110 protein-coding genes, 1 tRNA gene and 2 pseudogenes (1 of these 113 running past the window's edge) are annotated in these 111,968 nt (G+C 72.5%); 56 read left to right on the forward strand and 57 right to left on the reverse strand.

Features of this window, described 5'->3' with window-relative positions:
- A pseudogene (locus ASF17_RS15750) lies at window positions 1–322 on the forward strand (hypothetical protein); the annotation flags it as partial.
- A gap of 587 nt (window positions 323–909) precedes the next feature.
- Window positions 910–1,395: a glutathione peroxidase gene (locus tag ASF17_RS09190; protein ID WP_055798645.1), complete on the forward strand. Its 486-nt coding sequence runs from the start codon at window positions 910–912 to the stop codon at window positions 1,393–1,395.
- A 22-nt stretch (window positions 1,396–1,417) separates the two neighbouring features.
- Here the strand turns inward: ASF17_RS09190 and ASF17_RS09195 are convergent, their stop codons facing one another.
- Genes ASF17_RS09195 through ASF17_RS09210 form a run of 4 tightly spaced genes read right to left on the reverse strand, consistent with a single transcriptional unit; the run spans window position 1,418 to window position 5,220 of the window.
- Window positions 1,418–2,146 (reverse strand): glycosyltransferase, encoded by a 729-nt coding sequence (locus tag ASF17_RS09195; protein WP_055798648.1) that lies wholly within the window; start codon window positions 2,144–2,146, stop codon window positions 1,418–1,420.
- Window positions 2,143–3,636 (reverse strand): PIG-L family deacetylase, encoded by a 1,494-nt coding sequence (locus tag ASF17_RS09200; protein WP_055798653.1) that lies wholly within the window; start codon window positions 3,634–3,636, stop codon window positions 2,143–2,145. Before ASF17_RS09200 ends, ASF17_RS09195 begins: the two co-directional genes overlap by 4 nt.
- On the reverse strand, window positions 3,630–4,676 hold the full coding sequence (locus ASF17_RS09205) for an acyl-CoA dehydrogenase (protein WP_055798655.1): 1,047 nt from the start codon (window positions 4,674–4,676) through the stop codon (window positions 3,630–3,632). Before ASF17_RS09205 ends, ASF17_RS09200 begins: the two co-directional genes overlap by 7 nt.
- A 37-nt stretch (window positions 4,677–4,713) precedes the next feature.
- A complete protein-coding gene (locus ASF17_RS09210) occupies window positions 4,714–5,220 on the reverse strand; it encodes an Lrp/AsnC family transcriptional regulator (protein WP_055798658.1) in 507 nt (168 codons plus the stop codon).
- Between the two features lie 152 nt (window positions 5,221–5,372).
- Between ASF17_RS09210 and ald the strand changes: the two genes are divergently transcribed.
- Both ald and ASF17_RS09220 read left to right on the forward strand, forming a co-directional pair.
- Window positions 5,373–6,488, forward strand: a complete 1,116-nt coding sequence (gene ald, locus ASF17_RS09215; RefSeq protein ID WP_055800570.1) for an alanine dehydrogenase — start codon at window positions 5,373–5,375, stop codon at window positions 6,486–6,488.
- Between the two features lie 95 nt (window positions 6,489–6,583).
- Window positions 6,584–6,856 carry a hypothetical protein gene (locus ASF17_RS09220; protein WP_055798662.1) on the forward strand — a complete coding sequence of 91 codons (273 nt, stop codon included), beginning with the start codon at window positions 6,584–6,586 and terminating at the stop codon, window positions 6,854–6,856.
- A gap of 120 nt (window positions 6,857–6,976) precedes the next feature.
- Here the strand turns inward: ASF17_RS09220 and deoC are convergent, their stop codons facing one another.
- Complete coding sequence (gene deoC, locus ASF17_RS09225) at window positions 6,977–7,666, reverse strand: deoxyribose-phosphate aldolase (RefSeq protein ID WP_055800573.1); 690 nt, start codon at window positions 7,664–7,666, stop codon at window positions 6,977–6,979.
- An 85-nt stretch (window positions 7,667–7,751) separates the two neighbouring features.
- Window positions 7,752–8,150, reverse strand: coding sequence for a PLDc N-terminal domain-containing protein (locus tag ASF17_RS09230; protein WP_055798665.1), 399 nt, complete (start codon window positions 8,148–8,150; stop codon window positions 7,752–7,754).
- Window positions 8,151–8,322: 172 nt separating this feature from the next.
- Between ASF17_RS09230 and ASF17_RS09235 the strand changes: the two genes are divergently transcribed.
- The gene (locus ASF17_RS09235) at window positions 8,323–8,601 is read left to right on the forward strand and encodes a GlsB/YeaQ/YmgE family stress response membrane protein (protein WP_055798668.1); all 279 of its coding nucleotides are present in this window, start codon (window positions 8,323–8,325) and stop codon (window positions 8,599–8,601) included.
- Window positions 8,602–8,705: 104 nt separating this feature from the next.
- Here the strand turns inward: ASF17_RS09235 and ASF17_RS09240 are convergent, their stop codons facing one another.
- Together ASF17_RS09240 and ASF17_RS09245 are read right to left on the reverse strand one after the other, a co-directional pair.
- Window positions 8,706–10,529, reverse strand: coding sequence for a serine/threonine protein kinase (locus tag ASF17_RS09240; RefSeq protein WP_055798671.1), 1,824 nt, complete (start codon window positions 10,527–10,529; stop codon window positions 8,706–8,708).
- Window positions 10,530–10,609: 80 nt separating this feature from the next.
- Window positions 10,610–11,509, reverse strand: coding sequence for an SDR family oxidoreductase (locus ASF17_RS09245; protein ID WP_055798675.1), 900 nt, complete (start codon window positions 11,507–11,509; stop codon window positions 10,610–10,612).
- A gap of 102 nt (window positions 11,510–11,611) precedes the next feature.
- Here ASF17_RS09245 and ASF17_RS15280 point away from each other — a divergent pair, with 102 nt between their 5' ends.
- From ASF17_RS15280 to glsA, 9 genes are all read left to right on the forward strand, one after another.
- The gene (locus ASF17_RS15280) at window positions 11,612–11,794 is read left to right on the forward strand and encodes a hypothetical protein (protein ID WP_156357373.1); all 183 of its coding nucleotides are present in this window, start codon (window positions 11,612–11,614) and stop codon (window positions 11,792–11,794) included.
- Between the two features lie 121 nt (window positions 11,795–11,915).
- Window positions 11,916–13,241: a Na+/H+ antiporter NhaA gene (gene nhaA / locus ASF17_RS09250; RefSeq protein ID WP_055798678.1), complete on the forward strand. Its 1,326-nt coding sequence runs from the start codon at window positions 11,916–11,918 to the stop codon at window positions 13,239–13,241.
- A gap of 125 nt (window positions 13,242–13,366) precedes the next feature.
- Window positions 13,367–13,528, forward strand: coding sequence for a hypothetical protein (locus ASF17_RS15545; RefSeq protein ID WP_156357374.1), 162 nt, complete (start codon window positions 13,367–13,369; stop codon window positions 13,526–13,528).
- A 411-nt stretch (window positions 13,529–13,939) separates the two neighbouring features.
- A complete protein-coding gene (locus tag ASF17_RS09255; protein WP_235476513.1) occupies window positions 13,940–14,272 on the forward strand; it encodes a hypothetical protein in 333 nt (110 codons plus the stop codon).
- A gap of 457 nt (window positions 14,273–14,729) precedes the next feature.
- On the forward strand, window positions 14,730–15,788 hold the full coding sequence (locus ASF17_RS09260) for a hypothetical protein (RefSeq protein ID WP_055798681.1): 1,059 nt from the start codon (window positions 14,730–14,732) through the stop codon (window positions 15,786–15,788).
- Window positions 15,789–15,799: 11 nt separating this feature from the next.
- Window positions 15,800–17,407 (forward strand): GMC family oxidoreductase, encoded by a 1,608-nt coding sequence (locus ASF17_RS09265; RefSeq protein WP_235476514.1) that lies wholly within the window; start codon window positions 15,800–15,802, stop codon window positions 17,405–17,407.
- A gap of 87 nt (window positions 17,408–17,494) precedes the next feature.
- Entirely contained in the window at window positions 17,495–17,809 is a 315-nt protein-coding gene (locus tag ASF17_RS09270) for a hypothetical protein (RefSeq protein ID WP_055798685.1), read from the forward strand.
- A gap of 60 nt (window positions 17,810–17,869) precedes the next feature.
- Window positions 17,870–18,193: a hypothetical protein gene (locus ASF17_RS09275; protein ID WP_200913469.1), complete on the forward strand. Its 324-nt coding sequence runs from the start codon at window positions 17,870–17,872 to the stop codon at window positions 18,191–18,193.
- A gap of 20 nt (window positions 18,194–18,213) precedes the next feature.
- Entirely contained in the window at window positions 18,214–19,182 is a 969-nt protein-coding gene (glsA, locus tag ASF17_RS09280) for a glutaminase A (protein ID WP_082475237.1), read from the forward strand.
- 20 nt (window positions 19,183–19,202) lie between these two features.
- On the opposite strand, the gene ASF17_RS09285 is transcribed toward glsA, so the two are convergent.
- The gene (locus tag ASF17_RS09285; protein WP_055798688.1) at window positions 19,203–20,906 is read right to left on the reverse strand and encodes a RecQ family ATP-dependent DNA helicase; all 1,704 of its coding nucleotides are present in this window, start codon (window positions 20,904–20,906) and stop codon (window positions 19,203–19,205) included.
- Window positions 20,907–21,096: 190 nt separating this feature from the next.
- Between ASF17_RS09285 and ASF17_RS09290 the strand changes: the two genes are divergently transcribed.
- Entirely contained in the window at window positions 21,097–22,230 is a 1,134-nt protein-coding gene (locus ASF17_RS09290) for a LysM peptidoglycan-binding domain-containing protein (protein WP_055798691.1), read from the forward strand.
- A gap of 9 nt (window positions 22,231–22,239) precedes the next feature.
- Here ASF17_RS09290 and ASF17_RS09295 read toward each other — a convergent pair whose 3' ends face one another.
- A complete protein-coding gene (locus ASF17_RS09295) occupies window positions 22,240–22,713 on the reverse strand; it encodes a DUF805 domain-containing protein (RefSeq protein ID WP_235476515.1) in 474 nt (157 codons plus the stop codon).
- 142 nt (window positions 22,714–22,855) lie between these two features.
- Between ASF17_RS09295 and ASF17_RS09300 the strand changes: the two genes are divergently transcribed.
- The 5 genes from ASF17_RS09300 to ASF17_RS09320 all read left to right on the forward strand — a co-directional run bounded on the left by ASF17_RS09300 (window position 22,856) and on the right by ASF17_RS09320 (window position 28,180).
- The gene (locus tag ASF17_RS09300; RefSeq protein WP_055798695.1) at window positions 22,856–23,299 is read left to right on the forward strand and encodes a hypothetical protein; all 444 of its coding nucleotides are present in this window, start codon (window positions 22,856–22,858) and stop codon (window positions 23,297–23,299) included.
- 209 nt (window positions 23,300–23,508) lie between these two features.
- Window positions 23,509–24,408 (forward strand): ABC transporter ATP-binding protein, encoded by a 900-nt coding sequence (locus tag ASF17_RS09305; RefSeq protein ID WP_055798698.1) that lies wholly within the window; start codon window positions 23,509–23,511, stop codon window positions 24,406–24,408.
- A complete protein-coding gene (locus ASF17_RS09310) occupies window positions 24,405–25,409 on the forward strand; it encodes an iron-siderophore ABC transporter substrate-binding protein (RefSeq protein WP_055798701.1) in 1,005 nt (334 codons plus the stop codon). The genes ASF17_RS09305 and ASF17_RS09310 overlap by 4 nt, the downstream gene beginning before the upstream one ends.
- Before the next feature lie 22 nt (window positions 25,410–25,431).
- Window positions 25,432–27,546 (forward strand): iron ABC transporter permease, encoded by a 2,115-nt coding sequence (locus ASF17_RS09315; RefSeq protein WP_268761067.1) that lies wholly within the window; start codon window positions 25,432–25,434, stop codon window positions 27,544–27,546.
- Between the two features lie 199 nt (window positions 27,547–27,745).
- Window positions 27,746–28,180, forward strand: coding sequence for an RbsD/FucU family protein (locus ASF17_RS09320; RefSeq protein WP_055798705.1), 435 nt, complete (start codon window positions 27,746–27,748; stop codon window positions 28,178–28,180).
- Between the two features lie 123 nt (window positions 28,181–28,303).
- Here the strand turns inward: ASF17_RS09320 and ASF17_RS09325 are convergent, their stop codons facing one another.
- Window positions 28,304–28,543 (reverse strand): zinc-ribbon domain-containing protein, encoded by a 240-nt coding sequence (locus ASF17_RS09325; protein ID WP_055798708.1) that lies wholly within the window; start codon window positions 28,541–28,543, stop codon window positions 28,304–28,306.
- Window positions 28,544–28,741: 198 nt separating this feature from the next.
- On the opposite strand from ASF17_RS09325, the gene ASF17_RS09330 reads away from it, so the two are divergent.
- A complete protein-coding gene (locus ASF17_RS09330; RefSeq protein ID WP_055798713.1) occupies window positions 28,742–29,905 on the forward strand; it encodes a hypothetical protein in 1,164 nt (387 codons plus the stop codon).
- A 53-nt stretch (window positions 29,906–29,958) separates the two neighbouring features.
- Entirely contained in the window at window positions 29,959–30,372 is a 414-nt protein-coding gene (locus ASF17_RS09335) for a hypothetical protein (protein ID WP_055798716.1), read from the forward strand.
- An 81-nt stretch (window positions 30,373–30,453) separates the two neighbouring features.
- Here ASF17_RS09335 and ASF17_RS09340 read toward each other — a convergent pair.
- The 4 genes from ASF17_RS09340 to ASF17_RS09355 form a co-directional block, all read right to left on the reverse strand.
- A tRNA-Gly gene (locus ASF17_RS09340) sits at window positions 30,454–30,527 on the reverse strand.
- 151 nt (window positions 30,528–30,678) lie between these two features.
- A complete protein-coding gene (locus ASF17_RS09345; protein ID WP_055798719.1) occupies window positions 30,679–31,098 on the reverse strand; it encodes a hypothetical protein in 420 nt (139 codons plus the stop codon).
- Window positions 31,098–31,889 (reverse strand): Asp23/Gls24 family envelope stress response protein, encoded by a 792-nt coding sequence (locus tag ASF17_RS15550; RefSeq protein WP_055798724.1) that lies wholly within the window; start codon window positions 31,887–31,889, stop codon window positions 31,098–31,100. Before ASF17_RS15550 ends, ASF17_RS09345 begins: the two co-directional genes overlap by 1 nt.
- Window positions 31,886–32,443 carry an RNA polymerase sigma factor gene (locus ASF17_RS09355; protein ID WP_235476516.1) on the reverse strand — a complete coding sequence of 186 codons (558 nt, stop codon included), beginning with the start codon at window positions 32,441–32,443 and terminating at the stop codon, window positions 31,886–31,888. Before ASF17_RS09355 ends, ASF17_RS15550 begins: the two co-directional genes overlap by 4 nt.
- Before the next feature lie 179 nt (window positions 32,444–32,622).
- Between ASF17_RS09355 and ASF17_RS09360 the strand changes: the two genes are divergently transcribed.
- Window positions 32,623–33,096 carry an Asp23/Gls24 family envelope stress response protein gene (locus tag ASF17_RS09360; protein WP_055798730.1) on the forward strand — a complete coding sequence of 158 codons (474 nt, stop codon included), beginning with the start codon at window positions 32,623–32,625 and terminating at the stop codon, window positions 33,094–33,096.
- Window positions 33,097–33,152: 56 nt separating this feature from the next.
- On the opposite strand, the gene ASF17_RS09365 is transcribed toward ASF17_RS09360, so the two are convergent.
- Complete coding sequence (locus ASF17_RS09365) at window positions 33,153–34,133, reverse strand: NAD(P)H-quinone oxidoreductase (protein WP_055798733.1); 981 nt, start codon at window positions 34,131–34,133, stop codon at window positions 33,153–33,155.
- Between the two features lie 57 nt (window positions 34,134–34,190).
- On the opposite strand from ASF17_RS09365, the gene dcd reads away from it, so the two are divergent.
- Window positions 34,191–34,772 carry a dCTP deaminase gene (gene dcd, locus ASF17_RS09370; RefSeq protein WP_055798737.1) on the forward strand — a complete coding sequence of 194 codons (582 nt, stop codon included), beginning with the start codon at window positions 34,191–34,193 and terminating at the stop codon, window positions 34,770–34,772.
- Window positions 34,773–35,050: 278 nt separating this feature from the next.
- On the opposite strand, the gene ASF17_RS09375 is transcribed toward dcd, so the two are convergent.
- Complete coding sequence (locus ASF17_RS09375) at window positions 35,051–35,962, reverse strand: helix-turn-helix domain-containing protein (RefSeq protein WP_055798740.1); 912 nt, start codon at window positions 35,960–35,962, stop codon at window positions 35,051–35,053.
- A gap of 187 nt (window positions 35,963–36,149) precedes the next feature.
- Between ASF17_RS09375 and ASF17_RS09380 the strand changes: the two genes are divergently transcribed.
- Window positions 36,150–37,187, forward strand: coding sequence for an aldo/keto reductase (locus ASF17_RS09380; protein WP_055798744.1), 1,038 nt, complete (start codon window positions 36,150–36,152; stop codon window positions 37,185–37,187).
- Between the two features lie 236 nt (window positions 37,188–37,423).
- Here the strand turns inward: ASF17_RS09380 and ASF17_RS09385 are convergent, their stop codons facing one another.
- The 3 genes from ASF17_RS09385 to ASF17_RS09395 all read right to left on the reverse strand — a co-directional run bounded on the left by ASF17_RS09385 (window position 37,424) and on the right by ASF17_RS09395 (window position 41,177).
- Complete coding sequence (locus ASF17_RS09385) at window positions 37,424–38,284, reverse strand: TspO/MBR family protein (RefSeq protein WP_055798747.1); 861 nt, start codon at window positions 38,282–38,284, stop codon at window positions 37,424–37,426.
- A 63-nt stretch (window positions 38,285–38,347) separates the two neighbouring features.
- Window positions 38,348–40,627, reverse strand: coding sequence for a copper-translocating P-type ATPase (locus ASF17_RS09390; RefSeq protein ID WP_082475242.1), 2,280 nt, complete (start codon window positions 40,625–40,627; stop codon window positions 38,348–38,350).
- A 91-nt stretch (window positions 40,628–40,718) separates the two neighbouring features.
- Window positions 40,719–41,177 (reverse strand): DUF3817 domain-containing protein, encoded by a 459-nt coding sequence (locus tag ASF17_RS09395; protein WP_235476517.1) that lies wholly within the window; start codon window positions 41,175–41,177, stop codon window positions 40,719–40,721.
- A gap of 215 nt (window positions 41,178–41,392) precedes the next feature.
- On the opposite strand from ASF17_RS09395, the gene ASF17_RS09400 reads away from it, so the two are divergent.
- On the forward strand, window positions 41,393–42,058 hold the full coding sequence (locus ASF17_RS09400; protein WP_055798758.1) for an SDR family NAD(P)-dependent oxidoreductase: 666 nt from the start codon (window positions 41,393–41,395) through the stop codon (window positions 42,056–42,058).
- Window positions 42,059–42,412: 354 nt separating this feature from the next.
- On the opposite strand, the gene ASF17_RS09405 is transcribed toward ASF17_RS09400, so the two are convergent.
- Entirely contained in the window at window positions 42,413–43,519 is a 1,107-nt protein-coding gene (locus tag ASF17_RS09405) for a hypothetical protein (RefSeq protein WP_055798762.1), read from the reverse strand.
- Window positions 43,516–44,094 (reverse strand): molybdopterin-dependent oxidoreductase, encoded by a 579-nt coding sequence (locus ASF17_RS09410; protein ID WP_055798765.1) that lies wholly within the window; start codon window positions 44,092–44,094, stop codon window positions 43,516–43,518. The genes ASF17_RS09405 and ASF17_RS09410 overlap by 4 nt, the downstream gene beginning before the upstream one ends.
- Window positions 44,095–44,247: 153 nt before the next feature.
- Between ASF17_RS09410 and ASF17_RS09415 the strand changes: the two genes are divergently transcribed.
- The 5 genes from ASF17_RS09415 (at window position 44,248) to ASF17_RS09435 (ending at window position 48,909) form a co-directional block, all read left to right on the forward strand.
- The gene (locus tag ASF17_RS09415) at window positions 44,248–44,871 is read left to right on the forward strand and encodes a superoxide dismutase (RefSeq protein ID WP_055798767.1); all 624 of its coding nucleotides are present in this window, start codon (window positions 44,248–44,250) and stop codon (window positions 44,869–44,871) included.
- Between the two features lie 149 nt (window positions 44,872–45,020).
- Complete coding sequence (locus ASF17_RS09420) at window positions 45,021–46,394, forward strand: sensor histidine kinase (protein WP_055798771.1); 1,374 nt, start codon at window positions 45,021–45,023, stop codon at window positions 46,392–46,394.
- Complete coding sequence (locus ASF17_RS09425) at window positions 46,387–47,088, forward strand: response regulator (protein WP_235476518.1); 702 nt, start codon at window positions 46,387–46,389, stop codon at window positions 47,086–47,088. Before ASF17_RS09420 ends, ASF17_RS09425 begins: the two co-directional genes overlap by 8 nt.
- A complete protein-coding gene (locus tag ASF17_RS09430; RefSeq protein WP_055798773.1) occupies window positions 47,085–48,017 on the forward strand; it encodes a hypothetical protein in 933 nt (310 codons plus the stop codon). Before ASF17_RS09425 ends, ASF17_RS09430 begins: the two co-directional genes overlap by 4 nt.
- Window positions 48,018–48,435: 418 nt before the next feature.
- On the forward strand, window positions 48,436–48,909 hold the full coding sequence (locus tag ASF17_RS09435) for a hypothetical protein (protein ID WP_055798776.1): 474 nt from the start codon (window positions 48,436–48,438) through the stop codon (window positions 48,907–48,909).
- A 73-nt stretch (window positions 48,910–48,982) separates the two neighbouring features.
- Here ASF17_RS09435 and ASF17_RS09440 read toward each other — a convergent pair whose 3' ends face one another.
- Window positions 48,983–49,963: an EamA family transporter gene (locus ASF17_RS09440; RefSeq protein WP_082475244.1), complete on the reverse strand. Its 981-nt coding sequence runs from the start codon at window positions 49,961–49,963 to the stop codon at window positions 48,983–48,985.
- A 71-nt stretch (window positions 49,964–50,034) separates the two neighbouring features.
- Here ASF17_RS09440 and ASF17_RS09445 point away from each other — a divergent pair, with 71 nt between their 5' ends.
- The gene (locus ASF17_RS09445) at window positions 50,035–50,973 is read left to right on the forward strand and encodes a LysR family transcriptional regulator (RefSeq protein WP_055798780.1); all 939 of its coding nucleotides are present in this window, start codon (window positions 50,035–50,037) and stop codon (window positions 50,971–50,973) included.
- On the opposite strand, the gene ASF17_RS09450 is transcribed toward ASF17_RS09445, so the two are convergent.
- Entirely contained in the window at window positions 50,970–52,265 is a 1,296-nt protein-coding gene (locus tag ASF17_RS09450; protein ID WP_055798783.1) for a M23 family metallopeptidase, read from the reverse strand. The genes ASF17_RS09445 and ASF17_RS09450 overlap by 4 nt on opposite strands.
- A gap of 261 nt (window positions 52,266–52,526) precedes the next feature.
- Here ASF17_RS09450 and ASF17_RS09455 point away from each other — a divergent pair, with 261 nt between their 5' ends.
- Window positions 52,527–53,957, forward strand: a complete 1,431-nt coding sequence (locus tag ASF17_RS09455) for a nucleobase:cation symporter-2 family protein (RefSeq protein ID WP_082475245.1) — start codon at window positions 52,527–52,529, stop codon at window positions 53,955–53,957.
- A gap of 60 nt (window positions 53,958–54,017) precedes the next feature.
- Here the strand turns inward: ASF17_RS09455 and ASF17_RS09460 are convergent, their stop codons facing one another.
- A complete protein-coding gene (locus ASF17_RS09460; protein WP_156357375.1) occupies window positions 54,018–54,326 on the reverse strand; it encodes a hypothetical protein in 309 nt (102 codons plus the stop codon).
- A gap of 231 nt (window positions 54,327–54,557) precedes the next feature.
- Between ASF17_RS09460 and ASF17_RS09465 the strand changes: the two genes are divergently transcribed.
- Window positions 54,558–56,111 (forward strand): SulP family inorganic anion transporter, encoded by a 1,554-nt coding sequence (locus tag ASF17_RS09465; RefSeq protein ID WP_082475246.1) that lies wholly within the window; start codon window positions 54,558–54,560, stop codon window positions 56,109–56,111.
- Window positions 56,112–56,133: 22 nt separating this feature from the next.
- Here ASF17_RS09465 and ASF17_RS09470 read toward each other — a convergent pair whose 3' ends face one another.
- The 4 genes from ASF17_RS09470 to ASF17_RS09485 form a co-directional block, all read right to left on the reverse strand.
- Window positions 56,134–56,808: a J-domain-containing protein gene (locus ASF17_RS09470; protein WP_082475247.1), complete on the reverse strand. Its 675-nt coding sequence runs from the start codon at window positions 56,806–56,808 to the stop codon at window positions 56,134–56,136.
- 51 nt (window positions 56,809–56,859) lie between these two features.
- Window positions 56,860–58,221 carry an MFS transporter gene (locus ASF17_RS09475; RefSeq protein WP_055798787.1) on the reverse strand — a complete coding sequence of 454 codons (1,362 nt, stop codon included), beginning with the start codon at window positions 58,219–58,221 and terminating at the stop codon, window positions 56,860–56,862.
- Between the two features lie 289 nt (window positions 58,222–58,510).
- Window positions 58,511–59,644: a Gfo/Idh/MocA family protein gene (locus ASF17_RS09480; protein WP_055798790.1), complete on the reverse strand. Its 1,134-nt coding sequence runs from the start codon at window positions 59,642–59,644 to the stop codon at window positions 58,511–58,513.
- Complete coding sequence (locus tag ASF17_RS09485; RefSeq protein ID WP_055798794.1) at window positions 59,641–60,456, reverse strand: sugar phosphate isomerase/epimerase family protein; 816 nt, start codon at window positions 60,454–60,456, stop codon at window positions 59,641–59,643. The genes ASF17_RS09480 and ASF17_RS09485 overlap by 4 nt, the downstream gene beginning before the upstream one ends.
- Before the next feature lie 217 nt (window positions 60,457–60,673).
- On the opposite strand from ASF17_RS09485, the gene ASF17_RS09490 reads away from it, so the two are divergent.
- Window positions 60,674–61,159, forward strand: a complete 486-nt coding sequence (locus ASF17_RS09490) for an SRPBCC family protein (RefSeq protein WP_055798797.1) — start codon at window positions 60,674–60,676, stop codon at window positions 61,157–61,159.
- Window positions 61,160–61,366: 207 nt separating this feature from the next.
- Entirely contained in the window at window positions 61,367–62,416 is a 1,050-nt protein-coding gene (locus ASF17_RS09495; protein WP_055798799.1) for a TerC family protein, read from the forward strand.
- Between the two features lie 417 nt (window positions 62,417–62,833).
- On the opposite strand, the gene ASF17_RS09500 is transcribed toward ASF17_RS09495, so the two are convergent.
- Both ASF17_RS09500 and ASF17_RS09505 read right to left on the reverse strand, forming a co-directional pair.
- Window positions 62,834–63,424, reverse strand: coding sequence for a hypothetical protein (locus ASF17_RS09500; RefSeq protein ID WP_156357376.1), 591 nt, complete (start codon window positions 63,422–63,424; stop codon window positions 62,834–62,836).
- A 4-nt stretch (window positions 63,425–63,428) separates the two neighbouring features.
- A complete protein-coding gene (locus ASF17_RS09505; RefSeq protein WP_055798803.1) occupies window positions 63,429–64,028 on the reverse strand; it encodes a DUF1349 domain-containing protein in 600 nt (199 codons plus the stop codon).
- A 191-nt stretch (window positions 64,029–64,219) separates the two neighbouring features.
- On the opposite strand from ASF17_RS09505, the gene ASF17_RS09510 reads away from it, so the two are divergent.
- The 4 genes from ASF17_RS09510 to ASF17_RS09525 all read left to right on the forward strand — a co-directional run bounded on the left by ASF17_RS09510 (window position 64,220) and on the right by ASF17_RS09525 (window position 68,810).
- Window positions 64,220–64,909 carry a hypothetical protein gene (locus tag ASF17_RS09510; RefSeq protein ID WP_055798808.1) on the forward strand — a complete coding sequence of 230 codons (690 nt, stop codon included), beginning with the start codon at window positions 64,220–64,222 and terminating at the stop codon, window positions 64,907–64,909.
- A 118-nt stretch (window positions 64,910–65,027) separates the two neighbouring features.
- Window positions 65,028–65,897, forward strand: coding sequence for a YcnI family copper-binding membrane protein (locus ASF17_RS09515; protein ID WP_082475249.1), 870 nt, complete (start codon window positions 65,028–65,030; stop codon window positions 65,895–65,897).
- Window positions 65,894–67,588: a PepSY-associated TM helix domain-containing protein gene (locus tag ASF17_RS09520; RefSeq protein WP_082475250.1), complete on the forward strand. Its 1,695-nt coding sequence runs from the start codon at window positions 65,894–65,896 to the stop codon at window positions 67,586–67,588. Before ASF17_RS09515 ends, ASF17_RS09520 begins: the two co-directional genes overlap by 4 nt.
- 55 nt (window positions 67,589–67,643) lie before the next feature.
- Entirely contained in the window at window positions 67,644–68,810 is a 1,167-nt protein-coding gene (locus tag ASF17_RS09525) for a zinc-binding alcohol dehydrogenase family protein (RefSeq protein WP_055798810.1), read from the forward strand.
- A gap of 24 nt (window positions 68,811–68,834) precedes the next feature.
- Here ASF17_RS09525 and ASF17_RS09530 read toward each other — a convergent pair whose 3' ends face one another.
- From ASF17_RS09530 to ASF17_RS09565, 8 genes are all read right to left on the reverse strand, one after another.
- Window positions 68,835–69,266, reverse strand: a complete 432-nt coding sequence (locus tag ASF17_RS09530) for an META domain-containing protein (RefSeq protein WP_055798812.1) — start codon at window positions 69,264–69,266, stop codon at window positions 68,835–68,837.
- 246 nt (window positions 69,267–69,512) lie between these two features.
- Window positions 69,513–69,848, reverse strand: coding sequence for a hypothetical protein (locus ASF17_RS09535; RefSeq protein ID WP_055798816.1), 336 nt, complete (start codon window positions 69,846–69,848; stop codon window positions 69,513–69,515).
- Window positions 69,849–69,959: 111 nt separating this feature from the next.
- Window positions 69,960–70,613: a hypothetical protein gene (locus ASF17_RS09540; protein ID WP_055798819.1), complete on the reverse strand. Its 654-nt coding sequence runs from the start codon at window positions 70,611–70,613 to the stop codon at window positions 69,960–69,962.
- 33 nt (window positions 70,614–70,646) lie between these two features.
- Window positions 70,647–71,339 carry a hypothetical protein gene (locus ASF17_RS09545; RefSeq protein WP_055798822.1) on the reverse strand — a complete coding sequence of 231 codons (693 nt, stop codon included), beginning with the start codon at window positions 71,337–71,339 and terminating at the stop codon, window positions 70,647–70,649.
- Between the two features lie 11 nt (window positions 71,340–71,350).
- Window positions 71,351–73,195, reverse strand: coding sequence for an alpha/beta hydrolase (locus tag ASF17_RS09550; RefSeq protein WP_156357377.1), 1,845 nt, complete (start codon window positions 73,193–73,195; stop codon window positions 71,351–71,353).
- 191 nt (window positions 73,196–73,386) lie between these two features.
- The gene (locus tag ASF17_RS09555; protein WP_235476519.1) at window positions 73,387–74,883 is read right to left on the reverse strand and encodes an ABC transporter permease; all 1,497 of its coding nucleotides are present in this window, start codon (window positions 74,881–74,883) and stop codon (window positions 73,387–73,389) included.
- Window positions 74,880–75,686 carry an ABC transporter ATP-binding protein gene (locus ASF17_RS09560; protein WP_055798827.1) on the reverse strand — a complete coding sequence of 269 codons (807 nt, stop codon included), beginning with the start codon at window positions 75,684–75,686 and terminating at the stop codon, window positions 74,880–74,882. The genes ASF17_RS09555 and ASF17_RS09560 overlap by 4 nt, the downstream gene beginning before the upstream one ends.
- Before the next feature lie 53 nt (window positions 75,687–75,739).
- On the reverse strand, window positions 75,740–76,300 hold the full coding sequence (locus ASF17_RS09565) for a hypothetical protein (RefSeq protein ID WP_055798831.1): 561 nt from the start codon (window positions 76,298–76,300) through the stop codon (window positions 75,740–75,742).
- Window positions 76,301–76,493: 193 nt separating this feature from the next.
- Between ASF17_RS09565 and ASF17_RS09570 the strand changes: the two genes are divergently transcribed.
- Window positions 76,494–77,387 (forward strand): Abi family protein, encoded by an 894-nt coding sequence (locus ASF17_RS09570; RefSeq protein WP_055798836.1) that lies wholly within the window; start codon window positions 76,494–76,496, stop codon window positions 77,385–77,387.
- Between the two features lie 89 nt (window positions 77,388–77,476).
- Here the strand turns inward: ASF17_RS09570 and ASF17_RS09575 are convergent, their stop codons facing one another.
- From ASF17_RS09575 to ASF17_RS09590, 4 genes are all read right to left on the reverse strand, one after another.
- Window positions 77,477–79,765 carry a glycoside hydrolase family 3 N-terminal domain-containing protein gene (locus ASF17_RS09575; RefSeq protein WP_055800603.1) on the reverse strand — a complete coding sequence of 763 codons (2,289 nt, stop codon included), beginning with the start codon at window positions 79,763–79,765 and terminating at the stop codon, window positions 77,477–77,479.
- A gap of 173 nt (window positions 79,766–79,938) precedes the next feature.
- Window positions 79,939–80,844: a carbohydrate ABC transporter permease gene (locus ASF17_RS09580; protein ID WP_055798838.1), complete on the reverse strand. Its 906-nt coding sequence runs from the start codon at window positions 80,842–80,844 to the stop codon at window positions 79,939–79,941.
- On the reverse strand, window positions 80,841–81,875 hold the full coding sequence (locus ASF17_RS09585; RefSeq protein ID WP_055798841.1) for a carbohydrate ABC transporter permease: 1,035 nt from the start codon (window positions 81,873–81,875) through the stop codon (window positions 80,841–80,843). The genes ASF17_RS09580 and ASF17_RS09585 overlap by 4 nt, the downstream gene beginning before the upstream one ends.
- A 10-nt stretch (window positions 81,876–81,885) precedes the next feature.
- Window positions 81,886–83,172 carry an ABC transporter substrate-binding protein gene (locus ASF17_RS09590; protein WP_055798844.1) on the reverse strand — a complete coding sequence of 429 codons (1,287 nt, stop codon included), beginning with the start codon at window positions 83,170–83,172 and terminating at the stop codon, window positions 81,886–81,888.
- Between the two features lie 159 nt (window positions 83,173–83,331).
- Here ASF17_RS09590 and ASF17_RS09595 point away from each other — a divergent pair, with 159 nt between their 5' ends.
- The 5 genes from ASF17_RS09595 to ASF17_RS09615 all read left to right on the forward strand — a co-directional run bounded on the left by ASF17_RS09595 (window position 83,332) and on the right by ASF17_RS09615 (window position 89,240).
- Window positions 83,332–84,342: a LacI family DNA-binding transcriptional regulator gene (locus tag ASF17_RS09595; RefSeq protein WP_055798847.1), complete on the forward strand. Its 1,011-nt coding sequence runs from the start codon at window positions 83,332–83,334 to the stop codon at window positions 84,340–84,342.
- A 108-nt stretch (window positions 84,343–84,450) separates the two neighbouring features.
- Window positions 84,451–85,473, forward strand: coding sequence for a LacI family DNA-binding transcriptional regulator (locus ASF17_RS09600; RefSeq protein ID WP_055798849.1), 1,023 nt, complete (start codon window positions 84,451–84,453; stop codon window positions 85,471–85,473).
- A 141-nt stretch (window positions 85,474–85,614) separates the two neighbouring features.
- Window positions 85,615–86,973: an ABC transporter substrate-binding protein gene (locus tag ASF17_RS09605; protein WP_055798853.1), complete on the forward strand. Its 1,359-nt coding sequence runs from the start codon at window positions 85,615–85,617 to the stop codon at window positions 86,971–86,973.
- A gap of 147 nt (window positions 86,974–87,120) precedes the next feature.
- A complete protein-coding gene (locus ASF17_RS09610) occupies window positions 87,121–88,260 on the forward strand; it encodes a carbohydrate ABC transporter permease (protein WP_055798856.1) in 1,140 nt (379 codons plus the stop codon).
- Window positions 88,257–89,240, forward strand: coding sequence for a carbohydrate ABC transporter permease (locus ASF17_RS09615; protein ID WP_055798857.1), 984 nt, complete (start codon window positions 88,257–88,259; stop codon window positions 89,238–89,240). Before ASF17_RS09610 ends, ASF17_RS09615 begins: the two co-directional genes overlap by 4 nt.
- A 91-nt stretch (window positions 89,241–89,331) precedes the next feature.
- On the opposite strand, the gene ASF17_RS09620 is transcribed toward ASF17_RS09615, so the two are convergent.
- The gene (locus ASF17_RS09620; RefSeq protein WP_055800606.1) at window positions 89,332–90,408 is read right to left on the reverse strand and encodes a LacI family DNA-binding transcriptional regulator; all 1,077 of its coding nucleotides are present in this window, start codon (window positions 90,406–90,408) and stop codon (window positions 89,332–89,334) included.
- A 214-nt stretch (window positions 90,409–90,622) separates the two neighbouring features.
- On the opposite strand from ASF17_RS09620, the gene ASF17_RS09625 reads away from it, so the two are divergent.
- Genes ASF17_RS09625 through ASF17_RS09650 form a run of 6 tightly spaced genes read left to right on the forward strand, consistent with a single transcriptional unit; the run spans window position 90,623 to window position 97,037 of the window.
- Complete coding sequence (locus ASF17_RS09625) at window positions 90,623–91,861, forward strand: sugar ABC transporter substrate-binding protein (protein ID WP_055798860.1); 1,239 nt, start codon at window positions 90,623–90,625, stop codon at window positions 91,859–91,861.
- Between the two features lies 1 nt (window position 91,862).
- Window positions 91,863–92,864 carry a carbohydrate ABC transporter permease gene (locus tag ASF17_RS09630; protein ID WP_055798864.1) on the forward strand — a complete coding sequence of 334 codons (1,002 nt, stop codon included), beginning with the start codon at window positions 91,863–91,865 and terminating at the stop codon, window positions 92,862–92,864.
- Complete coding sequence (locus ASF17_RS09635; protein WP_055798868.1) at window positions 92,857–93,747, forward strand: carbohydrate ABC transporter permease; 891 nt, start codon at window positions 92,857–92,859, stop codon at window positions 93,745–93,747. The genes ASF17_RS09630 and ASF17_RS09635 overlap by 8 nt, the downstream gene beginning before the upstream one ends.
- 52 nt (window positions 93,748–93,799) lie before the next feature.
- Window positions 93,800–94,588, forward strand: a complete 789-nt coding sequence (locus ASF17_RS09640; protein WP_055798871.1) for a ThuA domain-containing protein — start codon at window positions 93,800–93,802, stop codon at window positions 94,586–94,588.
- The gene (locus ASF17_RS09645) at window positions 94,585–95,850 is read left to right on the forward strand and encodes a Gfo/Idh/MocA family protein (RefSeq protein ID WP_082475251.1); all 1,266 of its coding nucleotides are present in this window, start codon (window positions 94,585–94,587) and stop codon (window positions 95,848–95,850) included. Before ASF17_RS09640 ends, ASF17_RS09645 begins: the two co-directional genes overlap by 4 nt.
- Window positions 95,847–97,037, forward strand: coding sequence for a Gfo/Idh/MocA family protein (locus ASF17_RS09650; protein WP_082475351.1), 1,191 nt, complete (start codon window positions 95,847–95,849; stop codon window positions 97,035–97,037). The genes ASF17_RS09645 and ASF17_RS09650 overlap by 4 nt, the downstream gene beginning before the upstream one ends.
- A gap of 94 nt (window positions 97,038–97,131) precedes the next feature.
- On the opposite strand, the gene ASF17_RS09655 is transcribed toward ASF17_RS09650, so the two are convergent.
- The 9 genes from ASF17_RS09655 to ASF17_RS15555 form a co-directional block, all read right to left on the reverse strand.
- Window positions 97,132–98,097, reverse strand: a complete 966-nt coding sequence (locus ASF17_RS09655) for a carbohydrate ABC transporter permease (RefSeq protein WP_369814521.1) — start codon at window positions 98,095–98,097, stop codon at window positions 97,132–97,134.
- A complete protein-coding gene (locus ASF17_RS09660; protein ID WP_055798875.1) occupies window positions 98,094–99,050 on the reverse strand; it encodes a carbohydrate ABC transporter permease in 957 nt (318 codons plus the stop codon). The genes ASF17_RS09655 and ASF17_RS09660 overlap by 4 nt, the downstream gene beginning before the upstream one ends.
- Window positions 99,051–99,135: 85 nt before the next feature.
- Window positions 99,136–100,494 carry an ABC transporter substrate-binding protein gene (locus tag ASF17_RS09665; protein WP_055798878.1) on the reverse strand — a complete coding sequence of 453 codons (1,359 nt, stop codon included), beginning with the start codon at window positions 100,492–100,494 and terminating at the stop codon, window positions 99,136–99,138.
- Between the two features lie 79 nt (window positions 100,495–100,573).
- The gene (locus ASF17_RS09670; RefSeq protein ID WP_055798881.1) at window positions 100,574–102,691 is read right to left on the reverse strand and encodes a beta-galactosidase; all 2,118 of its coding nucleotides are present in this window, start codon (window positions 102,689–102,691) and stop codon (window positions 100,574–100,576) included.
- Between the two features lie 261 nt (window positions 102,692–102,952).
- A complete protein-coding gene (locus ASF17_RS09675) occupies window positions 102,953–103,990 on the reverse strand; it encodes a LacI family DNA-binding transcriptional regulator (protein WP_055798884.1) in 1,038 nt (345 codons plus the stop codon).
- 236 nt (window positions 103,991–104,226) lie between these two features.
- Window positions 104,227–104,490, reverse strand: coding sequence for a hypothetical protein (locus tag ASF17_RS09680; RefSeq protein WP_235476520.1), 264 nt, complete (start codon window positions 104,488–104,490; stop codon window positions 104,227–104,229).
- Between the two features lie 206 nt (window positions 104,491–104,696).
- On the reverse strand, window positions 104,697–105,866 hold the full coding sequence (locus tag ASF17_RS09685; RefSeq protein WP_055798887.1) for a baeRF2 domain-containing protein: 1,170 nt from the start codon (window positions 105,864–105,866) through the stop codon (window positions 104,697–104,699).
- Entirely contained in the window at window positions 105,863–106,267 is a 405-nt protein-coding gene (locus ASF17_RS09690) for a hypothetical protein (protein WP_055798890.1), read from the reverse strand. The genes ASF17_RS09685 and ASF17_RS09690 overlap by 4 nt, the downstream gene beginning before the upstream one ends.
- Complete coding sequence (locus ASF17_RS15555) at window positions 106,264–106,437, reverse strand: hypothetical protein (RefSeq protein WP_156357379.1); 174 nt, start codon at window positions 106,435–106,437, stop codon at window positions 106,264–106,266. Before ASF17_RS15555 ends, ASF17_RS09690 begins: the two co-directional genes overlap by 4 nt.
- 135 nt (window positions 106,438–106,572) lie before the next feature.
- Here ASF17_RS15555 and ASF17_RS09695 point away from each other — a divergent pair, with 135 nt between their 5' ends.
- On the forward strand, window positions 106,573–107,241 hold the full coding sequence (locus ASF17_RS09695; RefSeq protein ID WP_055798892.1) for a GNAT family N-acetyltransferase: 669 nt from the start codon (window positions 106,573–106,575) through the stop codon (window positions 107,239–107,241).
- On the opposite strand, the gene ASF17_RS15985 is transcribed toward ASF17_RS09695, so the two are convergent.
- Window positions 107,238–107,804, reverse strand: a complete 567-nt coding sequence (locus ASF17_RS15985) for a hypothetical protein (protein WP_156357380.1) — start codon at window positions 107,802–107,804, stop codon at window positions 107,238–107,240. The genes ASF17_RS09695 and ASF17_RS15985 overlap by 4 nt on opposite strands.
- Window positions 107,805–108,098: 294 nt before the next feature.
- On the opposite strand from ASF17_RS15985, the pseudogene ASF17_RS15990 reads away from it, so the two are divergent.
- Window positions 108,099–108,911, forward strand: a pseudogene (locus ASF17_RS15990) (ATP-grasp fold amidoligase family protein); the annotation flags it as partial.
- Between the two features lie 48 nt (window positions 108,912–108,959).
- Here ASF17_RS15990 and bla read toward each other — a convergent pair.
- Window positions 108,960–109,907 (reverse strand): class A beta-lactamase, encoded by a 948-nt coding sequence (gene bla, locus ASF17_RS09705; RefSeq protein WP_055798898.1) that lies wholly within the window; start codon window positions 109,905–109,907, stop codon window positions 108,960–108,962.
- Window positions 109,908–109,993: 86 nt separating this feature from the next.
- Window positions 109,994–110,164 (reverse strand): antitoxin, encoded by a 171-nt coding sequence (locus ASF17_RS09710; protein WP_082475353.1) that lies wholly within the window; start codon window positions 110,162–110,164, stop codon window positions 109,994–109,996.
- Window positions 110,165–110,395: 231 nt separating this feature from the next.
- Between ASF17_RS09710 and ASF17_RS09715 the strand changes: the two genes are divergently transcribed.
- Window positions 110,396–110,704 (forward strand): hypothetical protein, encoded by a 309-nt coding sequence (locus tag ASF17_RS09715; protein WP_055798904.1) that lies wholly within the window; start codon window positions 110,396–110,398, stop codon window positions 110,702–110,704.
- An 80-nt stretch (window positions 110,705–110,784) separates the two neighbouring features.
- On the opposite strand, the gene ASF17_RS09720 is transcribed toward ASF17_RS09715, so the two are convergent.
- On the reverse strand, window positions 110,785–111,543 hold the full coding sequence (locus ASF17_RS09720; RefSeq protein ID WP_055798907.1) for a FadR/GntR family transcriptional regulator: 759 nt from the start codon (window positions 111,541–111,543) through the stop codon (window positions 110,785–110,787).
- A gap of 186 nt (window positions 111,544–111,729) precedes the next feature.
- On the opposite strand from ASF17_RS09720, the gene ASF17_RS09725 reads away from it, so the two are divergent.
- Window positions 111,730–111,968 carry the 5' portion of a GntP family permease gene (locus ASF17_RS09725; protein WP_055798910.1) on the forward strand. Its footprint extends 1,153 nt past the window's final position, so only the first 239 of its 1,392 coding nucleotides appear in the window; its start codon is at window positions 111,730–111,732; its stop codon lies beyond the right edge, outside the window.

A 111,968-nucleotide genomic window follows, 5' to 3' on the forward strand; every position in this document is an offset into this window, starting at 1 on the left:
CCACGACGGCTCGGGCCTGTCGCTGACCGCCGGCGACACCGTCGTCGAGCTCACCGACTTCCGCATCGACCCGGGCGAGTCCAAGCTCTACGGCACCGTCACCGCCAACGGCGAGGTCGCCGCCGAAGACGCGTACCTGTTCAACCTCTACGGCGGCAGCCTGAAGCCCCTGCAGATGGAGGGCTCGAACGCCGTCCTCGAGGGCACCACGGTGCACATCAGCCCCGACGCCGCCGCGCTGCTGAACCAGACCTTCAACACCGACGCCGTCCAGGACGAGATGCTCGTCGGCGTCGCGAAGATCACCGTCGCGACCGAGTAGTCGGCGNGCCGCCGCGCTGCTGAACCAGACCTTCAACACCGACGCCGTCCAGGACGAGATGCTCGTCGGCGTCGCGAAGATCACCGTCGCGACCGAGTAGTCGGCGCCGCTGCGGCGGCACCACCCGATCACGACGACAGGGGCCCCGGCCCCGTGCCGGGACCCCTGTTCCCGGTGGAACCCCACCCCGCCAGCCCTCACCAGGCCGGCAGGGTGGGGTTTTCCCGTACCCGCCCGCGACCGGCCGCCCCGGTTCGTGACCGACATCGCCGCCGCCGGTGACGCCGTCGAGGGCGTCCCGTTCGACNCGCCGGAGGCCAGGAGGAGGTCGGTGTAGTCGGCGTCGCCGGTCGTCAGACGGGTCATCACGACGACAGGGGCCCCGGCCCCGTGCCGGGACCCCTGTTCCCGGTGGAACCCCACCCCGCCAGCCCTCACCAGGCCGGCAGGGTGGGGTTTTCCCGTACCCGCCCCGGGCCGACCGCCCGAGGTCGGCCGGCCGGGCTGGACCGTCACCTCCCCTGCCCCCAGCAGGCGCACACCTGGCGCGCCCTGATCTCCCCGCCGGGCAGCGTAGGTTCGACCCCATGAGCGCACTGGATCCGATCGACCTGACCACCCTCCGCGGCGACACCACGACCTTCGGCGCGTACAGCGACAAGGTGGTGCTGGTCGTCAACGTCGCCTCGCGGTGCGGGCTGGCCCCCCAGTACGAGAAGCTTGAGGAGCTGCAGAGGACGTACGGCGAGCGCGGCTTCACGGTGCTGGGGTTCCCGAGCAATCAGTTCCTGCAGGAGCTCGGGTCGTCCGAGGCGATCGACGAGTACTGCTCGGCGACCTGGGGCGTCACGTTCCCGATGATGGAGAAGATCCGCGTCAACGGCCGCCACGAGCACCCGCTGTACACCGAGCTGAAGAAGGCCGTCGACGCCGACGGCAAGGGCGGCAAGGTGAAGTGGAACTTCGAGAAGTTCGTCATCACCCCCGGAGGCGCGGTGCACCGCTTCCGCCCGACCACCGAGCCCGACGCCCCCGAGATCGTGTCGCTGATCGAGGCGTCGCTCCCGGCCTAGGCGCACCGCCTGGGCAGTGCCCCTAGGCCACGGGTCGCTGCCCGAGCAGATCCAGGGCGAGGTAGCCGGCGTAGCCGCCGGGCGTCCGCCCCACGCTCCGACCCGAGGTCAGCACCTCGCCGGCGTCGGAGGCGGTGACGACGGCACCGCTGTCTCTCAGCCGCTGCACGAGCACGACGTCCTCGTGCAGGTCGAGCGGATCGAAGCCCCCGGCCCGCCGGTAGGCGATCGCGTGCATGCCGAGGTTGGCGCCGTGCACGTGCCCGTTCGGACGCCCCGGGGTGTGGCGGGCCGTCCAGGCGGCGATCCGCTCGGCGTCGAGGTCGGCGAAGTCGGGGCGCACCGTGCCGACCATGACGTCGGCGCCGTCGTCGGCGAGCTCGACCTGCACGGTCAGCCACCGCGGGGGCACGGCCGAGTCGGCGTCGGTGTTGGCGATCCACACCGAGCTCCCGTCGACGCCGAGCTGCGCGAGATGTCGCATGGCCTCGTCGACCCCGGCGGCGCGGGCCATGCCCACGGCCCGGCCGGCCGTCTCGATCACGACGACGTCGGGGGCCCGCCGGGCGCGATCGGCGGTGTCGTCGGTGCAGGCGTCGGCGACGACGACGGTGACGACCCGCACCTCCGGGGCGATGCCCTTCAGCTGCTCACGTGCGACCGCGATCGAGGCGAGGCACCGCTCGATCAGATCGGACTCGTCGCGCGCGGGGACGACCACGGCCACCCCGAGGAGGCGCGGCGCGGTCACCGCAGACCCGTCCGGGCCGCCACGGATCGCCCGTCGCGCGACCGCACGTCGACCACGAAGTCGGCCTCGTCGTGGTGCGCGACGGCGTGCAGTCCCGGTCGGCGGACGAGTGCGGCGTGCACGTCGTCGCCGCTCTGCCGGAAGTCGTCGGCGCCGTGCCGCCAGTGGCACGCGACGACGACGCCGGTGGGCGTCAGCACCCGCTCGACGTCGTCGAGGAGCCGCTCGAACTGCTCGGGGTCGAGGTAGTAGCCCACCTCGCTGATCAGCACGAGGTCGTAGGGGCCGGCGTCAGGCAGCCCCCGCGTCACGTCGGCCTGCTCGACCCGCACGTGCGGACGACCGGCCACCCGGGCGCGGGCCTGCTCGACGGCGACGAGCGACACGTCGAGGGCGAGCACCGACGAGGCGCGCTCGGCGAGCTCGGCCGTCACGACGCCGATCGAGCAGCCGATCTCGAGCACCGCGCCGAGCCGTTCGTCGGGCAGCGACCCGAGCGTGATCGCCCGCTTGCGTCGTTCGTACCAGCGCGTCGTGACGCCCCACGGGTCGGCCTGCCGGGCATGCGTCGCGTCGAAGCGGCTGCCCGGCACCGCGCCCGCGTCGGCGCCCGCGTCGGCATTCCGCCCGTCGGGCGCGTGGCCGGCCGCGCCGTCGGGCGCATGGTCGGACGCGCCGCCGGCCGCGCCGTCAGGCGCCCGGGGCGTCGACCGCACGAAGACCTCGGCGTCGCGACGGAAGTGCGCGACGAAGTCGGGGCGCAGCACGGCCTCGTCGCCCGGCTCGGACGACAGGGGTCGCAGCTGCGAGGCGTGACGGTCGAGCGCCCGGGCCGCGGCCTCGCGGGCGGCGGGGTCGAGCTCGACCCGCACGAGGTCGTCCCACGGCACGTCGGGGTGCTCGGGATCGCCCCAGTGCCAGAGCCAGACCGGGTACTCGAACAGCGCGGGGCCGCCCTCGGCCGCCCCGGCCGCCTCGTCCGCCACCGCCTCCGCCACGAGCTCCGCCGCGATCTCGCCGAGCACCCGGTGGTCGCGGTGCCCGTCGCCGCGCCACGGCGCGAGCACGACGGAGGGGTGGAGCCCGCGGATGATCGAGGCGAGACGGGTGCGGATGTCGGCCCGCGCCTCCTGCAGGGCTCCGTCGGCGACGTCGAGCAGCACGAGGTCGATGCCGGCGCCGAGCTCGTCGAGGGCCGCGCGCGCCTCGGCGGCCCGTTCGTGACGGAGCGCCTCGGCGGTCGTCGTGCGCGAGTCGGGGTGCGAGCCCGCCCCGTCGCTGACGACCACGACCGTGACCGACCGGCCCGCGCGCACCGCGAGCGCGATGAGTCCGCCCGCACCGAGCGTCTCGTCGTCGGCGTGCGCCGAGAGCACGAGCAGGGGCCCGTCGCCGAGGAGGCGCGGGTCGCCCGGCAGCGCCGCCAGCCGGCCGTCGTCGACCCAGGCCGCGACGGAGCCGGCGGGGTCGCGCGCGTCGAACCTCACCACGGGGCGACGGCGCTCTCGCGCAGCTGACGCCCGAGCGACGCGTCGTCCCTCTCGGCGTGGTGCTGCCGCAGGTAGAGGCCGAGGTCGGCGACGCGCTTGGCGTGCGCGTCGTCGGAGACGAGGGGCGCGGGGCCCAGAGCGCGGCCGACCCGGGTCAGGACGTCGTCGGCGGCATGGGCGACCGTGGTGCGCACGCGCTTCGCGAGGAGCCGGCCCTCGTCGCCGGTCGCGGCGCCCGAGTCGACGAGGGTCGCGGCCTCGGCCAGAGCACGTCGGGCGTCCGAGAGCCGCTCGTCGACGGCGCCGAGCGCGGCGGCGGAGAACGGTTCGGGGTCGCGGCGGACCACGGAGCGGTGCAGCTCGCGGGCGACGCCCACGGCCCCGCCGTACCAGCAGGCCGCGACGGCGATGCCGCCCCACGAGAAGCCCGGACGCTCGAGGTACCAGCCGGGCTCGCCGACCGGCGTGGCCTCGACCGCGTCGAAGCGCACGGGACCCGACGGGATCTCGACGAGACCCCGCGCGTGCCAGGCCCCCTCGGCCACCTCGACCCCCGGCTGGCGCAGGTCGACGGCGAAGAGCCGGCGCTCGTCGCCCGCCCAGGCGGTGACGAGGGCCGAGTCGAGAACGCCGGCGAGCGAGCACCAGCCCTTCTCGCCCGAGAGCGCCCACCTGTCGCCGACGGGCAGCGCCTCGAGCCGGGCCCCGGGCAGCTCGGCGGCGAAGACGCCCCAGCTGACTCCCGCCGAGGAGGCGCGGGTCGTCCCGGGCAGCTGGCCTGCGTCGACCGCCTGGCTCAGGATCGCGATCGCGTCGAGATGCGGTTCGACGGCGCGCGCGGCGCCCAGGTCGTGGGCGGCGAGGGTCGCGAGGGCGCGCCACAGGTCGGCGGTGCGACCGGCCCCGGGGACGGGCGCCGCGCCTCCGTCGCCGTCGGTCAGCGACACGGCGAGCCGCAGGGCGCCGGGGACGTCGGAGGGGAGGTGGTCGGTGATCAGTCGGGTGAGCGTTCCCGGTTCGCCGGGGACGGAGAGCTGCATGGTCCGAACATATCCGCTGCCGCCGACACCGGTCCGATCAGCGGAACGAGGCCGCCACGCCGTTGCGGTGGTAGTCGAACACGATGCTCGTGCGGGTCGAGGCGACGCTCGGCTGCGCGGACAGATGGTCGACGACGAACGTGCGGATCTCGCTCGAGTCGGACACCGCGATGTGCACGATGAAGTCGTCCTGCCCGCCGAGGAAGAACACCTGCAGCACCTCGGGCAGGCTCCGCACGGCCTCCGAGAACGCCGTGATGGCCGCCTGCCGCGAACCGGGCCGCAGGGTGACGCCGACGATCGCCTGCAGCGGCCGGCCGATGCGGCGCTGGTCGACGCTCGTGAGGAACCCGGTGATGACCCCGCGGTCGATCAGCGAGCGCAGACGCGTGTGGGCCGTCGACGGAGCCACGCCGACGGCCGCGGCGAGCGCCGCGTTCGAGAGGCGCCCGTCGGTGACGAGCACGTCGAGCAGGCGCCGGTCGACCTCGTCGAGATCGGCAGGAGGCGCGGCAACGGGTCGAAGATCGTTCGGTTCGGACACGGGAAACACCTCTCAGAAGGGCGCGACAGGTCGATCGCCCGATCTTCGCAGAATTCTCTTCGGCGGAAACACGGATGAAACGAATCGACGTCAGCATCGTCTCAACGATCGACGACGACCGGCCCGCGGGCCCCGACACGACAGGAGACGCCATGCGCGTCGGAGTCCCCACCGAGATCAAGAACAACGAGAACCGCGTGGCCGTCACCCCGGCCGGGGTCGACGCCCTCGTGCGACGCGGCCACGAGGTGCTGATCGAGAGCGGCGCCGGCGTGGGATCGCGCATCCTCGACGCCGACTACCTCGCCGCCGGGGCGACGATCGTCGAGACGGCCGCCGAGGTCTGGTCGCGGGCCGACCTGCTGCTGAAGGTGAAGGAGCCGATCGCGAGCGAGCACCCGCTGCTCCGCGAGGGGCAGGTGCTCTTCACGTACCTGCACCTCGCGGCCGACCGGGAGCTGACGGAGGCGCTGGTCGCCTCCCGGACGACCGCCCTCGCCTACGAGACGGTCCAGCTGCCCGACCGGTCGCTGCCGCTCCTCCAGCCGATGAGCGAGGTGGCCGGCCGGCTCTCGATCACGGTCGGCGCCTACCAGCTGATGCGCGCCTCCGGGGGGCGCGGCACCCTGCTCGGGGGTGTGCCCGGGACCCCGAGGGCGAAGGTCGTCGTGATCGGCGGAGGCGTCGCCGGCGAGCACGCCGCCGCGAACGCGCTGGGCCTCGGCGCGGACGTCACCGTGATCGACCTGTCGCTGCCCCGGCTGCGCGCCCTCGAGGTCCGCTTCGACGGGCGGGTGCAGACCCGGCCCTCGACGCCGCTCGAGATCGCCGCCCAGGTGCGCGAGGCGGACCTCGTCATCGGATCGGTGCTGATCCCGGGCGCGGCGGCGCCGAAGCTCGTGACCGACGAGATGGTCGCGACCATGAAGTCGGGGGCGGTGCTCGTCGACATCGCCATCGACCAGGGCGGATGCTTCGAGGGCTCGCGGCCGACGACGCACGACGACCCGACCTTCGCGGTGCACGACGCGATCTACTACTGCGTGGCGAACATGCCGGGCGCGGTCCCCGAGACCTCGACCCGCGCCCTGACCAACGCGACCCTGCCCTACGTCGTCGCCCTGGCCGAGCGGGGCTGGCGCGCCGCGACGGCGGCCGATCCGGCCCTGGCCGCCGGGGTCAACGTGCACTCCGGCGTCGTGACCAACGCGGGCGTCGCCGCCGCGCTCGGCATGCCGCTCGGGGCGGTGGCCCCGGCGGCGCCCTAGGCGATCGCGACGACGCGCCGGGCCGGTTGCGTCGGCACGATCGACCTGCCTACACTCGCCTCGGATCGAACACGCGTTCGAACGGAAGGCGGGCCATGAACATCTCCACGACGCGGTCGACGGTCGCTCTCTGGTTCGACGACGGGCTGCCCGCGCGACTCGTGCACGACGGTGTGCGGTGGCGCGTCAGCGACACCCCGACCCCGCTCGTCGACGAGCCGACGATGGTGCACGAGCTCATCACGCACCCGCCGCAGCGCTTCTACGGCTGGCGGTTCCAGGCGACGGCGTCGGACGGCACGACCCACATGTTCGAGGTCGTCCGCGACGCCGCCGGTCACTGGCTGCTCGGCCGCCTCTACGACTGAGCGCGCCTCCGTCCGGGTCGCGGCCGGTCTCGGCCGGCAGCGCCCACGTCTCCGGCCGGGCGGCGCCCGGTCTCCGGCCCGGCCGCGCCCGGGTCGAGCGGTGAGGCCGTCCGCCGGGGCTCAGTACCCGGAGCCGGCTGCGGAGTCGGCGCCCTCGACGAGAGCGCGCGTGCCCGAGACGCCGAGACGCGTGGCACCGGCGGCCACGTAGCGACGGGCGTCGTCGATGGTGCGCACGCCGCCCGAGGCCTTGACCCCGAGACGCCCGCCCACGGTCTGCGCCATGAGCCGCACGGCGTGCTCGGTCGCACCGCCGGTCGGGTGGAACCCGGTGCTGGTCTTGACGAAGTCTGCCCCGGCGCGCTCGGCCGCCTGGCAGACGGCGACGATCTCGTCGTCGCTGAGGGCAGCCGACTCGATGATCACCTTGAGCACGGTCGGGCTCGGCACGGCGCCGCGGACGATCGCGATGTCCTCCTCGACGCTGATGAAGTCGCCGGCCTTCGCGGCACCGACGTCGATGACCATGTCGACCTCGTGCGCGCCCGACGCGACGGCCTCGAGGGCCTCGGACGCCTTGACGGCCGAGGTGTGCTTGCCGCTGGGGAACCCGGCGACGACGGCGATCTTCAGCTCGGAACCCTCGGGCAGCACCAGCGGCAGCATCGACGGCGAGACGCAGACGGAGTAGGCGCCGAGCTCGACGGCCTCCGCGATCAGGGCGTCGACGTCGGCGTGCGTCGCCTCGGGCTTCAACAGGGTGTGGTCGACCAGGCGGACGATGTCGGCGGCCTGCAGTGTCTCGGTCATGGGGGTCCTTCCGGGGCGATCGAGCCCGATCGGCTCGTCGTCCATCATCGACCGTCGCAGCGCGACGACGAAACCGGCGGCCCGCTCAGGCCGGGCGACCGCCCTCTCGGCGCTTCTCGACCTCGGTCTCGAGGGCCCGCAGACGGGCCTGCTGCTCGTGGAACTCGATCTCGCGGTCGAGGGCGGCGAGCTGCTCCTCGGTGCTGAGGGCGCGGGAGGCGGGGGCGACCGTCTGCGTGCGCGGGCCGCCGAATCCGAGCCGTTCGCGCCTCCTCGGATCCCCGAACGTCACGTTCTCCGTCGGTGCCGAGCGTTCGCGCCCGACGGCGAACCACAGGATGCTGCCGATCAGCGGCAGGAGCACCACGAGCAGCACCCAGACGAGCTTCGGCAGGTGCTGCACCTGACCGTCCTGCCTCGTGATGATGTCCACCAGAGCGACGAGCACCAGGGCGAAGAGGAGGCCGGAGACGAGGACGTACATGGGGTGATCATATTCAGGGAACTCCTACCTGCACCACCACCGGTTTGCAGGGTTTTCTGGATCAGATCGGACGAATCTGGCCCGCGGAGCCGCAGGAGTGGTTGAGTCGGTGATTGCCCGACCCCGTGGCAGCAACCGCGCCGACCCGGCGCACACGAAGAAAGCAGTCATCATGCTCGGTCTGATCATCAGCCTCATCGTCATCGGCCTCATCGCCGGTGCAGTCGCCCGCCTCGTCGTCCCCGGCAAGCAGAACATCTCGATCCCCATGACCATCCTCCTGGGCATCATCGGATCGTTCGTCGGTGGATTCCTCGCCTACCTCATCTTCCCCGGCCAGAACCCCGACGGCTTCTTCCAGACCTCGGGCATCATCGGCTCGATCATCGGCGCCATCATCGTCCTGGTCATCTACCTCAAGGTCACCGGCCGCAAGGGTGCTCGCAACTAGTCGACACCGCACGGCCGGACGGGCCGCCCTCCATCGCGGAGGGCGGCCCGTTCTCTCGTTCTCGGCGGGGGTCGGTGCGCGGGGCGGAGTTCGCCCGGGCGGCGCTAGGGCGTCGTGACGACGTCCTCGACGGTGTCGACGGTGTCGACGGTGTCGACGGTGTCGACGGTGCCGCTGCGCCTGCCCGCGCCGTTGCCGTTGTTGTTGCCCGGGCCCGAGTTGGGGTTCGATCCGCTGTTGCCGGGGCCGGTCACCGAACCCGTGCCGATGTCGGTGCCGGGCACGGTGACCTCGGGGATCGGGTTCTCGTCCGGCTCGTTCTCGTCCGGCTCGTTCTCGTCGGGCTCGTCCTCGTTCTCGTCAGCGGGCGTGCTGGGGCTCGCGGGCGCGGGTGCCGTCTCGGACGGCTGCGCGGGCTCGGGCTCGTCGGAGGGCGCCGACTGCTCGGGCTGCGGCGCGGTCGTCTCGCTGGGCGTCGTCCCGTCGGGCGTCGTCTCACCCGACGGCTCGTCGCTCGGAGCGGTGCTCGCGGGCGAGCTGGTCTCGGCGGGTGCGCCGTCGCCGCCGGACCCCTGCGACACGCCCCACACGACGGCCCCGGCGATGAGAGCCAGCACCGCCACGATGATCACGGGCAGGACCCATCTCGGTCGACCCGAAGAGGCGCGGTCCCGGTCGCCGAGACCGCCTCCGATCCCCGTCCCGCCGGCTCCCGAGCCGGCCGCGACCCCGCCGCCGGTCGCAGCCGACCCCACGCCGACCGCCGGGGCGAAGCGCTCGGTCGGGGCGTCGGAGCCCGGGGCGTCGGTCGAGTACGACGAGGTGGGGGCGTTCGCCCCGTAGGCGGCCGTGGGGGCGTCGCCGCCGGAGGCCGCGGCCGTGCCGTACGCCGCGGTCGGAGCATCCGAGCCGTACGCGGCCGTCGGGGCGTCGGTCGCCCCCGCGGCGGCCGCCGCGCCCGCACCCGCGGCGCCCGCACCTGCGGCCGCAGCAGCAGCGGCCGCAGCAGCAGGCACCACCATCGTGCGATCACGGGGCGAGAGCGGCTCGGTCGGGTCGGGGACGGCGGCCAGGTCGGCGGTGCCGCCACCGCGGGATGCCGAGGCGAGCCGCGACGCGCGGCGTGAGACCTCGAGCGCGGTCGGGCGCGCCTCCGGGTCCCTCGCGGTCATCGAGGTCAGCAGCGACGCCCAGCCCGTCTCGAGCGACGACGGCACGATCGGGTCGTTGTGCAGGCGCGCCATGACCGACTCGATCGCCGAGCCCGTGAAGACCCGCGACCCCGTCAGGGCCTCGAGCGCCACGAGACCGAGCGAGTAGACGTCCGAGGGCGGTTCGATCGGCTTGCCGAGCGCCTGCTCGGGGCTGATGAACGCGGCGGTGCCCATCACGGTGCCGGTGGCGGTCAGCCGGGTCGAGTCGACGAGGTAGGCGATCCCGAAGTCGGCGAGCTTCGCCCGGTACCGCCCCTCGCCGCCGGGAACCGGTGCGAGCAGGATGTTCGCGGGCTTCACGTCGCGGTGGACGACGCCGCCCTCGTGGGCGACGTGCAGGGCCTCGCCGAGGTCGGCCAGCATGGCGGCCGCGGTGGCCGGGGCCAGCGGGCCGTCCGAGATGAGAGACTGCAGGGTCGGACCGTCGACGAACTCCATGACGAGGTACGCGCGGTCGGCGTCGTCGACGCGGGCGTCGAACAGCGTGACGATCGCGGGGTGGGCGAGCCCGGCGAGCACCTGGACCTCGCTGGTCTCGCGCCGCAGCTCGGCGGCGTCCGCGCCGGTGGGCGCGAAGAGCTTGATCGCGACCACGCGGCCGAGCAGCGTGTCGCGGGCGCGGTAGACGCTGGCCATGCCGCCGCGGCCGAGCACGGACTCGATCTCGTAGCGACCGTCGAGCACCATGCCTGCGGTGAGGTCCGGGGTGTCCATGTCGCCTCCTGTCCGGGTCGTGTGGGCAACGTCCCCACCCTATGCGGACGCTGCACCCGGAGGACCGCCCGGGCCGACCCCTACGGCGTGACCATGCCCCCGTTGACGTTGAGGGTCTCGCCCGCCACGAAGCTCGACTCGGCGCTCGCCAGGAACACGTAGGCCGGGGCCTGCTCGGCGGGCTGCGCCGCGCGGCCCATCGGCGACTCGCTCGAGCCGAACTCGGGCAGCGTCTCGGGGTCGACGCCACGGGTGACCTGCAGCGCGGTCCAGGTGGGCCCGGGGGCGACGACGTTGACGCGGATGCCCTTCGAGACGAGCTGCTGGGCGAGGCCCTTCGAGAAGTTGTTGATGGCGCCCTTGGTGGTCGCGTAGTCGAGGCGGTCGGGGGCGGGGCTGTACGCCTCGAGCGACGCCGTGTTGATGATCGTCGAGCCGGGGCCGAGATGCGGCAGGGCGGCCTTGATGATCCAGAACGGCGCGTAGACGTTGGTCTTGAAGGTGAGGTCGAACTGCTCGTCGGTGATCCGGTCGATCCCCTCCTGCCAGATCTGGCGACCGGCCACGTTCACGATGGCGTCGAGCCCGCCCAGGCCGGCCACCGCCTCCTCGACCAGCGTCCGGCAGAAGGAGGCGCTGGTGAGGTCCCCGGGGATCGCCACGGCCTTCCGACCGGCCGCCTCGACGACCTCGATCACGTGACGGGCGTCCTCCTCCTCGGCGGGGAGGTACGTGAGGGCGATGTCGGCGCCCTCGCGGGCGTAGGCGATCGCGACGGCCGCGCCGATGCCGGAGTCGGCGCCGGTGATGAGGGCGCGTCGGCCGGTCAGGCGGCCCGTTCCCCGGTAGGTGCTCTCGCCCAGGTCGGGGACCGGCGTCATCCTCGACTGGAGGCCCGGCTCGGGCTGCTGCTGCACCTCGGGGCTGATGACGGGGAATCGCGTGCGGGGGTCGTCGAAGGTGTACTGATCGCGGGTCATCCACCCGTCGTACGCCGAGGGCCTGAGCGTGCGGTGCGGGCGTCCCCCGCCGTCCGGGATCCGCAGGGGACGGCACCGAGGAGGCGCGGGTACCCTGGTGCGGTGACCCTCAGCCCGTGCTCCCCGACCTCGGCCCCCACCCGGGCTCGACGTCGAGACACGGCGGCGTTCCCCAACCGACTGGTGCTCACCAAGCGCACATGCGGCACGAACGGCTGGATGAGCCTGTGGGGCACCAACGCGCACGGTGAGATCGCCGGATGCCCGCCCCCAGCCGCGGTCTGACCCGCCCCCTCGCCCTCCGTCCCGTCGTCGCGCCCTCCGCGCGGCGGCCGAGGGCCGCGCTCCGGCGCGCGGGGAGCCGGCGGGTCGACGCCCTGTCGCACACCTCACCCGAAAGACGCTCATGAGCCACGCCGCGCCCCACTCGCCCACCCCCTCGTCTCCGACGCCGCCGCCTCCGGCCCGCGCGTCCCGTGCCCGTCACGCCGCGCGCCGGGTCGCCGACGTCGTCACCCAGGACACCGTCGCCGGCGTCCTCCTCCTGACCGCCACCGTGCTCGCCATCGTCGCCGCGAACACGCCTCTCGTCGACTGGTACGAGAGCGTCCGCGACACCCGCATCGGGCCCGCCGCCCTGCATCTCGACCTGACGATCGGCACCTGGGCGGCCGACGGCCTGCTCGCCGTCTTCTTCTTCGTCGTCGGTCTCGAGCTCAAGCAGGAGTTCGTCTCGGGCAGCCTGCGGAACCCGCGCCTCGCCGCCGTGCCGGTCGCGGCGGCCGTGGGCGGCGTCGCGCTGCCCGCGGTGCTCTACACGGTGCTGAACCTCGGGGCCGGCGACGACGCGCTGCGCGGCTGGGCGATCCCGACGGCCACGGACATCGCCTTCGCGGTCGCGGTCATCGCCGTGGTCGGCAAGTTCCTGCCGCCGGCCCTCCGCACGTTCCTGCTCACCCTCGCCGTCGTCGACGACCTCCTGGCGATCAGCATCATCGCGATCTTCTACACCGACGACATCGCCTTCCTGCCGCTCGCCCTCGCCCTCGTGCCGTTGGCGATCTTCGGGTTCCTGGCGCAGCGGGGCGTCCGCGCCTGGTACCTGCTGATCCCGCTCGCGATCATCACCTGGGCCCTCGTGCACGAGTCGGGCATCCACGCGACGGTCGCCGGCGTGCTGCTCGGATTCTCGGTGCCCGTCGTCGCGAGCGCCCGGGCGCGTGTCGCCTCGGGCTTCGACGACGAGGGCCGCGCGCTCTTCTCGGGCATGACCCACCACTTCGCCCACCGGGTGAGCCCGTTCTCGATGGGCGTCGCCGTGCCGGTCTTCGCCTTCTTCTCGGCCGGTGTGACGGTGGGGGGCTTCTCGGGTCTCGTCGACTCGCTGACGGACTCGGTCGCCTACGGCATCGTGCTCGCTCTGGTGCTGGGCAAGTCGATCGGCATCACGGTCACCACCTTCGTCGTGACGCGCCTCCCGGGTCTGCGGCTGCACGAGACCGTCCGCTGGCCCGACCTCGTGGGGCTGTCGTTCGTGGCCGGGATCGGCTTCACCGTCTCGCTGCTGATCGGCGAGCTGTCGTTCGGTCTCGGCAGCGAGGCGGACGACCACGTGAAGGTCGGCGTACTCGTCGGATCGCTCGTCTCGGCGGTCATCGGGGCGACGATCCTCAGCGTCAGGAACCGCGCCTACCGGCGGGATGTCCATGAAGCGAACTCGATCGGAACATAGTTAGGCGCTCTAGCGATCTGCGTGACAGCATGCTCATGCATCGACTTCACGGGCGATGCGGACAGGCCACCGGCCTCGTCATCCAGCACGACGGCAGCGCAGGGCTGCCAGGAACGAGCATCGTCATGAGCATCATCCGACCCACCGCCACGCGAGTCCGCAGCCCCTTCTCGGAGGTCCGCGACAACGACCGTCAGGCCACGCTGTTCGTGATCGCCACGTCGGCGGTCGCCGCGAGCATCACCGCGACGGCCGCCCTCCTCGTCACGCTGGGCTTCGGCGCATGAGCGCCGCCGACCTGCGTCACGTCGAGCTCGCGCCGACCGAGGCCCTCGACCTCTCCGAGCTGTTCGCCGGCCGCGGCGACGACGCCGGACTCGCAGCCTGATCGTGCGCCCCTCCTTCTCGGCCCGCATCCTGGCCTCCTCCGACGAGATCGATCACGTGTCGTACTTCGACACCGGGATCGACGACGACGATCTGGACTGAACCGGAGCGGTGATCCTGAGCCGCGCCTCCTGAACCACCTGCTCCACCCGCCTCGTCGACCGTCACCCGGTCGGGACGGCATGATCCGTACCAGCGGCCCACGACGTGGGACGCCGACGAGGATCACCGACCACGGGCCTCCCCTCGCCGGGAGGCCCGTCGTCGTTCACGGGCGGACCCCGACGGGGCCGCCGACCTAGGCTGGCCGCATGAGCATCTCCAGCGTGAAGACCGTCCAGCTGCGTCGCTACGAGCTCGTCGACGGAGTCCTCGACGACTTCGTGGAGTGGTTCGGCACGCACATCGTCCCCGCCCGCGAGGCCGAGGGCTTCGCCATCGAGTTCGCCTACGCCGACCGCGAGGCGGGCGAGTTCGTCTGGGCCGTCAGCGTGGCGGGCGACGCCGAGCGCTTCGCCGCCGTCGAGGAGGCCTACCTCGCGAGCGACTCGCGTGCGGCGGCGTTCGCCGGCCAGCCGACCCGGGTGGCCACGAGCCACGTGCGACTCGTCGAGCAGGTCGTGCCCGCCGGGGTGCGCTCCTAGCCCGCGAGCCGAGCCGACGCCGAGGAGGCGCGCCGGGCCCGACCGCGTCGCCAGCGTTAGCACGTGGCCATCCGCGAAGCGCTGCCATCATCCGATTTGCGAAAAAGTCGTGATACCCCCCAACCGGGGAGAGATCGTCTCCGAATCGTTACCCGGGTGCCTAGCAACCCCGTGTCGACCTCGCGCTGTGCGTGCCTCCGGCGGATACCCGAAACCCACCGTGATCTGGCGCTGCGCGGTGGTCGACACGTCACCGAGAACCCGAAAGCTCGGTGCCGGCCGCTCGGATCAAAGACGATCCGAGCGACTCCCGGGCTGCTGCACCCGCGTCACGTCCCCTCCCCGATGGGCCGCTCACGCGCCTCCTGTCCGTTGCCGGTGAGAACCGGTACCGGGCCGGACGAGGAGACGTATGGTCGGAAGGTCCTCGCCTGAGGCCACTCTCTCTAGGAGCCCCGTGTCCTCTGAACGCCTCGCGCCGCCCCGCGCGACCGTCATCGTCGTGCGCGACGACGACACCTCGCCCACCGGGCTCGTCTCGGCACTCGTCGGCACGCTCGACGGCGGATCCGGCCCGGCCCCGTTCGACGTGCAGATCACGGAGGCCCTGCGCCCCGGTGCGAGCCTCGACGACGGCGTGACGGCCGTGGTCCGGGCGATCCGCGCCTCCGGAGCACCCCGCTGGCTGCTCGCCGCCTCGGGATCCGACGTCCGCGTCGTCGCCGAGACCGCCGCCCGCATCCTCTCGGGTGAGGCCGGGGTCTTCGGACTCGCCGGTCTCGTCGTGAGCGAAGCCGTCCCGCCGCACCAGGCGCCCGGCGTGCCGACCCTCGTGCTCGACGACACGACGACCCCCTCGGCCGCCGTCGACGCGGTCGCCGTGTTCTGGCGGGATCGCGCCGGTCTCGGCCCCACCATGTCGAGCGACTTCGCCGAGGTCATCGCCTCGACGCGCACGAGCCCGCAGACACGGGCGCTGCTCGCACGCCGCGCCCTCGCGGACGACCCCGACCGCCGGCCCGAGGTGCTCACCGCGACGCAGCTCGACACGCTCCGCCTCGTGGCCGACCTCGTGGTCCCCCAGCGGGCACCCCGCCCCGGGGCCGCCATCGACCTCGCCGCCCGCATCGACGCCGATCAGAACCTCGGCAAGTCCGACGGGTGGCGGAACGCCGCGCTCCCGCCCGACATCGAGGCCTACCGACGCGGGCTGGACGCCCTGGCCGACCTGCACCTCCTCGGGCTCGACGAGCAACGGTCCCGCGTGCAGGCGATCATCGACGGCGACTTCGAGGCGCCCGACGGCCGCATGAGCGCCGACCAGATGCAGCTGTGGTTCGAGGACGCCCGGGTCGACCTCGTGCGGGCCTGGCTGGCCCACCCGGCCACGATGGAGCGCATCGGGTTCGACGGCTTCGCCAACGGCGGACCCGGCGGGGCGATGTTCCAGGGCTACGACCTGCTCGGCGCCGACCGGCGAGAGCAGTGGGAACCGACGATGGAGGTCGTCCGATGAACCTCGACCAGATGAGCACCTACCCGGACGACGAGATCGTCGACGCCGTCGTCATCGGCACGGGCGCCGGAGGTGCACCGATCCTCAGCACGCTGGCCGCCCGGGGTCTGCGGGTCGTCGCCCTCGAGGCCGGCGAGAACTTCGATCCCGAGCGCTTCACCCAGGACGAGACCGAGGCCGTCGCCATCAACTGGATGGACGAACGGCTCAGCAGCGGCGAGAACCCGACGGCGTTCGGTCTGAACAACAGCGGCAAGGGCGTCGGCGGATCGACCCTGCACTGGGGCGCCTTCACACCCCGACCCGACGAGCGCGACCTGCGGCTGAGGTCGCTGACCGGTCAGGGCGTCGACTGGCCGATCGAGCACGCCGAGCTGATCGAGTACATCGAGCGCGTCGAGGCCTTCGTCGGGATCGCCGGGCCCGCCGACTACCCGTGGGATCCCTCGCGTCGGTACACGCTCCCGCCGGCGCCCCGCAACGCCTCGTCGGACATGATGATCCGCGGCTGCGAGGCGCTCGGCATCACCGCCACCGACGGTCCCGTCGCCGTCACCACCGTCGATCGCGAGCAGGAGCACGCGGGCACCCGTCACGCCTGCGTCAACTGCGGCAGCTGCCACCAGGGCTGCCGCAACGGCGCCAAGGTCAGCATGGACACCACCTACCTGCCCTCCGCCGTCGCGCACGGCGCCGAGATCCGCCCCGGGTCGATGGTGCACGGCATCGAGCTCGACGAGGCGGGAGAGGTCTCGGCCGTCGTCTACACCCGCGACGGGGTCGAGCACCGTCAGCGCACGAAGGCGCTCTTCCTCTGCGCGGGCGGCGTCGAGACGCCCCGTCTGCTGCTGCACACCGGGCTCGCCAACAGCAGCGACCAGGTGGGCCGCAACTACATGGCGCACGGGGCGACCCAGGTGTGGGGGACCTTCACCGAGGAGATCCGCAGTCACCGCGGCTACCCGTCGTCGATCATCACCGAAGACACCATGCGACCCCAGGGCGTCGACTTCGTGGGCGGCTATCTCATCCAGAGCCTCGGGGTCATGCCGTTGACGCTGGCCACGACGCTCGTGCGCGGCGGCGGGCTCTGGGGCGACGAGCTTGTCGAGGCGATGGAGGGCTACCGGTACCTGGCCGGGGTCGGCATCAACGCCGAGTGCCTGCCGAGCGACGACAACCGCCTCGTGCTGTCGGACGAGCTCGACGAGTTCGGCATCCCCAAGGCGATCGTCTCGTTCACCGCGGGGCCCAACGAAGACGCCATCGACGAGCACGCCATCGCGACGATGACCGCCATCGTCGAGGCGGCCGGCGCGACCGACACGATGATCCTGGCCCGCACGGCCCACACCATCGGCACCTGCCGCATGGGCGACGACCCGGCGGACGCCGTCGTCGACGCCGACGGGCGCAGCTTCGACGTGCCCAACCTCTGGGTCTGCGACAACTCCGTGTTCCCGAGCGCCGTCGTCGCGAACCCGGCCTTGACCATCATGGCGCTGGCCCTGCGGACGGCGGAGCGGTTCCTCGCGTCCCGGGGCGAAGGCGAGGGCGAGGGCACCGATGCGGCGGCCGATGCGTCCGCAGCGGCGCGGCCCCACGGGGTCGCCGCCTGAGGCGCGCTTATCCAGAATCGGCAGGGTCTGATGCGTCGAGGCGTCGTCGACTGGACATCGTCGAACACCCGTTCGTATATTCATCGGGTGGACGAAGCCGAGACCTGGAGCGATGACGGCGTCGTCTACCGCATCCAGGTGCTCGGCAACCGCCTCACCCTCGAGATGACGGAGCCCCGTCGCAGCGACAGCGGCGACGACGGCGGCGTCACGATGGACGTCTCGCGCATGTGGCATCGCGGCCTGTCGGGCGCGGCCCGGCTCACGATCGTCAGCCGCACCGGCGCCGTCACCATCCCCTGCCCGCTGCCCGTCGCCCGGCGTCTCGTGGCCCGGTGGGCGAGCACGACCGGCGACAGCCGGGGCGACGATCGCCGCCCCATGCGCGACGAGAACCCGTAGCGACTCCTGCTCGGAGAGCTCGCGCTCCCCGCCCGACTCTCGACTCGGAAGACCGACCGCATGGCCGAACCGCTCGTGACCCCCGACGGCCGCTACATCGTGGTGCGCGGTCGGCTCTGGCGACGGGCGGACCCCTCGGTGACCGACGACCGACGGGCCGAGCTCGTCCACGAGCTGATGGAGGCGCGGCGCGCCAAGAAGACGGCACTCGGCCACGACGACGCGGACGCCGTCGAGCGCGCACGTCAGCGCGTCGACGCGGCGAAGACGTCGCTCGGCGAGCGCGGGCCGGTCTGGTGGGATGACGACGCGCCCGACGAGACCCGCCGCATGGCCGTGAACACGCGGTACGCCGACTGGTTCGCCTCGGTCTCGACGCCGTAGCGCCTGTCAGGCTGGGGGGCATGCCGTCCCTCGATGCCCTCCGCGCCTCCGTCCTGTCGACCCGAGGAGGCGCGGTGGACGACAGCATCCCCCAGCTCGCCGACGCCGACCCCGAGCTGTTCGGGGTCGCCGTGGTCCATCCCGACGGCGAGATGGCCGCCTCGGGCGACGCGGATCATCTCTTCTCGATCCAATCCGCGGTCAAGCCGTTCCTGTTCGCGCTGGCTCTGGCCGACACCGGCGGCGAGGCGCTCGACCAGGTGGGCATCGAGCCGACCGGCGAGGCCTTCGACGCCCTCAAGCTCGAGAGCCACACGGGGCGGCCGCCGAACCCCATGGTGAACGCCGGAGCCCTGCTCACCGCCAACCTCGTCGACGGGGACTCGGGCGACGCCCGCTCCCGCCGGATCACCGCCGGCCTGAGCGCCTTCGCCGGGCGAGACCTCGACGTCGACCGCGAGATCAGCGAGAGCGAGCAGCTGCACGGCGACCGCAACCACGCCCTGGCGCATCTCATGCGATCGGAGGGGACGCTCGACCAGACGGCCGACGAGGCCGTCGCCGTCTACGCCCGCGCCTGCTCCGTCATGGTCGACGCGACCGCCCTGGCCGTGATGGGCGCGACCCTCGCGTTCGGCGGACGCAACCCCGTCACCGGCGAGCAGGTCGTCTCGGTCGCGATCGCGCGGGACGTCGTGTCGGTGATGGCGACCTGCGGCGTCTACGACGGCTCGGGCCGGTGGATGCGCGCGGTGGGCGTGCCCGCGAAGTCCAGCGTCTCGGGCGCGATCGTGCTGTCCGCCCCGAACCGGCTCGGCGCGGCGATCGTGAGTCCGCCTCTCGACGAGCTCGGCACGAGCGTCCGCGGCGAGGCCCTCAGCCGGGTGCTCAGCGACGAGTACGGCCTGCACTCGTTCGGCTTCCCCGGCCGGCCGTCCCGCTCGGCGGAGGCCGAGACCGAGGTCGGGGTCGGGGTCGATCGGACCTGAGCCGGTCGGACCCGGGCCGGTCAGGCCGGGGTGAGCAGCCCGCGGTCGAGCACGTCGGCGACCGCGAGCACCTTGTAGCCCTCGCGCTCGAAGAAGACGGTCATGCGGTCGTCGTCGGTGCTCATGACCGTGCCCTCGCCCCAGGTCGCGTGCACGACGCGAGCGTCGGTGGCGAACGCGGGAGGCGCGGTGTCGGCCGGGTGCGCCTCGTCGCCTCCCGAGCGCGCCTCCTCGACCCGGTCGCTCGCGGCGCTGCAGAGATCGCAGTTTCCGCACCGCTCGGGCGAGTCCTCGCCGAAGTAGCCGAGCAGGAACCGTCGTCGGCAGCCGGTCGTCTCGGCGTAGGTGCGCATCATCTCGATGCGCGACGACGAGACCCGCTCGCGCGTCTGAGCCACCTCCCGGGCCGACGCCGCGGCGTCGGCCGCCTCGAGCCCGGCGACCGGCTCGAAGCCGTCGGCCGACTCGGTCAGCGCACCCGCCTCGAGCAGCAGATCGATGAGGCGCGACACCGTGCGGCTGCCGAGCGAGAGCTGCCCGGCGACCTCGGCCCGCGTCACCGGTCGGCCGGCGGCCGAGAGGGCCGTGAAGACGTCGCGGAGGTCGGCCCGGCCGGGCAGACCCGAGGCGAAGAACGACCGCAGCGAGAGGTCCTCGGGCCGGTAGTGCAGCGTCGCGATCGCGGGCTCGCCGTCGCGCCCGGCCCGACCGATCTCCTGGTAGTAGGCGTCGAGCGACTCGGGCACGTCGGCGTGGACCACGACGCGCACGTCGGGCTTGTCGATCCCCATGCCGAACGCGCTCGTGGCCACGACGACGTCGACCTCGCCGGCGTGGAACCGCTCGTGCAGCCGGCCCCGCTCTGCGGCGCGCTGCCCGCCGTGGTATCCGACGACGGTGCGGTCGGGGCAGCGCTCGGAGATCGCCTCCGTGTACGACTCGGTCTCGCGGTGCGTCGCCACGTAGACGATGGCGGGGATCGCGGAGTCGGCGATCTGGTCGACGACGGCGCGCACCTTCTCGTCGTCGTCCTCGTGGCGGACGACCTCGAGGGCGAGGTTCGCCCGGTCGAAGCCGCGACTGAGCACCAGAGGGTCGTCGAGTCGGAGCCGTTCGACGATCTCGTCGCGCACGGGCACCGACCCGGTCGCCGTCAGCGCCAGCACCGGCGGGCGGCCGAGACGCTCGACGATCTCGCCGAGGTGCAGGTAGTCGGGCCGGAAGTCGTGACCCCACGACGACACGCAGTGGGCCTCGTCGACGACGACGAGCGCGACGTCGGCGTCGCGCAGCCGGTCGACGGTCTCGTCGCGGGCGAGCTGCTCGGGGGCGAGGAAGAGGTAGGTGACCTCGCCCGCAGCCAGACGATCCCAGCTCGCCTCGTTCTCGGCGTCGGTGTGACCGGAGTTGATGTCGGCGGCGGGCGGGGCGTCGGGGCGGCCGATGAGACCGGCGACCTGGTCGGCCTGGAGGGCGATGAGGGGCGACACGACGACGGTCGGGCCGTCGAGCACGGCGCCGGCGACCTGGTAGATCGCGGACTTGCCGAACCCGGTCGGCATGACGGCGAGCGTGTCGCGGCCGGCGACGACCGACTCGATGGCCTCGAGCTGCGCGGGGTGGAGATCGTCCCAGCCGAAGAGATCGGCGGCGGCCCGGGTGATGCGCTCGGTCGGGGTGGTGGTCGTGGCGGCTGGTGCGGCGGCGGGGTGCGCGGTGCTCATGGTGTCCTCGGGATCTGTGTGGCAGGGATCCATTCCAGGCACGCGGGCCGGGACACGCGCACGATTCCCAGCCTCTGGTCGGCACCTCGTACCCCGTCCGTCGTCGGCGGCGGCACACTACTCCGACCCGCCCTAGGATCATCGTCGGGGGAGCTCCGGCTTCGGAGAGACGATCACACACGGGGATGGCATGACCGACGACGAACGCGACGCAGGGGACGACCGGAGCGGTGCCGAGGACGGCACGGCGGACGGGACGGCCGACGGCACCGCGAGCACCGCGAGCACGGCCGAGCACAGCGTCGACGACTGGCTCGAGGCCGCTCGGGTCGAGCCGGCGGCGGGTGCCCGACGACGCGGCGAGCGACGGGCGGAGCGTCGTGACGAGAAGCGCGGCGGGGCCGTCGTGCCCATCATCGCGGTCTCGGTCGCGGTCGCCACGGTGATCGGCGCCTCCTTCGTGATCTTCGGCGACGCCCTCGGGCTCCGCGGCGACGAGACGTCGGCCGGACCGGCCCCCGCCACGATCTCCGCCTCGGCGCGCCCGGGCGCGGGACAGGGCGGCCCCAGCAGCACGCCCACCCCGACCCCCACGCCGACGCCCTCCGGCGAGCCGACGCAGCAGGCGGCCACGGCCGCGCCGGCCGACGCCGCGCTGCCGGCGCCGTCGGTGGCGACGGTGCCCGCGGGGACGGTCGTGAGCGAGAGCGACGTCCGCTCGCCGCTCGGCAGCGTGGCGTTCCACTACCGCGTGGTGGCCGACGGGTCCGACGGCTACGACATCGAGTACTCGGGGTTCACGTCGACCCTGCCCGTGCCGGTCTCGGTCACCCTCATCGACATCGCGCCGTCGGTGGGCGACGGGATGACGTCGTACGGCGTCGGCTCGGTGCTGCTCGGGGGCCCCACGACCTCGCCCGCGTCGGGCCGGGTCGCGCTCGGCACGAGCCAGCCGTCGTACCTCGGAACGATCGTCACCTACTCGTCGGCGCCGAGCGCCGACGGGGTGCCGCTCGAGATCGGACCGGACAAGGTGCTGGCCGTGTCGTCGGTCGCCTGGAGCATCCCGCCCCGCGAGACGAACATCGCTCCGGTCGACTCGGGCCCCGCGTCGCTGGCGGCCGGGCAGGTCAGCTCGACGACGGACGCCGGCGCACCCCGCCGCTACGTCGTCGCCCCCAACGACACGATCGCCGAGGTCGCCGCCCGCTTCGACATCTCGGTGGCGGCTCTGATCTACCTCAACGCCGGGCTCCAGGTGCTGGGCGACGACCAGCGTCTGTTCGAGGGCACGACGCTGAACCTCGACCCCGCGGCGGTCTGAGCGGCGGCGTCAGTACGAGGTGACGACGGGCGAGCGGTCGAAGCGGGCGCCCTCGGGGCGGGGGCCCAGCAGCAGGAACGCGAGGAACGCGATCCAGCCGAGGAACGGCACGAGGATGACGAACGTCCAGAGCCCGCTGCGGTTGACGTCGTGCAGACGCCGCCAGGTGAGAGCCAGGGTGGGGACGGCGGTCGCCAGGTAGATGACGAACAGCACCACGTTCGGGGCGCTCGAGAGGGACTGGCCGTCGACCTCGCTCCAGTCGCCGGTCAGCACGCCCGTGACGCCCTGGATGACGAACGGCAGCAGGAACTGGACGAGCCCCACCCACCAGTACTCGGCGCGGCCTGCGCGGCCCGAGAACGTCGCGTACTTGAGGACGAAACGGCGCATGGCCTCGACGAAGGGCGCCCGGTAGTGGGGCAGGTGGAGGGGCGGGCGGTGTCGCCCTTCGGGTTCGCGGGGGCTGGAGGCCAGGGTCACCGTCTCATCGTAGAGCCGCGGGCGACGGACCCCGGCTCCGGCCGACGAGCCCGACTCCGCCGCAGCGTGGATCCCGCCCGGTCCCCGGAGGCCCCCGCACCCTAGGCTGAGCGGAACGACCGCGAACCGAGGGGAACCGCGCATGACCAACGACAACAATCCGAACCAGCCGAACCAGCCCAACCAGCCGAGTTACGGCGGTCAGCCGGGCTACCCGGGCCAGGGAGGCGCGCAGCAGTCGTACGGATCGGCTCCGCAGTCGTACGACCCCGGTCCGAACCAGAACGCCGACGGCTCGAAGCCGCCGTCGAAGGCCATGGCCATCACCGGTTTCGTGCTGTCGTTCTTCGGACTGCTCGCGATCGTCGGCCTCGTGCTCAACATCATCTCGTACAAGCGCTTCGGTCGTGCGGGTCAGCCCCGCGGGCTCTCGCTGGCCGGCATCATCATCTCGATCGTCGTGATCATCATCACGATCGTCGGTATCATCGTCTTCGCCGTGTCGATCACCGCGGTGATCTCCGCCTGCGCCGATCTCGGACCGGGCACCCACGTCGTCGACGGCATCACGTACACCTGCGGCTAGGCCTCACCGGCACCGCAGCACCAGCACCACGAGCACCAGCCCGACGGGCCGGCGCCGCACCCCGGGTCATCGGCCCGGCGGGCGGAGCCGGCCCGTCGTCGCGTCGGGACTCCGGAGCCGGTGCGCGCGCCGGCTCCGGACGGGGCCTCGTTCGATCTCGAGAGACCCGGGTCGCGCTCTGCAGTGAGGTTAGGCTAACCTAAGCGACCGTGAGCCCCCATCCCCCGACCGGCACGACGGCCGCCCCCGCCCTCCGGGCCGACGGCGTCTCGATCGCCTACGACGGCGTCGACGTCGTCCACGACGCGCTGCTCGAGCTCCGGCCCGGATGCGTCACCGCGCTGATCGGACCCAACGGCAGCGGGAAGTCGACCCTCCTGCGGACCCTCGCGCGCCTCCAGCAGGCCCGGACGGGCTCCCTCTCGCTCGGCGACGGCGACGGCTCCGGCACGACCACCGGCGCATCCCGCGCCGACACCCGCGACTCCGAGACCGACGCCCTCGCGCTCTCGCCCCGCGACTTCGCGCGCCGCGTCGCCATGCTCACGCAGGGCCGCCCCACGCCGAGCGGCCTCACCGTGCGCGACGTCGTCGAGTTCGGCCGCCACCCGCACCGCGGCCGCTGGGGCCGGGGCGACGCTGACGGCTCCGTCGCGGTCGACCGCGCCCTCGATCTGACGGGCGTCGCGCAGCTCGCGGGGCGCGGCGTCGACCAGCTCTCCGGCGGCCAGCTGCAGCGGGTCTGGCTCGCCAGCTGCCTCGCGCAGGACACCGGCGTGCTGCTGCTCGACGAGCCGACCACCTACCTCGACCTCCGCTACCAGGTCGAGCTGCTCGACCTCGTGCGCGAGCTCGCCGACGACCGGCGCATCGCCGTCGGCGTCGTGCTCCACGACCTCGACCAGGCGGCCGCCCTCGCGGATCGCATCGTCGTGCTCAGCGAGGGTCGCATCGTCGCCGAGGGCGAGCCGTCGGCCGTGCTGACACCGCGCCTCCTGAGCGACGTCTGGGGCATCCGCATCGACGTCGACACCGACCCCACGACCGGCCACCTGCGCACCCGCGCGATCGGCCGGCACCACACCAGAACCGAGAGGCTCCACCCGTGAACACCAGACGACGACTCCTGACGGCCGCGGCCGTCGCCGCCGCCGCAGCCCTCACCCTCGCCGGGTGCGGCACCACCGAGGCCACCGACGCCGAGGGCGAGGGCTCCGGCTCGACCTCCGCCTCGAGCGGCCCCATCAGCCTCACCGACGCCACCGGAGCCGAGATCACCCTCGACGGCCCGGCCACGAAGGTCGTCGGCACCGAGTGGAACGTCGTCGAGGACCTCGTCGCCCTCGGCGTCGACCCGGTCGGCGTGGCCGACGTCGCGGGCTACCAGGCCTGGGGCGCGTCCGTGCCGCTGACCAACGACCCGGCCGACATCGGCACGCGGGGCGAGCCGAGCCTCGACACCGTCGCCTCGCTGACCCCCGACCTGATCGTCGCGACCACCGACCTGCCGGCCGACGCCGTCACGCAGCTGCGCGAGATCGCCCCCGTGCTGCAGATCACCTCGGCCGACGCCTCGCGTCAGATCGAGAACGCGACCGACAACCTCGACCTCATCGCGAAGGCGACGGGCACCGAGGACCAGGCGACCGAGGTCAAGCAGGCCTTCGACGACGCCCTGGCCGACGGCAGGCAGGCCATCGCCGACGCCGGGCTCGAGGGCACCGACGTCGCCTTCGCCGACGGCTACGTCGACGCCGGCCAGGTGGGCATCCGCCCCTACGCCGCCGGCTCGCTCGTCGGCGACGTCACCGAGGAGCTCGGTCTCACCAACGCCTGGACCGTCGAGGGCGATCCCGCCTACGGCCTCGCTGCGACCGACGTCGAGGGCCTCACGCAGCTGCCCGACGACACGCGGTTCCTCTACATCACGAACGAGGTCGACGGCGACGACCCGTTCGCCGACGTGCTCGGCGACAACGCCGTGTGGAAGTCGCTGCCCTTCGTCGAGTCGGGCGACGTGGACCGTCTGCCCGACGGCATCTGGATGTTCGGCGGACCGGCCGCGATGACGGCCTACGTCGACGCCGTCGTCTCGACCCTGACCGACTGACCCGACGGCAGGCGCACCGACCGTGACCACGATCGTCACCCCGACCGATCCCGTCCCGCCGACCCGGCAGGGACGCACCGAGCGAGCGCAGGAGGCGCGGGTCGCCGCGCCCCGCCGGCTCACCCCTCGGTCGGTCGGGGTGACGATCGCGCTGGTCGCCGTCGTCGTGCTCCTCGCCCTCGTCGACGTCACGCAGGGCACCGCCGACGTGGGGCCCCGCCAGGTGTGGCAGGCCCTGACGGGGACCGCGACGGCGGGTGACGCGTCCGTGGTGGTCGCATCGCGCCTCCCCCGCATGGTCGCCGGTCTCGTCGTCGGGATCGCCCTCGGTGCGGCCGGGGCCGCGCTGCAGCAGATCAGCCGCAACGTGCTCGCATCGCCCGACACGCTCGCCGTCAACGCGGGCGCCGCCGCGGCGCTGGCCGTCGCCGCGGTGACCGGTCTGACGCTGCCGCTGCTGGCCTCGTCGGGCGTCGCCTTCGCCGGCGGTCTCGCGGCGGCCGCCGTCGTGCTGGCCCTGTCGGGGCTCGGATCGGGCACCGTTCGTCTCGTGCTGGCGGGCAGCGCCCTCGCCCTGGGGCTCGCCTCGGTGACGAGCGCGCTGCTCCTGCTGTTCCCGCAGCAGACCGTCGGCCTGTACCAGTGGGGGCAGGGCAGCATCTCGCAGAACGGCTTCGCGGGCGTCGCCCAGCTGACGCCCGTCGTCGTGGTCGGCCTCGTCGTGCTGCTGCTCTGCTCGACCCGCATCGACGCGCTCGCCCTCGGCGACGACGCGGCGCGGAGCGTCGGGGTCGACGTCCGCACCACGCGCGTGGTCGCGGTGCTGGCCGCCGTGCTGCTCTCGGCCGCCGCCGTGACCCTCGCCGGGCCGATCGGCTTCGTCGGACTGTGCGCCCCCGCCCTGGTGCGACTGATGCGGCGGGTCGTCCCCGCCGTCCGGCGCTCGGTCGTGCTGATGCCGCTCGCAGGGCTCGCCGGGGCCGGGCTCGTGCTCGGCGCCGACGTGCTGCTGCGGGCGCTGGTCGGAGCCGAGGCCTCGGTGCAGGTGCCCACGGGCCTCGTGACCTCGCTGCTCGGCGCGGTGTTCCTCGTCGTGCTGGCGTTCCGCGCCCGCGACCACGCCGGGGCGACGCCGGTCGAACGCCACCCGATCGTGTCGCGCCGCCGGTACGTCGTGACGGTGGTCGTCGTCGCGGCCGCGCTGCTCGGCGTCGTCGTCGGCTCGGTGCTGCTCGGCGACACGAAGCTGCTGCTGGGCGACGTCGTCAACTGGGTCGGCGGCCGGTCGGGCCCGATCGTCAGCTACGTGCTCGACACCCGTGTGCCGCGCGTGGTCGCGGCCGTCACCGCCGGGGCCGCTCTCGCCCTGGCCGGCTCGCTCGTGCAGGGGGCGACCCGCAACCCGTTGGCCGAGCCCGGCATCATCGGCGTGACCGGCGGGGCCGGACTCGGCGCCGTGCTGCTCGTGACCACGGTGCCCGCCGCCACGGGCTGGAGCGTCGCCGCCGCCGCGTTCGCCGGCGCCGTGCTCGCCTCGCTGATCGTCTTCGGACTCGCGGCGCGCAGCGGCTTCGCCCAGAACCGCCTCGTGCTGATCGGGATCGGCGTCGCGACGGCGACCACCGCCTCCATCAGCCTCCTGATCGTCCTGACCGACCCGTTCAACGGGGCGAAGGCGCTCACCTGGCTGTCGGGATCGACGTACGGCCGCACGCTCCCCGACTCGGCGCCCGTCGCGGTGGCCCTGGTGCTGGCGCTCGTCGTCGTGGCCGGACGTCGCCGCAGCCTGGACCTCGTGGGGGTCGACGACGACACGCCGCGCCTCCTCGGGGTGTCGCTGTCGCGGTCGCGCCTGGTGTTCCTGTCGCTGGCCGTGCTGCTGACCGCGACGGCCGTCTCGGCGGTCGGCGTCGTCGGCTTCGTCGGCCTCGTCGCACCGCACGCGGCCCGCGCGCTGGTCGGACGCCGGAGCGCCCGCGTCGTGCCGGTCGCCGTGCTGCTCGGCGCCCTGCTCGTGGGGCTGGCCGACGTGCTCGGACGCACCGCGATCGCACCCGCCCAGCTCGGCGCGGGGCTGCTGACCGCCGTGATCGGGACGCCGTACTTCGTCTGGCTGCTCTGGCGCGGACGCCGCTGACGCTGACGCCGCTGCGGGTGTGGCATGCCGCCGAGACCATCGACTGCCCGAACGACGCAATCGACGCCCGACGACGCGCTCAACGCTCGAACGACGCACTCGACGCCCCGGGCGACGCGCCCGGCGCCCCCACGTCGCTAGCCTGGGCGACGGCAGCGGCGTCGACGGCGACCCCGCGCCATCGACACGAGGAGGACGCATGCTCAAGGGCATCGATCCGATCCTGGGAGGCGCGCTGCTGCACCTCCTGGACGACATGGGCCACGGCGATCAGCTGCTGGTCGTCGACCGCAACTTCCCCGCAGCGTCGACGGGGCTCCCCGTGGTGCGGGTGGGCGAGGCGACGATGTCGCGGGTGATCGGGGCGCTGCTCGGCGTGTTCCCCCTCGACGAGTTCGTCGACACGCCCCTCGAGCGCATGGAGGTCGACGGCGATCCGGCCGTCACCACCGCCGAGCAGGACGCCGTGCTCGACATCGCCCGCGCAGCGCACCCGAAGCCGCTCGAGTGGGGCGTCATCCCGCGGCTCGACTTCTACGAGCGCGCCCGCGGGGCGTTCGCCGTGGTGCACGTGCTCGACCCGGCCCCGTGGGGCTGCTTCGTGCTGCAGAAGGGCGTCGTCTTCGACGAGTGACCCCGGGAGGCGCAGGTCGGCCGGACCCAGGAGGCGCGGGTCATGTGGCCGCACCACCTCCCGACCTCGCACGGTGGTCCGAACAGGCCCCTCCGCAAGAACCGGAGGGCACCTTCCGCCCACTCAGCCCTGGCGGGCGACCGCGCGATCGGCCTGCTCGCGCGTGAGGTCGGTGAGCCCGCCGCAGTTGCTGCACTGGTTCGTGTACCGCGATCGGACGGTGAACAGCGGCACGAAGAACAGCGTGAACCTCGTCGCGAGCTTCTCGACGCGCTGCGGCACGTTCTTGTCGCAGTAGCCGCAGATGAACACGACGGTCACGAGCAGGGTGCGGCGGACGGACGTGCCGAAGAGGAGGAACATGCCTCGACCGTAGTCCGCCCCGATGTCACGACCCCGACGGCTGCATCGGGTGCGCCGCGACCCACACACGCACGCCTCCAGCGTCCGGCATCCGGCACTAGGCGCGGGCCGCGGGCCGCGGGCCGCGAGGCCGGCCGCCTGGGCGACGGGTGTTGCGTGATCGTGACGACCCGCGCCTCCTCGGCTTGATAGCGTCGGATGATGGGGACGACTACGCGACTGTGGCAGGGGTTCATCGGCGGAGCGGCGGCGGTGATGCTGCTGGCCGGGTGCACGGCAGGAGGTGCGGGTGACGGCGGATCCGCCGGCCCCACCCCCACGGGCGGCGGCGACTCCAGCCCGTCGGCCGACCCCTCGTCCTCGTCGACGCCGTCCTCCGATGCCGGCGGCGCCTCGGCCGAGCCCGTGACCGAGGTCGGTCTCGACTGCGCCGGCCTGCTCGACTCCGCCACGGTCAGCGCCGTGCAGGGCGAGTGGGTGTCGCAGGACTACTACGCGCGGGCCGACGCCGAGCCCTCCGACTACGCGGTGGCCCAAGAGGGCGGGATCGTCTGCACGTGGAACAACGGCCGGGCCTCCGACGGCAAGAACAATCCGATCCCCCGCAGCGGCTACACGGGTCTGCTGGTGCAGGTGCTGCCGCACGCCGACGAGCAGTACGCGCAGCTCGTGGCGACCTACGACGGCGACCCCGGCCTCGACTGCTTCGGCAACATGAGCGTCGAGAACCAGAGCCTCGCCGGCTGCACCTTCGACACGCTGATCGACGGCACCTGGGTGAGCCTGCTCGCGACGGGCCTCGACGTGCCCGAGGGCAGCACCTCCGAGAAGGCGATCGACCCGATCGTCCGCGAGATCACCGATGCGGTGACGGCAGCCGACGTCTCCGACGAGCCGTGGCCGCTCGGCGGGGCGCTGCCGAACTGGACGTGCGATGTCGACCAGCCCTACGACGCGGCCGCCCTGGGACTCGACGGCGAGACCCGCATCGAGCTGGCCGGGGGCGGCTACTCGGTGTACGCGGCGGCCTGGCAGCGCGCCCAGGCGTCGAACTGCTTCACGGCGCTCGACGGCGCCGGCGCCCCGCAGACGTCGATCATCGAGGAGAGCGCGCTGGTCGGCGGCGCCTGGGCTCTCGACCAGCGCCTCGCGTTCGGGCACGTCGACCCGGCGTCCGAGGTCGAGGTGACCGGTCTCGCCGAGGGCGACCGCGCCTACCGCACCTGCGCCGAGACGTGCATCACCGACCTGGTGCTCGGCGACGACTGGGTGCGCCTGAGCGTGAACCCGGTCGCGATCCCCGACGTCGAGGCCACCAGCGTCGCGCTGACCGAGCAGTACGTGGCGCGCGCGGCGGCGTAGGCGCGACGGCGGCTGCCTGGACCACCGGCACCTCCTCGTCCAGACTGGAGCGCATGGCACCCCGGATCACCGACGCGACCACCAAGGCCGGCATCGTCATCGTCGGCTACATCGCCGTGTTCATGCTCGGACTCACGTCGGCCCTCCTGGTGGGCGGTGTCGGCGGCACCATCGCGAGCGTCGCGCTCGCTCTGGCCGTCGTGCTGTTCTGCGCCCGCACGTTCCGGGCCCCGGGCGAGCCGATCGCGCCGCCCCGCCCCTGGTGGAAGCTCACGGGCGGCCGCACGTCGGGTCTCGTCGTCGGGGGCCTCTGCGTGCTGCAGGTCGTCGGCCAGCTGGCGTCGGCACGGGTGTCCGACGGGGCCGGCTGGAGCCTCCCCGCCGCGCTGCTCTCCGCCGTGCTCGCCGCGGCGTTCGTGCACTCGGCCCTGCGGCAGCCGGCCCGCCGGGCCTCGCCCGACGCGTAGCGGAGAAGCCCGGACCAGATCCTGAGCGGTACGCGCCGGAGCTGGAGAGGGACCGGAGCCGAGGAGGCGCGAGACGGTCGGTGGAGCGAGTGACGGGAATCGAACCCGCGCTACCAGCTTGGGAAGCTGGAGTTCTACCATTGAACTACACTCGCGTGCCGCGTCGGACGCGGACCAGTCCACTATAGCGACCCGCGCCTCCTCGGCCGCTCCGACCATCGGACGCCCGCGGATCGAGTGGTCGGAAGATGACCTGCACTCCCCCGCGACGAGCATGTTCCGACCACTCGAGGCAGGGGCGCGCGACTAGTGCGGCCCGACGCCGACGATCCGCAGGTCGAGCGACGGCTCGAGCAGGTCGGGCTCGAGAGCAAGCCGCCCGAGGAGGCTCTCGGCCACGTCGCGGGCGACGCGCGGCCCGGAGGCCTCGTCGCTCACGGCGATGTCCAGCGTCACACGGGTCTCGGCCCGCGACGCGACGATGCCGACGATCGGCGCCGAGGGCCCCGTCGCCGGCGAGTCCGAGCCGGCCCCGCCAACGCCCCCGTCGCCAGCCGGGTCGCCGTCGCCTCCGTCGCCCCCGCCGACCACCGCGGTCAGCCCGTCGACCGCGCGCCGCATCGCCGTGCCGAACCCCGGGCGCGCCTGCACGCGCACCACGCCGGGCGTCTCGGCGGCGAGCGCCCCGAGCTCGGTGGCCAGTCGTGACAGCTGCCGATCGTCCATCACAGACCTCCGTCGTGTTCGTCGTCGAGCTGGTGCACGTCGCGCACGGTCACGTCGACGCCTTCGACGACGAGCTCCGTCTGCTGCTCGAGGTGCCGCACGACCGCGAGACGGACCTCGTCGGCGAGCGGCTGCACCGCCACGCCGTAGAGGGCGCTGATGGCCACGTCGACCGTCACGATCGCGTCGGGCTGCGCGACGTCGCCCACGATGGCGCACGAGATGACGAGCGCCCCGTCGACCGCGTCACCCGCCTCGCGGATCAGGCCGCGCACGGCCCCCTCGGTGATGTGGAGGGTCGTCCGCTCGTGGGTCGAGGTGAGCGGGATCTCGCGACCCGAGCGGGACTCGAGGCGCACCCGACTCATGACGTCGGCGATCCACGACGGGGCCGGGGCGGGCGTCGCGGCGACCTCGTCGCTCAGCAGCTGGTCCGAGACGCCGCGGAGCCGTCGCAGCGCGTTGAGCTGGGCGAGCGCAGACGGGTCGTCCTCGATGAGGGGGTCGTAGGGCTGCCGGCCCTCGTCGAGGTAGTCGGCGATGCGCTCGAGGCTCACACCGTCGTCGGGCGCGGCGTCGACGGCGGCGTCGAGCTCGGCCTCCGCGTCGGCCGTCGTCACGGCGTCACCGGCGGCGACGGCGCGGTCGGGGTCGAGCCCCTGCGCGAGGGCATCCGCCGTCGCGTCGGCGCCGGCGGTCGACGGGGTGGTCTCGGCGGGATCCGAGGAGGCGCGGGTCGGCCCGCTCTCGTCGCCGTCGTACCCGGAGGAGCGGGTCGGGTCGTCGCTCATCGCCAGGCCTCCATCTCTCGGGTCAGTGTCTCTCGGGCCCGGGCCAGCAGGCCTCGGACGGCGGTCACGGACGTCCCCAGGGTCTGGGCGATGTCGGCGTACGACTCGCCTCCGACCTCGCGGAGCGTCCAGACCTGGCGTTGGGTCTCGGGCAGACGGCGGAGCGCCTGACGCAGCCCCGACATCGCGTCGCCGGTGACGACGGCCCGCTCGGGATCGTCCCGGCCGCCCGGCTCGCTCGGCAGCTCGAGCTCGTCGACGTCGCTCGCGGGGCGCCGCGACCGCACGAGGTCGAACGACTTGCGCGACACGATGCGCATCATCCAGCCGCGCACGGCGGCCGGCTCCGACAGGGTCGGCAGCTCGCGCCAGATGGCGATCGACGCCTCCTGCACGGCGTCGTTCGCGTCGGCGCGTGAACTCGTCAGCCGGGTCGCGTAGGCGGTCATGAGACCGAGGTGCCGGCGGAGCAGCTGCTCGAAGGCCCTCTCGTCGCCCTCCGCGGCGCGCGACGCGAGCACGGCATCGGCCGCATCGGACAGGTCGACCGCCACCGCGCCTCCTCGGCTGTGTCGGGGCGAGGGCACATCGCTGTGACCCGACGCCCGGTGCTCCGGTAGAACGGAGCGGGACAGGGAATCCGGACGGGCACCGTGACGATGTCGCCGCCGAACGCGTCCTGCAGACGACTAAACCACGAAACCACCGCGCACACCGACAGTCAGGACACTCCATGAGCGACATGACCCCGACCACCCTCACGACCGGCCCCTCGGCGGCCTCCCTCTCGGGCGCCGGCTCCGGCGCGGCCTCCGGCGCCACCGGCCGCACGGTCATCGCCGACGCGGTCGTGGCGAAGGTCGCCGGCATCGCCGCCCGCGACGTCCCCGGCGTGCACGCGCTCGGCGGAGGCGCCGCTCGCGCGTTCGGCGCCCTCCGCGACGTCGTCGGCAGCCAGGACCTCGCCCAGGGCATCCGCGTCGAGGTCGGCGAGACGCAGGTCGCGGCCGACGTCACCGTCGTCGTCGAGTACCCGCTGCCGATGAGCGAGGTCGCCGACGAGGTCCGAGCCGCCGTCGCCGCCGCCGTCGAGCAGCTCATCGGCATGGAGGTGGCCGAGGTGAACGTCGTCATCGTCGACGTGCACATCCCCGGCGTCGACGATGACGACGAGACGACCGCTCCCGCCACGACCCGCGTCCGCTAGGCGGGGCTTGCCGGCGCCAGCGCGTCAGCGCGTCAGCGCGCGAGCGCGCCAGCGCGTCAGCGCACGGCGAGGAGGATCTTGCCGCTGTGCTCGCCCGTCGCCATGCGCTCGTGCGCTGCGGCGGCGGACTCGAGCGGGAACACGCTGTCGAGCACCGGGCGCACGTCGCCGCGGGCCACGAGCGGCCACACGTGCTCGCGCACCTGCGCCATGATCTCGCGCCGCTCCTCCAGCGGACGGGCGCGCAGCGTGGTGCCCCAGATGCGGGCGCGCTTCGCCATCAGCGCGCCGACGTCGATCGTGGCGTCCCGGCCGCCCTGGGCGGCGATCACCATGATGCGACCGCCGACGGCGAGCGCCTCGACGTCCCGGGCGAGGTAGTCGCCGCCGACCAGGTCGAGCACGACGTCGACGCCGCGCCCGTCGGTGAGCTCGTCCACGACGGCGACGAAGTCGTCGCGCTTGTAGTCGATGCCGCGGTCGGCGCCGAGCTGCTCGCAGAACTCCACCTTGTCGGGGGTGCCGGCGGTGGCGTAGACGGTCGAGCCGAGCGCCTTGGCCATCTGGATCGCGATCGACCCGACGCCGCTCGATCCGCCGTGGACGAGCAGGGTCTCGCCGGGCTGCAGCTGCGCGTTCATGAACACGTTCGACCAGACGGTGGCGACCGCCTCGGGCAGACCGGCCGACTCGACGAAGTCGAGGCCCTTGAGGTACGGCAGCACGAGCCCGGCGTCGACGGCCACCCGGTCGGCGTAGCCCCCGCCGGGCAGCAGCGCGACGACGTGCTCGCCCAGGGAGGCGCTGGTCACCTCGGAGCCGATCGCCACGACGGTGCCACTCACCTCGAGCCCCGGCCAGGCGGGCGCACCGGCGGGCGACGGGTAGTGCCCCTCGCGCTGATTGACGTCGGCGCGGTTGACGCCGGCCGCGGCGACGTCGATGACGACCTCGTGCGGCCCGGCGACGGGCTCGGGCACCTCGCTGACGATGAGGGCGCGGGGCCCTCCGGGCACGGGGACGGTGACGGCACGCATGACCCCATCCTCCTCCAGACCCGGCGACGACGTCGTCGCGGTGGCTAGAGTTGCCGGGTGCTGCTCTCCGATCACGACATCAAGCTCGAGCTCGACGCGGGCCGCATCGGCCTCGACCCCTACGATCCGACGCTGATCCAGCCGTCGAGCATCGATGTGCGGCTCGACCGGCTGTTCCGCCTGTTCGACAACCACAAGTACCCGTTCATCGACCCGGCCGTCGAGCAGCCCGAGCTGACCCGCCTGGTCGAGACCCCCGCCGACGAGCCGTTCATCCTGCACCCGGGCGAGTTCGTGCTCGGCAGCACGTACGAACTGGTCAGCCTGCCCGACGACGTCGCCGCGCGTCTCGAGGGCAAGAGCTCGCTCGGCCGACTCGGCCTGCTGACGCACTCGACGGCCGGCTTCATCGACCCCGGCTTCAGCGGCCACGTCACGCTCGAGCTGTCGAACGTCGCGACCCTGCCGATCAAGCTCTGGCCGGGCATGAAGATCGGCCAGCTCTGCTTCTTCCGGCTCAGCTCGCCGGCCGACCACCCCTACGGATCGAGCGAGTACGGCTCGCGCTACCAGGGGCAGCGCGGCCCGACCGCGAGCCGCTCGGCGCAGTCGTTCGTGCACACTGACGTCAGCCGCTAGCCGGTCGGCGTCGCCCGCTGACGGCGTCGAGCCGAGGAGGCGCGGCGCGGCTCTCCGCCGCCCCTCTCGAAGAGAAGGGGGGCGCGGGGAGAAACCCGACATCTCAACCCGCGCCCCCGTGACTCGCGATCCTGAACCGGTCATCGCGAGGCGTAGTCATCTTCTAATGGATCCTCATCTTTCGCGACCGCCTGGACGCAGAACGAATTAGCAGGACGACGGGCGAAGATCAATCCCCTTGCAGCACCGTACGCGCCTTGATACGACGCACCGCGCCGTCAGGACTCGAGCGTCTCGCGCGGCGAACGGCCGTAGGCCGCGAGGTAGATCGCCGAGAACCGTCCGGCGTGGGCGAAGCCCCAGCTCGCGGCGATGCCCGCCACCGTGTGACCGAGCGTCGGGTCGCCCGCCACGAGGTCGCCGTGCGCCCCGCGCAGCCGCGCCTGACGGAGCTCCGCCATCGGCGTCGTGTCGAGGTGCTTCCGGAACGCCAGCTGCAGCCCGCGCGGCGTCAGCCGGGCCGCCTCGGCGATCTCGACGACGCCGATGTCGTCGTGGGCGTGCTCGTCCATGAAGGCCATCGCGCGCCGCACCGTCGACGGCAGCTGCCGCCCCTCGCCCCGGTGGTCGAGCGGCACCGCCGTCGTCGAGAAGCCCTCGACGAATGCGGTGACGAGGGTGCGGAACGCTGCCGTCCGCACGAGCGGACTCGACATCGCGGCGTCGTTCTGCACGAGCTGCCGCAGGTGGGCGGTCACCGACCGCCAGTGCTTCTGATGCGACGCCGAGACCATGCTCATCGACGTGAGGTGCAGACCCCGTGGGGCCGCGAGCCCGAGCGAGGCGAGCTCCTTCTCGACGGAGTCGCGGTCGATCATGATCTGCGACAGCTCGAGGTGATCCCACTGGGTGTCCTTCACGCGCTTGCTCGAGAAGGCGATCGTCGAGCCCGACTCGCCCCGCACCTCCTCGACGCCGTCGGAGACCGTGACCCGTCCGCCGACCACCGTCGCGATGCTGAAGTACGGGATGGGGTCGCTGATCGTGCGGAGGACGCCGCCGTACTCGAGGTGCCCGACGGCGAACCGCGGCTCACCCGTGACCGAGCGACGGAACCGGAAGGAGTCGCCGGGCGCGCCCGCGTCGAGCGACTGCAGTTTGTAGACCCGGTGCAGTATCTCGTGCGCCACGGCAGGGTCTGCTGTCTCGATGCTTCGGACGCGGGGATCCGCGAAGGGGTTCGGCGACATGGCACTCGGCCCGGGTTCGGGTGATGGCCCGTGCGAACAGGGTCCTGGCCCGCACGAGCTCGTCGACCTGATCCGTCGACTGGCCGAAGCCTACCCCGGATCGGGCTCGGAGCGTAGCGTCGCCGCCATGGACTACAGAACTCTCGGAAACAGCGGCGCCTCCGTGTCGGAGCTGACACTGGGCACCATGACCTTCGGCGCAGAGGCCGACGAGACCACCTCGCACGCTCTCCTGGACGCCTTCGTCGCAGCCGGCGGCACGCTCGTCGACACCGCCGACGTCTACAGCGCGGGCGTCTCGGAGCAGATCATCGGACGATGGCTGGCTCAGCACCCCACCGAGGCGGCCCAGGTCGTGCTCGCCACGAAGGGTCGGTTCCCGATGGGAGACGGCCCCAACGACGTCGGGCTCTCGCGCCGCCACCTCGCGACCGCCCTCGACGCCTCGCTGACCCGGCTCGGCGTCGAGCACGTCGACCTCTATCAGATGCACGCCTGGGATCACCTCACCCCCATCGACGAGACCCTGCGCTTCCTGGACGACGCCGTCAGCGCGGGCAAGATCGGCTACTACGGCTTCTCGAACTACCTCGGCTACCAGGTGACGAAGGCCGTCGGCCGCGCCGCGGCGCTCGGCTTCGCGCCGCCGGTGACGCTGCAGCCGCAGTACAACCTGCTCGTCCGCGACATCGAGCACGAGGTCGTCCCCGCCTCGCTCGACGCGGGCATCGGCCTGCTGCCCTGGTCGCCGCTCGCCGGCGGCTGGCTGAGCGGCAAGTACACCCGCGACCAGGCCCCCACCGGCGCCACCCGCCTCGGCGAGGACCCGAAGCGGGGCATGGAGGCCTGGGAGGCGCGGAACGCGGACGAGCGCACCTGGAACGTCCTCGACGAGGTCACCTCGATCGCCGCCGCCCACGACGCGTCGGCGTCGCAGGTCTCGCTCGCGTGGCTGCTCCGCCAGCCCGCGGTGACGTCGGTGATCCTCGGCGCCCGCTCGGTCGAGCAGCTCGACGACAACCTCGGCTCATCGGACGTCGCGGTCGCGCTGACCGACGACGAGGTCGCCCGCCTGTCGGCCGCGAGCGCGCCTCGCATCGACGACTACCCGTACGGCACCGCCGGCGTCGCGCAGCGCGCCCGCAGGCTCGCCGGCGGCCGCTAGCCGCTCGCGCCGGCGCGCCGCGCCGCGCAACACCCCGTTTTCCGCGCTACACCCGCATCCTTCGGGGTGCCGCGCCGAAAACGGGGTGTCGCGCCGGGCGGCAGCGCGCTGCACCCCGTTTTCCGCGCTACACCGGCATCTTTCGGGGTGCCGCGCCGAGAACGGGGTGTCGCGCTGAGCGGCGCCAGCGACGGCGGCGGGCGCGGCGGCGGCGGCGGCGGCCGCGGCGGCGCGGCTCAGCGGTGCAGCGAGCGGGTGGCGCCGACGCGACCGCGGGCGATGCGCACGGCCACCGTCACCACGAGCACGACGAGAGCCGCGATGATCGCCGCGACGCCGGCCACCGTGTTCTCGGGTTCGCCGAGGAGGCGGCCCACGGCGATCCACGACAGGCCCCAGCTCAGCGACAGGGCGGGGGCGATGCGTCCGCGCCCGGCGAAGGCGATCGCGACGCCGACCAGGGCCGCGATGCCGAGCACCACCGCCGACCAGAAGCCGGCCGGCAGACCGAAGCCGTCGAAGCCGGCGTCGACCAGACCGGCGGCGATGTTGGCGACCGTGGCGACGCTGACCCAGCCGAGGTAGAGGCCCATCGTGCCGTCCGTCACGACGGCGTCGACCCAGCCGCCCGAGGCGGTGTGGAAGCAGATGACGAAGATGCGCGCCAGCACGAGCAGCAGCGCGACGATCACGGCCGCGCCCAGCCAGACGCTGCCGAGCTGCACGGCCGCGAAGAGCCAGCCCGCATTCAGCAGCATCGACGCGGCGACCCAGTAGCCCAGGCGGCGGTGGCGCGTGACGGCCCGCTGGCGCGGCAGGGCCTGGTAGACCGCGTAGGCGATCAGGCCGAGGTAGATGACGCTCCAGATGCTGAACGCCGTCGTCGCCGGGGCGACGGTCGTGGCCGTGGCGCTCAGCGCGCCGCCGGCCGCGTCGGACACCGAGACGCCGCCGAACGCCCCCGAGCCGAAGGCCGCGAGGGCGACGGCGACGAGGGCGCTGACGAACACGACGATCTGACGGACGACGTCGGCGCCGGTCGCGGGCGAGGCGGTGTCGTCGGGGGTGCTGGTGCGGACGCGGTTCTCGGTGCTCATGCGATGAACGCTAGTCGCGCCTCCCGCCGATTTCTCTTAGCAACTAAAACGATCAGCGACCTGTCAGGCGGCGGGCTTCCAGCGGCGCAGCAGCTGAGCGTTCAGCGCGACGATCACCGTCGACAGGCTCATGAGCACCGCACCGGCCGCAGGCGAGAGCACGAAGCCCACGCCGGCCAGCACACCGGCGGCCAGCGGCACCGACAGCACGTTGTAGCCCGCACCCCAGACGAGGTTCTGGATCATCTTCCGGTAGCCGACCCGCGACAGCGAGATCACCGAGAGCACGGCCCGGGGGTCGTTCGATGCGAGCACCACACCGGCCGACTCGACGGCGACGTCGGTTCCCGCCCCGATCGCGATCCCCACGTCGGCGCGGGCCAGGGCCGGGGCGTCGTTGACCCCGTCGCCGACCATCGCCACCCGCTGACCGCGCTGCTGCAGCTCGGCGACGCGGGCGTCCTTCTCGTCGGGGCGCACCTCGGCGAACACCTCGTCGATGCCGAGCTCGCGCCCGACGGCCTCGGCCACCGGTCGCGCGTCGCCCGTGATCATCGCGACCCGCACGCCCGCGTCGTGCAGCCGACGCACGGCCTCCGCCGACTCGGGGCGCACCTCGTCACGCAGGGCGAACGCCGCCTCGAGGACGCCGTCGCGCACCAGGTACAGCACCGTGGCGCCGTCGTCGGACCACGGGCCGGTCGCCGCGGCGATCTCCTCGGGCACCGGGTGGCCGCCGTCGCGCAGCAGACCGGGGCCGCCGACGGCGACGCGGACGCCGTCGACCGTGCCCTCCACCCCGCGACCCGTCGAGGTGCGGAAGTCGCTGACGACGACCCGCGCCTCCTCGGCTCCCGCCTGAGGCGACTCGGCCGCGGCGCGGACGATCGCCCGAGCCAGAGGGTGCTCGCTGTCGCGCTCGACGGCGGCCGCGAGACGGAGCGCGGCGTGCCGACGGTCGTCGGACGAGCCGGAGGCCGAGGAGGCGGTCGTCACGTCCGTCACGACGGGCTCGCCCCGCGTGAGGGTGCCGGTCTTGTCGAACAGGACGGTGTCGACCAGACGCATGCGCTCGAGGGCGAGGCGGTCCTTCACCAGCACGCCGGCGCGGGCGGCGCGCTCGGTCGAGATGGCGATGACGAGGGGGATCGCGAGACCGAGGGCGTGCGGGCAGGCGATGACGAGCACGGTGACCGTGCGGGTGATCGCCTGGTCGACGTCGCCGATCAGCAGCCAGACGACGAACGTGATGACGCCGGCCCCGGCCGCGAACCAGAACAGCAGGGCCGCCGCACGATCGGCGAGGGCCTGCGCCCGCGACGACGACGCCTGCGCCTCGGCCACCAGGCGCCGGATGCCGGCGAGCGCCGTCCCCTCGCCGACCGCCTCGACCCGGACGCGGAGGGTGCCGTCGGTGGCGACCGTGCCGGCCACGACGCGGTCGCCGACGCTGCGCGTGACCGTGCGCGACTCGCCCGTGATCATCGACTCGTCCACGGCGGCCCGGCCGTCGACGATGCTGCCGTCGGCGGGCACGCGTCCCCCCGAGCGGACGAGCACGACGTCGCCGATCTCGAGCTCGGCGATCGAGACGGACTCGGTCTCGGCTGCGGCAGGGTCGGCTGCGGCCGCCTGGGCGGCTGGGGCGGGCGCTGCGCTGGGGGCGGCTTCGGCGGGGGCGGCTGCCGTGGGGGCGGCTGCGGCCTGACCGGCGGGGGCCTGGCCGGCTGACGCGGCGCTGACGACGCGTTCGGCGCTGTCGGGCAGCAGGGCCGCGAGGGCGTCGAGCGCTCCGGAGGCGGCGCCGAGGGCCCGCATCTCGATCCAGTGGCCGAGCAGCATGATGACGACGAGGAGGGCGAGCTCCCACCAGAAGTCGAGGTCGAGACCGCCGATGCCGAGCTGGGTCGCCCAGCTGGCGGCGAACGCGACCGTGATCGCCATGGCGATGAGCAGCATCATGCCCGGCTGCTTGGCCCGGGCCTCGGCGACCCCGCCGCTGAGGAACGGCCAGCCACCCCAGAAGAAGAGGAACGTGCCGAGGACCGGCGAGATCCAGGTCGCTCCGGGGAGATCGGGCATGTCGTAGCCGAGCAGCCCGGCGAACATCGGGCTGAACACGATCACGGGGATCGCGACCACGAGACTCACCCAGAACTTGTCGCGGAACTGCGCGGCGTGGTCGCCGTGGCCGTGGCCCGCGTGACCTCCGTGACCCGCATGCGCGTCGTGACCCGCATGCGCGTCGTGACCCGCATGCGCGTCGTGACCGGCGTGCTCGTCGCGACCCGCGCCTCCTGCGGTCTCGGCGGGGTGGGTGCTGTGCTCGTGCCCGGAACTCATACGCATACCCTAGGGGGGTATCCACGAGACCGCCAGCCCCGGTGCCACGAGCCGAGGAGGCGCGGCGCGGTCAGCCTGCAGCTCCCGTCGGTCAGCCCCCGACCGGCGGCCCCACCATGAGCAGCACGACGAACACGACGACGACGCCCACGACGAGCAGACCGAGGGAGAGCCAGAGGTGGCCGAGCATCCAGCGCAGCAGACGATCGAGCGGTCGGCGGTCGCGGGGGTCGTCCGTGGCGACGCGTCGCCAGTCGCCGCGGAGTCGGCCGGAGCGGTCGATCCAACGCTCCACGGGGACCGACGCGTAGGGAACGACGGCGCTCGCCAGCGCCGCCAGCGTCACCCCGGCCGACCACCGCTGGTTCACCGCCACGACGACCCCGGCGACCAGGTACGCGAGGAACACGAAGCCGTGGATCGGCCCCGCGATGCTGACCGGCCAGTCGCCGACCCGGGCGACGTACTTGAGCAGCATGCCGCCGATCAGCAGCGACCAGGTCACCACCTCGGCGACGGCGAACGAACGGAAGAGGGTGGGAGGCGACACGAGTTGCTCCTGATGAAGGGGCCGACGGGGTACGGCGTCCATGCTCGCAGCCCCGGCTGAGCGGTCGCCCGCGAGCGATGTCCGGCCCGCGGCGACCTCGCCGGGCCGGGCACCGCTGCTGGGCAGACCCCGAGGAGGCGCGGTGCAGGGCGCCCACGCCGCCGGCGCGGGCGGTCCCTGAGTCCCGACCCGCGCCTCCTTGGTTGCATGGGGGCATGACGACACTCGCGATCATCGGAGCAGGCAAGGGGCTCGGCGCTGCCGTGGCCCGACGATTCGGCCGGGAGGGCTTCAGCGTCGCGCTGATCTCACGGCACCAGGGGCGGCTCGACGCGCTGGCCGCCGAGCTCGGCGCCGACGGCGTCACGGCGCAGGGCTTCACCGCCGACGTGCGCGACCCCGCGAGCCTCGCGGCCGCGCTCGAGCAGGCGACCGAGCAGCTCGGGCCGATCCAGGTGCTGCAGTACAGCCCTCTGCCGCAGAAGGACTTCATGCGACCCGTGCTCGAGACGACGCCCGCGGACCTCGTCGGGCCGATCGAGTTCTCGGTCTACGGACCCGTCGCGGCCGTGCACCAGGTGCTGCCGGGCATGCGGTTCCTGCCCGGGGGCGGCGGCACGATCCTCTTCGTCAACGGCGGCTCGGCCGTGACCCCCGGCAAGAACCTCACCGGCACGTCGATCGCGTTCGCCGGCGAGACCGCGTACGCGCAGCTGCTGCACGAGGTGCTGGCCGACGAGGGGATCCACGTCGCGCAGCTGATCATCCCCGGCGGCATCGACCCGCAGAGCGAGGGCAAGAACCCCGACGCCCTGGCCGAGCTGCTCTGGCAGCAGCACGTCTCGCGGAGCACCTTCCGCACCACCGCGCCCGAGGCGTAGCCCGCCCGGGCGCGCCGGGCCGGGCCCGCCCGGCCCGGCGCACTGCCGCGCTGCCGCGCTGCCGCACTGCCGCGCTGCCGCGCTGCTGGCGCTACACCCCGGAAACCGCGCCACACCCCGAGAAATGAGGGTGCGGCGCGGTTTTCGGGGTGTGGCGCGGCCGTGCGGGCCGCCCCGCTGCCGCACTTGCCGCGCTGCCGCACTGCCGCGCTGCCGCGCTGCCGCGCTGCCGCACTGCCGCGCCGCCGCGCTGCCGGCGCTACACCCCGAAAACCGCGTCACACCCCGAGAAATGAGGGTGCGGCGCGGCTTTCGGGGTGTGGCGCGCCTGCGCAAGGCCGCAGGCCCTGCGGGCTACACGCCTCCGAAGCGCTCGGTGCGGACGCGGGTCGGCGCGTGCCCGAGTTCGATCAGCCAGCCCGCGACGGCCTCGACGAACGAGTTCGCACCGCAGACGTAGACCAGCGGGTGCTCGGCCGCGGGCAGCACGAGCGACTCGAGCTCGTCGCGGGTCAGGCGTCCGGCCGGCCGGCCGTGCCCGTCGGGAGCGACCCGGCTGTAGACCCAGTCCACCGTCAGCCCGCCCGTCCGACCGTCGGCGGCCGAGACCCCGACGGCCGAGACCTCGGCGGCCGAGACCCCGGCTGCCGAAACCCCGACGGCCGAAACCCCGACGGCCGAAACCCCGGCGGCCGGGACCCCGACTCCCGAGACCTCGGCGGCCGAAACCCCGACGGCACGGGCCGAGGAGGCGCGCACGGCCTCGTCGAGCTCGCCGACGTACCACCGCGCCCCGGGGTCGCGCACCGAGGCGAGCAGACGCATCGGGGGTGCGTCCCGACCTCGCACCCGCACCATCGCCATCAGCGGGGCGAGCCCCGACCCTCCGGCGATCAGCTGCACCGGCACGTCGCGCAGCGGCGTCGCGCCCGGCGGCTCCGGCAGCACGGCGTGCACGGCGGAGTCGGGCTCGAACTCGGTCGGCGGCCAGACGAACCAGCCGCCGATCGGGCCACGGACCTCGATCGGGTCGCCGGGCTCGGCCGCGTCGACCAGATAGGGCGAGACCTCGCCGTCGTCGAGGCGCTCGACGGTGACCTCGATCTGCGGGACCGGACCCGCGCCTCCTGCGCCTCCCACGCCTTCCGCGCCTCCCACGCCGTCGGACGCCGCAGGCACCGCGGGCACCGCAGGCACCGCGGGCACCGCGGAGGCGCGGACGTCGCTCAGCGAGTACGACCGCACGGCCGTGTAACCGTCGTCGGCGGTCAGCCGCAGGTCGACGTGCTGGCCGGCTCGCGCGGGGCGGAGGCCGGGCACCGCGAAGGTCAGCGACCGGGCCCCGGGCGTCTGCGCGACCGACGAGACGATCGAGGCGGGCAACCAGGCGTACGGGTCACCGACGAGGCCGGCCTCGCCTGCCCCGCCTGCCCCGCCTGCCCCGGTGGACGGCTCGCTCACGCGTAGCGCTCTTCCTTCCAGGGGTCGCCGTGGGGGTGGTAGCCCATGCTCTCCCAGAAGCCGCGGCGGTCGGTGGCCATGGTCTGGAGGCCCTGCAGCCACTTCGCGCTCTTCCAGAAGTAGAGCCCGGGCACGAAGAGCCGGGCGGGTCCGCCGTGCTCGGCGTGCAGCGGTGCGCCCTCGTACGTGTCGACGACCCAGGCCCTGCCGCCGAGCAGCTCGGTCAGAGGCAGATTCGTCGTGTACCCGCCGTGGCTGGTCGCCATCGCGTACTCGTGCTGCGTCTCGAGGCCGTCGAAGAGGGTGTCGAGCGAGACCCCGCTCCAGTGGGTGCCGAGCTTGCTCCAGCTGGTGACGCAGTGGATGTCGGTCTCGATGTCCTCGTGCGGCAGCGCCTGGAAGTCCGACCAGCTCAGCGAGCGCTGGGCCGTCTCGGTCGCGATCTGCAGCTCCCAGCGTTTGATGTTCGGCGTGGGGCCGGCCGACAGCACGGGGAACCCGTTCTCGAGGTACTGCCCCGGGGGGAGGCGCGGGTCGGCTGCGCGCCGCCTGCCGAGCCCGCTGAATCCGGCCATGGTGCGCCTCCTGAGGTCCGTGGTCCGCCTCACCCTAGCGAGCGACGGCGGGCGTCGGCGCGACACGGACTCTGCGATGACGCTGGGAGAACGTTGACCCCGGCATGGGTGGAGGTCGTACGGTGGACGGAGGTCAACTCGAAAGGACCCCACATGGCTGAGTACACCCTGCCCGATCTCCCCTACGACTATGCAGCGCTCGCGCCGCACATCAGCGCGAAGATCATGGAGCTGCACCACTCGAAGCACCACAACACGTACGTGACCGGTGCGAACACGGCCAACGCCGCCCTCGCCGAGGCCCGCGAGACCGGCAACCTGGCCAACGTGAACAAGCTCGAGAAGGACCTCGCGTTCAACCTCGGCGGCCACGTCAACCACTCGATCTTCTGGACGAACCTGACCCCCGACGCCGGCGAGCCCACGGGCGACCTGCTCGAGGCCATCGGCTCCGAGTTCGGCGACCTCGAGAAGTTCAAGGCGCACTTCACCGCGACCGCTCTCGGCGTGCAGGGCTCCGGCTGGTCGGTGCTCGCGTACGACGTGCTCGGCGAGAAGCTCAGCGTCTTCCAGCTCTTCGACCAGCAGGGCAACGTGCCGTTCGGTCTCGTGCCGCTGCTCATGCTCGACGTCTGGGAGCACGCCTACTACCTCGACTACCAGAACGTGCGCGCCGACTACGTCAAGGCCTTCTGGAACATCGTGAACTGGGACAACGTCGCGGCCCGCTACGCCGCCGCGACCACCAAGACGCAGGGCCTGCTGACCGGCTTCTGATCGTCTCGATCGTCTCTCTCCGAGGGCGCGTCCGCTTCGGCGGACGCGCCCTCGCGTCGTCTCCTCCCCCGCCCGGCCCACTGCACCCCCAGGCTGAATCCGGAGCCGAGGAGGCGCGGCTCACCCCGCATCTCGCCTAACGTGACGGCATGACGAACGTACGGCGGTGGGGGCGGCACGTCGTCGCGCCGATCAGCGCGATCGTCTACTTCGGCTTCTGGGTCGCCAGCACCTGGGGCAACGGCGGGGTCGCCGACAACGCCGTCGTCTTCGGGCTCTTCGCCCTGGCGATCGGGCTCGCGTACTGGATGCCCACGACGGCGCTCGTGCTGGTGGTCGTCGTGCCGGTGCTGCAGCTCTTCGGCATCGTCGAGGCCCCTCGAGAGGACACCTGGGGGGCGTACGTCGCGATCGCCCTGGTGATGTTCTTCGTCGCCGTCCGGCCGTCGCCCTGGCTGCGTCTCGCGGCTCTGCTGATCGCCGCGGGGGTGGCGGCCCTCGGCGCGTGGCTGCTGGCCGTGCCGACGATCACCCGCCCCTACGTCTGGAGCAGCTGGGTCGGCACCGGCGCCGCCGGCGGGCTGCGACTCGAGTTCTCGCTGCTGACCGCCGCGCTCTTCGGCGTCTTCGCCGGGGCGTGGGCGATCGGCGTGGCCTTCGCGAGCATCCGGCGGGTGCTGGTCATCCGGCGCGCCCTCGAGGCCACCGAGACCCGGTTCGAGGCGACCGACTTCGAGCTCCGCATCGCCCAGGAGCGTGCGCGCATCTCGCGCGACGTGCACGACGCGCTGGCGCACTCGCTGGCCGTCGTCGTGTCGCAGGCCCAGGGCGCGATCGCGTTGCAGCACACCCGCCCCGAGGTCACCGCCGAGTCGCTGCAGAACATCGCCGACGTCGGGCGAACGGCGCTGCTCGACGTGCGACGCCTCGTCGAGCGCATCACGCAGGACGACGACGTGACGGCGCCCCGCGAGACCCTCGCCGACATCGACGGCCTGGTCTCGTCGATGAGCGAGGTCGGCATGGCCATCACCGTCACGTCGCAGGGCGAGCCCGGCGATCTGGCCCCCTCGCAGGAGCTCGCCGTCTACCGGATCGTCCAGGAGAGCCTGACGAACGCCCTCAAGCACGCCGGCACCACGAGCACGGTGGTCATCGCCCTCGACTGGAGCGAGCCGGGGCTGTCGCTGCTCGTCACCTCGCGAGGGCGAGGCGCCCCTCTGGTCGCCGCCCGCGCCGGGGTCGACCGCGGAGCCGGGGTGCGGGGCATGACCGAGCGGGCCCGCCTGGCCGGCGGCTGGCTCACGGCTCAGCCGTCGAGCGACGGGTCGGCCTTCGAGGTGACCGTGTTCGTGCCGACCCGGCGGCGCGCCGACTCGGCCCGCACCTCCGGGGCGTCGACGGGCAACTACCCGCGCACCCTGCTCGACGGAGCGGGCGCGCCGGCCGCATCGGCCCCTGCCGCCCCTCCCCGCGCCTCCTCCCCTGCCGCCGAACACGACGAGAGAGACCTCCATGCCTGACCTCACCGAGCCGGCCCGCGTGATCCGCGTGGCGGTCGTCGACGACCAGCCGCTCTTCGCGTCGGGGCTGCGGATGCTGATCGAGGCGCAGCCCGACCTGGCGTGCGTCGGCACGGCCGTCGACGGTCGCGAGGCGCTCGAGCTCGTCGCCCGCGAGTCGCCCGACGTCGTGCTGATGGACCTCCGCATGCCGGTGATGAACGGGCTCGAGGCGACGGCGCGGATCCTCGACGGGGTGTCGCCCGACGATCTGCCCCGGGTCGTCGCGCTGACGACGATCCAGCGCGACGAGGCGGTCTTCGGCGCGTTGAAGGCCGGGGCGTACGCGTTCCTCACCAAAGACGCGACACCCGACGACGTCATCACGACGATCCGCGCGGCTTACGCGGGCGACCCCGTGCCGACGGCGGGCGCCGCGCTCGACGTCGTGCACGAGTTCGCCGTGCCCCCGACCGCGCCGCCCCGGGTCGACCCGCTCGCGCCGCTGTCGCCCCGCGAGCGCGAGATGTTCACCCTCGTCGCCCGCGGGCTCAGCAACACCGAGATCGCGACCGAGGCGTATCTCAGCGAGGCCACGGTCAAGAGCCACGTCCGGTCGGTGCTGCAGAAGCTGGGCATGCGCAACCGCGTGCAGATCGTCGTCTTCGCCTACGAGAACGGCGTGGTGTCGGGCTCCGACCGGAGGCGCGGGTGACCTCGCGAGAGCCCCTCGCCCGACGGGTCACCGCCGTCGCCGTCGGGGTGATCGTCGCCGGGGTGATCGCGGTCGGCATCCCGGCGAACGCCCCCTACGAACTGCCGGAGCCCCCTGAGCAGAACCGGGGCGACTGGGTCATGCCCCTCGACCGGTACATGGGCCCCAGCACCACGCGTCTGACCTACGCCGAGGAGCTGCTGATCGAGCCGTGCCTGCAGGAGGCCGGCTTCACCGACGTCGAGGTGCCCTGGCGCGACGTCGACGCGGCGACGAACGCGCTCGAGTCGCAGGCGGTGCGGGCCTTCGACCTGAGCGACGCCCGGGCACGCGGCTATCACGTGGCGCCGACCGACGACCCCGGGGCCACGGCCTGGCGCACCTACTCGACGACGGTGTTCGCCGATCCGGTCTTCGAGGCGCGGATGCGCTGCGGCGACGAGGTGCTGAGCGAGCATCCCGAGCTGGCGCAGGACGACCTGACGTCGTCGATCGCGATCCGCCTGAGCGACGCCGCGTTCTCGGAGGCGCGCCGCGACGACGACGTGCTCGACACCGCCGACGAGTGGCGGTCGTGCCTGATCGACAGCGACGTCTTCGAGTCGGGGACGTTCGCGACGGAGGCGCTCGAGAAGACGCTCCCGCGGTCGCCCGCGGGGATGCCCACCGTCGAGATGGCCTCGGAGTTCGGCTCCGGCGACCCGTCGTCACCGATCAGCAGCGACGAGATCCGACTGGCGACGGCGGATGCGGCCTGCCGGGAGTCGTCGGGCTACCTGGAGGCGCTCTACCAGGCCGAATGGCGGCGTCAGCTGACGGTGCCGCACGACTACGGCGAGCTGCTCGCCCAGGTCGACGTCGAGCAGGTCGCCCAGGCGAACCGGACGGTCGAGCGGGTGCTCGAGACGCGGACGCCCGCGCGGCGATAGGGGCGGGGCCGGCCGCCGTAGCGCCTCTCGGTGGCGGTGAAGAGCCCCTGTGCGGGGGCTGCACATCCGTGCAACGGGTGCCTAAACTGCGATCAGAGGGACAGCAGGGGATCGGGGGCGATCTGTCGGCCTGGTCTGCAGTACGCCCGCGAGCAGATCAGGCCCGCAGGTCCTGCGCCTGTGCGTGCCGGCGTCGGGGGTCGACTCACCTGCCGCCTGCGGAGGACCCCTTCCCTCGACGAGCGATTACGCATCCACTCGTAATGGCTCGTCGGCGATCACAGGGCCCGATGAGGCGACCCCTCGAGGCCGGCCCTCTCGAGGCAGGCCGTCGAACGGGGCGGCAGGGCGGCAGGGCGGCAGGGCGGCAGGGCGGCAGGGCGGCAGGGCGGCAGGGCGGCAGGGCTAGCCTGGACGGGTGAGCGACTCCTCAGGCACGCCGGGCCCCGACGCGGGTCTCGTGTTCGGGCTCATCGTGCGGGCCATGGCGAGCGGCACGCTGCTCGGGGTCGCCGTGGTCGTCGTCATCGCCATCGTGTCGGGGATCGGGGCCCCCGCGGGGGTGTCGACCTCGTCGTACCTGTTCGCGGCACCGGTCGCCGGCTTCGTCGGTGCTCTCCTGGCGCTCCTCGCCGTCAGCGTCGCCCTGATCGCGGCGCGCCTCGTCGATCGCCGACGCCGCCACCCCCGACGCCGCATCGCGCTCGGGTCGATCGTCGCCGGCCTCGCCGTCGGGTTCGTCGTCGTGGCCTCGGACTCCCCCTCCCTCAGCGTCCCCGGGTGGGCCGCGGTCGTCGGCGCCGTCGCGACCGCCGGGCTCGCCGCCCGGGGCCTGGTCCGTTACGAGCGGCTCCGTCGCGAGCCGGTGCAGCCGACGCGACCGGACGCCTGACCCCGGGACGACGTCGGCGTCAACGCCCCCGCCAGCGCCAGCGTCAGCGTCAGCGTCAGCGTCAGCGTCAGCGTCAGCGGACCCTCTGGGGCGCACCGCCCGGGGGGACGACGCCCGCGGTCCCGACCTCCGCCGCGCCTCCTGCCGGGGTCTCGTCGGCGGCGGCCGGTGCGAGCGGCGCGACCGGCGACCGCGGCACCCGGCTCGCGAAGAGCACCCCGCCCACCACGATCACTCCGGCGATCAGCTCGACCAGGTCGGGCACCTCGTCGAACGCGATCCACGAGGCCAGCACGCCGATCACGGGCACGAGCATCGAGAACGGTGCGACGGTGCTCGACGGGTACGTCGCGAGGAGGCGCGTCCACAGCCCGTAGCCCAGCACCGTGGCGACGAGCACCACGTAGAGCAGCCCCACGACCGCGGGCAGCGCGTCGAGCGTGAACACGGTCGCGAACGTCTCGCCGATGCGCGCGGGGCCCTCGACGACGAACGACAGCGCGAGCATCGGGATGGGCGGCACGACCGACATCCACAGCGTCAGATGCAGCGGGTTCGGGGCCGCCGCCCGGCGCACGGCCACGTTGCCGAGCGCCCAGCCGAGCGCCGCGCAGAGGCACAGCACCACGGGCAGCAGCGCCGCCACCTGCGACCGGTGCACCGCGATCACGGCCAGGGCCAGCACGGCGATCCCGATGCCGATGGCCTGCCGCCGCGTGATCCGCTCGCGCAGCCAGATGCCCGCGATCACGACGGTGAACGGCGCCGACGCCTGCAGCACGAGCGACGCGAGACCCGACGGCATGCCCGCCTTCATGCCGAGGTACAGGAACCCGAACTGGAGGATGCCCAGGGCGAAGCCGACCATCAGGAGGCGCGACCAGGGGATCGCCGGACGCGGCACCAGCAGCAGGGTCGGCACCGCCAGCAGCGCGAAGCGCACGGCGACCAGCAGGAACGGCGGGAAGTGCTCGAGCGCCAGCGCCGTCATCGGGAAGTTCACGCCCCAGCAGACCGCGACGACGAGGGCGAGGAGGCGGTCGCGGGGGCTCATGGCTCCATGCTGGCGGAGGTGTCGTTGCAGGACCAGCGCGGATCGGCGAGGTGACCTTGTAGCCTCCCTTCATGGACGTGCAGCACCTCGAACTGCTCCGCGAGCTCGACGAGCGGGGCAGCGTCACCGCCGTCGCCGCGGCGACGCACCGCTCGCCGAGCGCCGTCTCGCAGCAGCTCAAGACCCTGCAGCGGCAGCTCGGCGTCGAGCTGGTGAGACGCGTCGGTCGCGGGGTGCGGCTGACGGAGGCGGGGCAGGCGCTCGCCCGCGCCTCCGTGGCCGTGTCGACGGCGGTCGCCGAGGCCGAGGCGACCCTCGAGGCCGTCCGCGGCGGCACGTCGGGTGCGGTGCGGCTCGCGGTGTTCCCGTCGGCGGCCGAGCTGCTCGTGCCGGGCTTCGTGACCCGGATGCGGCGACACCCGGCCGTCGAGGTCGAGATCGACGACCGGGACGTCAGCGAAGACGAGTTCCCCCGACTGACGGCCGACTTCGACGTCGTGGTGGGGCACCGGTCGGACGGCGTCGCGCCTCCCGACCTCGCGGGGTCGACGGTCGTGCCGCTGCTGCGCGAGCCGCTCGAGGTGGCGATGCCGCTCGATCACCCCCTGGCGGGGCGGGAGCGCGTGACGATGACCGACGTGATCGGCGACCGCTGGATCGGCGTGCCCGTCGGGTACCCGATCGACCGGGTGCTGGCGGCGATGGCGCTGCGGGCCGGGGTGACGCCCGACGTGGTGTACCGCAGCCTGCACCTGCCGCTGCTCGAGAACATGGTGGCCGCGGGTCACGGCATCGCCCTGGTGCCGCGGCACACCTCGGCGGGGCGGGCGGCGGGCCGGTTCCACCTCGCGACGCTCGAGAACGTGCACGCGGGGCGGCACATCGAGGCGCTCATGCGCCCTGATCGCGCCGTTCGACCGGCCGTGCGGCTCGTGGTCGACGAGCTGCTCGCCGAGGCGCGGGTCACCGAGGCCGCCTCGGAGGAGGCGCGGCGCCGGAGGTCGGGCTAGCGGACGCCCTGCGTGGCGAGGTAGGCGACGGGGTCGGTCGCGAGACCGTTCTGGCGGACCTCGAGGTGCAGGTGGCACCCGGTCGAGCCGCCGGCCGTGCCGACGCCCGCGATGTTCTGGCCCGGGGTGACGGTCTGACCCTGCGAGACGTAGATGCCCGACGACTCCATGTGGCCGTAGGCGCTGCTGATGCCGTCGCCGTGGTCGATGATCACGAGGTTGCCGTAACCGCCCGCGGGGCCGGCGTAGGTGACCGTGCCGGCGGCGATCGAGTAGATCGGGGTGCCGCACGAGGCGCCGAAGTCGGCACCGGCGTGGAGCTTCCAGGCGCCGGTGATCGGGTGGATGCGGTACCCGTACGCCTGGTACGAACCGAACGAGCGGATGGCCGCGACCCAGCCGGTGCCGGGGTCGGGCTGCGTGGTGCCGGGGCCGGAGCCCGCGCCGACGCTGATGGGGCCGGTGCCGGCGGCGCCGGCCTGACCGACGGCCCGGGCCGCGGCGGCCTCGGCCGCCTTCGCGTCGCGGTACGCCTCTTCGATCGAGACGCGGTCGTCTCGGAGGGCGACGAGCTGGGCCGCGAGCATGGTCTTCTGGGTGTCGATCGACGACGCGTCGGCCTTGGCGGCCTCGTTGGCGGCGACGGCCTCGTCGAGCGCCGAGTCGGCCTCGTCGGCGAGACGGTCGCGCTCGTCGAGGGCGACCTTGGCCTGGTCGGCGAGCGACGTGGCGAGGTTGTCGGCGGCGACGGCGCGGTCGCGCAGCGCCTCGAGGTTCTCGCCGATCTTGCTCGACATGCTGAGACCGCGGAGGACGTCTTCGGCGCCGTCGCCCGACGACAGCAGGTCGCTCAGGTTGCCGCTGCTCGACGGGCGGACGAGCATGGCCGCGGCCTGACCGACCACGATCTCGGACGACTCGGCCTGCTGACCCGCCTCATCCGCCTTCTTCTGGATCGACCGGTGACGGGCGTTGGCCTCGTCGACGGCGGCCTGCGCGGCGACGAGCGCCTCACCCGCGGCGTCGGCGGCCTTCTGCGCGTCGGCGGCGCGGTTCGTGGCCGCCTCGAGTGCCGCCTCGACCTCGACGATGGCCTCTTTCTTGCTGGCCTCCGAGCCACGGGCCTCTTCGACCTGCTGCCAGGTGGGGGCGGCGGCCTGGGCCTGGGCGGGGACGACGAGCAGCGAGGCGACGCTCAACCCGACGACGGCGAGAGCGGTCGTGACGACGCGACGACCCCGGGAGGCGCGGGTCGACCCGACGAGGTCGGGGCGCGTGGTGAGGCGATGCATGCTTCTCAGTCTCGGTCAGAACGGCTGGGACATCCCTCGACGAGTGCCGACGGGCCTGCCAAGACTATCGTGATGACCTCTCGCCGAGACGGAAACGCCCCCGGTCTGGGGATGACGACCGGCTGGATCCGCGCCTCCTCGGCATCCCTCCCCCTGCGGAGTGAACCCCTGGCTTAACACGGTCGTCACATGCGCGTCGCATCCGGGTGACGAGCGTGCCCTAGCGTCGTCACGACCGATGCAGGACATTCCGGAGGCACCATGACCACGAGCGATCAGACCGTCGAGAAGCCCGAGAAGCGACCCGTCGACCGGATCCCGCCGCTGAGACGGCTGTTCCCGCTGGGGCTGCAGCACGTGCTCGCGATGTACGCCGGCGCGGTCGCCGTGCCGCTGATCGTCGGCGGGGCGCTCGTCGGCATGGGCGAGCTCGAGCCGGGCGACATCGCCTACCTGATCAGCGCGGACCTCCTCGTCGCCGGCATCGCCACGATCATCCAGTCGATCGGGTTCTGGCGGTTCGGCGTGCGGCTGCCGCTCATGCAGGGCTGCACCTTCGCCGCCGTCGGGCCGATGATCGTCATCGGCGGCGAGTACGGGATCACCGCGATCTACGGCTCCGTCATCGCCAGCGGCCTGTTCATGATGCTGCTCGCGCCGTTCTTCTCCCGGCTCGTCCGGTTCTTCCCGCCGATCGTGACCGGCACGGTCATCCTCATCATCGGCGTCTCGCTGATGGACGTCGCGGCCGGCTGGGTCGGCGGCGGCACCGGCTCGGCGGACTTCGGCAGACCCCTCGACATCGGCTTCGCCGCGGGCACCCTGCTGCTGATCATCCTGATCGAGCGGTTCGCGCCTCCGGCGATCCAGCGGGTGTCGATCCTGCTCGGACTCGTCATCGGCACGCTCGTCGCCTTGCCCTTCGGCCTGACCGACTGGAGCGGCGTGGGCGAGAGCGCCTGGTTCGGCCTCGCCCTGCCCTTCCACTTCGGCCTGCCCACCTTCCCGATCAGCGCCATCGTCTCGATGTGCATCGTCGGCCTGGTGATCATGACCGAGACGACGGGCGACATCATCGCGGTCGGCGAGATCGTCGACGAGCCCGTCACCCCGCGCCGCCTCGCCGACGGCCTGCGCGCCGACGGCCTCTCGACCGTGATCGGCGGCGTCTTCAACACGTTCCCGTACACGGCCTTCGCCCAGAACGTCGGCCTGGTCAGCATCACCGGCGTGCGATCGCGCTACGTGGCGACGTTCGCCGGGGTCATCCTCGTCGTGCTCGGTCTCGTGCCGGCGCTGGGCGCGGTCGTCGAGGGCGTGCCCCTCGCGGTGCTCGGCGGCGCCGGCGTCGCCTTGTTCGGCATGGTCGCGGCCAGCGGGATCCGCACGCTGTCGAAGGTGCGGTTCAACAACTCGAACATCCTCATCGTCGCGGTCGCGCTCGGCGTCAGCCTGCTGCCGACCGTCAGCCCCGACATCTACGCGCAGTTCCCGACCTGGTTCACGATCATCTTCGACTCGGGCATCAGCGCCGGGGCACTCGTCGCCGTGCTGCTCAACCTGCTGCTCAACTCGGAGTCGCAGCAGCGGAGGTTCGGCGGCAGCGACCGCGACGTGTCGGCGCACGATGCCGTGCGGGGGCCGTCCGCCCCGGCCGCGGCCGACCAGGGCGACCCGACCCGCGCCTCCTGAGCTCCTCCGGCAGCGGGTCTCCGCGGCGGGGCGGCCCTGGCGGCGACCTGGCGGCGGGGCTCAGCGGCGGGGGCGGCGGCCCGGCTTGTGGCGGTGGCGACGTCGCCGCGAGACGAGCATCACCACGAGGGCGACGAGGGCGGCCACGACCATCGCCGATCCGAACACGATCAGCACGGGTTGCGGATCGGTGCACGTCGGGTAGTCGACCGAGCAGGCGGTGAAGGGAGGCGCCTCCTCACCCGCGGCGTCGAGCACCGCGAAGGAGGCGCGCCCCAGCCAGAGGATCGCCAGACCGAGCAGGGTCACGACGACCAGCAGGCCGGCGAAGATGCGCCGCACGATACGGCCGTCGTCCACTGAGCTCATGGATCGAGTCTCGCGCTCCGGCACCGCGCTGTCATCGGCCCCAGGGCGGACCCGGGATCGTTCGCGGGTCGCGCCGGACGCGCGAGCGACGAGCCGCGCCTCCTGCAGCTGCGGCCGCACCCCCGCGAACGCGCACGGGCGAACGGACACGCGGACGGCCCGCGTCCGTCGCCTACAGTCGAACGCGCCGCATCGCGGCACCCCTCCCCCCTTCTTCCCCCAGGAGTCCCCGTGACCGCTCCCTCCTCCGCGCCCGCCGTGCGGCCGCACCGCGACGACACGGTCCTCGGCGTCCTGCGGTCACCGCGCCTCCTGACCCGGGAGGCGCTGGCCGGCATCGTCACCACGCTCGCCCTCGTGCCCGAGGTCATCTCGTTCTCGGTGATCGCCGGCGTCGACCCGATGGTCAGCCTGGTCGCCTCGATCGTGCTCGCCCTCGTCATGTCGCTGCTCGGCGGTCGACCCGCCATGGTCACGGCCGCGGCCGGTTCGGTCGCGCTCGTCATCGCCCCGCTCGTCCGCGCGCACGGCGTCGAGTACGTGCTGCCGGCCGTGCTGCTCGCCGGCGTCATCCAGATCGCGTTCGGCACGGCGGGGCTCGCCCGCCTCATGCGGTTCATCCCGCGCTCGGTGATGATCGGCTTCGTCAACGCCCTCGGCATCCTGATCTTCATGGCGCAGGTGCCGCACCTCATCGACGTGCCGTGGATCGTCTACCCGCTCTTCGTGCTGACCATCGTGATCGTCGTGCTGCTGCCGCGTCTGACCAAGGCCGTGCCGGCGCCGCTCGTCGCCATCGTCGTCGTGACCGTGATCGTCGTGGCCGCCGGGCTCGACGTGACCACCGTCGGCGACGAGGGCGAGATGGGCGGCGGGCTGCCCGGCCTCACCCCCTGGCTCGTGCCGTTCTCGCTCGAGACGCTCGGCATCATCCTGCCGACGGCCCTGAGCGTCGCGTTCGTCGGCCTGATGGAGACCCTGCTGACCGCCAAGCTCGTCGACGACATCACCGAGACGCCGTCACGCAAGGGCAAGGAGTCGTGGGCACTCGGCGTCGCGAACATCGCCGCCGGCGCCTACGGCGGCATCGCGGGCTGCGCCATGATCGGCCAGACCGTCGTGAACGTGAAGATCGGCCGCGCCCGCACCCGGGTGTCGACCGTCGTCGCGGGGCTGTTCCTGCTGCTGCTCGTCACCGCCCTCAGCGAGGTGATGGCGCGGATCCCGATGGTCGCCCTCGCCGCGGTCATGATGATCGTCGCGATCTCGACGGTCGACTGGCACAGCGTCCGGCCGTCGACGCTGCGGCGCGTGCCGATCCCCGAGACGCTCGTCATGGTCGTCACCGTCGCCGTCGTCGTCGCGACCGACAACCTCGCCCTCGGCGTCGCAGTCGGCGTGCTGCTCGCGATGGTGCTGTTCGCGCGGCGGATCGCCCACGTGATCCGGGTCGAGCGGACCGTCGAAGGAGGCGCGGCGCGGGCGGACGACGGCGCGCCCGGGAGTGCAGGGCCCGGGCGCGACGCCTCGGTCCGCTACGACGTGATCGGGCCGCTGTTCTTCGGCAGCAGCAACGATCTCGTGGAGCACTTCTCGTACGCCGACGACCCGGCACGGGTGACGATCGACCTGACCCGCGCCTCCGTGTGGGACGCCTCGAGCGTCGCAGCCCTCGACGCCGTCGGCACGAAGTACGCCGCCCACGGCGTCGAGGTCGAGTTCGTCGGCCTCGACGAGCGCAGCACCGAGTTCCACGGGCGGCTGACGGGCCGGCTCGGCAGCTGAGCGGCGGCTGCGCGCAGCGCGCCTACGCGCGGCGGCGGCGCAGCTCTCGACGGAGGGCCCGGCGCTCGCGCCACGACGGCGGGGGCGGCGGCACGGCAGCGGCCTCGCGCTGGCGGCGCTCGATGCGGCGGCGGTGCCAGCCCAGCACCTCGGCGTCGACGTCGCGCGTCGGCGTCACCACGGGCGGGCCGCCGCGCAGCTGCCGCCTCGCCTCGATGATCCGCGCGTTGTAGTCGTCGACGTGCGCCCGCACGGCCGCCTCGCTGAACAGCCCGTCGAGGGTCTGCTCGAACGTCGCATGCTCCGTCCGCAACGAGAGCGCCGGAGGCGCGAGCCCGGTCAGCCCCTCCCTCTCGATCAGGCCCCGGATCCACCAGTCGGGGTCGACCGTGTCGCCGGCCAGACCGGGCAGCGGCTTGCCGGCGAGCGGCAGGTCGTCGAAGTCACCGCGCGCGATGGCCTGGTCGATGGCCGTGCGGGCCCAGGCTCGCATCTCGGCCGCGGTGCGGTTGTCGGTCGGAGCGTCGGCGGCGGGAGCCGCACCGTCGGTGCGGTAGCGGGCCGCGGCGACCCGGGGATCGCTCGCCTGACCCTGTGCCGGGCCCGCGCCTCCTGCTCGCCCCGCGCCTCCTGCGCCTCCTGCGCCTCCTGCCCGAGCCGTCCCGCCGTCATCACCGGAGCCCGATCGCTGTTCCATGCGCGCGAGAGTACGCCGAACGCGCCGGGCCGGTCAGGGCCCGCGCGGCCCTCAGTCGCGCGGCGCGGGGGCGGCCGCAGCCGGGTCCGCGGCGGCCGCAGCCGGGTCGGCGGCAGCAGCGGCGGGGTCGGCAGCCGTGTGCGGCACCCGCCGCGCGAGCACGCCCGCGAGCAGCAGCACGATCACGCCGGCGACCGGCATGATCAGCAGACCCCAGCGCAGCGACGTCGCATCGGCGATCAGCCCGACCAGCGGCGGCGAGAACAGGAACCCGAGCCGCATCAGCCAGCTCAGCAGAGTCAGACCCGTGCCCCGGCGGAAGCCGGGCAGCTGATCGGCGGCGTGCATCGCCCCGGGGATCAGCGTCGCCACGCCGAAGCCGGCCGCGCCGAAGCCGATGATCGTGCCGGGGATCGACGGGAACGCCAACGCGAGCCCCGTGCCGACCGCGACCAGCACGCCGCCGATCCGCGCGACGGTGCGCTGCCCCAGCCGATCGACCATGCCGTCGCCGACCAGCCGGCCGATCAGCTGCATGCCCGCGAGCGACACGAAGCCGAGCGACGCGATCGTGACGCTCGCGTCGAGCGAGCCCGAGAGGTAGACGGCGGCCCAGGTGTTGCCGGCGTCCTCGACGATGGCCGCGCTCATGGAGACGAGCACGAGGGCGGCCAGCACGGCCACCGTCCCGAAGCGGAGGGCCGAGCGGCCGGCGACCGCGGCGACCGACGCGACGGAGGGGTCGGACTCGACCCGCGCCTCCTCGGCTCCGGCGGCGACCGCCGCGTCGTCGGCGGCGCCCTCGCTCTCGTCGGTCGGCTCGGGGCCGGCGAGCATCCAGCGGTACGAGACGACGGCCACGACGCAGAAGATCGCGCCCGACACGGCCAGATGCGCCGGAGTCGGGATCCCGAGACCCGCGGCCGCACCGCCCATCAGGCCGCCGATGACGGCGCCGACGCTCCACGCCGCGTGGAACGAGTTGAGGATCGATCGGCCGTAGCGGCGCTGCACCCGCAGTCCGTGCGAGTTCTGGGCCACGTCGGTGATGGCGTCCATCGAGCCGGCCACGAAGAGACCCGCGGCCAGCAGGGCCCACGACGGGGAGACCCCCGCGGCCAGCACGCCGAACGCCGTCACGACGGTGCCGACCACTGCGACCCGCGACGACCGGAACCGCCGGATCAGCATGCCCGCCGCCAGCCCGGCGACGATCGCGCCGAGCGGGAACGCCGCGACGGCCAACCCGAACTCCGCGTTCGACAGCCCCAGCCCGGCCTTGATCGCCGGATACCGCGGCAGCAGGTTGGCGAACAGCGCCCCGTTCGTCAGGAACAGCAGCGAGACGGCCCAGCGCGCACGCCGGACGTCGCGAGGGACCGAGGGGCGGGGGCGAGACGTCGTCGTGCTCATGGGGTCTTCCGGCTGGGAGGGGGTGGAGTCAGGAGGCGCGGTGCAGGGGGGGCTCGCAGGGCGCCGGGGACGCCGTGCGGGACTGCGGGAGGTGCGGTGCAGGAGCTGCGGGAGGTGCGGTGCGGGACTTGCGAAGATGGCCGAGATCGCGCGGAGTGTACGGACGTACGTTAGCGGGACGGGTGCGCTTCGCGCACTCTGACATGAACGGGACACCGCCGGATCAGGCGGTGTCCCGTTCGTTCGCGACGCGGCAGGCCGAACCGGCCCGGCCGACCCGATGCAGCCGCTACAGGGTCGCGGCCGCCGGGTCCCAGCTCTCGGGCAGGGGCGCGGGCTTCGCCACGCTCGACGCGACGTCGACGGCGGCGCCGCTCTCGGCCGCCTCCGACACCGCGAGCAGCACGTCGAGCACGTGAGCCGCGACCGCACCGCTGGCCCGCTCGGTCTCGCCGCCGCGGATCGCCCGCGCCAGGTCGAGCACGCCCGAGCCGCGACCGTAGGTCGAGCCGACGGCGGTGAGGGTGGTCGGCTCGTCCTGACCGAAGCGGTACAGGGTCGAGTCGCCCTCGAACATGTTCGGGTCGGGCAGCACGATGGTGCCCTCGGTGCCGCTGATCTCGACGAAGCCCGCCCGGGGCAGCGCGTTCTGGAACGAGAACGTCGACTGCGCCGACTGCCCGCCCTCGAACTGGATCAGAGCCGCGTGGTGCGTCGGCACCTCGACGGGGAACGTCTGCCCGGCGCGCGGGCCGCTGCCGATCGTCCGCGTGTCGAACGACTTCGACGAGACCGCGCTGACGCGGCTGGCCGAGCCGAACGCGTGCACGAGCGTGCTGACGTAGTACGGACCCATGTCGAAGAGCGGACCGGCGCCGATCGCGAACAGGAAATCGGGGTTGGGGTGCCACGACTCGGGGCCGGGCACGTGGAACATCGTCGTCGCCGTGAGCGGCTCCCCGATGTCGCCGCGCGCGATGGCGCGCATCGCCGACTGGATGCCGGCGCCGAGCACGGTGTCGGGGGCGCAGGCGACCCGCACGCCGGCGGCGTCGGCCGCGGCGAGCAGGTCGCTGCCCGACCGGTGGTCGAGGGCCAGGGGCTTCTCGCTCCAGACGTTCTTGCCCGCGGCGATGATCTGGCGGCCGACCTCGGCGTGGACGGCCGGGATCGTCAGGTTGACGACGATCTCGATCTCGTCGATCGCGAGCAGCTCGGCGACCGTGCCGTGACCGGGCACGCCGTAGGCCTCGGCCTGGGTGCGGGCGCGATCCGCGTCGATGTCGGCGACGAACAGCACCTTCAGGTCGGCGAACGCCGTCATGTTCTCGAGGTAGGTCCCGCTGATGACCCCGGCGCCGATGACGCCGACGCCGACGGGGCCCGAGCCGCGGGCGGACGAGGCCGTGGTGGCCGCGCTCATGCCGACGCCTCGGTGTCGTTCTCGGCGAGCCAGGCGAACGAGGCGGCGATGCCCTCGAAGACGTCGCCCGAGTAGGCGTCGAACTCGACGACGCGGAGGGCGTGCGGTGCCGCGGCGAGGATCGCCCGCACGTCGACGTCGCCCTGACCGGCGGGGGTCTGGTTCTCGAACGCGGCGGCGAGCGCCTCGGGCACGATCAGAGCGCTCTCGCTGCTCGGCAGGGCGGTGGCGATGTCACCGCTGACCTTGCCGTCCTTGATGTGCAGCAGCTGCACGCGGTCGCCGAGCGACCTCAGCACGGCGGGGGTGTCGGCGCCGCCGACGGTCGCCCAGAAGGTGTCGAGCTCGAGCACGACCGAGGGCGAGAGCTGCTCGACGAAGAGGTCGTAGATGGGGCGGCCGTCGACCTTGTTCGTGAACTCCCACTGGTGGTTGTGGTACCCGAAGCGGAGGCCGTGACCGGCGGCCAGCTCGGCGAGCTCGTTGACGCGCTCGGCGATGACCTTCGCGTCGTCGGCGGTCTGCCAGCGGTCGCTCGGGATGAACGGGTCGATGACCGTCTCGATGCCGATCTCCTTCGCCGCGTCGAAGAAGCGCTGGGGGTCGTCGGCGTCGATCACGGCGCTGTGGCCGCTCGGAGCGGTGACGCCGGCGGCGGTCAGCGCGGCGGCGATCTCGGTGGGGTTGTCGGCGAAGCCGTACGGCTCAACCTTCGTGAAGCCGATCTCGGCGAGGCGGGCGACGCTGCCCGACAGGTCGGCGGCGATGGCGTCGCGCACGCTGTAGAGCTGAACGGAGGGTGTGCTGCTCATGGGGTACTCCTTTGTTCCGGTGGTCTCGGGGGCGTGCCGGGGGACTCGAGTGCGCGAGAACGGACGCCGGTGACCATTCAACTACTTCTGTCGACGCACATGCAAAAGTTGTCCGTTCATCGGCAGGCCGAGGAGGTGCGGCGACGGAGCCGAGGAGGCGCGCGCGACCGGCAGCGCGCCTCCTGCCGTTCCGGCCCTCGACTCCGAACCACCCGGCATGACGACCACCGCGAGCGCCACCCGCGAGATCACGACGACCGCCCCGCTCCGCCGGGCGTGGGAGATCGGAACGCCCCTCGACCCGGTCGGCTTCTATCCGAGCTGGGGACCCCTGCCCGAGGTCGAGGCCGTCCACGGACAGACCGGCGGGTGGGACGCCCCCGGTCAGACGCGCCTCCTGCAGCTCTCGGGCGGCGGATCGGTGCGCGAGACGATCGTGCGGGTCGACACGCCGTCGCTGTTCATCTACGAGCTGACCGACTTCCGCGGGCCGCTCGAGAAGCTCGTCTCGGGCGGACGCGCGGCCTGGCGGTACATGCCCGACGGCGAGGGCACCCGGGTGCGCTGGCGCTACACCTTCACGGCGAAGCCCGGCGCGGGGCCCGTCGTCCGCGGGATCGTGCGCTTCGCGTGGGGTCCGTACATGACCCGCGTGCTCGCCGGGATCGGGGCCGAGCTCGACCGGGTCGGCGCTGCTCGCTGACGATCGGCGGCCCGGCCCGAACCTGCTTCTGAGCAGGACTTTGCACGCCCTGCAGCTTCACAGGAGCGTGGCGGCTGCTTGGCGGCACGCCCACAGCGGACTCTCACGTAGATTCGTCTCGGGAGTCATCCCGACGGTCGACGCATCCCTGCGCACCGACCGCCAACGCGCCTCACAGCCCCAGCCCGAAACCCGGAGCCCAACCCCGTGAACATATCGCTGACCACCTGGCTCATCACCATCGCGGTGACGATCGCCTTCTTCGTCTACGAGTTCTTCACCCACGTCCGCAAGCCGCACGAGCCCACGATCGGCGAGTCCGCCCGCTGGTCGGCGTTCTACATCGGCCTCGCGCTGCTGTTCGGCGTCGGCATCGGCGTCACGAACGGCTGGGGCTACGGCGGCGAGTACTTCGCCGGCTACCTGACCGAGAAGGCGCTGTCGATCGACAACCTCTTCGTGTTCCTGCTGATCATGACCGGGTTCGCCATCCCGCGGATGTACCAGCAGAAGGTGCTGATGATCGGCATCGTCATCGCGTTGATCATGCGCGCGGGCTTCATCGCCGCCGGCGCCGCGCTGATCGAGAACTTCTCGTGGGTCTTCTACATCTTCGGTGCGCTGCTGTTCGTGCTCGCCTACCAGCAGCTCAAGGGCGACCACGGCGGGAACGCCGCCGACAACATGTTCGTACGCGTCGCCCGCCGCATCCTGCCCGTGCACGACGACTTCAACGGCGACAAGTTCACCGTCAAGATCTCGGGCAAGCGCTTCGTCACCCCGCTGCTGCTCTGCGTCATCGCGATCGGCTTCGTCGACCTGGTCTTCGCGCTCGACTCGATCCCCGCGATCTACGGCCTGACCAACGAGGCGTACATCGTCTTCACGGCCAACGCGTTCGCCCTGATGGGTCTGCGCCAGCTGTACTTCCTCATCGGCGGTCTGCTCGAGCGTCTCGTGTACCTCTCGCAGGGCCTCGCGGTCATCCTCGCGTTCATCGGTGTGAAGCTCGTCTTCCACGCCCTGCACGTCAACGAGGTGCCCTTCATCAACGGCGGAGAGCCGCTGCTCTGGGTGCCCGAGATCCCGATCTGGCTGTCGCTGCTGTTCATCGGCGCGACGATCACGGTCGCGACGGTCGCGAGCCTCGCGAAGACCCGCGGCGACAAGAACAAGAACGACCGCACGACCGTCGAGGGCGAGCCCGTCACGCGTGCCACCGACGACGCGAATGACAAGGGCTCGGGTCGCCACTGACCCCGCTCGTGACACCGTGACGCCGAGGAGGCGCGGGTCGGCTGATGCCGGCACCGCGCCTCCTTCATTTGCGCGGGGGGCGCTGAGGGCACGACGCCGGGTCGTGGACACGACGCCGGGTTGTGGACACGACGCCAGGTTGTGGACACGACGCCAGGTGCAAGAGTGGCGTCGGGTCCATCTCCTGGCGCGGCAGCTCGCGGGGCGGGCCACGCCGCCACGAACTCGACACCCCGCCACGAGAAACGGTGGCGGGTTGTCGAGACGGTGGCGGGATGTCCACGCGGGATGCGCGGGTCGACGGACGAGGGGCGGGTGCGCGCGGGATGCGCGGGGTCGACGGACGCGGGGCGGGCGCGGGGCGGGCGCGGGGCGGGTCAGCGGGACGCGGGGCGGGTGCGCGCGGGAGGCGCGCGGTCAGCGGGGGCGGGTGCTCGCGAGGTGCTCGTGGAACTCGGCGGCGACCGCGTGCGGCTCGGGGGTGAGGATGGTCACGGGATCGGCGTCGGCGATCTCGAGGACGACCCACGCGCCTCCTCGGAGTCGACGCCGGTGGTCGACGGGACTGACCTCGACGCCGACGATGCTCGCGACCGGCCACTCGGTGGGCTGCCCGCCGCGCAGCCGGGAGGTCAGATCGGGGAGGTACCGGAGGCGCCGGCTCGACAGGACGAACCGGCCCCCGTACCCGGCACCCCCGGTCGGCAGGATGAGCGCGGCGACCGTGCCCCAGAGGAGCGTCTCGCCCGGCTCGACCGGCAGGGAGCGCCACGAACCGTACGCGCGGAACTGAGCCAGCTGTGCGATGACGAGACCGAGGGCGACGACTGAGATACCGACGACCATCACGTCACCGGTGGTCAGCCTGTCGCCAGCGAGGCGGATGGGCAGATGCAGTGCGACGAGCACCACCGGGACCAGCAGCTGCCAGAGCGCCGATCGACGCAACCGCCTTTCGGACCCGCTGCGCGGTGGGTCGAGCGGCGCCCGCAGCGTGCTCGTCGACACGAGGTCAGCTGCCGTCGCGAAGGTCGGCGGGCGCCGTCTCACCGAGCGCGATGCGGTCGAAGCGCGCCTCGCACGTCTCGCCCTGCGGCGCCTGCGCGAGGAACCCGACGTGGACCGGCCCGTCGACCTCGAGCCGGAACTGCCGCACGAACCGCCACTCGACTCCGTCGTCGGACGAGTGGAACGCCCAGCCCGGACCGACCCGCGTCACCCGCACGAACGCGGCATCGCCCTCGACGGCGGTCGAGTTCACGTCGTCCGACCAGCCGTTCGTGACGACGGTGACGATCATCGTCTCGCCCTGCGGGGAGTTCTCGAAGCAGATCTTGGCCCAGTGGTCGGGGTCGCTCCAGAGCGCGAGGGCCCCGGCGTCGAAGGTGGTGCGCGCGCCGACGATGGTGATGCGCGCCGAGAGCGTGAACTCGTCAGGGGCCTCGAAGCCGAGACTCGTCGCGGCGTGCTGGGGCTCGGCGCCGAGGGCGTCGTTCGTCCAGTCGACGCCGGGTGCGGAGCGCAGCACGAGAGCGCCGTCGGTGTCGAGCGACGCGTCGCCCTCGCCGTTCGTCCACGAGAGGGCGGGCAGTCCGGCGACGGTGAGGGTCATGCGCCGACCCTAGCGGCGCGGGGTGGGAAGCGGGCGGCGAGCGCGGCGAGCTGCGGACAGAGCGGAGGAGGCGCGATGGCGGGTGGGAGGCGCGGGCCGGCGGGAGCGCGGGCCAGCGGGGTGGTGGCGGACGTGCTCGGGTACCGTTGTCACGACCGCTGGGAGGCGACGTGCTGGCTCGACAGGAACGCATGCTGCGTGCCGTCCTGTCCACCTCGGTCGGGGTGCTCGTCACGGCGACCGCCCACTCGCTCGGCGGGGGCGCGTTCCCGCCGCCGCTCCTCCTCGCCCTCGTGTTCGTCGCGGGCGTGCTCGGCTGCTTCGCCGCCGGCGGCCGCCGCGTCGCCCTGCCGAACCTCGTCGTCGCGATCGGCCTGCTCCAGGGGCTGCTGCACGTCGTCTTCTCGCTCGGACACGCGTCGGCCGGCGTCGACCCGACCCGCGCCTCCTCGACCGGATCCGGCGGTCATGGCGCTCACGCGCACCTCGCCTCGCTGCCCGACGTCGGGGCCGCGACCGGCGACATGGGCGCCATGCCGTCGGGGACGATGGTCTGGGCGCACGTCGTCGCCGGTCTCGTCACGATCGTCTCCCTGCGCCTCGGGGCATCGGCCGTCCGGAGCCTCGCCCGCAGCATCACGGTGAGGGTCGCGGCCGCAGTCGCGTCGTCGCACCTCGGTCGCGTCGTCAGAGCTCTCGTCACAGCGCTCGCGTCGGCCGTCGACGCCGTCGCGGCCCTCGCCGACCCGGCCGCCGTGCCGCGCCGCCGCCGCCGCCGCCTCGACGAGTCCTCCTGGGCCTCGCCCGCGCGTCGTACGTCGACGCTGCTCGGAACGACGCGGGGGCTGCGGGGCCCTCCGGTCGGGGTGCTCGCCCACTGACCGCGCGGGTCGTCCTGACTCGCGTGGTCCCGGCGTGCCGCCGCCCCGTCCGGGTGCGGCCGCGCCGGACGACCGCACCCCGGGGATCACCCCGCCCGTTCGAAGGACCCGCTCCGCCATGCGCTCGCGCACCCCAGATCACTCCGCATCACGCTCCGACTCCGCCCGACCCGACTCCGCCACCGGCCGCCGGCGCGCCACCAGGCCCACCGGGCCCGCGCGCGCCTCCTCGGCTCGATCCCTGCGCGCCTCCTCGGCTCGGACGACCCGCGCCTCCTCGGCCTCCCGCGCCCGCCCGCTCGCCCTCGCGGCCGTCGCCGGCGCCGCCGGGCTCGCCCTCGCGGTCGGCATCCCGACCTCGGCCTCCGCTCACGTCGAGCTCGAGGCGTCGTCGACCGCTCCCGCGACGATCAGCGTGCTGACGTTCGCCGTCGGTCACGGCTGCGGGGACTCCCCGACGACGTCGCTCGCGATCGAGCTGCCCGCCGGCGTCCAGTCGGTGACCCCCACCGTGAAGCCCGGCTGGACCATCACGGAGTCCGCCCCGCCCGCCGACCCGAGCGTGCTCGAGGCGACGACGGTGACGTACACGGCCGACACCCCGCTGCCCGACGGGTTCCGCGACACGGTCGAGATCTCGGCGCTGCTGCCGGTCGACGGGCAGGCCGGCGACCTCGTCGCGTTCCCGACCGTGCAGACCTGCGAGTCGGGGTCGTACTCGTGGAGCGAGCTGCCCTCGTCCGACCCCGACGCCCCCGAGCCGAACGAGCCGGCGCCCGCGCTGGTGCTGACGGACGCCGCCTCGGGCACGGGCGCGACGGACCCGGCGGACGCATCGGACGCGACGGCCACCGCCGCCACCACCAGCGCCGCCTCGCCCATCGACGACACGGCTCGACTGCTCGGTGTCGCCGGGCTCGCCGTCGGGGTCGTCGCCGTCGTGCTGCTGACCATCGGCCTCCGTCGCCAGCAGGAGGCACGTCGATGAGCGCCGCAGAGCACGACGGCACCGACGCCGGGAACGTGGGCCGAGGAGGCGCGGCCCGATCCGGCGAGTCGCCTCGCGACCCCGGACGGGCGGCAGGGGACGGCACGGACGACGCGCGATCGGGGTCCGAGACGACCCGCGCCTCCTCGGCACCGCGCCCCGCGGCACCCCGCCCCGCACCCGCCCGCGGCGGCTGGTTCGCGCCGATGCTGCTGCGGCTGCACTTCTTCGCGGGGGTGCTGGTCGGGCCGTTCATCCTCGTCGCGGCGCTGACCGGAGCCGCCTACGCCCTGACCCCGTCCATCGAGCGGGTCGTCTACGCCGACGAGCTCACGGTGCCCGCGGCGAGCGCCGAGTCTGCGGCCCTGCCGCTGGCCGACCAGATCGAGGCCGCCGAGCAGGTCGTGGGCGACGACGGAGCGCTGGTCGCGGTGCGGCCCGCTCCGGAGGCGGGTGACACGACGCGGGTCATGTTCACGGGCGACGACCTGATCGAGAGTCAGACGCGCGCGATCTTCGTCGACCCCGCGACCGCCGAGGTGCGGGGCGACCTGCCGGTGTACGGGACGAGCGGGGCGCTGCCGCTGCGGACCGCGGTGAGCGACTTCCACCGCAGTCTCGGGCTCGGCGACGCCGGGCGGCTCTACAGCGAGCTGGCCGCCAGCTGGCTCGGCGTCGTCGTCGTCGCGGGAGCGGGTCTCTGGCTCGTGCGGTGGCGGGCGGCGCGGCGGCGGACGCGTCCGGCCGACCGGGCGCGGGCCCGACGCGGCATGCTGCGACCCGACACCGGCGCGACCGGTCACCGGCGGATCTTCAGCTGGCACGCCTCGACCGGGATCTGGCTGCTGATCGGGGCGCTGTTCCTGTCGGCGACGGGCATCACCTGGTCGCAGTTCGCGGGCGAGAACGTGACCGGGCTGCGGTCGGCGCTCAGCTGGTCGAACCCCGCACTGACGACGGCGCTGCCGGAGCCGGGGTCGGGGTCGGGCTCGTCGGCGGGCGCGGGGTCGTCGTCGGGCGATGCGGCCGACGTCGCCGCCGACCCGCACGCCGGACACCACGGAGTCGAGGAGGCGCCCCTCACCGAAGCGGACCCGACCACCTTCGACGCCGTGCTCGAGGTCGCCCGGACCGTCAACGTGAACACCGGGCTCGTCGAGATCAAGCCGCCCGCCGACGCCGCGAGCGCCTGGACGGTCACCGAGATCCAGCGCAGCTTCCCGACCGAGGTCGACGCCGTGGCGGTGGACGGGTCGACGCTCGAGGTGGTCGGACGCACCGATTTCGCCGACTACCCGGTCATGGCCAAGCTCGCGCGCTGGGGCGTCGACACGCACATGGGGTCGATGTTCGGCCTGGCGAATCAGCTGCTGCTCGCGGTCACGGCGCTCGGCATCGCGGTGATGGTCGTGTTCGGGTACCTCATGTGGTGGAAGCGGCGACCGACGCGCGCGGCAGGGCCCCTGGGTACCGGTGCCCGCGGCGCGCCGCGGCCCGGCGGCGCGGTCGGCGCGGCGCGGCTGCGGCCGGGTGCGGCCGCTCCGGCGGGGGCGCTGGCCCGGGCGCCGTGGTGGGGTGTCGCGCTCGTGCTCGTGGGCGGCGGCCTGCTGGCGCTGTTCCTGCCGCTGCTCGGCGTGACGCTGGTCGTGTTCGTGGTCGGCGACGCGCTCTGGGTGGCGAGCCGGCGTTGATCCGCGACCCGCGCCTCCTCGGCTCCGGGCGGGCGGGCGGTGACAGGATCAGGGCATGACCCTCGCGAACACCGCCGCGTTCCTGCGCTCGCCCCGCACCCCGTTCGAGGTCGGTCCGGCCGAGATGCCCGCTCCGGCGGCTGACGAGGTGGTCGTGCGGGTCCGGGCCGTGGCGGTCAACCCGCTCGACTGGGTGGTGCAGGGCACGGGTCGGATGACGTACCGCTGGCTCACGCACCCCGCGGTGCTCGGCACGGACGTCGCGGGCGAGGTGGTCGCCGTCGGCTCGGCGGTCACGCGACTCGCGGTCGGCGACCGGGTGGTCGGGCTCGCGACCGGCACCGACAAGGGGCGCGACCCGCGGCACGAGGGAGCGTTCCAGACGCACACGGCCCTGCTCGAACGGTTGACGACGGTGATCCCCGACGATCTGTCGTTCGAGCAGGCGGCGGTGCTGCCGCTCGGGGTGTCGACGGCGGCGTGCGCGCTGTTCCAGGAGCGGCACCTCGGGCTGCGGCTGCCCCGGTCTGCTGCGGACGCCGGAGGCGCGGTGTCGGATGCCGGAGGCCCGGCTCCCCGCGAGCGCGAGGTGGTCGTCGTCTGGGGCGGGTCGACGAGCGTCGGGATGAACGCGGTGCAGCTGGCGACGGCGGCGGGGTACGACGTGGTGAGCACGGCGTCGGCGGCGAACGCGGAGACGGTCAAGGCGCTGGGCGCGACGCATGTGTACGACTACCGCGACCCCGAGGTGGTCGACAAGCTCGTGACCGTGATCGCAGGGCGGACCGTCGCCGGGGCGGTCGCGATCGGGCTGGGGTCGACGGAGGCGTGCATCCGCCTGCTGGCTCGGACCGGCGGATCCCGTCTCGCTCTGCTGAGCACCCCCGTGTCGCTCGCGGAGGTCGCCGACGTCTCGACGGGCAGACCTCTCGTGCCGAACGCGCTGCCGACATTCGCGCGTCTCGGGCTGGCGACGGCGCGATCGCTGCTGGCTGCGCGGCAGGCGAAGGTCGTCGCCCGGTTCGTGTGGGGCAGCAGTCTGCGCGACGACGATCTCGGCGAGCAGCTGTGGGGCGGGATCGTGCCGCGGGGTCTGGCCGACGGGTCGCTGCGCGCGGTCCCGGAGGCGCTGGTCGCCGGCGAAGGGCTCGGCGCGATCCAGGGCGCGGTCGACCGTCAGCGCGCCGGAGTCTCGGCTCGGAAGCTCGTGGTGCTGCTGTAGTGCTGGCGTCCGGGCCTCGCTGCTTCAGGCTGGGCTGAAGACGAGGCGAGATCGCTCTCCGATCAGCACGAGCTGCGCGTTCTCGACCCGGGCGTGCTCGGCGTCGACCAGTGCGGACAGGTACCGGGCGGTGAGGTCGTTCGCGGCGGAATCGAGGCAGGCCTGCTCGGTCGACACGACGTCGACGAGGTGCCACGGGTCCACGCTCTCGATGCGGGCGGCGACGGAGGTGCAGATGCTCGTGCCCTCGAGTCGGCCCCCGTCGATGACGAGTCGGGCGGTCGCCTGGCCGGTCGTCAGGTCGAAGGCGCCGTGGTCGTCGCGCCCTGCGGAGAGCGTCCACGTGCCCCGGACCGCCTCGGGGACGGGTGCGCAGGCGCTGAGCACCGAGATCGATGCGACGACGAGCGTCAGTGCGGCCGCTCTGATGGCGCGAGGTCGCGGTCGATGGGCCATGCGGCGATCGTAGGGGCGGGGGGCGGTGCTGTCACTCGCGAGCTGTTACGCATGCATGCGCAGCACCAGCCCCCAGGTCGAGACGCGAGCGGGCGGGTGTCCCCGCTCAGGAACTGTTACGCATGCTTGCGTAAGAGCTCGGCGGAGAGGACACCACCCGGGACGCGCGGGAGGTGCCCGGCTGGCCTGCGTCAGCCGCGCCTCCTCGGCTCCGTCCCCTCGGCGTCATCCCCCGACTCGCCGCGATCAGGCCGGCCAGGGGTCGGGCTCGGGGGCGTGGCGCGCGATCAGCGTTCGGATCTCGGAGTCGTGCTGCACGGCCCAGGCGACGGCCGAGTTGAAGCTGTCGGCGGTGTGCAGCCAGGGGCGACGCCCTCCCTCGTCGCGGCAGTGCGCGTAGACGTCGAACGCGTATCCGCCGAGCACCGGACGCTGGCGCACGTAGCCCAGCGGCGCCGCCGCCCCCTGCCTGATCAGCCACAACCCCTGCGCGCCCGGCTCGGGCGGGATCGCGTAGGGGTGCTCCAGCGGCCGCTTCGCGAGGACGGCGGCGGCGTTGACGAACGACGACTGGACTCCCATGTCGGCTGACCATAGGTCCGACCGGTGACACCGGGGCCGGCGACCCTGGCCGGTGCCCCCTGGCCGGTGCGCCCTGGCCGGTCGCGAACCGTCCCGGGTGCCGACCACGCGCTACGGCTGAACCAGGTCGTCCCACGACGGGAACGGCGGGTACTCGCCCGGCACGGACTCATCCGGGAAACCAGGCGCATCGCGATCGGCGATCGCGAACCTCACAGCACTCGAATCGTTCGTCCAGAACACCTCGCTGTACACAGCCACCGTGTACTGCCCGTTGGGCCGCACCGTGTAGGTCACCCACCAGCCGTCGCCTGTATCGGCGCGGGCCTCGAATTCGCTACCGATCTCGGCGGTTCCCGACTCCCAGCCTTTCTCGTCGAAGTACTCGAGCATCGGATCGAGGTCGGAACGCTCGCCCTCGGCCCCCTCGAGAGTGACGTTCCGACTGGTCTGGAAAAAGTAACTGTTCTCCTCAGCGGCACCCTCGGGCGCCTGACCGTAAGCATTCGCCCCGCCCATGACGGGCAGCACGTCCCCACCGATCCAGATCCATGAGCCGTCCGAGATCTGGAGCTGCGCCTCCTCGAGCAGGCCCTGCATCTCGACGTACCGCTCCGACGCCAACCCGAACTCCTCCTCGAGCGACAGCCCGGCCACCTCCGTCTGAGTCATCCCCGCCGCGTCGCGAGGCTCATCGCCGAGAGCAGACCCCGCCCCGGAGGCGCACCCCGCCACCGCGCACACTGTCACCATCGACAGCACCACCGCTCGAAGAACACCCCCGGATCGCAGCATGATCTACGACTGCACCGGATCGCTCCACGACGGGAACGGCGGGTACTCGCCGGGCACGGACTCCTCAGGGAAGTCGGCCGGATCACGATCGGCGATCGCCGAGAACAGCGCGCCCGAATCGTTCGTCCAGAACGGCTCGCTGTACACAGCGAGGGAGTACTGGCCGTTCGGACGAACCGTATAGGTGACCCACCAACCGTCACCGCTGTCGGCCCTCGCCTCGAAGTTGCGGCCGATCTCGCGACTACCCGACTCCCAGCCCTTCTGGTCGAAGTACTCGATCATCGGATCGAGATCGCTCCGGGCACCCTCGGCGCCCTCCGGCTCGAGGATCCGCCCTGCAGTGAAGAAGTAAGAGTTGTCATCGTCAGCCCCCGGCAGAGGCTCGCCGAACGCGTCGGCCCCCGCCGCGACAGGAAGCACATCGCCACCGTTCCAGAACCATGCACCGTTCGAGATCTGAAGTTGCGCCTCCTCGAGCACACCCTGCATCTCGACATACCGCTCCGACGCCAGCCCGAACTCGTCCTCCACCGACAGCCCAGCCACCTCCGTCTGAGTCATCCCCGCCGCATCCCGAACGTCCTGTCCCGTCACGTCATCTCCATTCCCTGCGCTCGCGGCGCATCCTGTCATCGCGATCACCAAGAGCGTCGACACCACAGCGGCGACGTGATGATGCAGGCTCGATTTCATAGCTCGATTCATCAGTCCGGTCTTCCGTTGGCTACGATCTGCGAGCTAGTCATGAGGGATGTCGAATCGGCAGCAAGGTATCCCGTTTGGTCGGACTCGAAGTCCGTCCACATGTTGTGCTGGGTCACGGCTTCGGTCCCTGGTCCGCCCTCGGATGAAAATTGCTGCACCCCTGGAACCTCCGATGGATCAGTCCGGCTGTTCTGCCCGAGCCACAGCCCGAATGGAGCGAGGCCGTCACCGGCGGCGAGCGTAGAAAAGACTGCGTCAGCATTCAGCTCTTCGACCGTAGCCTCCTCCGTCAGGCCAACGGAACCGTAAGAGATGAACGAATCCACCCGGTTCTGCGTGAGCAAGAGGGCCTCAGAGGTCGTCGTCGAACCATAAGAGTGAGCCATGACGGTCACAGAATCCGGTGCGGTGCTGGCTCTGCTGTCGTGCACACCGTCTAAGAACGAGGCCAGCTCAGAAGCGCCAGATGACGCCCTGGCGGAGAACGCCACTTCGCCCTTGTTCGGGGAGTTATAGCCGAACCACGAAACGACGGCGTAAGACTCGTGCCTGTTCTCGTCGAAGGCGGCTGTGATCAATTGCTCTGAGGCCTTAATCGAACTCGATAGGCCAGCGGCGTTGGAGTCCATGCCCGGCACATTGACAGTCACATTCGACGCCGTTTCGACGTTCCCCAACGAGATCGCAGCCACAAGGGCCCCGTCATGCTCACCGAATCCGACGAGTTGCGCCGCCTTATCGACCTGTTCCCCCGGGAGGTACCGTGCCCTTTCATCCGCGTCGTCCACGGCATCGCTGAGCGCCTTCACCTGCTCCTCGAAGGCCGGGAGCCCCCGGTTCCGGTCCCCGCCAAAGCCCATCAGCTGATAGACCCGCTCCGGATCCTCGACAGCGGCGTCCAGCACGGCTCGCGACGCTATGTCGCGCTTCGACGCGGGCACGCCGTCGAGGTTCGCGAACAGATATTGGGTCGCCAGCGGCAAGCCGGAGATGTAGGCGTCGGTCTGCGGCAGCTGCGCATAAGCCTCCGCCACCTCCGCCGGCGTGAGGCCCGGTTGCAGCAGCCTCGTGAGCGCGGGCGACGCGGACGTCACCGCCACCGAGTCGAGGCTGAGGTCCGGAAGCGAACCGCCCCCCGCCTCCTCGAACGCCGCCGCGATTCCGTCGAGCCACGTCGCGTCCGCCGCGTTCTCGGTCATCAGCACGTCAAGACTCGATATCGCCGTCGACGAGTCGATCGGCACCCACGAACACGCTGATGTGAAGCCGGCCCAAGCGTTCTTCATCTGGATCACGTGCTGCGCCGAGCTCAGGTCCGACGCTCGGCTCGCGGCGGCGAAAGTCCGGAGCAGATCGGGATCGGCCGACGACATCCCGCCCGAGGAGCCGCCGCTCGTCCGGTTGCGCACGCGCGCGCTGAACGACGCCGCGATCGGCTTCGGCTTCACGGCGACATCGCTGGGGCGCGGGTCGGTCAGTGACGTGGCGAACGCCGACGCCCCCTGCAGGAAGTCCCCCGACGCCCGCTGCTCATCACGGGCAGTCTCGCGCGTGGTCCAGCTGTCGACGTCACGCAGACGCTGGCGCTCCCTCTCGGCCTCCTGCTTAGCCGTTCCCACGGCACCGCTCAGATCCGACAGAACCCCGGCCAGCTTCTGGGTGTCCTCCGACCGCACGGTGCTGGCCTGGGTGAACAGCGTCGCGTAGGCGCCCTGGAAGTCGGGCACGACCGACTCGACCTGCATCCGGTTCGCCATCGCCTGCGTGCGCAGGTCGCTCGATGCCCCGTCCGCCGCAGCGATCAACGCGTCAGCCGCCCCGTCGTCGAACTCGATCGTCGCCATGCCCACCACACCCCCGTGTGAACCCACTTGTCTGTGCGTCTGAAGCTACACCCCGTCCGCCCGCGTCCCCCGCGCCTCCTGCGACACCCCGTTTTCGGCGCCACACCCCCATCTATCGGGGTGTAGAGCCGAAAACCGGGTGCAGCACGAGCGGGGGAGCTGCGGCGCGAGCCGAGGAGGCGCGGCGCGGCTCAGCGGGCGGCGAGCGCCTCGACCGGCGTCACCGAGGTCGCCCGGCGGGCGGGCACCAGCGCGGCCACGCCGGCGAGCACGGCGGCCGTGAGGGCCAGCCCGACCAGCAGCGGGAGCGGCAGCGTCGGCGCGATGAGCAGACCCTGGTTCGCCGAGCCGAGCAGCGCCTGCGCCCCGGCCCAGCCGTAGACGGTTCCGAGCACGACTCCGACGACGATCGCCGTCACGGCCATCTGCGCGGCCTCGAGCAGGATCATGCCGCGGATCTGCCCGACGGTCGAGCCGACGGCGCGCAGCAGCCCGAGCTCGCGACGACGCTGCAGCACGCTGAGCGACATGTCGTTGACCATGCCGACCGCGGCGATGACGGCCGAGAAGCCCACGAGCCCCGCCATGATCAGCAGCGTGGTCGTGAACATCGTGTCGAGCTCGGCGGCGTAGACCGGATCCTCCGACAGCCGTCCGATGAACGTGCGGAGCGTCTCGAGCGCCACCGACATGGTCGTCACCAGGGTCACGCCGATGACGATGCCGATCGTGGCGCGGGTGCTCCGCTCGGGCTGACGCACGGCGTTCTCGGCCGCGAGCCGCGCCACCTGGCCGCCGCCGAAGAGGCGACCGACCCCGGCGAGCATCGCCGGCATCACGGTGTGGGCGCCGACCACGACGCCCGAGAAGGAGAGGACCCCTCCGACGAAGGCGATCAGCACGCCGATCGCGTCCGCCAGGCCGATGACCACCCCGGCGAGCAGCAGCAGTCCACCCCCGACGACGAGCAGCGCCGCGAACACCGTGCGGAGCACCCGGCGGGGGCGCGAGCCGACCGGCTCCTCCTGAACGACTCCCGTCGCCTGCAGCGGGGTGACCTGCAGCACGCGGCGCGAGCCGATCCAGGCCGCGGCGACGGTGGTCGCGACGACGGCGACCGCCGGCACGAGACCGCCGACCGAGACGTACGCGTAGTCGAGATCGGGCAGCGTGCCCCGCGCGACCAGCACGGTGACGGCCACGACGACGAGCAGGGTGCCGACGACGATGCCGATCAGCGCACCGGCGACCCCGACGAGGAGCCCCTCGCGGGCCACGGACCGACGCTGGTCGCGGGCCGACGAGCCGAGCAGGCGCATCAGGGCGATCGTGGGCGTGCGCCCCGCGACGACGGTGGTGAAGGTGTTCGCCGTGACGATCGCCCCGACGTAGAGCGCGAGTCCGACGAAGACCGACGCGACGAGATCGAGCATCGTCGAGACGGTCCCGCTGGCCGCGACCGCCGGGTCGGAGGCGATCAGCTGCTCGACGATGTGCGACACGGAGAGCAGCGCCACGCCGAACGTCGTGCCGAGGGCCGCGACGAGCACGCTGGGGCGGTGCTCGAGCAGCTGCTCGACGAGGGCGGAGCGGGTGCGCGGGGCGGTGCCGGCGGAGCGCTCCGAGCTGCGGGTGCCGGGGCCGCCGCCGGGCCGGGGAGCGGTCACGGACGCGGTCGCGGCGCTCACGCGGCACGCTCCAGGTCGAGCATGACCTGCGAGATCTCGGCCGGCGTGCTGGCGCCGACCTCGTGCACGATGCGTCCGTCGGCGAGGAACACCACGCGGTCGGCGTAGCTCGCCGCCACCGGGTCGTGCGTCACCATGGCGATGCTCTGGCCGTGGTCGCGCGAGGCCGTGCGCAGCACCTCGAGCACGTCGCGCCCCGCCTTCGAGTCGAGGTTGCCGGTGGGTTCGTCGGCGAAGATCAGGTCGGGCCGGGTGGCGAGCGCGCGGGCGATGGCGACCCGCTGCTGCTGACCGCCCGAGAGCTGGTGCGGACGGTGCGTCAGGCGCGAGTCGAGACCGAGGGTGCCGACGAGCCAGCCGATCCACGCGCGCTCGTCGGCGGTCGCGCGGCGGCCGTCGAGCCGGAAGGGCAGCTCGATGTTGGCCGACACGTCGAGCGTCGGCACGAGGTTGAACGCCTGGAAGACGAAGCCGATGCGGCGGCGACGCAGCAGGGTCAGCTGCGTGTCGTCGAGCCGCGTGATGTCGGTGTCGCCGAGCAGCACCCGGCCCGACGTCGCCTGATCGAGCCCGGCGGTGATGTGCATGAGCGTCGACTTGCCCGAGCCGCTCGGGCCCATCACGGCGGTGAACTGGCCGGCGCGGAGGTCGAGCGAGACGTCTCGCAGGGCGTCGACGCGGCCGTCGCCGAGGCCGAACGACTTCGTGACGTTCTCGACGCGGGCGACGGGCGCCGCGCCTCCCCGGCTGATGGGGGTGGTGGTCGTGGGGTGTGCTGCGGGGTGTGCTGCGGGGTGGGTCATGGGGTACGTCCTGTCGAGGGGGGGCCGAGGAGGCGCGGGTCGGGTCGGGCGGGCTACTGACGGAGCGTGCTGCCGCCGTCGTCGCCGGGCACGGCCTCGGCGGTGGTCCAGCTGGCCCAGCGGTCGTCGACGGAGGCGGTCACGCGACCGTCGCCGCACGACACGAGCCCCGTGGTGGGGAGCGGCTGCGGCAGCGTCTCGGCCGGCATCGCCGGGCCGCCGAGGTCGCCGTCGACGGGCTCGCAGGCGTCGAGGTCGACGCCCTCATCGGAGACGAACGAGAGCTCGTAGCCGGGCTGCGAGACGTGCAGACGCACGTCGATGTCGCGGGCGTCCTCGGGGACCCAGTCGGGCAGGAACCAGGCCATGTCGTCGGAGGTGCGCGAGCTCGGGGCGTCGGCGTGGACGTCGTAGTGGCGCTGCTGCACGGGCTCGCTGCCGACGGCCTTCTCGGCGGCGCCGACCAGGGTCGAGCAGCCGGTCAGGGCGGCGATGCCGGCGACGCCGAGGGCGACGGTCGCGGCGGCGCGCAGACGGCGGGCGGGGACGGAGGCGCCGGTCGAGCGGGTCTCGGAGCGGGCGGCGGACGGGGTGGGGGCGGCGTGATCTTCCATGCCTACGATCCTCGCGACGCCCGCCGCGCCGCCCTATGACGCCCGCACCCAGACCCGCGCGGGGGTTATCCCCCGGTGCGCTGCCGGCACGTGCGCGGACGACCTCGCTGAGCTACCATGAGAGCAATCGACCCCCTCCCAAGCCTCTCGACGATGCTCAAATGGGAGGGGCCTTTTTCTTTTCGAGGGGCTAGTGAAACCCAGCCTGACCGTGGACCAGCAGGTCGCTCTGATGTCGACGCGCAACCTCGCCATCGCTGACGAGGCCGAGTGCGCGCGGTTCCTCGCGGCGAACAACTACTACCGCTTCTCCGGGTACGCACGGTATTTCCAGATCGCGCCGCATGGCGGTGACGATGATTTCCGCCCCGGTACGACCTTCGACGAGATCCGTGGCGTCTATGAAGCCGACGAGGCGCTCCGAACCGCACTGGTCAAGCCCTTGGCCAGCGCTGAGCTCCTGCTGCGGACCCACACCGCGTCCGCAATCGCTCACATCCACGGACCCTATGGGCGGTACCTCGAGCAGAGGTTCTACACGGATGCCGTCGACAGGGAACCGACAGTCGACGCGATTCTTCGCGACATCACTCGCAGCCGCGAGCGCCACGTCCTCCACTTCCGGACCGCCGCCGACGGTGCGCCGGACTTCCGCGACCTACCGGTGTGGTCAGCGATCGAGGCCCTGTCGTTCGGCACCCTCTCGAGGTGCATCGAGCGTGGCGCTGGAGCGTCCCTGGCCGACGACGTGGCGACGAGCCTCGGGGTGGCGAAAGCAGGCTTCGCCTACCGCGTGCGGACCCTGGTCTATCTGCGTAACCGCTGCGCGCATCACAGTCGTCTCTGGCATCACTCGATCATCGACGCGGGACCGACCCCGAACAACGTGCGAGCCAAAGCCAAGCGAAAGATCGGCCAGTTCCACCCCCGATCCGTGCTCGACGCCATCGCGTCCCTCGATGATCTGATCGTCCGTGGCCAGGCTGGCGTGCCGGCCCTTCCCCACATCGCCGGACAGCACCGTCCCGAGTCGGTCTTCTGGCAGGGTCTCGCGTCCCCTCGGACACCTGACGATCACAGAGTCTGAGCCGCGCACGGAGACGCGAACGGGGCACCGCTGGATCTCGCGGTGTCCCGTTCACGTCGTGATGCCGGGCCGTCCTCGGGCCGGCGGCGTCAGCCCAGGGGCGCGACCTCCACCGCGACGAGACGGGGGTCGTCGAGCGAGACGGGGTGCACGTCGCCGGTGAGCAGGAGGCGCGCCTCCGTCTCGCGGGTGTCGCACGACGGGCCGACCCAGAGCTCGACGTCGCCGGGCTCGACCACGCGGCGGCCGTGCCGGTCGGTGAAGGCCAGACGAGAGGTGGGAACGGTGAACTCGACCCGCGCCTCCTCGCCCGGTGCGAGCGTCACCCGCGCGTAGCCGAGCAGCTGCGCGACCGGACGGGTCACCGAGCCGATCACGTCGCGGGCGTAGAGCTGAACGAGGTCGATGCCGGGCCGGTCGCCCGTGTTCGCGACCCGCACCGACGCGGTGAAGGAGCCGCCGGCGGCGACCTCTCCGGCCGACCCGACGCCACCCGCCGACCCGACGGCGAGGTCCGAGCGGCTCCACGTCGTGTAGGTCAGACCGTGGCCGAACGGGAGCACCGGGGTGCTGTCGGCGCTCGTGACCTCCGAGGGCCCGCCGAGCACGGGGTGCAGGTACGAGAACGGCTGCGCCCCGGCCGAGCGCGGCAGCGACACCGGCAGGTGACCCGAGGGCTCGACGCTGCCGGACAGGATGCCGGCGACGGCTGCGCCGCCCTCCTCGCCCGGGAAGAACGCCTGCACGACGGCGGCCGGCGCCCCCGCGCCCGAGATCGCCCAGCCGATCGCGTACGGACGCCCCGAGAGCACGACCATCACGACGGGCGTGCCGGTCGCGACGACGGCCTCGACCAGCTCGCGCTGCACACCCGGCAGCTCGAGGCTCTCGACGTCGTTGCCCTCGCCGACGGTGCCGCGCCCGAACAGACCGGCGCGGTCGCCGACCACCACGATCGCCACGTCGGCGCCGCGGGCGGTCTCGACGGCGGCGACGATGCGCGACCGGTCGTCGCCCTCGACGTCGCAGCCCGCCGCGATCGTCACCTCGGCGTCGGGCAGCTCGTGACGCAGCGCCTCGGCGACGGTCGGCAGCTCGATGCCGAGCGGCACACCGGGGTGGTGCGCCAGCACGTGGTTGACGAACGAGTAGCAGCCCATCAGGGCCTCGGCGCTGTCGCCGTTCGGCCCGAGCACCGCGACCGCGGCCGGGCCGGCGGCCGCACCGGCACCGACACCCGGGCCCAGGAGCGGCAGCACCCCGTCGTTCGTCAGCACGACGACCGACTCGTCGGCCAGGCGGCGCGCGACGACCCGGTGCTCGGCCGAGTCGAGATCGAACACCGACGGCGGTGGCGTCTCGAACGTCTCGTCGAGCAGCCCGAGGTCCTCCTTCTGCGCGAGCACGCGCAGCACGGCCCGGTCGACGAGCGCCCCGTCGACGAGCCCCGATCGCACGCGCTCGGCGAGCGGCTCGAGGTAGGCGTCGCCGGTCGGCAGCTCGACGTCGATGCCGGCCTCGAGGGCCAGTGCGGCAGCCTCGCCCCGGTCGCCCGCGACGGCGTGCATCACCTGGAGGAACGCCACCGAGAAGTAGTCCGACACGACGACCCCGTCGAACCCCCAGCGGCGACGCAGCAGCTCGGTCAGGTACTCGGGCGTGCCGGCGACGGGCACGCCGTCGATCTCGGCGTACGAGTTCATCACCGAGCGGACCCCGCCGTCGAGCACGGCCATCTCGAACGGCGGCAGCAGGACGTCCTCGACGAACCGCGGCCCGATCTGCGCCGGTGCATGGTTGCGCCCCGCCACCGACGCCGAGTAGCCGACGAAGTGCTTGAGCGTGGCGTGGACGCCGGCGGCCTGCAGCCCCCGGACGTACGCGGTGCCGATGGTGCCGACCACGTACGGATCCTCGGCGATGCACTCGTCGACGCGTCCCCAGCGCGGGTCCCTGATCACGTCGAGCACCGGCGCGAGACCCTGGTGCACGCCGAGCTCGCGCATCGACCCGCCGATCAGCTCGGCCATGCGCTCGACGAGCTCCGGGTCGAACGAGGCGCCCCAGGCCAGAGGCGTCGGGAACGTCGCCGCCTGCCAGGCCGCGAGCCCGGTCAGGCACTCCTCGTGCACGAGGGCCGGGATCCCGAGACGGGTCTCGTCGCGCAGGCGGCGCTGCTCGCGCCACAGCCAGGAGGCGCGCTCGACCGGGTCCACCGGTCGCGTCCCGTAGACCCGCGTCAGGTGACCGAGCCCGTGCCGGGTGGCCTCCTCGTAGTCACCCGACGTGGCCATCTCGCCCTGCATCGGGGCCACGTTGTCAGCCCCCTGATCGACCCACCAGCCGACCAGCTGGGCGAGCTTCTCGTCGAGGGTCATGTCGGCCAGCAGCGAGCGGACCCGGTGGGAGGCGCGGGGCTCGCCGCGCACGACGGTCTCGTCGGGCTGGACCGTCTGCGGTGCGTCGATGGTGTCGGTCATGTCGGCTCGCGCCTCCTGGGCTGGTGCGGTCGGGGTCCGGTCGACCCGGAGGGTGCCGGTGTCGGCGGCGGTCATCCCTTGACCGCCCCGGTGAGTCCGCCGACGATGCGGCGTTCGAACAGGCTGAAGAAGATCAGCGCGGGCAGCATCGACAGAGCCGTGAAGGCCAGCACCCGGGCGGTGTCGACCGAGTACTGCGACGAGAACGCCTGCACGCCGAGCGGCAAAGTGAACGTCGACGGATCGTTGAGGATGAACAGCGGCAGCAGGTACGAGTTCCACGCCCCGATGAACGCGAGGATGCCGACGGTGATGACCCCCGGCAGCGACAGGCGCACCACCATGCGGAAGAAGAAGCCGAGGCGGCTGCAGCCGTCGATGAACGCGGCCTCCTCGATCTCGTCGGGGATCGCACGGAGGAACGGCACGAGGATGATGATCGTCGTCGGCAGCGCGAACGCGATCTGCGGCAGGATCACCCCGGCCAGCGAGTTCGTCAGCCCCAGGTCGCGGATCACCAGGTACAGCGGCGTGATCGCGACGGTCATCGGGAACATCAGCCCCGCGGCGAACATCGCGTAGAGAACGCCGCGTCCGGCGAACCGGTAGCGGGCCAGCACGTAGCTCGCGGCGAGGCCGAGCGCGACGGTGCCGATCGTGGTGGCGCCGGCCGAGATCAGCGAGTTGCCGACCTGCCGCCAGAACGTGCCCTCGACGAGCACGTCGATGTAGTTGCCGATCTGCCACGGGCTCGGGAACCCCGACGGGTCGGTCGTGATCTGCGCGTTCGTGCGGAACCCGCCGAGCACGATGAACGCGACGGGCGCGAGCATCGCCACGATGACGACCAGGGCGACCACGTACGCGACGCCGCGTCCGGGATCGGCGATCCCGCGCCTCCTGCGCTTCGTCGGCTGCGCGTCGTGCGACGCGGGCCCGCGGCCCCGAGGAGGCGCGGCGAGGGTCGAGGCGGTCATCGTTCTTCTCCTGCGGTGGTGGCGGAGGTCGTCACGGCGCCGGCCGTGTCGCGACGCAGCACGTAGCGCTGGTAGACGAGGGCGACGACGAGCGAGATGAGGAACAGCACGACCGCGACGGCGTTGCCGTAGCCGTAGCTGCCCGAGGTGCGGCCGTTCGCGACCATGTAGGTGGCCATCGTCGAGGTGCCGGCGGTGGCCGCGATGTACTGACCCCAGATGATGTAGACGAGGTCGAACAGCTGCAGCGAGCCGATGATCGACAGGAACGCCCAGATGCGCAGCGTCGGGCCGAGCAGCGGCAGCGTGATGCGGCGCTGGATCTGCCACCAGCTCGCGCCGTCGATGGCCGCGGCCTCGCTGAGCTCCTCGGGGACGCCCTGCAGGCCGGCGAGGAAGAGGATGACGGCGAAGCCGACGTACTTCCAGGTGATGATGACCAGCAGGGTCCAGATGGCGATGCTCGGGTCGGCGAGCCAGTCCTGCGCGAGCGAGCCGAGGCCGAGCTTCGTCAGCATGTCGTTGACGGCGCCGCTGCCCTGGAGCATGAGGCTCCAGCCGGTGCCGACGACGACCTCGCTGATGACGTAGGGCACGAAGATCAGCACGCGGATCAGCGACTGACCGCGCAGCTTGCGGTTCAGCAGCAGCGCCAGGCCGATCGCGACGGGGCCCTGCAGCACGAGCGACAGCACGACGATGGTCGCGTTGTGGCGGAGGGCGTCGAGGAACGCGACGTCCTGGAAGATCGTCAGGTAGTTGCGGAACCCGACGAAGTCCGTCGGCGCACCGAATCCCGACCAGCTGAAGAAGCCGTAGTAGGCGGCCATGACGATCGGGAACACCACGAAGGCCAGGAAGACCACGAGGGCCGGGCCGACGAGGAGGGCGATCTCCAGGCCCTGGGCGCCACGCCCCTTCCGGGACACGGCCCGGGAGGCCGCCGGGGGCGATGCGAGCGCATCGCCCCCGGCGGTGGCGTGAGCCCGCGAGGGTGCGGCGGGCCGCACGGAGGGTTCGCGGAGACTCACGGTGCGACCCCTACGCCTTCTTGGCGGCGGCGTCGACGGCCTCGACGAACTGCTCGGGCGTGCCGTCTCCGGAGAGCAGGTCGACGACGGCGACGTTCATCGCGTTGCCGACGTTCAGGCCGTAGACGGTGTCGAGCCACTGCGACACGAACGGGGCGTCGTTGTAGGCGGCCAGGACGTCCTGCAGGTAGGGCTCGGTGACCGACTCCTGAGCGACCGTGTTGACCGGAGGCGCGTTGAAGGCCTTGTAGTAGGCCGTCTGCACGTCGGGGGTCGCGAGGTAGTTCAGGAAGTCGACGCACGAGTCGGGAGCGTCGGTCGAGCACGAGTACCCGTCGACGCCGCCCATGATGGCGCCGGTCTCGCCGTCGCCGCCCTCGATCTCAGGGAACGGGAACCAGCCCAGGTCGGGCAGCGGCTTCTCGTCGGGGGTGAGCGAGGCGATGACGCCGGGGTTCCAGGCGCCCATCAGCTCCATGCCGGCCTGCTTGTTGGCGATGAGGCCGGCCGAGCTGCCGGCGCCCTGCTGGGCGGCCGTGGTGAGGAAGCCCTCGTTGAAGGGCTCGGTGTCGCGGAAGTCGGCGAGGTCCTGGGCGGCGTCGACCCAGCACTGGTCGCTGAAGTCTCGGTCGGTCGCGGCCTGCTCGAGCACGTCGCTGCTGCAGGCGCGCAGGGCGAAGAAGAAGTACCAGTGCGCGGCGGGCCAGGCGTCCTTGCCGCCGAGCGCGACGGGCTGCACGTCGGCGTCCTTCAGCTTCGAGACCGCGTCGTCGAGCTCGTCGATCGTGGTCGGCGCCGCGTCGATGCCGGCCTCCGAGAAGAGGTCCTGGCTGTACCAGAAGCCTCCGGGCAGCACGGCGACGGGCATCGAGTAGACCTTGCCGTCGACCGAGCCGGCGCCGAAGGTGCCCTCGCTGATGTCGGCGCGGGCGTCGTCCGAGATGCCGTCGCTGATGTCCTTCACCTGACCGGCCTGGACCATCGCCGAGAGCTTGCCGCCGCCGCGCTGCAGGAACACGTCGGGCGCGTCGCCGGAGTTCAGGGCGGTCTGCAGCTTGCTGTCGAAGTCCTCGTTCTGCACGGTCTGGACGTCGATCGTCACGTCGGGGTTGGCCTCCTCGAAGTCGGCCGCGGCCTTCACCCAGAAGTCCTGCCCGGGGCCGGTGGTCGAGTTCTGCCAGAGGGTGAGCGACCCGTCGTCGTCTCCCCCGCCTCCTCCGGTGCTGCAGCCGGTCAGCAGTCCCGCTCCGATCAGCAGGGCCGCAGACCCGGCCAGGAGCCGTCGAGATGTGGTCATGGTTCCACCTGTTCCTCTTCGTTGAGCGGCCGTGGTCGGCCGAGTGCGCCGTGCTCCGATGCGCGGCGTCGCCCCAGTGTCGAAAACGGGCGCGCGGGTGTCAAACGTTTTCGAAAACCATTTCGACGTGGCTAGGCTGCGGGTCGTGAGGACGACGTGATGACGAGCCGGGTGACGATCCACGACGTGGCCAGGGTCGCGGGCGTCTCGGTCGCCACGGTCTCGAAGGCGGTCAACGGCCGGTACGGGGTCTCGGCCCAGGCGACCGAGCGCGTCATGGCCGCGGTCGACGAGCTCGGCTACGAGTCGAGTCTCGTCGCGAGCAGCATGCGCGCCCGCCGCACCGGCGTGATCGGCGTGCTCGTCGCCGACTTCGAGCCGTTCAGCTCGGAGGTGCTCAAGGGCGTCGGCGCCGCCGTCCGGGCCCGCGGGTCGGAGTACGACCTGCTCGCCTACAGCGGCGCCCACCACGGCGAGAACAGCGGCTGGGAGCGCAAGTCGCTCAGCCGCCTGAGCGGCACCCTCATCGACGGGGCCATCCTCGTGACGCCGTCGGTCCTGACGACGACCGCGAGCATCCCGGTCGTCGCGGTCGACCCGCACACCGGGCGCACCGACCTGCCGTCGGTCGAGGCCGACAGCCGAGGCGGGGCCCTGCTCGCGGTCGAGCACCTGCTCTCGCTCGGGCACCGTCGCATCGGGTTCCTGTCGGGGCGACCCGACCTCCGCTCGGCGTCACTGCGCGAGGCCGGCTACGTCCAGGCGCTGCGCGCGGCCGGCATCACGCGCGACCCCGGTCTGACCCGCCACGGCGACTTCGAGCTGACCACGGCGCGGCAGGCCGCGCGGTCGCTGCTGACGCGCGCCGACCGACCCACCGCCGTCTTCGCGACGAACGACCTCTCGGCCATCGCGCTGCTGCGCACCGCCCTCGAGCTCGGACTCCGCGTCCCGGAGGATCTCAGCATCGTCGGCTTCGACGACATCCCCGAGGCGTCACGCGAGTCCCCGCCGCTGACCACCGTGCAGCAGCCGATGCAGCGCCTCGGCAGCGCCGCCGCCGGCATGCTCTTCACGATGCTCGACGGGGGCGCGCCCACGACGCCCGAGGTCCAGCTGCCGACCCGGCTCGTGGTGCGCGGCACCACCGCTCCGCCGCCCGCCGGCTGACGCGCCTCCGGCCTCCCCCGCACCGGCTACGATCCAGCGAGGGCATTCAGCACTCAGACGACGTCGTCTCCCCCTCCGAACGACGCTGGACGAAGCGAGGTATCGGCCGTGGGCGCGACGAGAGACGATGTGGCGCGGCTCGCCGGAGTCTCGGCGAGCACGGTCTCGTACGCCATCAGCGGTCGCCGCACGATCTCGGCCGGCACGCGTCAGCGCGTCGAGCAGGCCATGGCCGATCTCAGCTACACGCCCAACGCCTTCGCCCGCGGACTCGCCGGCTCGCGGGGCGGGATCCTCGCCCTGCACTACCCCTACAGCCGCCGGGGGGTCACGTCGTCGGAGTTCGAGTACGTCGCCGCGGCCACGGATCGGGCGCGCGAACGCGGGTACCACCTCCTCCTCTGGTCGCACCCGATCAACGACGTCGACGGACTCGGCAGCCTGGTCAGCGAGGGCCTCGTCGACGGCGTGATCCTCATGGAGCTGACCGCCGCCGACGCCCGCGTCGGCGTGCTGAGCGACTCGGGCGTCCCGTTCAGCAACATCGGCCGACCCGACGACGCCGAGGGGCTCTGGTTCATCGACGCCGACTACGAGTCGCTCGGACGCCAGGCCGTCGACCACCTCGCCGACCTCGGCCACGAGCACGTGTTCTTCCTCAGCCAGAGCATCGCGTCGCCCGAGCGCGGGTCGGGGCCCCTCGACCGGGCGACGAGCGCCCTGCGGCGACCGGCCCTCGATCGCGGCATCCGCCTCGACACGCACCTGGCCGACAACTCCGTGCCGGGAGGCCGCGAGGCGTTCGCCGTCTTCGACGCCCTGACGGCGCGACCGACGGCGGTGCTCGCCTTCAACGAGATGGCCCTGGCCGGATTCGTGCAGTCGGCCGCCGCGGCCGGGCGATCGATCCCCGGCGACATCAGCGTCGTCGCCCTGAGCATCGGCGACCTGGCGGCCGAGATGACCTCGCCTCCGCTCACCACGGTGAGCCCTCCCGGAATCGAGATCGCTTCGGCCGCCGTCGACGATCTCGTCGACCGGATCGAGGGGCGTCGGCACGACGCGCCCCACGTGCTCGTCGCGCCGCGCCTGGTCGTGCGGGGCAGTTCCGCACCCGTTATCCGGATGTGACCCGCGCCCTAGCACGAGCGGTTGCGCGCCTCCTGCGGGTGTGTGAAACTCACAGTCGACGCGCGTCGACGACGACGTGTCGCGGAGACCGGCTGACAGCACACCCGGCCGCCGGTCTTGCAACTCAATGAGGAGATAACAATGCGAGCATCCCTGCACCGCCGATTCACCGGCCCTCTGGCCATCCTGGCGGCATCCAGCTTCCTGATGGTCGGCTGCTCCGGCACCGCCGACCCCAACGACCCCAACGCCGGTGGCGGCGGCGGAGCCGAGGTCGGCACCGCCGACGGCGTCGTCAACGTCTACGGCACCATCAACGGCGACGAGGCGACCCTGCTCGAGGAGAGCTGGGCCGACTGGGAGACCGAGAACGACATCGACATCAAGTACACGGGCGACAAGGAGTTCGAGAAGCAGATCGGCATCAAGGTCCAGGGTGGCGACACCCCCGACCTCGCGATCTTCCCTCAGCCCGGTCTGCTCGCCGACACCGTCGCCTCGGGCAAGGTGCAGGAGCTCCCCGAAGACGCCCTCGCCAACGTCAAGGAGGGCTGGTCGGAGGACTGGCAGAAGTACGGTCAGGTCGACGGCACCCAGTACGGCGCCCCCCTGATGGCCAGCGTCAAGGGCTACGTCTGGTACTCCCCCGCCAAGTTCGAGGAGTGGGGCGTCGAGGTCCCCAAGACGTACGACGAGCTCGTCGAGGTCTCGAAGACCATCCAGGAGAAGAGCGGCGAGGCGCCCTGGTGCGCCGGCTTCAACTCGGGCGAGGCCTCGGGCTGGCCCGGCACCGACTGGATCGAGGACCTCGTGCTGCGCGAGGCCGGACCGGACGCCTACGACTCGTGGGTCGCCGGCGACACCGAGTTCACCGACCCCGACGTCAAGGCCGCGTTCGACTCGGTCGGCACCATCCTCCAGGACCCCGAGATGGTCAACGCCGGCTACGGCGACGTGAAGTCGATCAACTCCACGGCCTTCGGCGACGTCGCCACCAACGTGGCGAACGGCAGCTGCGCCCTGACCCACCAGGCCTCGTTCTTCGAGGGCTTCCTGACCGCGGCGGACAACGCCGACGGACAGCCCGCCACGGTCGCCGAAGACGGAGACGTCTGGGCCTTCCTCACCCCGCCGATGGCCGAGGGCGACCCCGCCGCCGTCACCGGTGGCGGCGAGTTCGTCGCCGCGTTCTCGAACGACGACGACACCGCCAAGGTCCAGGCCTACCTGGCCAGCGCCGACTGGGCCAACAGCCGCGTCTCGCTCGGTGGAGTCATCTCGGCCAACCAGGGCCTCGACCCCGAGAACGCCGGAAGCGACCTGCTGAAGAGCGCCGTCGAGATCCTGCAGGGCACCGACACGACCTTCCGCTTCGACGGCTCCGACCTGATGCCCAAGTCGGTCGGCTCGGACTCGTTCTGGAAGGGCATGGTCGACTGGATCGACGGCTCGGACACCGAGACGGTCCTCGAAGAGATCCAGGCCGGCTACACCTCGTAACACCCCGCTGATCAGGGGCCACCGCTCGTCGGTGGCCCCTGACCCCGCGCCCGCACGACCCCGCACGACCCGCTCGCAGCGTCGCGAGCGGCCCCGGTCGCGCGAACGCCTGCTCCTTCATCGGAACCCGAACGTGAAAGGACAGCGATGTCCAGTTTCTTCCAGTGGCTGGCGGGGATCCCTCCCCTCGCCCAGATCCCCCTGATCCTCCTCGCCTTCACGGCCCTGGTCGGCATCGTGCTCGTCTTCGTCGAGTTCGCGCCCCGCCGCGGTCGGCAGTACACGATCCTCCGGCTCGCCGTCTGCGTGCTCGTCCCCGTCGTGGTGCTCTTCGCCTTCGGCCTCTACAACTCGGTCATGTGGGTCGCCGTCATCGCCGCCGTCCTCGGCGGCGGGCTGTTCCTGCTCGACTACCGCTCGAAGCGCGGCGCCGGCTACTCGCTGCAGCTCATCGGGTTCATGGCCCCCGCGGTCTTCTTCCTGATCATCGGTCTGATCTACCCGACCATCACGACCGCCGGTCAGGCGTTCATGAAGAACGACGGGTCGGGCTTCGCCGGCATCGACAACTTCATCTGGGTGTTCACCAGCCCCGACGGTCTGACCGCCTTCGGCAACACGCTCATCTGGGTGCTGCTGGCCCCCATCACGGCCACCGCCATCGGTCTCGCCTACGCGGTCTTCATCGACAAGAGCCGCGGCGAGAAGTTCCTCAAGCTGCTGGTCTTCATGCCCATGGCGATCTCGTTCGTCGGCGCGTCGATCATCTTCAAGTTCTTCTACGACATCCGCCAGGGCGAGCAGATCGGTCTGCTGAACGGCATCCTCGTCGCGTTCGGCGGGCAGCCGGTCGACTGGCTCGGGTTCGAGCCGTGGAACACCCTGCTGCTCGTGATCGTGCTCATCTGGACCCAGGCCGGCTTCGCCATGACGGTGCTCTCGGCCGCGATCAAGGGCGTGCCCGCCGAGCAGCTCGAGGCCGCATCGCTCGACGGGACCAACGGGTTCCAGGCCTTCCGCCACATCACGGTGCCGGGCATCCGGACCACCATCATCGTGGTGCTCACCACGATCTCGATCGCGTCGCTCAAGGTCTACGACATCGTCTCGGCCATGACCGGCGGTCGCAACGACACGACGATCCTCGCGTTCGAGATGGTGCGGCAGTTCCAGCTCGGCAGCCGCACCGGCTACAGCTCGGCCCTCGCCGTGATCCTGTTCATCCTCGTGCTGCCGATCGTCATCTACAACGCCCGCCAGATCCAGAAGCAGAGGGAGATCCGATGACCGCCACCCCCACCCCGGTCGGTGTCGCCGTCACCCCGGGCACCGAGAGCCAGCTCCAGCGCGGCGTCGCGAAGATCGAGAGCTCGAGCGGCAAGCTGAAGAAGGGCACGACCAGCCGTGGCGCCACCATCGCCGCGCTGATCATCGCCGTCGTCTGGACGCTGCCGACCGCCGGTCTGTTCATCTCGTCGTTCCGCCCCGCGAACGACATCAAGACCACCGGCTGGTGGACGGTCTTCGCCAACCCCGGCTTCACGCTCGACAACTACGTCAACGCGCTGAACTCGGGCGACAGCCTCACCCTCGGCAAGGCGTTCCTCAACTCGCTCGTCATCACGCTGCCCGCGGCGCTGATCCCGATCACGATCGCGAGCCTCGCGGCCTACGCCTTCGCGTGGATCGACTTCAAGGGTCGCAACACGATGTTCGTGCTGGTCTTCGCCCTGCAGATCGTGCCGATCCAGATGGCGCTCGTGCCGCTGCTGCGTCTGTTCTCGGACGGTCTGCAGATCGGCGGGCTGTACATCCTGCCCGGGCTCGGGGTGAACGGGCTCGACGGCTCGTTCGCCAAGGTGTGGATCGCTCACACGATCTTCGCCCTCCCGCTGGCGATCTTCATGCTGCACAACTTCATCTCCGAGATCCCGTCCGAGGTCATCGAGGCCGCCCGCATGGACGGCGCCGGTCACGGCCAGGTGTTCTTCCGCATCGTGCTGCCGCTGTCGATGCCGGCCATCGCCTCCTTCGGCATCTTCCAGTTCCTGTGGGTGTGGAACGACCTGCTCGTGGCGACGGTGTTCACCTCGGGGCAGGGGTTGCCGATCACGAAGGCCCTGCAGGACCTCTCGGGTTCGTACGGCCAGTCGTGGGAGCTGCTCACGGCGGGGGCGTTCATCTCGATCATCGTCCCGCTGATCGTGTTCTTCGCCCTGCAACGGTTCTTCGTGCGCGGCCTCCTCGCCGGAGCCACGAAGGGCTAGCCCTCCCCTGAGACCCCAGCAGGTCGCTGAGACCCCCGTGCGCGCACGGGGGTCTCGGCGATTCGCCGGGGTCTCGCTGCGCCGCCCCCGCTCAGGAGGCGCGGGGCGCGGGGGCCGGAGCGCTCGAGCCCGCGACGTGCAGCACGCACGGCAGCAGCACCTGCGTCAGCTCGGCAGCCGCGTCGGCACCCGTGCCCGCGTCCGTGCCATCACCGGCGGCGCCGGCAGCACCGGCACCCGCGTCGAGCCGGGCGACGAGCGCCTCGACGGCGAGGCGCGCCATCTCGGCCCCGGGCGCGTTCAGCGTGGTCATGGCCGGCTCGGTCGCGGCGCCGGCGGCGGTCGACGAGGCGAGCAGCACGACCGAGACGTCGCGCGGCACCTCACGCCCGCTCTCGGCGAGGCCGCTCTGCAGGCCGCCGGTCGCGTCGTCCTTCAGCATCAGCACCCCGGTGACGTCCGGCAGCGACTCGACCAGCTCGCGGGCCGCCTGCCGTCCGCCCGCGGCGGACTGCCCGCTCGTGACGATCGCCGAGCGGAGTCCGCGCCGCGCGATCGACGTGCGGAACGCCTCCTCCGTGCGGGCTGTCGGCCCATAACCGACGATGGGGGTTCCCGCGAAGTCCTCGAGCACGAGGCCGATGCTGCGGTGACCCAGCGACTGGAGGTGATCGAGGCCCTGTTCCACCGCCTCCTCGAAGTCCATGTCGACGTAGGGCACCCGGTCGTTCTGCGAGGTGCGCCCCATCGACACGAACGGGAGGCCGAGCTCGAGCAGCGCCTCGACACGCGAGTCGCGCAGCTGCACCTCCATGACGAGCACGCCGTCGAAGAGGCGCCCCGACACGAGCTCGCGCACGTCGTCGTCCGTCTGCCCGGTGGGCCAGAGCACGAGGTGGTAGCCGAGCTCTGAGGCGCGGGTGGCCGCGTTCATGAACATGTGCAGGGCGATGCCGCCCAGCCGCTGCTCGAGTGCGGGGAAGAGCAGGGCGATGATGCGGGTCCGCTTGCTGGCGAGGGCACGGGCGACGACGTTGTTCGTGTAGCCGAGCTCGCCCATGGCGTCGGTCACCCGCCGGTGGACCCCGGCCGACACGCTGCGCGACCCGTTCACCACGAACGACACCGTGGCGATCGACACCCCCGCCCGTGCGGCCACCTCTCGCATGGTCGCCACGTCTCTCCTTCGCTCGTCACCAGGCTAGTGCGGTGGACCCGCAGCGCAGACATCGGACGGATCCGTGTTAACCGCTTTACATGTAAAGCGGTTAACTGCTAGCTTCCCTGCAACGGAGCAGCGACGTCGCACTCCGCCTCTCGGGTCGACCCCCGGGTGGCCGACGTCGCCGGCCGCCCACCAGTCACCGAGAGAGAGCTGAGCAATGAAGCCTGCATCGATCCGCACCAGAACCCTCACCGCGACGGCGCTCGTCGCCGTCGTCCCCCTCGTCCTCGCCGGGTGCACCGGCGGAGGAGGCGGCGGGGGCGCGGCCGGCGGCCCGGTCGACAAGATCACCGTGGTCGACTACTACGGCGAGAACGACGAGAAGGTCATCACGACGTTCCTCGACCAGTGCGGCGCCGAGAACGGCGTCGAGATCGAGCGCACGATGGTGCCCGGCGGCTCGCTCATCCAGCGCGTGCTGCAGCAGGCGTCGTCGCGCACCCTGCCCGACGTGCTCATGCTCGACAACCCCGACCTCGCGCAGATCGCCGAGACGGGCGCCCTCGCCCCGCTGTCGCAGTTCGGGCTCGACGCCGAGGGCTACGCCGACGGCGTCGTGCAGTCGGGCACCTACGACGGCGAGCTCTACGGCCTCGCGCCGACCGTCAACACGATCGCGCTGTTCTACAACGTGCAGGCCCTGGCCGACGCCGGCGTCGAGCCGCCCACCACGTGGGACGAGCTCGAAACCGCCGCCGCAGCCCTCACCACCGGCGAGCGGTACGGCATGGCGGTCGACGCCAACGCGACCTACGAGGGCACCTGGCAGTTCCTGCCGTTCATGTGGTCGAACGGCGGAGACGAGAAGGACATCGCGACGCCCGAGACCGCCGAGGCGCTGCAGCTCTGGACCGATCTCGTCGCCGACGGCTCGATGTCGAAGAGCGTCGTCAACTGGACCCAGGCCGACGTCAACGACCAGTTCATGGCCGGCAAGACGGCGATGATGGTGAACGGCCCGTGGCAGCTGCCCGCGCTGAACGCGCAGACCGCGGTCGAGTACGGCGTGACCACGATCCCCGTGAAGGACGCCTCCGACACCGCGGTCGCCCCGCTCGGCGGCGAGGTGTGGACGGTGCCGCAGACCGGCGACGAGGCCCGTCAGGCCGTCGCAGCGAAGGTCGTCGAGTGCATGAACTCCGACGAGAACCAGCTCGCCATGGCCGAGCAGCGCAACACCATCCCCTCGAAGACGTCGGTCGCCGCCACCTACGCCGAGCAGCAGCCCGAGCAGGAGGCGTTCGTCACCCTGGTCGCGGGCGCCCGGTCGCGCACGGCGGAGCTCGGTGCCGACTGGCCCGCCGCCGCCACGGCCATCTACACCGCCGTGCAGGCCGCGCTGACCGGCCAGTCCTCGCCCGCCGAGGCCCTCGACGACGCGCAGCCGAGCGAGTGACATGACCACCGCCTCCTCGCTCGACACCCGCCCGGTCGCCGGCGCCGAGACCCCGGTCTCGCGTCGGCGGCCCGGCCGCGGCGGCTCCGGCTCGTCGCGCCCCGGCTCGTCGCGTCGCAGCACGGCCCGCCGCTGGGAGCGCGTCTCGCAGCTGCTGTTCGTGCTGCCGGCCGCCGCCTTCATCGTCCTGTTCTTCGGCTACCCGGTGCTGAAGAACCTGATCATGAGCTTCCAGGCCTACACGACGACGACCTTCTACACGGGCGAGGCGCCCTGGGTCGGGCTCGCCAACTACGCCGAGGTGCTCGGCTCGCAGCTCTTCGGCACGGCCCTGCTCAACACGGCGCTCTTCACCGTCGGCTCGATCGTCGGCCAGTTCGTCATCGGGCTGCTCTTCGCCCTGTTCTTCCGCCGGGCCTTCCCGCTCAACGGGATCCTCCGATCGCTCCTGCTGCTGCCCTGGCTGCTGCCGCTGATCGTCTCGAGCGCGATCTGGAAGTGGATCCTCGACCAGGACTCGGGGGTGCTCAACCAGTTCCTCGGCACCTTCGGCGTCCCCGCGGTGCCGTGGCTCACGAGCCCGAGCGTCGCCCTGCTGACCGTCGTGCTGGTCAACATCTGGATCGGCATCCCGTTCAACACGACCATCCTCTACGGCGGTCTGCAGGACATCCCCACCGAGCTCTACGAAGCCGCCTCGCTCGACGGGGCCACGGGCTGGAAGGGCTTCCGGCACGTGACGTGGCCGCTGCTGCGACCGGTCGTCAGCGTGGTGCTCGTGCTGGGCGTGGTCTACACGATCAAGGTGCTCGACATCATCCTCGGGCTGACGAACGGCGGGCCGGCGAACGCGACGCAGACCATCGCGACCCAGTCGTACAGCCTGTCGTTCCAGCAGTTCGACTTCGGGTCGGGGGCGGCGCTCAGCAACGTGCTGATCGTCATCTCGGCCGTGTTCGCCGTCGTGTACCTGCGACTCAACCGGAAGGCCGTCGATGAGTGAGACAGCCCTGCGCGTTCCGAGCACCCGGGCCGTCGCCCGTCGCGGCTCCGAGAGACGCCGACCCCTCTCGCGCCCCGAGGGGCCGAGGAAGTACCTGCTCACGGCCGTCGGCGTCCTGCTGCTCGCCGTGATGCTGTTCCCCGTCTACTGGATGGTCAACATCTCGCTGCAGCCGGCGGGCTCGGCCATCGAGGCCTCGTGGTTCCCGTTCGAGGCGCAGTTCGGCGGCTACGCCCAGGCGCTGGCCGACCAGGGCGGCAACCTGGTCACGAGTCTCGTGATCGCGCTCGGCAGCGTCGTGCTCAGTCTCGTGATCGCGACCCCCGCCTCCTACGCCCTGGCGCAGTTCAAGGTCCGAGGCGTCAACGCGGTGCTGTTCGCGATCCTGATCTCGCAGATGATCCCGGGGATCGTCGTCGCCAACGCGCTCTACGCGGCGTACAACGACATCGGTCTGCTCAACACGATCCCGGGGCTGATCCTGGCCGACTCGACCGCGGGGGTGCCGTTCGCGATCCTGATCATGCGGGCGTTCATGCTGAACATCCCGCCGTCGATCATCGAGGCGGCGAAGGTCGACGGAGCGAGCGACCTGCGGGCGTTCCGCAGCATCGTGCTGCCGATCAGCCGCAACTCGATGATCACCGCCGGGCTCTTCACGTTCCTGTTCACCTGGAGCGACTTCCTGATGGCGCTGACACTCACGACCACCGCCGACATCCGACCCATCACCCTCGGCATCTACCAGTACATCGGCACGTACACCGCCGACTGGTCGACCGTCATGGCCGCGGCCGTGCTCGCGTCGCTGCCCGCCATCGTGCTGCTGCTCGCGGCGCAGAGGTACATCGCCGCCGGGGCCACCGGCGGGGCCGTCAAGTGACGACGACCGACGACCACGAACGACGAACACACCACCTGAGAGAGAGAACACCGTGACCACGAACACACCCGGCCCCCTGCGCGTCACCGTCTGGGGCGAGAACGTCCACGAGAAGGTCGAGCAGCACGTCGCCGACCGCTACCCCGACGGGATGCACGGGGCGATCGCCGCCGGCCTCGGCGAGAACCTGCCGGACGCCGTCGTCCGCATCGCGACCATGGACCAGCCCGAGCACGGCCTCACCGAGGAGCTGCTCGCCGACACCGACGTGCTCACCTGGTGGGGTCACGCGGCGCACGGCGACGTGGACGACGAGATCGTCGAGCGGGTGCACCGGCACGTGCTCGCCGGCATGGGCCTGATCGTGCTGCACTCCGGCCACTGGTCGAAGATCTTCACGAAGCTGATGGGCACGACCTGCACGCTGCGCTGGCGCAGCGAGCACGATCAGGAGCTCGTCTGGACGGTCAACCCGCAGCACCCGATCACCCGCGGCGTGCCGAACCCGATCGTGATCCCCGAACAGGAGATGTACGGCGAGTACTTCGACGTCCCGACGCCCGACGAGCTGATCTTCATCTCGGGCTTCACCGGCGGCGAGGTGTTCCGCAGCGGCATGACGTACCGGCGGGGCTTCGGTCGCATCTTCTTCTTCTCGCCCGGCGACCAGGACTTCCCGGTGTACTTCCACCCCGACGTCCGCCGCGTCATCTCGAACGCCGCCGAGTGGGCGCGCCCCGACCGCGAGCGCGAGACGCCGACCCTGCTCCGCTACGACCTCGGCGAGTACTTCGACGGCAAGGACTACTCGGGCCCGATCGAGGAGCCGGCCGACGCATGAGCGCCCCGATCCCCGTGAACGAGACCCCCGCAGCCGAGTCCGCACCCGGGTCCGCACACGCACCCGGCGGCTTCCGCCGCGTCGACCGCCGAGGAGGCGCGCTGCGGGTCGTGCAGGTCGGCGCCGGCGAGATGGGGCGGGCCTGGCTCCGCACCGTCGCCGACTCCCCCGACGTCGAGCTGGTCGGCATCGTCGACCTCGATCTCGACGCCGCCCGCGCCGGAGCGCAGCACGCCGGTCTGCCCGATCTGCCCGTCGACCGCGACCTCGCCGCCCTGGTGGCCCGGGTCTCGCCCGACGCCGTGCTCGACGTGACGGTGCCGGTGGCGCACCACCCGGTGACGATGCAGGCGCTCCGCCTCGGTCTGCCGGTGCTCGGCGAGAAGCCGGCCGCGCAGAGCGTCGCCGAGGCCCTGTCGTTGACGGCGGCCGCCGAGGTGACGGGCGAGCTGTTCATGGTGTCGCAGTCGCGCCGCTACAACGACCAGCTGGTGGCGCTCAAGGCGCACGCCGAGCTGCTCGGCGAGGTGGGCATGGTGTCGACGTCGTTCGCGAAGGCGCCGCACTTCGGCGGGTTCCGCGAGCAGATGGACGACGTGCTGCTGCTCGACATGGCGATCCACGCGTTCGACTCGGCGCGCTATCTGATCGGTCGCGACCCGGTGTCGGTGTGGTGCGACTCGTGGAACCCCTCGTGGTCGTGGTACCGCGGAGACGCGGCGGCGAGCGCCGTGATCGGCTTCGAGGGCGGGGTCCGCTACAGCTACGACGGCTCGTGGTGCAGCCCCGGCGTCGAGACCTCGTGGAACGGCGCCTGGCGCGTCTCGGGCTCGGGCGGCACGGCCCTGTGGTCGGGCGACGACGAGCCGGTCAGCGAGATCGACGGCGCCCCCGGCGTCCCCGAGGCGCGACCGAGCGTGGGCGTCGAGATCGCGGGCTCGCTCGCGGCGTTCGCCCGGGCCCTCCGCACCGGCGAGCGCCCCGACGGCGAGGTGCACGGCAACGTGATGAGCCTCGTGATGGTCGAGGCGGCGATCCGGTCGACGCGATCCGGCGAGCGCGTGCTGGTGGACGACGTGCTCGAGCAGGCGCACCGCGAGGCCCTCGCGGCCGAGCGCGACCCCGAGGTGCGGGCGCGTCTCGAGTCGTGGACCTCGGTGCGCGCGGCCCTGCAGGGCGGGGCGTCGGCGACCGGGGCGGGGGCGGTCGACCCGGCCCGCGCCTCCTCGGCTCCGGAGCGGGAACGGCAGGAGGCGCGGTGACCGGGCAGGGCCGCCTCCGCTTCGCCCTCGTGGGTCACGGTTTCATGGGTGCGGCGCATTCGCAGGCCCTCCGCGTCGCCCCCGCCTTCTTCGACCTGCCGCTGGCGCCCGTGATGGCGACCCTGGTCGGTCGCGACGTCGCGGCCACCCGCGCGGCGGCCGGGCGGTGGGGGTGGGGGTCCACGGCGTCCGACTGGCGCGACGCGGTCGACGACCCCGACATCGACGTGATCGACATCTGCTCGCCGGGCTCGACGCACGTCGACATCGCGGTGGCCGCGCTCGAGGCCGGCAAGCACGTGCTCTGCGAGAAGCCGCTGGCCAACACGGTGGCCGAGGCCGAGCGGATGGCCGAGGCGGCCCGGCTCGCAGCCGAGCGCGGGGTGTTCGCGATGGTCGGCTTCTCGTACCGGCGGGTGCCGGCCGTGACCCTGGCCCGCGACATCGTGGCGGCGGGGCGCATCGGCGAGGTGCGTCAGGTGCGGGCTCAGTACCTGCAGGACTGGCTGATCGACGAGCGGGATCCGATGACCTGGCGGCTCGACAAGGCCGTCGCCGGTTCGGGCGCGCTCGGCGACATCGGGGCCCACGCGGTCGACGCGGCGCAGTTCGTGACCGGTCGGCGTCTCACCGACGTGTCGGGCACGCTGCACACCTTCGTGACCGAGCGGCCGCTGGTCGACGAGACCGTCGTCACCTCGGGTCTCGGCGGGGTGGCCGGCTCCGAGCGGGGTCGGGTGACCGTCGACGACGCCGCCTGGTTCACGGCCCGACTCGAGGGAGGCGCGATCGCGTCGGTCGAGGCCACCCGGTTCGCGACGGGTCGCAAGAACGCCTTCCGGCTCGAGGTCTCGGGCTCGCGGGGCGCCGTCGCGTTCGACCTCGAGCGGCCGAACGAGCTCGAGGTGCTCGAGGTCGACGGGCCCGAGTCGGGGTTCCGCCGCGTGCTCGTGACCGAGCCGCAGCACCCGTACGTCGACGCCTGGTGGCCGGCCGGCCACGGGCTCGGGTGGGAGCACGCGTTCACGCACCAGCTGCACGACCTCGTCGTGGCGCTGGCCGCCGGCACGCAGCCGGCCCCGTCGTTCGCCGACGGCCTGCAGGTGCAGCGCGTGCTGGCAGCCGTCGAGGCGTCCGACGCCGCGGACTCCGTCTGGCTGCCCGTGGAGCCGACCCGCGCCTCCTGACCCGCCGCGTATCGCGGACTCTGCCGAGACCCCACGAGATCACTGAGACCCCCGTGCGCGCACGGGGGTCTCAGTGATCTTCCGGGGTCTCGCGTCAGCCCTTCACGCCGCCGGCGCTGAGGCCCGACTGCCAGAACCTCTGCAGGAAGAGGAACGCCACCACGAGCGGCAGGATCGACACGAACGACCCCGTCAGCACGGTCGAGAACAGCACCTGGGCGCCGCCTCCGCCGGTCGCCGCCTGCTGCCACTGCGCCAGGCCGACCGTCGCCGGGAACAGGCTCGGGTCGTTCAACATGATCAGCGGCAGGAAGTAGTTGTTCCAGGTCGAGACGAGCGCGAACAGCAGCACCGTGACGATACCCGGGGCGAGCAGTCGCGACGAGATCGTCAGGAAGATGCGCAGCTCGCCGGCGCCGTCGATGCGCGCGGCCTCGAGCAGGCTGTCGTCGACGGCCTCGCTCGCGTAGACGCGCATCAGGTAGACGCCGAACGGGCTGACGAGCGACGGTAGGATGATCGCCCACGGGGTGTCGACCAGGTTCGCGGCGCTGAACAGCAGGTACGTCGGGATGGCCAGCGCCGTCAGCGGCACCATGACCGCCCCGAGGATCAGCCCGAACACGAACGACCGGCCCCGGAAGACGTACTTCGCGAGCGAGTAGCCGCACATCGTGGCCAGCAGCGCCGCGCCCACCGAGCTGGCCACGGCGTACAGCACCGTGTTGCCCATCCACTGCAGGAAGATGCCGTCCTGGAAGGTGAACAGCTGCGCGATGTTGTCGCCGAGCGCGAAGGTGCGCCCGAACGCCAGGCCGAACGTGCTGAAGATGTCGCCGTTCGTCTTCGTCGCCTGGATCGCGAGCCAGACCAGCGGCAGCAGGAAGTACGCGAGCGTGATCCAGAGGATGACGGTGAGCAGCGGCGTCTTCCGTTGGGAGCGCTCGACGCGACGACGGGGGCGTCGCCGACCCGCGCCTCCCGAGCTCTGCAGTCGGTCGGCGGGCCGGTCGACGGCGGTCGCGCCGGCGGTGTCGACGGGTGCGGGTGCGATCGTCACGACAGTCGCTCCTTGCGTGAGGTGGCGAGCTGCACCACGTAGCTGATGATCATGATGAGGAACCCGAGCAGGAACGCGATGGCCGCGGCGTAGTTGACGTCCTGGTTGCGGAACGCGACGTTGTACGCGTAGAGGTTCGGCGTGAAGTCCGAGCCGATCGCGTTCGGCGCGATGCTGTAGAGCAGGTTCGGCTCGTTGAACAGCTGGAACGACCCGATCACCGAGAAGATCACCGTCAGCAGGATCGCCGAGCGGATCGCGGGGATCTTGATGCTCCACGCCACACGCCAGGGCCCCGCGCCGTCGATCTCGGCGGCCTCGTACATCTCGGTCGGCACGCTGCGGAGGGCCGCGTAGAGCACGATCATGTTGTAGCCGATGAACTCCCAGCTGACGATGTTCATCGTGCTGCCGAGCACGTTCTGCGGCGAGAGCAGATCGGGGGCGGGCAGCCCGGCGCCCGTGAGCACCTGGGCGATCAGCCCCGACTCGCGGCCGTAGAGGTAGCCCCACATGAGCGTCGCGACGACACCGGGCACGGCGTACGGCACGAAGATCGCGAGACGGACGAACTTGCTGCCCGCGACCCGACCGGTGTCGAGCGCGAGGGCGATGAACAGGGCGATCACGAGCATGATCGGGACCTGCACGAACAGGAACAGCGCGACCCGGCCGAGACCGGCCCAGAAGCTCGGATCGTTCAGGGCCCGCTCGTAGTTGGCGAGCCCCGAGAAGACCTGCCCGCCGACCAGCTGCGACGTGAACGTGCTGAGGTACCCGGCGTAGCCGAGCGGCACGAGGAACATCGCGGCGAAGACGATCAGGAACGGGATGGCGAGGGCCCAGGCGGCGATCAGCTGGGGCCGGTGCAGCGTGCTGCTGCGTCGTGCGGTCGGGGGGCGGGTCGAGGAGGCGCGGGTCGCGTCGCGACGAGGGGTGACGGAGGTGGACATGGGGCTCCTTGCCGGGCTGGGCGGAGCCGCCCGCCGCCGCCGCCCGAGGGGGCGGGTCGACGACGACGGGCGGCTCCGGTGAGCGCTACTGGACGGTGAAGCCCTGCTGCTTCGCGTAGGCGGTGACGTCGTCCTGCCAGGCCGTGAGGGCGGCGGACATGTCGTCGTGGTCGGCGATGGCCTTGCCGAGCGTGTCGTTGTAGCTCGAGTAGACGTAGTCCATGAACGGCAGCCACTGGAAGTCGGTGCTGACCGTGTCCGAGACGCCGGCGAAGAGCTCGTTGACCTTCTGGCCGCCGTAGAACTCGCTGGCCGTGCCGGTGAACTCGTCGCTCGAGAGGGTGTCGGTCGTCGTCGGGAACAGGAACTGCTCGTTCGCGAAGGCGAGGGTCGACTCGGGATCGCTGTTGAGGAACTTGCTGAACTCGGCGGCCACGATCGGGTTCTGGGTTCCGGTGATCACGGCGTCGGACGATCCGCCCCAGTTGCCCGAGACGTCGTCGCCGGCCTCCCACTGGGGGATCTTCGCGGCGGTCCACTTGCCGCTGGTGTTCGCGGCCGTGCCCTGCAGGAACACGGGGCCCCAGGCGGCGGTCTGCCAGCTGGCGTACTTGCCCGACGAGAAGCCCTGGTACCAGGCGTCGGTGAAGTCGGCGTCGGTCGAGACGAGGTCCTGGTCGATGAGGTCCTGCCAGAAGGTGACGACCTTCTGCGTCTCGGCCGAGTCGAGGTCGATGCCGACGGTCTTGTCGCCGTCGTACGAGAACGGCTTGGCGCCGGCCTGCCAGAAGAGCCCGACGACCTGCCCGGGGTCGTTGCCCGGCAGGTTCGAGATGTACGAGCCGGTCTCGTCCTTCACGGTCTTCGCCTGCTCGGCGAACTCGTCCCACGTGGCGGGCGGGGCGGTGATGCCGGCCTGCTCGTAGATGTCCGAGCGGTAGAGGTTGCCGAGCGGACCGGAGTCCTGCGGCACCGACCAGACGCCGCGGTCGTCGGCGACCTGGTTCCAGACCCACTCGACGTACTTCGACTCGAGCTCCGCGCCTCCGTACGGGGTCAGGTCGACGAGACTGTTCGTCTGGCGGAACGACGGGATGTACTGGTACTCGATCTGCGCCACGTCGGGTGCGCCCTTGCCGGCCTTCAGCGCCGTGCGGAGCTTCGGGTACTGCGCCGTGCCCGTGCCGACGTTGACGACGTCGACGGTGATCTTCGGGTACTTCTTCTCGAAGAGGTCGACCTCCTTCTGGATGTCGGGCACCCAGGTCCAGAAGGTGATGGTCGTCTCGGTGTCCATCGCGGTGTCGATGTCGGCCTGCGAGACGGGGGCGGTGGTCTCTCCGCCATCCGCGCCTCCTCCGCCGCCGGGGGCGCACGCGGTCAGCGCGAACGCCGATGCGAGGGCCAGGGACACGAGCGCCGTTGCTGTGTTCTTCCGCTTCATGGTCTTCTCTCTCGGGGTGCGGCGTCTCGGGTGAGACGCCGGGGTCGGGGGTGTGTGGTGTGGGGGTCGGGGCCGCCGGTCAGCGCGCCGGGGCGTCCTCGACGCGTTCGAGGACGTGGGCCGAGCGGGGGGCGAGGGTCAGGGTGCCGCCGGCCGCGACGACCTCGCCGGTCTCGAGGTCGCGGACGGCGTGGGGCGCCGTGACCGAGGCCTCGTCGGCAGACCAGTTCGACACGAACGCGAGGTCGGCTCCCCCGGGGCGCGAGCCGGTCGTGACGGTGACCGTCTCGGTGGCGGCCCAGTCGACGGCCGCCGTCTGCGGGACGAGCCAGCGGGCGATGCTGCGCGACAGCTCGGGGTTCGGCACGGTGGCGACGTAGCTGACGCGACCGGCCCCGGAGGCGCGGGTCGTCATGACCGCGTCGGCGCCGATCTCGGTGGCCGGGAACCGCACGAGCACCTCGGCGTCGTCGACCTGCAGCACGTCGGCCCAGCGGGTGCCGGCCGAGCCGGGCTCGAGGGCGAGGCCGTCGGCGGGACCCGCGGTGCGCACCTCGAGCGGCGCGTCGAGGTTCGTGTACTCCTCGTACCAGACGCCCGCGGGGCCCGAGAGCCGGGCGGGGGCGACGTCGCGGCGGGCCCGGGCGAGCTGGTCGCCGTAGGCCGTGCGGACGCCGAGCACGAGGTGCCCGCCGGCCTCGGCGTAGGCGACGAGCGCGTCGAGGGTCGCGTCGTCGACGACGTAGAGGCCGGGCACGACGAGCACGGGGTGCTCGGCCGCGACCGCCGCGGGGTCCGCGGCGGCGAACTGCTCGACGTGCTGGATCCGCACCTGCGCACCCGACTCGGCGAGGCCCCGGTAGTGGGCGTCGAAGAGGTGCAGGTACGAGTCGGGGTCGGGGCCGCCGTCCGGCAGCGGCAGGGGCGGGTAGCCCTCGAACGACCACTTGGTGTCGGTGGACCAGAGCATGAGCACGTCGGCGGCCGGCGTGAATCCGTCCACCGCGCCTCCCACCTTCTTGAGGGTCGCGCCGAGGGCCGCGACCTCGCGGTGGATGCGCCCGGGGCGCTGGCTGTGCGGCAGCACGCCGCCCCAGTAGGTCTCGACGCCGAAGTGCAGCGTGTGCCAGTGCCAGTACTCGACCATCCGGGCGCCGCGGGCGACGAGCGCCAGCGCCGCCTGCTTGATCTGCCCGTCGAACGGCGGGTGGTTCTGCCAGGGTCCGCCGATCGACTGCGCGTTGGTCTCGGTGACGAGGAACGGCGCCTGCGCCGACGAGAACGCCCGGTCGCCCCACTGGTGCAGGGCCCAGACGCCGGTGTGCCACCAGCCGGCCTCACGGGGGATCTCGATGCCGCGGGTCAGGCCGTCCTGCATCTTGTAATAGGGGTTGCCGGCCGTCACGTCGAGGCTCTTCACGAGCCGGTCGTCGGCGACCTGGGGGCGGGCGTACGAGATGCAGGTGGTGACGAACTGGTCGTCGCGGGCGTACTCGCGCACGACGTCGGCCTGCCAGGCGATCAGCTCGTCGGCGAGCTCGCCCTGGAAGCGGCGCCACTCGAGGTCGTACTGCGGCTGCACGTTGCCGTCGGGCCGCCAGAGCTGCGACCACTCGGTGATCCGGTGCGACCAGTAGACGAGACCCCACTCGTCGTTGAGGCTCTCGACCGTGCCGTAGCGGCGCTGCAGCCAGGCCAGGAACCGCTGGAAGACCTGCTCGTTGCGGGGCAGCTCGTTGCCGGGCTCGTTGTCGACCTGCCAGCCGACGACGGCGGGGTGGTCGGCGTACCGGGCGGCGACCCGGCGGACGACCCGCTCGGCGTAGAAGCGGTAGGCGGGGTGGCTCTGGTCCATCTCCTGGCGGGCCCCCCAGCCGGCACGGACCCCGGAGGTGCGCTCGGCCGCGATCTCGGGGTGCAGCACCTGCAGCCACGGCGGCACGGCGTAGGTGGGCGTGCCGAGGATCACCGAGATGCCGCGCGACTGGGCGCCGTCGAGCACGGGCTGCAGCCAGTCGAGGTCGAACTCGCCCTCGCGGGGCTCCCACGTCGACCAGACCGACTCGCCCACGCGGATCACGGTGAAGCCCGCCTCGACCATGAGGTCGAGGTCGCGGTCGAGGGTGCCTGCCTGCTGGTACTCGGCGTAGTAGGCGGCCCCGAAGAGGACTCCGGAGTGGCGGGGTGCTGACGTCATCGTCGACCTGTCTGCTCGTGCGGATCGTCATCGATCCGCGGCTGCTGGCGTGCTCGTGGTGCGCGGTGATCCGGCGATGTTGTCGATAACATCGGCGTTGATGAGGAAGCTAGTCGAGCCGCCGACGTCGCGCAAGAGGCAATCCGGCGGCGTGACCCGACCGTGATGCGGCGGTGGGCGACGGGGCCGGCGGTGCGGCGCGGGTGGCTGCGTCTCGCGTGGCCGGTGCCCCCGCGATGCGCCTCGGACGGCGACGACGCGTCAGGCGCTGGGCGGGGCCGTGGAGGCGCGGGTCACCAGGGCCGGGGTCGGCACGTGGATCACGGGGTCGGTCTCGCGCCCCTCGATGCGGGCGATCAGCGAGCTGACCACGAGCACGCCCTCGCGGGCGAAGTCCAGGTCGACCGTCGTGAGGGGCGGGACCATGTAGCGCGCCTCCGGGGCGTCGTCGTTGCCCACGACGCTGACGTCGCCGGGCACCGAGACGCCGGCCTCGGCGAGCGCCGCGAGCAGACCCATCGCCATGGTGTCGTTCGCGACCGCGACGGCGGTGGCGCCTCCGTCGCGGGACCGACCCGCGCCTCCCGGGGTGCCGAGCGCGCCCTCGTCGAGCAGACGGCGGGCCGCGGCGAAGCCCGACTCGGCCGACCAGTCGCCCGTGGCGCTCGAGACGACCTCGCCTCCCCCGGCGGTGAAGGCGACGGTGAAGCCCTCCTGGCGCTCCCGGGCGACGAGCCACTGCTCGGGCCCGGCGACGTAGGCGGCCCGGCGGTGCCCGAGCTCGATGAGGTGCTCGGCGGCGACGCGACCGGCGCGGACGCCGAGCGACTCGCCGGTGCCGTCGACGACGAGGCCGAAGTCGCGGCCCACGGGCATCGAGATGTCGCGCTGCTCGACGGCGGTGCGGGCGATCGCGGTCTGGGCCATGAGCACGAGCCCGGCGATCTGCTGGCTGAGCACGAGATCGAGGGCCTCGCGGACGCTGCGCTCGTCGCCGCCGTCCATCGTGACGATGTCGGTGACGTAGCCGAGGTCGCGCGCGGCCTCGGTGGCGCTGGCGATCGTGCGGGCCGGCCCCGAGAGGTGCATGTTGTCGGCCAGGAGCGCGATGCGGTTCGTGCGCTTGAGGCGGAGGAACCTCGCTGCGCTGTTCGGCCGGTACTCCAGCTCGGCCAGGGCCGCCTCGACCTTGGCGCGGGTCTCGGGCCGGATGCCCTCGAAGCCGCGCAGGAACCGGCTCACCGTCTGGTGCGAGACGCCCGCTCGGGTCGCCACGTCGTAGATCGTGGCGTCGGGCATGCCCCGAGGGTAGTGGGCGCGGGCCCGCCCCGCGCACGCGACGTCGGTCCGAAGACGCCCCTCGGAGGGCGCCGAAGGGCGGCTTCTGCCCACCCTCGCCGTGCCGCGCCGCGCCGCGTGGAGCCCACCTGCTCTCGTGCCCCGCGCCTCCTCGACCACGAACCGCGAACGCGAACGCCGCGCTGAACCCGATCAACCGGGGTTCATCGTCGCGGTTCGCGTCAAGCGGGCGCAGGTCAGCGGGGCTGCGCGGGGTTCGTCGGGTCGCCCTGCGACGGCGGGTTCATCGCCGGCCCGCTGGTGGACGGGTCGACCGGCGAGCCTCCCGCGGGCGCCGCCCCGACCGACGGCTCGTCATCGGGCAGACCGTCGCTCGGCCGGGCGCCGGCGCGGAGGCGCGATAGCCGCGCCTCGAGCAGCTGCACGACCGGCAGCCGGTCGCCGTGCGCCCTCTCGTGGTCGAGCAGCGCCGTCACGCCGGTCTCGTCGAGGGAGTGCAACCGCGTCTCGAGGGTGCCGAGCGGCAGGTGGTCTTAGTCGGGCAGGGGCAGGTCGGACTTCTCGGTCATCGGATCTCCTCGTCATCTCGGGAACAGAGCGTGCGGTGCGATCAGGAGTCGCGGTGCGAGCAGGAGGCCCGGCGCCAGAAGACGCGGCGCCAGCCGGAAGGCGCGACGCCACCGCTGAGCCGGCGTCGCCACGGGTCTCAGCCGGCGTCGCCCCCGCCCCCGCCCCCGCCACCGGGCGTCGGCGGCCCGACGGGCCAGCGCAGCAGCGCCCCGATGCCCCCGTCGCCGGGCAGCGACCCGGCGCTCGCCAGCACCACGCGGGCGTCGGTGAGCAGGGCCGCCCTCGCGAGGGCGGAGGCGGCCGGCAGCTCGCCGAGCACCTCGGCGTCGAGCGCGCCCTCGGGCGCCGATGCGACCCAGGGGACGTCGCCGAGCGCGAGCAGGGTGCGGTCGTCGAACGCGTCGGGGTCGAGCAGCAGGGTGTCGACCTGAGCCGAGGCGAGCGCGGTCACGACCTCGCCGAGCCGGTCGACGGCCGTCCCGTCGCCGCGACCGAGGCGGGCGCGCAGCAGGTCGAGCGAGTCGTGCACGCGCTGGGCGACGATGCGCGCGAGGGCCACCTCGACCTGCGACACGAGCGCGTCGTCCGCGGCGTCGGGGGCCCGCGTGTCGGAGGGGACGACCGAGAGCATCGCCCTGGTCTCCTCCGACAGCTCGAGCTCGAGCAGCTGCCGTGCGCGGATGTCGCCCGCGACCACGACGAGCCCGGCCGACGTTCGGCGCACGGTCGCGTCGATGGCGGCGCCGAGCTCGCCGACGTTCTGCCGCCAGAGCTCCTCCGTGTGCGACTGCATGCGCTTGTGCGCCCATCCGCCGCCCCGGATCTTGTGCAGGGTGTCGGTGCGTCCCTGCAGCTGCTGCTCGCTCTGCACCTCGCCGTGGCCGAAGCGGTACACGCGGAACCCGCCGCCGTCGCGACCCACCTCGACCACGAGGAACGTCAGGTCGAGGGGCCGGTGGGCCACCAGCGGCAGCACATCGGGCACGAGCCCGTGGCCGATCCGGTCGGAGGCCTTCGCCGGACCGGGCAGCACCTCGCTCACGACGACCTCGCCGTCCTGCACGAGCACGTACCGGCTGACCGGGGCGGCGACCCCGGGCGGTTCGATCAGCTCGTCGGCGATCGCCTCGGCGTCCGCCTCCGGGGCGCCACGGGCGACGAGCTCGTCGATGGTGGCGGTGGCGGTGCTCTCGGCCCAGCCCCGGGGGTCGTCGCGGTCGGCGGACACGTCGCGGTACGCCCACGTCGAGGGTCGGCCCCCCCGGAGGACGGGGGCGACGGCATCGCGCATCCCGGTGTCGGTCATCGCTGCTCCTCGGCGACGTCGGTGACGGGCTGGCCGGGCGCTCCGGGGTCCGAGCCGTCGGGCTCGCCCCGCTCGGGCGAGACGTCGCTCGGGGTCTCGGTCGTCAGCACGACGGGGTCGGCGGTGAGCCCGGCGGCGGTCTCGCTGAGCGTGCTCTCGTCGCCCTCGGTGTCGGCGACGGACGCCTCGGGGGTGCTGTCGGTCGTGTCGTCGACGAGGGCGCCGTCCATCCCGGAGGCCTGGAGCACCTCCGCCGAGTCGGTGTCGTCGGGCAGCGGCTCGGTCTGGCGCGCCTCGTCGACGTGACCGGCGCCTCCCTGGCCCTGCACGATGCCCTGGGCCTCGTGCCGCAGCTGCTCGTCCTGCTCGGGATCGTGCTTCGTGCTGCCTCGCTCGATCATGCGGCCGCCTCCGTCGTCGCGGCGGTCGGATGGGCGCCGGGCACGGCGGCCGCGGCCCCGTGTCGGTGCTCGGCTCCGACGTGGCGCCTCATCGTGGAGGCCCTGCTCGCGACGGAGATCAGGAGGACGTAAGCGACGATGCGGGCGAAGCCGCGTGTGGGGATCGGCATGCCCCCCGTTCTAGGCCGTCGCGGCCGGACGACGTCGGGGGTTGCCAAGCCGGGGAGGCGCGAGGTATTGAGACATCGTCAGCAAGTCGAAGGAGGCGCGGCTCGGTCGACGAGCGCCGGTCGTAGCCTGGGCGCATGAGCGACACGGACGAGCTGCGCGACCTGGTCGACCGGTGGGTGGAGGGATGGTCGATCTCACGGTCTGCACAGGCCTCGCGCGAGGGGTCGGGTGCGGGCTCGAGTGCGGGGTCGAACGGCGCGTGGCTCGTCGAGGTCGCGGCGGCGACGCGTCTGCGCGAACGGGTCGTCGCCGACCCGAGCGTGGCCGAGCTGCGTCGACTGGTCGCGGCGACGAGCGACCCGGCGACCTGGCTGTCCATCGTCGGGGAGCTCGACGACGGCCTGCTGGACACCCTGAAACCCCTCGAGCCCGTCACGCACGCCGAGCGCATGATGACGACGACCCTGAGCCGGCGACCCACCTCTGAAGAGGTGATCCTCGAGATGGACAGACGCGTCGCACACGCTCGGGTCGAGATCGACGGCCGGGTCGCGGCTCGGGGGCAGGCCGTCGTCGTCGGTCGCCATGCCGTCATCGACCGCATCTCGACCGAGCCCGAGTTCCGTCGACGTGGCCTCGGCCGACTCGTCATGGCGGGTCTCGAGAACCGGGCCATCGCAGGAGGCGCGACGATCGGCCTGCTCTTCGCCAGCGTCGACGGACGTCGGCTCCACGACGGCCTCGGGTGGCGGGAGGTCGCTCCCCTGGTGACCTACCGCGGCCGGCGGACCGCCGGAGGCTAGCGGCGGCTTCGAGCCAGGGCCACGGCGAGCACGGTGATGACGACCCCGACGACGGCGTACGTGATGCGGGTGCGACGCCGGTAGTTCAGATGGGCACGGTCGGCGGTCTCGAGGGCGACGACCGCGGCGCTCTCGGCCAGGCCACGACCGGCCTCGGTGACGTCGCGGACGGCCTTCTCAGCACGGTCGACGAGGTCGTTCACGGTGGTCTCGGCGCGCTCGGCGAAACCACCCGCCGTCGCGCGGGCGCTCGACTCCGCCCGCGCCCCGGCCTCGCGGGCGCTCGACTCCGCACGCGCGCCAGCCTCGCGCGCGCTCGACTCCGCACGCCCCGCGGCCTCGCGGGCGCTCGCGCCGGCACGCCCGGCAGCCTCGCGGGCGCTGGACTCCGCGCGCCCGGCCCCGTCGCGGGCGACCGTCTCGGCCCGCCCGGCGAGATCGTGCATCGCGCCGCGGGCCTGCGCTGGGATCGCGTCGGTCGAGTCGATGAGCTCGTGGGCCCTCCGGGCCGCTCGCGCGAAGAAGTCGCCATTGCCGTTGCCGTTGCCGTTGCCGTTGCTCATGTGGTTCTCCTCGCTGACCTCCGGTGGCATCCCGGGTCCGGCCATGCTCCTCCTCTCGTCCGGTCGGCGACCCGCACTGGCCGCTCGGCGCACGGGCCGGGCTCCTCCCCGGTCGCTGTGCCCGGCGGGCGCCTCCGCGCCGAGACCGGGCCGCGCCTCCTGCCCCTCCGCCGTGTCCGACTGGCTCCGCCACGACACCCGTCAGACTGGTTCAATGCTCACTTCTGTTCCGACGGGCGGCCTGCGGTGACGATCAGGCGCGCCCGCCCGAGATGGCGCGGCCGGTCGCTGCTCGTGAGGGCGTCGAGGCTCTGGGCCACCCGCCGACCGACGACGTTCACCGAGAAGGTCCGCTACAAGATGCTGCGCGACCACCGGCCGCTGGTGGTGACGTTCGCCGACAAGGCGGGCGTGCGCGACCACGTCGCCGAGCAGGGCTTGGCCGATCTGCTGCCCCAGGCCTACGCGATCGTCGACGACCCCGCCGCGCTGCTCGATCTCGACCTGCCCGAGTCGTTCGTCGTGAAGCCGACGCACGGCAGCGGCGCCGCGATCGTCGTCTCGCCCGATGCTCCGGCCGACGCCGTGCTGCCGAGAGCCGAGTGGGGGTGGGTCTACGCGCACGTACGCCCCGAGGCGGCGGACCGCGCAGCCCTGCGCGCGATCGCCGCCGACTGGATGACGAAGCTCTACGGCCGCGGCCCGAACGAGGAGTGGGCCTACAGCCGCGTCACTCCGCGGGTGATCGTCGAGGAGGCTCTGTCCGGGCCGGGCGGCGGGATCCCCGACGACTACAAGTTCTTCGTCTTCCACGGGCGCGTGCGGTGCATCCAGCTCGACTCGGGTCGGTTCGACACCCGCACGCAGGACTTCCACGACCCCGAGTGGAACCACCTGCCCCTCAGCGGCGGCCCCGCCTGGGCCGATCCGCCCCGCGAGGCGCCCGATCGTCTCGGGCGGATGATCGAGATCGCCGAGCGGCTCGGCGCGGGCACGGACTTCGTGCGGGTCGATCTCTATCTGCTGCCCGAGCGCATCGTCTTCGGCGAGCTCACGAGCTATCCCGCCGGCGGTCACAGCCCGTTCGAGCCGATCCGCTTCGACGCCGAGTTCGGATCGCACTGGACGGTGCCGCATCGGTACCGGGAGCGCGACCTAGCCCAGCTCGGCCAGCACCACCGACGCCACCCGGGCGACGAGCACGTCGTCGTAGGCGGCGTCGGGGTCGTTCCGCTCGGTGAGGATCGTCACCACGAGCGGGTCGCGGCCCGGCGGCGTGACGACGGCGACGTCGTTGCGCATGCCTCCCGCACCTCCTGACTTGTCGGCGACCGTCCAGCCGTCGGGGGCTCCGGCGCGGATGAGCGCATCGCCGGTGGCGTTCCCGCTCATCCAGTCGAGCAGCGTCGCGCGGTCGGCGGCGGCGAGGTGGTCGCCGGTCGCGAGCGCGGCGAGGTCGGCCGTGAAGGCGGCTGCGGTGGTCGTGTCGTCGGTGCTGCCCGGCTCGATCGTGTTGAGCGCGGGCTCGTCGGCGACGACCTCCGTGGTCGTGTCCCCCAGCTGCTCGAGTGCGTGGTCGAGGCCGGCGGGCCCTCCGATGCGGTCGAGCACGAGGTTGAGCGCCAGGTTGTCGCTGGTGCGCACGGCCGCCTCGGCGAGCGCAACGAGGCTCATGCCCCCATCGACATACTGGCTGGTCACAGGGGTGTAACCGACGGCTGCGACGTCGGCGGCCGTCCAGGTGACGACCTCGTCGCGCTGGTCGACCGGCACGTCGTGGAGGAACGCGGCCGCCGCGAAGACCTTGATGGTCGAGGCGTAGCCGAACCGCTCCTCCTGCCGGTGCACCAGGGTCGCGCCCGAGCCGGTGTCGAGGGCGCTCACGCCCACGCGGGCGTCGAACTCGGCCTCGAGGGCGGTCAGCTCGGCCGAGGCGTCGGCTGCGGGCGCGGCGGGCGTCTCCCCCGCGGTCGCGGTCGCCGACGGAGCCGAGGAGGCGCGGGTCGGCTCCGCACCGCCACCCGCCGATCCGCAGCCGGTCAGCCCGAGGAGCGTGAGCGTGGCGACGGCGAGGGCGGCTGACCGCGTGGTGCGAGGTCTCATGCCCCCATCGTGCTGCACCGGGCGGCAGGCGCATGACGGGCCGGCCGGCGAGCGGGGGGCTCGACCGACCGGCCGTCAGAGGATCGTCAGCTGCCGATCCTGCCGTCGGCGGCGTTGCCGGCCTGCTCGATCTTGTCGTCGTGCTGGCCACCGGTCTTGTCGGAGGCGGCCTGCTCGGCCTTGTCGATGCCGGCGTCGGTGGCCTTCTCGCCATTGTCGCTGTTCGCGGCGTTCTTCGCGTCGTCCAGGAGTCCCATGATGCGGTCCTTTCGTCGATCGACCCGCGCTGTGCGGATCGCCACCCAGTCGACGCCTCCCGCGGCGACTTCGCCCGATCTCGCCTGCGGGGTTGCGTCCGGCGGGTGCACCGGTGCCGGATCGGAGCCGTCGGGGCGCCCGCGGACGAGGAGGCGCGGCGCAGCTGGTGAGGAACGGTGCGCCCGCCCGGGATCTCCTCCGATGCAGAACAGATCGGTATGGTTCTGCGCATGAGCGACGACCCCACGCGCGCAGCCGACGTGCTCGAGGCGCGACTCGATCGGCGGGACGAGTCGCGCCTGGTGCGTGCGGGTCGGCTGGTCGCCGGACTCCTCGGCGGAGCGCTCGCCTCCGACGGCGCCGCCGCCTCGGCGGGCGTGGACCTCGTCGTCAGCCGCCGCGACACCGGCCGAGAGGTCCTCCGCACCGAGGCCGGCACCCTCGAGGAGGCCGACCGACTGCTCGTGGCCGTCCGCCGTGATCTCGACTCGCAGTCCGTCACCGGGTTCGCCCGCGGCTGGCACCTCTTCGACGACTGAGACCGGCGCGCGCGTCGAGACGCCAGGAGATGGACACGACGCCGCAGTCGAAGCCGGCGTCGTGTCCATCTCCTGGCGTTCTACCCGCCGGCGCCGCCCGCTCCGCCGCCGGCGCCGCCCGCGCCGCCGACCTCGACCTCCCCGCTCACGATCGACAGGTGCGTCGCCGAGTTCCGCTCGGCCCCCGCCCCGTCGCCGGCGGCGATCGCCCGGGCGGCTCCGACGTGGGCGTCGAGCGTGCCGGGCGCCGGATCGGCGGGGGTGAGCCCCAGCTCGTGCCGCCCCTGCAGGATTTCGCGCACCGGGGCCGCGAGCTCGGCGTAGAGCAGATTGCCGCTCGCGACGAGCAGCAGGGTGTGGAAGTCGATGTCGGCGGCGAGGTACTCGGCCGTGTCGCCGCGGCCGGCGCGACCGAGGCGGTCGAGCTCGGTCGCGTGGGCGACGAGTCCGGCGCGCTGCTCGTCTGACGCGTTCTGGGCGGCGAGACGCGCCGCGGCCGGTTCGAGCGCGGCCCGCAGCTCCATCAGCTCGACGAGCTGGTGACGACGGGCGGGTCCGGCCAGCGTCCATCGGATCAGCTGCGGGTCGAGCACCCGCCAGCGCGTCCGCGGAAGCACCGTGATGCCGACCCGGCGTCGCGACTCGACCATCGCGAGCGACTCGAGCACGCGGACGACCTCGCGCGTCGTCGTCCTCGAGACGCCGTGCTCGCGTTCCAGGCCGGCGAGGGTCAGGACCGTCCCCGGAGGCGGTTCTCCCGCCGCGATCGCGCGGCCGAGCGTCTGCACGAGCTGCGCGTGGGTGCCCTCCCGGGGGGAGGGTGACGTCGTCGAGACCATCCGTCGCGCGCCTCCTCGGTCCTCGGGTCCGAACGGACACGAGATCGGTCGACCCTACCCGGGGTTGCAAAAGTACTACTTTTGGTGGCAACCTACCCGGACCACGATGGAGTCGGCGATCAGGTGCCCGACGGATCACCCATCGGCAAACCCGCAGCACCACCGGATTCGACGGAGAACCCCTCAATGGACGACTGGACACAGACACTCGACGCGGGCCCGCTGCTCGCCATAGCCGCCGGATCGATCGCGCTGATCCTGCTGCTCGTCATCAAGTTCAAGCTTCACGCGTTCCTCACGCTGGTCATCGTGGCCGCGCTCACCGCCATCGTGACCGGCATCCCCACCGGCGCCATCGCCGATCTGCTCGTCACGAGCTTCGGCACGACCCTCGGCTCGGTCGCCCTGCTCGTCGGACTCGGTGC

It is taken from the genome of Frigoribacterium sp. Leaf263, from assembly GCF_001422285.1.
GTDB lineage: Bacteria > Actinomycetota > Actinomycetes > Actinomycetales > Microbacteriaceae > Frigoribacterium.

Bases quoted from the DNA above. Each gene is read 5' to 3' on its own strand.
- ASF17_RS09690 (WP_055798890.1), bottom strand. From the start codon at position 106,267: ATGATCGAGCGAGGCAGCACGAAGCACGATCCCGAGCAGGACGAGCAG.
- ASF17_RS09265 (WP_235476514.1), top strand. From the start codon at position 15,800: ATGAGCACCTACCCGGACGACGAGATCGTCGACGCCGTCGTCATCGGC.
- glsA (WP_082475237.1), top strand. From the start codon at position 18,214: ATGCCGTCCCTCGATGCCCTCCGCGCCTCCGTCCTGTCGACCCGAGGA.
- ASF17_RS09240 (WP_055798671.1), bottom strand. From the start codon at position 10,529: ATGGACACCCCGGACCTCACCGCAGGCATGGTGCTCGACGGTCGCTAC.
- ASF17_RS09530 (WP_055798812.1), bottom strand. From the start codon at position 69,266: ATGGCCCATCGACCGCGACCTCGCGCCATCAGAGCGGCCGCACTGACG.
- ASF17_RS09630 (WP_055798864.1), top strand. From the start codon at position 91,863: ATGACCACCGCCTCCTCGCTCGACACCCGCCCGGTCGCCGGCGCCGAG.
- ASF17_RS09480 (WP_055798790.1), bottom strand. From the start codon at position 59,644: ATGAGCGCGGCCACCACGGCCTCGTCCGCCCGCGGCTCGGGCCCCGTC.
- ASF17_RS09595 (WP_055798847.1), top strand. From the start codon at position 83,332: ATGACGAGCCGGGTGACGATCCACGACGTGGCCAGGGTCGCGGGCGTC.
- ASF17_RS09365 (WP_055798733.1), bottom strand. From the start codon at position 34,133: ATGCGTGCCGTCACCGTCCCCGTGCCCGGAGGGCCCCGCGCCCTCATC.
- ASF17_RS09545 (WP_055798822.1), bottom strand. From the start codon at position 71,339: ATGAAATCGAGCCTGCATCATCACGTCGCCGCTGTGGTGTCGACGCTC.
- deoC (WP_055800573.1), bottom strand. From the start codon at position 7,666: ATGACCGAGACACTGCAGGCCGCCGACATCGTCCGCCTGGTCGACCAC.
- ASF17_RS09515 (WP_082475249.1), top strand. From the start codon at position 65,028: ATGCGCTCGCGCACCCCAGATCACTCCGCATCACGCTCCGACTCCGCC.
- ASF17_RS09560 (WP_055798827.1), bottom strand. From the start codon at position 75,686: ATGACCCACCCCGCAGCACACCCCGCAGCACACCCCACGACCACCACC.
- ASF17_RS09605 (WP_055798853.1), top strand. From the start codon at position 85,615: ATGCGAGCATCCCTGCACCGCCGATTCACCGGCCCTCTGGCCATCCTG.
- ASF17_RS09285 (WP_055798688.1), bottom strand. From the start codon at position 20,906: ATGAGCACCGCGCACCCCGCCGCCGCACCAGCCGCCACGACCACCACC.
- ASF17_RS09625 (WP_055798860.1), top strand. From the start codon at position 90,623: ATGAAGCCTGCATCGATCCGCACCAGAACCCTCACCGCGACGGCGCTC.
- ASF17_RS15555 (WP_156357379.1), bottom strand. From the start codon at position 106,437: ATGCCGATCCCCACACGCGGCTTCGCCCGCATCGTCGCTTACGTCCTC.
- ASF17_RS09385 (WP_055798747.1), bottom strand. From the start codon at position 38,284: ATGAGCACCGAGAACCGCGTCCGCACCAGCACCCCCGACGACACCGCC.
- ASF17_RS09660 (WP_055798875.1), bottom strand. From the start codon at position 99,050: ATGTCCACCTCCGTCACCCCTCGTCGCGACGCGACCCGCGCCTCCTCG.
- ASF17_RS09455 (WP_082475245.1), top strand. From the start codon at position 52,527: ATGACCACGAGCGATCAGACCGTCGAGAAGCCCGAGAAGCGACCCGTC.
- ASF17_RS09415 (WP_055798767.1), top strand. From the start codon at position 44,248: ATGGCTGAGTACACCCTGCCCGATCTCCCCTACGACTATGCAGCGCTC.
- ASF17_RS09335 (WP_055798716.1), top strand. From the start codon at position 29,959: ATGGCACCCCGGATCACCGACGCGACCACCAAGGCCGGCATCGTCATC.
- ASF17_RS09245 (WP_055798675.1), bottom strand. From the start codon at position 11,509: ATGACCCGCGATCAGTACACCTTCGACGACCCCCGCACGCGATTCCCC.
- ASF17_RS09510 (WP_055798808.1), top strand. From the start codon at position 64,220: ATGCTGCGTGCCGTCCTGTCCACCTCGGTCGGGGTGCTCGTCACGGCG.
- ASF17_RS09360 (WP_055798730.1), top strand. From the start codon at position 32,623: ATGAGCGACATGACCCCGACCACCCTCACGACCGGCCCCTCGGCGGCC.
- ASF17_RS09490 (WP_055798797.1), top strand. From the start codon at position 60,674: ATGACGACCACCGCGAGCGCCACCCGCGAGATCACGACGACCGCCCCG.
- ASF17_RS09505 (WP_055798803.1), bottom strand. From the start codon at position 64,028: ATGACCCTCACCGTCGCCGGACTGCCCGCCCTCTCGTGGACGAACGGC.
- ASF17_RS09580 (WP_055798838.1), bottom strand. From the start codon at position 80,844: ATGACCGCCTCGACCCTCGCCGCGCCTCCTCGGGGCCGCGGGCCCGCG.
- ASF17_RS09460 (WP_156357375.1), bottom strand. From the start codon at position 54,326: ATGAGCTCAGTGGACGACGGCCGTATCGTGCGGCGCATCTTCGCCGGC.
- ASF17_RS09300 (WP_055798695.1), top strand. From the start codon at position 22,856: ATGACCAACGACAACAATCCGAACCAGCCGAACCAGCCCAACCAGCCG.
- ASF17_RS09645 (WP_082475251.1), top strand. From the start codon at position 94,585: ATGAGCGCCCCGATCCCCGTGAACGAGACCCCCGCAGCCGAGTCCGCA.
- ASF17_RS09420 (WP_055798771.1), top strand. From the start codon at position 45,021: ATGACGAACGTACGGCGGTGGGGGCGGCACGTCGTCGCGCCGATCAGC.
- ASF17_RS09590 (WP_055798844.1), bottom strand. From the start codon at position 83,172: ATGACCACATCTCGACGGCTCCTGGCCGGGTCTGCGGCCCTGCTGATC.
- ASF17_RS09190 (WP_055798645.1), top strand. From the start codon at position 910: ATGAGCGCACTGGATCCGATCGACCTGACCACCCTCCGCGGCGACACC.
- ASF17_RS09620 (WP_055800606.1), bottom strand. From the start codon at position 90,408: ATGCGAGAGGTGGCCGCACGGGCGGGGGTGTCGATCGCCACGGTGTCG.
- ASF17_RS09205 (WP_055798655.1), bottom strand. From the start codon at position 4,676: ATGCAGCTCTCCGTCCCCGGCGAACCGGGAACGCTCACCCGACTGATC.
- ASF17_RS09520 (WP_082475250.1), top strand. From the start codon at position 65,894: ATGAGCGCCGCAGAGCACGACGGCACCGACGCCGGGAACGTGGGCCGA.
- ASF17_RS09410 (WP_055798765.1), bottom strand. From the start codon at position 44,094: ATGGCCGGATTCAGCGGGCTCGGCAGGCGGCGCGCAGCCGACCCGCGC.
- bla (WP_055798898.1), bottom strand. From the start codon at position 109,907: ATGAGACCTCGCACCACGCGGTCAGCCGCCCTCGCCGTCGCCACGCTC.
- ASF17_RS09440 (WP_082475244.1), bottom strand. From the start codon at position 49,963: ATGAGCCCCCGCGACCGCCTCCTCGCCCTCGTCGTCGCGGTCTGCTGG.
- ASF17_RS09230 (WP_055798665.1), bottom strand. From the start codon at position 8,150: ATGTACGTCCTCGTCTCCGGCCTCCTCTTCGCCCTGGTGCTCGTCGCT.
- ASF17_RS09665 (WP_055798878.1), bottom strand. From the start codon at position 100,494: ATGAAGCGGAAGAACACAGCAACGGCGCTCGTGTCCCTGGCCCTCGCA.
- ASF17_RS09710 (WP_082475353.1), bottom strand. From the start codon at position 110,164: ATGGGACTCCTGGACGACGCGAAGAACGCCGCGAACAGCGACAATGGC.
- ASF17_RS09255 (WP_235476513.1), top strand. From the start codon at position 13,940: ATGAGCATCTCCAGCGTGAAGACCGTCCAGCTGCGTCGCTACGAGCTC.
- ASF17_RS09425 (WP_235476518.1), top strand. From the start codon at position 46,387: ATGCCTGACCTCACCGAGCCGGCCCGCGTGATCCGCGTGGCGGTCGTC.
- ASF17_RS09525 (WP_055798810.1), top strand. From the start codon at position 67,644: ATGACCCTCGCGAACACCGCCGCGTTCCTGCGCTCGCCCCGCACCCCG.
- ASF17_RS09320 (WP_055798705.1), top strand. From the start codon at position 27,746: ATGCTCAAGGGCATCGATCCGATCCTGGGAGGCGCGCTGCTGCACCTC.
- ASF17_RS09615 (WP_055798857.1), top strand. From the start codon at position 88,257: ATGACCGCCACCCCCACCCCGGTCGGTGTCGCCGTCACCCCGGGCACC.
- ASF17_RS09390 (WP_082475242.1), bottom strand. From the start codon at position 40,627: ATGAGTTCCGGGCACGAGCACAGCACCCACCCCGCCGAGACCGCAGGA.
- ASF17_RS09400 (WP_055798758.1), top strand. From the start codon at position 41,393: ATGACGACACTCGCGATCATCGGAGCAGGCAAGGGGCTCGGCGCTGCC.
- ASF17_RS09345 (WP_055798719.1), bottom strand. From the start codon at position 31,098: ATGGACGATCGGCAGCTGTCACGACTGGCCACCGAGCTCGGGGCGCTC.
- ASF17_RS09535 (WP_055798816.1), bottom strand. From the start codon at position 69,848: ATGGGAGTCCAGTCGTCGTTCGTCAACGCCGCCGCCGTCCTCGCGAAG.
- ASF17_RS09450 (WP_055798783.1), bottom strand. From the start codon at position 52,265: ATGCATCGCCTCACCACGCGCCCCGACCTCGTCGGGTCGACCCGCGCC.
- ASF17_RS09565 (WP_055798831.1), bottom strand. From the start codon at position 76,300: ATGGAAGATCACGCCGCCCCCACCCCGTCCGCCGCCCGCTCCGAGACC.
- ASF17_RS09610 (WP_055798856.1), top strand. From the start codon at position 87,121: ATGTCCAGTTTCTTCCAGTGGCTGGCGGGGATCCCTCCCCTCGCCCAG.
- ASF17_RS09720 (WP_055798907.1), bottom strand. From the start codon at position 111,543: ATGGTCTCGACGACGTCACCCTCCCCCCGGGAGGGCACCCACGCGCAG.
- nhaA (WP_055798678.1), top strand. From the start codon at position 11,916: ATGAGCCACGCCGCGCCCCACTCGCCCACCCCCTCGTCTCCGACGCCG.
- ASF17_RS09445 (WP_055798780.1), top strand. From the start codon at position 50,035: ATGGACGTGCAGCACCTCGAACTGCTCCGCGAGCTCGACGAGCGGGGC.
- ASF17_RS09220 (WP_055798662.1), top strand. From the start codon at position 6,584: ATGAACATCTCCACGACGCGGTCGACGGTCGCTCTCTGGTTCGACGAC.
- ASF17_RS09235 (WP_055798668.1), top strand. From the start codon at position 8,323: ATGCTCGGTCTGATCATCAGCCTCATCGTCATCGGCCTCATCGCCGGT.
- ASF17_RS09670 (WP_055798881.1), bottom strand. From the start codon at position 102,691: ATGACGTCAGCACCCCGCCACTCCGGAGTCCTCTTCGGGGCCGCCTAC.
- ASF17_RS09575 (WP_055800603.1), bottom strand. From the start codon at position 79,765: ATGACCCTCGACGAGAAGCTCGCCCAGCTGGTCGGCTGGTGGGTCGAT.
- ASF17_RS09715 (WP_055798904.1), top strand. From the start codon at position 110,396: ATGAGCGACGACCCCACGCGCGCAGCCGACGTGCTCGAGGCGCGACTC.
- ASF17_RS09675 (WP_055798884.1), bottom strand. From the start codon at position 103,990: ATGCCCGACGCCACGATCTACGACGTGGCGACCCGAGCGGGCGTCTCG.
- ASF17_RS09330 (WP_055798713.1), top strand. From the start codon at position 28,742: ATGATGGGGACGACTACGCGACTGTGGCAGGGGTTCATCGGCGGAGCG.
- ASF17_RS15550 (WP_055798724.1), bottom strand. From the start codon at position 31,889: ATGAGCGACGACCCGACCCGCTCCTCCGGGTACGACGGCGACGAGAGC.
- ASF17_RS09275 (WP_200913469.1), top strand. From the start codon at position 17,870: ATGGCCGAACCGCTCGTGACCCCCGACGGCCGCTACATCGTGGTGCGC.
- ASF17_RS09550 (WP_156357377.1), bottom strand. From the start codon at position 73,195: ATGGCGACGATCGAGTTCGACGACGGGGCGGCTGACGCGTTGATCGCT.
- ASF17_RS15545 (WP_156357374.1), top strand. From the start codon at position 13,367: ATGAGCATCATCCGACCCACCGCCACGCGAGTCCGCAGCCCCTTCTCG.
- ASF17_RS09485 (WP_055798794.1), bottom strand. From the start codon at position 60,456: ATGAGCAGCACACCCTCCGTTCAGCTCTACAGCGTGCGCGACGCCATC.
- ASF17_RS09635 (WP_055798868.1), top strand. From the start codon at position 92,857: ATGAGTGAGACAGCCCTGCGCGTTCCGAGCACCCGGGCCGTCGCCCGT.
- ald (WP_055800570.1), top strand. From the start codon at position 5,373: ATGCGCGTCGGAGTCCCCACCGAGATCAAGAACAACGAGAACCGCGTG.
- ASF17_RS09475 (WP_055798787.1), bottom strand. From the start codon at position 58,221: ATGAGCACGACGACGTCTCGCCCCCGCCCCTCGGTCCCTCGCGACGTC.
- ASF17_RS09380 (WP_055798744.1), top strand. From the start codon at position 36,150: ATGGACTACAGAACTCTCGGAAACAGCGGCGCCTCCGTGTCGGAGCTG.
- ASF17_RS09695 (WP_055798892.1), top strand. From the start codon at position 106,573: ATGAGCGACACGGACGAGCTGCGCGACCTGGTCGACCGGTGGGTGGAG.
- ASF17_RS09325 (WP_055798708.1), bottom strand. From the start codon at position 28,543: ATGTTCCTCCTCTTCGGCACGTCCGTCCGCCGCACCCTGCTCGTGACC.
- ASF17_RS15985 (WP_156357380.1), bottom strand. From the start codon at position 107,804: ATGAGCAACGGCAACGGCAACGGCAACGGCAATGGCGACTTCTTCGCG.
- ASF17_RS09685 (WP_055798887.1), bottom strand. From the start codon at position 105,866: ATGACCGACACCGGGATGCGCGATGCCGTCGCCCCCGTCCTCCGGGGG.
- ASF17_RS09290 (WP_055798691.1), top strand. From the start codon at position 21,097: ATGACCGACGACGAACGCGACGCAGGGGACGACCGGAGCGGTGCCGAG.
- ASF17_RS09470 (WP_082475247.1), bottom strand. From the start codon at position 56,808: ATGGAACAGCGATCGGGCTCCGGTGATGACGGCGGGACGGCTCGGGCA.